Here is a 105,725-nt window from a genome sequence, read left to right on the forward strand (position 1 = left end):
CCAAATTATTTACTATATTATATCAAATTAACGCGGTGAATTGGTGAATTATATTAAAGAAAAAAAAGACTGCCGAGACTTTCTCGACAGCCTGACATTTTCCTGTTATTTGCGTGGGACTCGCTAGATTGCTATACAATGACGTAACCGATACTCGCATCCCAAACCCGAGAGAAAGATCAGTACGTCTTGGAAAGTCTCATCTCTCGCGGGGTTCGACCGACCGCCATGCAATGACGTAACCGATACTCGCATCCCGAACCCGTGAGAAAGATTTGTACGTCTTGGAAAGTGACCTCATCTCTCGCGGGGTTCGACCGACCGCCATGCAACGGCATAACCGATACTCGCATCCCGAACCCGTGAGAAAGATTAGTACGTGTTCGAAAGTGACCTCATCTCTCGCGGGGGACGACCGACCGCTATGCAACGGCATAACCGATACTCGCATCCCGAACCCGCGAGAAAGATTTGTAGTCTTGGAACGTGACCTCATCTCTCGTGGGGTTCGACCGACCGCCATGCAATGACGTAACAGGTGCCCGGGATTCGCACATATGCTAAGAACGCCCAAGTACCTATTGAGTGAATTCTATATGATGTGCAAAAAGAACCTTCAAATCCACTATCAAAGTTGGATTTGAAGGTTCTTTTGCAACCCTATATTCGGGTAATGTGGTCAGTAGGCTATCGCAATATGCCTTTTGGATCTGCCCCCTTCTATACGGGTCATTGTCATACCATGATCCATCAGCAGGCTAAGACAGATAAGGCACGGGCTAAATGAACAATCCTTAGCGAACCAGACAAGGACGTTTGTTGTCAAACTTCCAGCCTGAGATCAAATATTGCATAGCGTCTGCATCATTGCGCGCGCCTAATCCTTTTTCCTTATACAGCTGATGTGCTTTCTCAAGCTGCTCCATGTCTACTTCAATTCCCAAGCCGGGCTTATCAGGAACATTGACCATCCCGCCCACAATTTGAAGCGGTTCTTTAGTCAGGCGTTGGCCATCCTGCCAAATCCAGTGGGTGTCGATGGCTGTGATTTTACCTGGAGCAGCAGCTGCAACATGAGTGAACATGGCAAGCGAAATGTCAAAATGATTGTTGGAATGCGAGCCCCAGGTGAGTCCCCAATCATTACACATCTGAGCTACCCGCACCGAGCCCTGCATCGTCCAGAAATGCGGATCGGCAAGAGGGATATCCACCGCATTCAACTGGATGGTATGTCCCATCTCACGCCAATCGGTCGCGATCATATTGGTAGCCGTTGGAAGTCCGGTTGCGCGTCGGAACTCGGCCATCACCTCGCGGCCAGAGTATCCTTTCTCGGCGCCGCAAGGATCCTCTGCATAAGCGAGTACATGATGCTGATTACGGCACAGGTTAATCGCTTCTTCCAGAGACCAAGCGCCGTTCGGATCCAATGTAATCCGCGCCTGTGGGAAGCGCTCGGCGAGCGCAGTCACAGCCTCGATCTCCTCAGCGCCTCGCAGCACGCCGCCTTTGAGCTTGAAATCATTAAAACCATAGCGTTCACGCGCAGCTTCAGCCAAACGCACGATCGACTCCGCTGTAAGCGCTTCTTCGTGGCGCAGACGGAACCAGTCATCTGACGCATCCTGTGCTTGGAGATAAGGCAGATCGGTCTTGTTCCGGTCACCAATGTAGAACAGATAACCAAGCATCTCCACCGCACTGCGCTGCTGTCCCGTACCCAATAGCGCCGCTACCGGCACATTAAGAAACTGCCCGAGCAAATCCAACAATGAGGCTTCGAGCGCTGTGACGGCATGAATCGTAATCCTCAAGTCGAATGTTTGTAATCCGCGCCCACCTGTATCCCTGTCATTAAACCGCTGCCGCACTGTATTAAGAATGTTATTATAGTTTCCAATGGATTGGCCTAAAACCAAGCTTTTTGCATCCTCCAACGTTTGTCGAATGCCCTCTCCGCCAGGAACCTCGCCTACACCTGTGTGGCCAGCATTATCTTTAAGAATCACAACGTTGCGGGTGAAAAAAGGGCCGTGCGCTCCGCTAAGATTAAGCAGCATACTGTCATGCCCTGCAACTGGAATTACCAGCATTTCAGTTATAATAGGTGAAGCAGTTAAGCTTTCTTTGGCCATTGAATGATTCATGATTATGCCCCTCTCCGACAATGCTTATTTCTTGTCCTTCGGAAACTTATCAAATGCTACCTTAATTATTTGCTCCATTTGTTGATAGTGATCCTTCTCCACCTGAACAATCGGTGCACGAACCTGTGTTCCAACTGGCAAGCCGACGATTTCCATTCCAGCTTTAATTAAAGCTACCGCGTAGCCTTTCTTTTGTCTCCGAATACGGTTAATCGGCAGGATCACATTCAGATAAAGTTCATTCAATAATGACTTGTTTTGACTAAGCAATGCTTGATAGAACGTTGCCGAAATATGAGGTATGTAGTTCGATATAGCGGATGAATAGGAAGTAAAACCGAGATTGACATAAGCCGGCATCGTTACCTCAGCCATTGGCATTCCGTTTAACCAGCCCAAGCGATCTCCAATGGTTTGCGTCAGCTCAATATTCGTATCCATATTTCCGAGACCGTCTTTGAAGCCTACAAGCTGCGGATGCTCCACCAATCTTTGAAGCGTTGGCAGCGTCAAAACACAATTATCGCGCTGGTAAACAACTGCGTTCAATTCAGTACTCTGGATAATAGCACTCAAGTAATTATATAAGCCTTCCTGCTCCGGCTCGATCAAATAAGGAGGTAGAATTAGGTAGCCGTCCGCTCCCAGCTCTTGGGACAGCTTCGTCAATTCCAGCGCATGGCTAATGTTTCCCCCCACTCCGGTATATACTGGCACTTTACCTTTGGCCACGGAGATTGCAGTTTCAACCATCGTTTGGTATTCATTGTTAGAAAGAGCATGAAACTCCCCTGAACCACACGCTATAAAAATAGAGGATAACCCTTCCTCGATAAGAAACTGAATGTTTTTCTCCAGTGCGGTGACAACCAGCTTTCCATTCTGGTCCATAGGAGCAACCGGAAATCCCAAAATACCTGCAGGTGCTTTTCTCGCGATACTAGTCATTATTTGTGCCGCCTTCCAACTTTTTTATTTTTTAAATTCGATTCTCATTCATTTTTTTCATTACTTTCTCACGCACATGGTTAAGATGATGGTACATGCTGGTGTACGCTGCAATCGGCTCTCTCTTTTTAAGCGCTTCGAAAATATTCTGGTGCTCCTGAAGAGTAACCGCGTGGTCCCTGTCCGTTAAAGCAATTTGATTTAAAGTTTCATCGAACATGCTCAGCAACGGATCAATACTTCCTTCAAGAATCGGATTATTTGCACTGTAAGCAATCGTTCTATGAAACTCCCTATCAATGTCCAAATAATCCTCTTTGCTCGAAGACATCGTTTGTAAAAGCGCTTCCAACGCCGCCAGCTGGTTGTCCGTTATTTTCTCAGCAGCCATCGTTACTAAACCGAGCTCCAGAGCCATCCGTGCTTCCATAACCGCAGGAATGTCCCCAGCTGATAATGCGAGCATAATGGAGAAAGGCTTACTGCCGATTTTATTGGCAAAATAAGTGCCTTCCCGCGTTTTCCGTTGAATGATACCCATCGTCTCCAAAGAGCTTAGAGCTTCCCTAAGAACAGGTCTGCTTACGAATAACAGATCAGTAAGCTCGTTTTCTGTCGGAAGCTTATCTCCCGGATTCAGCTGACGACTTGTCAGCAGCTCAATAATTTGATCAACCACCTGCTTCGACATTGTTTGGCGTTTAACCGTCTTCATCTTTAATTGCTTATTATTAACTTCCACATCCATAACCTCATTTAGGGATACTTCATTTATATTTCATAAATCATATTGTAAGACAAATTAAATTGTTCGTCAATTTGATTTTTTTACTTGGTTTGCTCAGGCTTGCCTTTGTTATGCATGTTAACTGCTTCTACAAAAAAGCTAATTCAACATATTAAACAACAAATCATTTCCCAAGAAAACACAATTGAATTTATACATAAATAAGGGAAGTGACGACCCTTGCCCCGCGGGAGACAGCCGATAAAAAATAAAGCGCCTGCCTCCAGAGGAGACAGCGCGCCTAATTGATCTAAACAAGACTAAGAGAAACTTCTATATTTATTTGTCCAGCCGAGCATCCGCTTTAAAATAGCCGTTAAGAGCCCAATGGCCAAGTTCTTTCAGCTTATAATCGTATGGATCGTGAAGCGTATGCGTACGCAAATTACGCCAATATCTGTCAAAACCATATTGAGAAGCCGTAGATCTGGCTCCCATCACCTCGAACATTCGAGAGCTTATCTCCAAACCAACTTTAGTTGCCATTGCATTAGCAGTGAGAATTGCTTCCACCGTCTCCCCATATTGGCCCTCCTGCAAGTCCGCCTCCATGTCCCAAGCATCCTGAAACCGTTCAGCTGCCCGATCTGACAATAGCTTGGCCGCCGTCAACTGTACCCAGTAATCGCCAAAATGTCGCAGATTATAGGGGTCTTCAGCTGCTCGGGCACCGGACGCATGCCACATTCTCGTCAGTGAATTGGTGTAATTCTTCACTTCTTTAAACGCTCCTTCGGCAATCCCCATATATAAGTGACCCAAGATTAGCTTTGGTAAAGTTCCCCTCAGCTTCATAAAATAGTTCTGGGGATCATGCTTCAACAGTAGTTCTCCTTCCCCCACTTCAACTTGGTTGAAGGTAACCCGCCCACTATCGGTTTGACGCTGTCCAAAGCTATCCCAATCGTTGTGGATCAGAATGCCCATGCGATTGGTAGGTATGACCGCTTTAAACATCGTCCCTCCATCTTCGCGCTCCGCAGAAACGATGAGTATATCCGAATCGCTTGCTCCTGAGCAGAAGCCCTTGGTTCCGTTAATAATGAAACCAATATCTTGCCTGATAGCTTTCACATCGGATACTGATGGATTAAAGGCGTTTCCCCAGAACCAATTGTGCCGAGCCGTTTCTGTGTAATAAAATTCCTTCTGACCTTGATCGCCATAAATATGGGGGGAAATCAGGTTAAGATGATGAAAGCCAAATAAGTGCGCGACTGAACTGTCCACTTCTGCCAAGCGGCGGACAATTTTTAGTACAGTTATCCATGTCTCACCATGACCGCCATTTTTTTTGGGAATAAGCAGCTTTAATAATCCGCTTTCCCTAATCCATTCACGCTCCCGTATTGCAGTTCCTCCTTGCCGGTCTCGTTCCACAGCCGTTTCGGCCAGACGCTGGCTCAGTTGCTCGGCAAGCTCAATGTAAATCTCCGTGCTTTTTAAGGTCATGCCAAAACTCCCTTCTCACGTGATTAATCATCTTGCGTTTGTAGCAATAATAGCACTCATTTTTTTGTATGTATAAACTCACTTGTTATTAATCGCCCTCGCAGTTCCAGCCTCATTAGCCGCTACGATGCGGTCCATTAAATCATTCCAGCTCTGATCTATGGTGCATTTCTCAGGATGCGCTTCAAACCATTGTACGGTCCGCTTGATCCCTTGGTGAAAAGGGGTTGTTGCAATAAAATCAGGAACAAATCGTTTGATCTTGCTGTTGTCAAACACGGCGCTCACTGCTTTATCACCCAGTAACCCTCCCGTGCTTTCAGGAGAAAAGGCAGTAATAAAATCTGTGGCAATGTGAACGATGTTAGGCTCTACACCTGCTGCCGCCCCAATCGCCCGGTAGATTTGATTCCAATTCAAAACTTCGTCTGATGTAATATGAAATGCGTGCCCGATTGATTGATGATGGCCTATCAGACCGACTATTCCTTTGGCAAAATCCGAATTATGAGTCATCGTCCATAATGACGTTCCATCTCCATGAACGATAATTTTTTGTCCATTCCGCATTCTGTCAATCAATGACCAAGGATGATTCCAGCTGTTCAGCCCAGCGGGAATCATCGTATCTCCATAGGTGAAGGAGGGCCGTACTATTGTTATAGGGAAACCATCATTCCGGTATTCATCCATCAACAAATTCTCACATGCAATTTTATCTCGCGAGTACTGCCAATATGGGTTGGATAGTGGTGTAGATTCTGTAATTAAATAATGCGTGGGCGGCTTCTGATAAGCTGAAGCAGAGCTAATAAAAATATATTGCGCTGTTTTCCCTTTCAGCAGTCCGATGTTGGCTTTGACCTCCTCCGGCGTAAAAGAAATCCAGTCCACTACAGAATCAAATTCATAGCTTGCCAGCGCTTCTGCAACAGCAGTTGTGTCTCTGATATCGCCTGTAATAATATTCGCTCCCTCGGGCACATTATCATTTCTTTGCCCCCGGTTCAACAGGTACAATTCGATTCCTCGCTCCACTGCCAGCTTCGAAACCGCTTGACTAATTAATCCTGTTCCTCCAATAAAAAGAACTTTCATTTTAACCCACCACTCTCTTCTGTTATTTATAACGCATCCGTTACTTCACTATCTGGAAACTCCTTCGGTAATCCCGTGGAGTAAGACCTTCGTATTTAACAAAGCTTGAGCTGAAATAAGAAGGCTGGTGAAAGCCGACGTTCTCAGCAATTCTTGCTACAGGAAGATCAGTTTGCAGAAGGAGCAGCTTAGCCTGCTCCAAACGGTACCTCATTAAATACTCGAAGGGAGAGCAGCCAAACTCCTTTTGCATACAACGGGCTATGTACACAGGATGGAAATTCAATACCTCCCCGAGCATCTGCGCCTTAATGTCTTCCTTGTAGCGGGTGCGTAAAAATGCGGCAGCCTGATCTGCAACATTAGCCCCCGGCAAGACTGTATGTAGATCAAGCGAAGCATTAAGAAGCTCAAGAATTTGTTGAAAAATCAATTGATGCTTCCAGCGTGCCCAGTTGTTATGTGACTCAAGTTCCAATTCTGTTAATTGCTTTAATTTCTCGTAGACCGAAGCCGGTTGTAAAAGACGTACAAATTGAGGAATTTGCATGGTAAATGTTTGCACCGTTAATTCATTATGAGTAGCTGTACAGTCTATTTCCGGTACATCCACAGCATGCTCCGTGCTTCCCCACTTCCCTCCAGTGTTAAAGTGGAGCCAGAAGCTTTCTGTAACTACTCGACAGCCTTCTGTGGGGTAATGATGCCTGTCCGGCCTAAGAATTAGGGCATGACCTGCAGAAACCTCATATTGTCTATCCTCCTCTCCAATATACAAGCAGCCCTGTGTTACGACCAGTAAATCGAATACACCAATGTTTCTGCGATTTAAATGCTTCCGACCCAGTTGAAAGGTTGATAACCCCCCCGCAATATAATGCGGCAAAGGCGGAGAAGTAAATTGAAGTATAGACAAGCTGCCTACCTCCGATCACACGAAGTTGGAATAATGAAAGTTTTGGTTCAGAAACTTATACTTCGAAATCAGTATAACGTTTATAATGTGAAATGACCAGTTCGGTATTAAAGATAAAAAGAGAATATAGGCATCGTGGGAGTGGAGGAATTTATATGTTGGGAAAAGAGCGGGGAATGTCCCTTTGGATGCTTGCGTGGCCGGTCTTTCTCGAAATGTTTTTGCAGTTTTTACTTGGCACGGCGGATACTTTGATGGTCAGCCACATCTCCGATGACGCCGTAGCGGTAATCGGCATATCCAGTCAATTGTTTGCGGCCGTCAATATTCTGTTTATGGCTGTTGCGAGCGGTGCCGGAATCCTTGTAGCCCAAAGGCTCGGGGCCAAGAAAGAAGCAGAAGGAAGACTCATTGGCATTATTGGCGCCAAGCTTTGCCTGGGGCTTGGAGCACTGCTCAGTGTGCTGCTCTACTTTGGAGCAGGGCCTATCGTCCGTATGCTGCAGCTTCCAACAGAGCTTCAACCACTGGGAGAAACTTATATTTCTATCGTTGGCGGAGGCATGATATTCATGGCTGCCATGGCTGGCCTGGGAACGGTTATCCGCAACACCGGCAACACCAGAAGCCCCATGTATATCGCAATTGGAATGAATATTATCCATATTGGAATGAACTATGTGGTTATTTATGGCGCTTTCGGCATTCCTCCACTGGGGCTGGAAGGGGTCGCCTGGTCTACAACGATTAGCCGCTTAGTTGGAGCTGCAACGATGATCGCTGTATTCTGCACCTGCTTCCAACAGCGTATTGAGTGGAAGGATTTCCGCTTGTTTAACCGGCCTTTATTTAAAGAAACATTAAAAATAAGCTGGCCTCTGGGTATCAGCATGTCGTCTTGGTGCTTCACCCAGCTCGTCATCTTTGCCCTTATAGCGATGATAGGATCCAAGGAATTGAGTGCTCGCACTTATATGAACACAATGGAGTCCTTTTGTTTCCTGATCGGCTTCTCCATCGCATTGGCAGGACAAATTCGAATCGCTCATCTCTACGGCTCCGGTGAGCATCAAGCTGCTTACCGATGTGCTTACCAAGTGATCTGGGTCGGCCTTGTGCTTGTTCAAGCCAATGCATTGCTGCTCTACTGGTTTGGAGAAGAAGCCATTCGGTTCTTCACAAACGATCCTGAAATCATTATGTTTGGCGTATCGCTTCTGGCCATCAATCTGCTGCTGCAGCCTGCCAAAATGGTAAATATGGCTATTGTCAATGCATTGACAGCCGTTGGCGATACTCGGTATGTCATGATTGTAGGCTTCATTGTTATGTGGCTTGTTGCAGTGGGCGGTTCATATTATATGGGAATTCGATTAGACTGGGGCTTACACGGTATTTATGCAGCGATGATTGCTGACGAATTACTGCGCGGACTGCTCGTGCTTGCTCGTTGGCGAGCCAAGCGGTTTATGATTAAATCTACTGCCGATGTACAAACAAATAAGGCAGTAGTAATACAATGAAGCTATTTATACAGCAATTGCTGCCCCATGGGATGGCGCAGCAATTGCTGTATCTATTTCTAACAGTCAACTTCCCGTTAACTGGTACTCCTGCTCTCATGAATTTCGCCATAGTATTCAATACGCTTCTCATCCGTAATTCGCGGACAAGTATAACAATACTTGCTGCTAGATGGCAAGCAATAGTATAAACAACATTTGGAACGAACAGAAATCGGTTTGTGCGTATCCAATGGATTGTCTACGATCCGAAAATTACTGATAATGGGATTTTCGGGCAGGTTTGGAAATCTCTCCTGTCGAAAGTTGCCCACCAGCTCCGAATAATCATCAATGATTCTCTTACGTTCTGCTTCAGTTAAGGAATCGCTCTTCAGCCACTCCTGAATCCAATAAGCTAAAGAGTAAGATAAGTTCCCCCAAAGTGTATCTATATCTATCCGGGTTAGCTCAGCCACACGCCGCAGCATGGTTCCCGCTTGATCGGCAAATACATGATCGAAATAACGCTCTCTCTGTTCTTCTTCAGTCAATCCGTTTAGGAACGAAGGGAACTCCACAGGATCGATTACAAATTGCAGCGTAGTATCTTTCCAGACCAATATTACGCGTTCTGGTGTCAAATCTATAACTTCCCGGTTTCTAATAAAGCCGTGCATGGCCCCAACTATAAGCGAGCTGTAGCGCTTAATAAACAATGATCCTGTTACCTGCAACGCAGGTGATTGTAAAGCATTCGCAAATTCATCTAAAAAAATCAGCAGTTCAGCATCTTGATCCAAATTCTTCTGTGCAAATTGCGTCCCTTCAGTTTTCTCTGAAAAGAAGATGCGATAGGCGGGCGCCCATGAGCGATGTTCCGTTATGTTCATGAAATGGCCTTCTCCTTCACATATAAGTGGAATTTGCAACCTCTACTTGATAATGATAATCACTCATATCAGGATTGTCAAATTAGATTGCTAAATACAGGAATTAAGATTTTTCAAAAAATATAAATGATAATGGTTATCATCTATTTTTCCAAGAAATTCAAAGGTTTTTTACAAATTTTGAGCATATTCCGTTTAAAAAAAGGTTAAATTTGGGATTGACAAAATTTAGAATCCAAATATAAGATAGGTGTGTCGGTAGTTGGTGCACACATTATCGACATTCTGAAGACGAGGTGGCTTTCTTGAAGCAGCATCCTCGGGCCGCAGAATTTTTTTTACACCATGATTGATAATGATTATCATTATCTACATATCTTGTACTTCTGTGGCATTCCTTTACCAGGAGGGGGGAGTGAACGTCCATTCATGGTTTTACCGCTTTAAGGGCAAATTGCAATCGAATTGACTTGTACTCATGCAACATATCGTTTTCGTTGTAGCTAAACCAAACTAAAAAAATCCAAGGAGTGTGTTTATTCATGAATTTGTCTATCAAAAAATCCCTTTCCATGATGCTGTTGGTATTCGTTCTTGCTCTTGCGTTTGCAATCCCTGCTTCCGCAGCTAGCAAATCCTATGAGTTCTATTATGGGGGCAGCGCCACTTCCCCTTACAACGCTCATGTTAACTCGTATATTGTAGGTACTGCTGACGTAACAGGCACAACGGTTACCATCACTTTGGATGATCAGAACTATGGTTATTTGAATGCTAATAATGGCTCCGGCACATTCGTAGCTGCAACACAAGGTACGGATGCTAACGGTGATACTACCTTCACTTTCACTAACTCTAACCCAACTTCAGATATTCAAGTTAAGCTTTATGTTGAAGCTGGACCTCACTCAGCCGAATATCCGCTAACCATTCACTGGAACTAATAAATCGGTTGTAGCTAAATAATAAATGTATCAAGACGAAAAGTGGTCCTTATCCAGGCTGCTTTTCGTTTTGACGTTTGATCAAGACTTATATAGAAGGAGTGTACATACGTTGAAAAGCAATTTAAAGCAATCCATCGCCCTCTGTCTTACTCTGGCCTTATTTCTATCCTCTCTCTTGTCTGTCTTACATATAAATACGGGGACAGCAGAGGCTGCCGTCACGCTCCCTGACAATGAATATTCGGTGAGCTACAGATACTTAAAAGATAATACCATCGATTCATCCGCAGCGAATGGTTATTTGTCTGTACTTAATTCAGGCAAGCTTATCGTTAAAGATGGAAAAATGAAGTTTGAACATCAAATCACCCAAAAGTATTACAGCTATTTCCAACATCTTAGCTTTCGCAAAGCCGGAGCCGTCAAAGCAGTAATTGATTCCAGTACGCAAGCCGTTCAAGGAATTGAAGGCTATCAATCCTACCCTGTCAGACCCTCTACGGATGGTACAGGCAATTGGATAGCAACAATAGATGTAGAGGACATTACAAAGAAACCTGATGTTCTTATGCATGTAGTTATCAAGAACGATCCCGATTATCCTGCCGGGTTTGTGTACGATTATTGGTACAATGTTCAGTTGGAAATCAATACAAGCAGCTTGCCACTGGAAGGCGGTGGTGGTGATGGCGGTACCGAGCAGCCGATTACTATCGGCCAGCTAAATACATTAATAACCGATTCTCGCAAGTTATATGCTGATACAAGTGAAGGAACTAATTTAGGAGATGCCCCGGCAGGCTCTAAACAGCCATTTAATGCAAAGATTTTGTCAGCTGAAAGCTTCATCGCTTCCGGAAATACTTCAGCTTCGGCAATCAAGGCAGCTTATAATGAATTGTTAGCGGCTTTGAACACTTTCAAATCATTAATTGTTTCTGCAAATAAAACAAATTTGAATTCACTTATCATTGCAGTATCGGCATACCTGGAGAAAATGAATGAAATAGGATTTACAGAAGACAAGCTGGGCTATACTTATGCGCCTGTGACTCCGGGAGAGTACTATAAGGGCTCCAAGACATATTTGCAAGAAAATGTAGATCAGGCCAAAGAAATATTAGACAAAGTCAAAGCTACACAGACAGAGGTTGACCAAGCCATATATAACCTTGCCAGCGATTACAATTACTATAAAGTGGACTATTATGTTGCTTCCAAGCCGTTTAAGCTAATTGTCCTGGATTCATTGAATCGGACATCGGTTCCTTCACAGCAAGCCCCTGAAATTGCCGATACAACCGTGCTCATCACCAATAATGGCAAAGGATTACTTGATAACACCAGAGCCAATATTACCTTCAATGGAGCAGTACTTCCTCAAGAGATGGTTCAGTCCACTCTTGTTAGGTCGACCGGAGGCTTCACAACCGCCGGATTAAGTTATACGAATGAATCTAATCAGGCGCTTCTGCTCTCCAAAAGCTCCGATGAACAAAAGAAAGTATATCAAGTGATCATTCGTGGGGTAAATTATTCCGATACCACATGGCAGGGTCTATCCTATATCCGCTACAAGCTTGGCAGTGTAACCAAGGAAGTCTATCTCAGCTACAATGCTGAGCAGCTGGATGCATTGAGCCTAGCCGCATCTGCAGCACAAAAGCTGCAGGATGAAGCGCCAGTCACACCGGGAGCTGAAGCAGCTTATACTGCTGCTAAGACAGCTCTGCAAAGTAAAATTACCGCAGCTAAGGACACAGCTCAGAACTTGGCAGCTACTCGTCCGCAAATCACAGCGGCCAAAACAGCTTTAGACCAAGCGTTAGCTGCCTTCAAAACAACGGTGACATACCCGCTCCACTTCTCGACGGTTCATGCAACGAGCGATGCATTTTCAACATTAGATAGCTACTTCTTGAAACCGGCAACTATTTCAACAGTCGGGTCCGTTACCTATTCAACTTATGTTACCGCAACATTAAAGGATAGCTCGACAATTAAAGAATTCAAAGTAAAAACAGGCAATCAATATATCGACTCAACTGTGGTTAGCGAGAATACGACAGCGAATACCAGAGTGATTAAATTCAAAGTGGATAGCTTGTCTGCTTTAATAGATGCACAGGTGCGTGTCGTAATCCCTGCACAAAGCTATGACCGCACACATGATATTCGTTTAAATTTTAATAATGTAGACAATAGCGCTCTGGCACAGCTAGTTACAGATGCAATGAATGCCAATCGGGCTGCTGTAACAGGAACACTTCCAGGTCAATATCCGGAAGCAGCCAAGACGGCACTTCAAACAGCCATTACTGCTGCCGGAGCCGAAGCTTCCCGGTTAATGGGTACAGCTGCTCAATCAGCTGCCGCCCTTCAGGCTTTACAGCAAGCTTTCAACACCTTCAAAGCTTCCGTAATTGTCGGCAATCCTGATCCGGGAATTCCCGATGGCGAGTATCCGATCAGCTTTAAAATCTACAAAAAAGGCTCTAATGAGAACTCGGTCATGTACGATTATGTAGACCCAGCCAGCGGGAAACTAACGGTGAGTGGCGGCAAAAAGTATGTATCATTTACTTTAAAGCAAGGCGAGGAAATCAAATCTTTCAAAACGGAAAAAAATGGTGTGTTAACAGAAACAGAGACGGTTAGCTCTAATGCAGCTGCTAATACTCGCGTAGTCCGCTTTGAAATAGCTGACATAAACGCCCGTTTGAACGGCTGGGTCAAAATTTATTGGGTCCTTCCAGCTCCAATCGGGGTATATGATCACGAGTATGATGTAGAGCTGGGCTTTAGCACCCAGCTGCCAGCTGTGAATAAGACGCTGCTGACCAGCGAAATTGAAGCGGCCAAAGCCAATCTGACCGCAGCTGTTGAAGGCAGCATAGCCGGTCAATACAAAGTCGGCGCCAAGGCTCTCTTGGAAGCAGCGATTAATCAGGCAGCATCTGTTAGTTCCAGTACAACGGCGACTCAGCTAGTGATAGATACGGCTGTCACAGTTTTGAAAAAATCAGTCTCTATCTTCCTTGCTTCTGTGATTTTGGCCGACGCCAGCTACACTTTCAATTGGCCTTCGACGATTAAGGACGGAACTGGAACACCACTCACGAACTTCATTTCATCAAATGCAAGTATGAAAGTAGGCAGTGGGAAACAAATAGTAACTATCAATTTGGTTAATGGAGTTACTTTTAAAAAGCTTCAATTGAGAAAAGCAGACGGGAGTCTGGAAGATGCTTCTACAATCGCTGCAACCAAGCAAGCAGGAATCGTGAAAGCTCTTGCTACGGACAGCGCTACAACCTCTGTAAGCTTTGAGGTTAAGGACCGTTCTGCCGTGTATGTGTTAAGCCTGCTGGATGCTGCTCAAACAGAGCGTGCATTCGAAATTGATTTCCCTGGAATCAGCTTAACTCCAGTCACGGATACTGGAACAGGCACAACTCCTACTACTCCTACTACGGGTAGTGGCGGTCGTGGCGGCGGTGGAGGAGGCGGCGGCGTAGCCACAGTCGTTCCAACATTAGCCGAAACGTTAAAAGCAGGAACCTACACTATCGATTATGCCTTGTATCTGAGAAGCACATCGCAAACATCTAGTGCAAATGAGTTCGTTAAGCATCCAGCCAAGCTGGAAATTAAAGACGGCAAGAGCTATGTCGTATTGACCGTCGCAAGCAAAGAAGTAACCGGCTTGAAAATAGCAAGCTCTACAGGTACATGGACAGATGCTGAGGTTCTTGCTGTGAACGAAAGTCTGAACGAGAAGACATTACGTTTTGAAATTCAGAATGCTGCGTCCAAAGTGTATGCCCAATTTAAACTATTGGTACCTGACAAGTACAATGACGAATATGAAGCCGATTTCTCCTTTAACCAGGACAGCATCCAATCAATTGAAATACCAGGTCAACAACCTGGGACTGCTGCTGGCCTAAGCTTCTCCGATCTTCACAATCACTGGGCACAAGCGAACATCGAACGTGCAGTCGCTCTTGGTGTAGTAAACGGCTATGAGGATGGAACCTTCCGTCCAGATGCCAATATTAACCGTGCCGAGTTCGCTACGTTGCTGAACAAAGCATTGAAGCTGGAGCCAAGCTCGAACGCTCTGAGCTTCACAGATATAAATAGTATTCCACAGTGGGTGAAGCCGTATTTGGCTCCTGTAGTGCAAGCAGGAATTATTAGTGGTTATGAGGACGGGACATTCCGTGCTGAGCGTAAAATAAGCCGTGCGGAACTAGCCGTTATCATCGTACGCGCCCTAAAGCTGAATGTGGATACCAACACCAACACACAGTCCACCTTCTCGGATGCGGACAGCATACCACAGTGGGCTAAAGCAGCAGTTGCTGCAGCTCATAAGCAGGGAATTATTAGCGGGCGCGATAACAACCTGTTTGCCCCTAACGAAAGCGCAACTCGTGCTGAAGCAGTCTCTCTTGTTATGACACTTCAGAACGCAATACTGAAGTAATCTGTTTATTCGCGGGCAACTATCACATCAAGTGACGGTTGCTCGTTTTTTTACAAATGCAAACACAAAAGTTTCAGTTGTGAACATATTCATTCGAAATATACATTTATTTCCATTTCAATCGTTTGCTTTATTCTCAAATTTTTAGACAACCAAAAGCCCCCCTCTCATGAAATTCATTGAGAGGGGGGGCTTTTTTTAGAACAGTAATATACTCTTTTGCTCTTGCTAACGCAATGCAGCGAGGTCTATCGGCGGCACCAGGCCTTCCTGGGCAGCACGGCTTAGCAAAGCAGCAATCGCGGCATAACCTGCTTCTCCCAGATCAGCCGTAAACTCGTTTACATACAGATCAATATGCGCTTGCGCCACTTCCGGAGCCAGCTCCTGAGAATGGCTTAGCACATATTCCCTCGACTCCTCCGGATGCGCCCATGCATATTCAACCGAAGCGCGAATCCATCCGGAGATGGCCTTCAGATCCAGCGATCTCCGGGCAATGATCGCACCTAATGGAATCGGCAGGTTCGTATCTGCCTCCCACCAACTGCCTAAATCGGTCAACATGGTTAGTCCATAGTTAGGATAAGTGAAGCGTGCCTCATGAATGACTAAACCGGCATCCACTAAGCCATCGCGCACTGCCGGCATGATCTCATGAAACGGCATAATAACAATCTCGCCCACACCACCCGGAACATTCTGGGCAGCCCACAGTCTGAACAGCAAGTAAGCGGTTGACCGCTCACTGGGTACAGCAACCTTACGACCTGTTAATACTGCCGCCCCCTTAGTGGCTGCCTCTTCACTAGCCGTCAGCACCAATGGTCCGCAGCCTCTACCCAACGCTCCGCCGCATGGCAGCAGCGCGTACTCAGACAGCACCCACGGCAATGCCGCGAATGAAATCTTCAGTACATCCGGCCCATCAGAGCTAGCGGCCAAATTGTTCGTAATATCGATATCCGCATATAGAACATTCAGCTTAGGTGCGCCGGGAATTTTCCCATGGACCAAGGCATCAAAAACAAATGTGTCATTAGGGCAAGGAGAAAATGCAATATTCATTCCAACACCTCCACAATTACTGAGCTTGCAACTTCTAAAGCCTTCAAAGCATCTCCGATGCGCCATGCCTCTCTATCCCGAGGACCGACAGCATTGGAGATAGCACGTATTTCCAGGATAGGAATTCCTCGACCATTGGCTGCAGCAGCAACGCCGTAGCCTTCCATCGCCTCCGCTGCTGCGCCTGGTACACGGGTGGCAAGCTCTGAAGCGGCAGCCGCTGTTCCCGTAGCAGTCGATACAGTGAGCACGGGACCGGAATGAACCGGTAACCCGGCAGCCAGCATCGCAGCCGTTAATCGAGCCGCTAGAGCCGAGCTTACTTGCACTCGAGTGGAGCCGAAGCCCAGCTCGTCCAAGCTCAAGAACCCCTCTTGAGTCTGGACTCCCAGATCAGCAGCAATAATCTCGCTCGCAACAACAAGGGAGCCTACCTCTGCTTGTCCAACAAAGCCGCCTCCGATCCCCGCACTTACGACCAAGTCATAATTTGCCGAAGCCAGCACCGTAGCCGTATTGATTGCGGCCGCTATGGGACCGACACCTGCCAGGCTTACTTCAAACCTGCTGTCGCCGTTAAGCCCGCGCAATACAGCCTCTCTCTCAGCTTCGACAGCTGTCATTACAAGTGCACGCATTCCCAATGCCTCCTCTAACTTCTTATAAGAGGTAGTTCAAAAAGTCACCATTTTAAACTCTCACTATATGAATCCTTAAAGTCCCCTTGGAGACCCATTCTTTCCATTATAAATTAACCATCTTAATTAGCCAAGTTACTCATCAATCGATTCGCTCAAGCAGATTTCGTTCGGTTTGATCAAACCGCAGTTATTTGGTACAATTTTCCTATCCAATCATAATGAAAGGAGTTCCTAATGACCACCCCTAACCTGATGAATCGTCGCTCCTTTTTACGAAAAGGATTGAAAGTAGGATTAAGCTTGCTCGGGATAGGAATGATTGGAGCTTACCCTTTCATAGGAGAACGCTTCTGGTATCAAATAAAAGAAGTTCATCTTACCGTCCGCAATCTCCCTAAAGCTTATAAGGGTTGGAAAATTGTGCAATTCAGCGATGTCCATTTTGGCTTTCATTATGGTGTTGACGAATTTCGCCGTGTTGTAAAAATGATTAACCGCTTGCAGCCCGATATCTTATTTTTCACAGGCGACCTCGTAAATACCAAATATGAGTCACCCGAGCTCGCTATTCCTTTACTTCAGGAGCTGAGTGCCCCCCGTGGGGGAAAATGGGCTGTTCTTGGCAATCACGATTATATGACAAGAGCTAAAGTAATCAAGACGCTTGAAAGCTCACAATTTAAATTGCTAGTTAATCAACACAGCTATATTGAATTTGAAGGACAGCGATTATACATAGCCGGAATAGATGATGTGATGTATGGCAATTACAGTATTGAAGAGGCTGTTCAAACATTATCTGCTCAGGATTGCGTTCTGTTTCTGGCACATGAGCCCGATATTGCGGAATTAAGCTCTACCTATAACATTAGCGCTCAATTTTCCGGTCATTCTCATGGCGGTCAAATTCGGTTGCCTTTCTTCGGACCCCTTTTTACTAATAAAATGGCGGAACAATATGACGATGGCTTGTATACGGTCGGGGAAAATAAAATGCCTGTATATGTGAATCGGGGGATTGGTACAACCAACCTGCCTATACGTTTTTTTTGCAGACCCGAAATTACGGTGTTTTATTTATCTTAATAGTACGAAAGAAATTAAAAAATCTTTTCTTATAAAGCATCCAATAATCAAAGACTAGCGAATTCCCCTTATCATGTCTCCCTAATTCATAGCCAATCGCAGCTTTGGAAGGCATCAGCCATTCCATTATACCTGCAAGACAATGCTTCCAAAGGTCGAAATCCATCAAATGGAAAGTCATATAATTAAGGTAATATTTAAGTGAACTGTTGTTTGAATCCCTTATGGCGCTGTAATCCCACCACAAGTTAGTTCTTCGTTCAAGCGGGAGCTTGGCTATAGACTCCAGCTGCGGAAACTCACGATAAACAATGCGTAAAGTTCTGCTTATTCTTTTGTAGGTTTTATGGCCAGCTGCACTTTCCAACAAACGCCTATACGCTACCCGCTCCTTTAAATAGTAAATCAGTTGAATAATATCGATAAAATACTTCAACGAGCTCAAATGATGCCGCCACCCATGAAGACATATCATATAGAAGGTATGAAACTCGGACAATTGTTGAATAAATGTATAGGACTCCAAGGATGCTGCCTGATCCCATACCTCATCGATCTTAAACTGTGAGGTGCCGGCTTTCAGCAAATCCCAATGCAATTCAACCGTTAGCGGAATTGAAGCTCCCGGCATGCGCTTGCTGAAGCTCCAGTGAAAGTGAGTGGAGACACATTCTTCTTCGTAAGTAAAACCTAATGATTTCACAGCCTGTATCGCCTTATCTAGATCCGAATGCTTTATTAACAAGTCAATATCCGAAGTCCACCTAGCACCGATATGACCAAAGTAGGTTTCAGCAAATATGACGCCTTTAAGTGGAATCATCTGAATTCCGGCCTCTTCAAATTTCTCCAACATTTGTACGGTCTGATTTTTTATAAGCATATTTTGGTATAACACTTCTGTAAATGTTTCCTTAAGAGCTTCTTGGAAAAAAAGCGGGGTTTGCTCCAGCAGCCCCCTCTGCTTTAGTAAAAAATAAACCTGGGAGCCTATTTCGAAAAAATGGATATCCGATAAAGCTTGCTCATAGAACATTCCATCATTGGGGTCAGGCCACGGCAGCCGTGAATCATAGATAGCTTGTATCAAGTTAACGACCAACACCCGCCACTCCCTTCCTCACAAAGCTATCATATAAATTCCGGTACATTCCCTGCCTTGTGATCAGCTCTTCATGTCTTCCTGTCTGCACAATCTTTCCTTGATCCAACACAACGATCCAATCCGCATTCCGTATGGTTGATAATCGATGTGCAATAACAAGCGTTGTACGATTAATCATTAGATGATCGAGCGCTTCTTTAACCTGATATTCCGTTTCACTATCCAATGCGGATGTGGCTTCATCCATTAAAAGGATAGGAGAATTTTTCAATATTGCCCGCGCAATCGCTATTCGCTGCTTTTGCCCTCCGGATAATCGTACCCCTCTTTCACCAATATGTGTTTCATATCCGTCGGGAAGCGATTGTATAAAAGAATGAATGTTAGCTATGGCTGCCGCTTGCACGATGTCAGACCTTGTAATGCCCCGCCTGGCAACTAATAAATTGTCCATAACCGTACCGTCGAATAGAAATGTTTCCTGCGGAACATGGGCAAAGTAGCTCCTTAATTGCGAATCCGAAAGCTCCTCTGTAGATTTATCATCGACTAGAATAACTCCCGACTGTGGTTTATAGAACCCTTGCAGCAGATTAAACAAAGTGGATTTACCCGCACCGCTCGCACCAACAATGGCTACTACTTTTCCAGCCGGTATAATCAGATTGAAATCGTCAAATAGATTATGTTGTCCGTCATAGCTAAACGTGATGTTGTGAAATTGGATCGATTTAATAAACGGTTGGGGCAGCAGATTTTGAGGCAGAACCGTTGAATCGACCGGCTGCTCCAAAACTTTGGATATTCTTTCGACGGCCGAAACTGATCTTTGAAACCCGGCCCATAATGCAGCAAGTCCTGTTAATGGATATACCAAATGATTCGTTAAATTGACGAACGCTAATAACGAGCCTACTGTAATGACATCGCTGGACACGAAATAAGCACCCAAGCAAAGGCACATCAGAAACACCATGGAACCGATGCCGTCTCCTCCTGCATGAAATCTTCCACGAATTTTAGCATCCTTTATCTCTAATGCGAACAGCTCCCGATTTTGGCTGCAGTATTTTTTATGGAATAAATGCTCCAGTGTAAAGGCGCGAATAACAAAGAAGCCCTGAAAGGTCTCATTAAGCAAACTGTTCATGCTACCCGCCAAATTAAGAATATTCGAGCTGTTGCGACGCAGCATAAGTCCGAATACAGCTCCGCTTATAATAGCTGCAGGAGCAATAAGCAGACTGATCAAAGATAATTCCCAACTAATTTGTACCAAATAAATAAAAACAGCGATGGATATTAAAGGCAATTTAATTAGATCCACCAGGCTTCTCCCTATGACTCCATCGATGCTATGAATATCATTCGTAAAGTTAGAAAGTAATTGTCCGGAATGAAAGCTGGAAACATTCTTAACGGGGAGAAGAAGTATATGCTTATATAAATTGGTTTTCAATTCCTTCTTTACAGCATTTACGGCAACCGCTTCAAAATAAATATCATAATAGGTTGAAATAATGCTCAACGCAATGAGGGCTGCTCCAAGCGGAATCAGCCATTTCATTCGATATAATTGACCTTGAACTACGGTATCTGTGACATCTCCCAAAAACCAGGCAAACGACAAGGTAAGGCCAATATCAATAAGTACACATACAAAAAGACCCAAATAAGCCTTCCACTGACCGGCAACATACGGCAGCAATATGGAGAAGGCTCTTTGGATGTCATGCAAGGAAAAATACTGTCTAATGACAAGCAGGTGGCAACGAAATCTTTCAATCATAGGGTCGCTCCAGAAGGTCTGTTTTCTTTAAAATTCAAATATTTTCTTAGCAGATAAGATATAATCGGGAAGGCAAGGATCAGCTTGCCCCAGAAATAGGCTGCCCAATCGGTTACGAGAATTGGCCTTTTATTCTTTTGAATTTGAATCAGTTTACCAATGATCTGCTCCCTGCTAACCGGCATGTCGAAGCCCAGATTGGTATCGCCCTTAAACAGGTATTGCATCTGATTGTTGATGGGCTTTAGTTCATAATAGCGATGCGCTATTAATTGTCCTGTCGGGGTGTGAAATAAAATAATATCCCCTTTTTTCAAGGCTGAGGCATCACACGGAATAAACCTGCAAATATCTCCTTTACGGATAAAAGGAAACATACTGTTGCCTTGGGCTGGAAGCTCAATCGACCCGTACTTTGAGATTGCATAGGTTAGAAGATGGATAACTTCCTTGCTAAACAGCATTTTGAACGAGTCCATACTTCATCATGTCGGCCAAAAAAGCTTCCATATCTTGTTCAGCCTTATTATCGTCCAACTCATAATGATCGTGGATGGCTTCGATCATCGAGAAGATACTCTGGCTTTCCCTAAGCAGCGACCAGCAAAATCCGCCCATTTCATTTAATTTGGTAACCGTAAACTCATCTGTATTGAGAATAATCCATTCCCCATCCAGTTCGACAGCTTCGCAGTTACTTGTCTGCACATACAATGGCTTCATGATATCAACTCCCAGAAGGTATCATTTTTTTGAAAATGAAGCTCGTAAATAGGAACGCCATTAGCTAAAATCTTCATTAGCCCTATAATTCCGCCTGTTTCTTTGGCGTCATGAGCCCAGTAAAATACTTTATCCATCAGAAGAAGCAGGCCATTGGACTTCCGTAATGTGATTCTTTGATTATGGGGGGCCTGGTGCAAAATATTTATACTGGCTAATGAGCAGAACCGGCTCTCGCCCTTCATTTCGATTTCACTGCGAAAGGGAGAGTTATACACGGTAATTTCATCGGACGTAATTTTCACAAGGGTGGCTTCATCCGATAAAAGCTCTCGTGGATAGGACAACTCGGCAGCCGTTGATTTCCCTGCCCCTGATTCACCTGCAAATATATGTGCCTTTCCATCCTCTATAACACAGGATGAATGAATCAGGAGACCCCAGTTGTTAGAGACAATGAATGAGCTGTATAAGTTGATTAAAGCATGCTTTAAAGCCAACTCATCTTGTACATAAATAAAGGCATTTCGATAATCCGAATCGGCTTCGATTAAATAATCTGCCCTTCGGAATAAAATTTTGCCCGCCTCTTTAGTAATATCCACCTTGTAGTCTACGAATGGGATTCCGTAGCCATCTCTAATATGGATAATGAGATCAGGCTGCTCGTACACAACAGGTGAGGTAAGCAAGCTCTTTTTAAACATATTCATAAGCTTCAGTGAATCACCTGAAGCTTGCATCAAATGCTCTCCGATTCTTACATGTACGGTATCCATAACAAGCTCCTTAGAATAATTGAACAGACGACTCATGCACAAACAGAGGTCAAGGTAGACTACCATTGACCTCGTTATAGGCATTCCCTTACTTTTTGGAGGGTCTGGGGTCATTGGGATAATTAATTCCGCCATTGCCTTTACCTTTATGGTCTTTATTGCCCTTCCCCTTGTTCCAGCTCTGGGCTGTTTCGAAGCTTACAGGCTGGTGGCTCAATACCATCGGGCGAAAGTACTCTTTCCTCTTAAGGTCCACTGTTTCCTTATTCATTAGTTCACCTCAAATATATATTATTATGCATGAAGTTCTCTATAGAGAACCTTTAGGTATACTCATAGCTTACGGAGCTTCCAACTTCTTTAACATCATTGCACAGAGAAGGCTTATGCGAAGGGATATCTTGGTTTGCGACAATCAAATGTACCAAATTTTCCGCCATATAGATTGGTCGTTTAATAAATGCTCGAATTTCATCAATACTAAGCTCAAGATCACGTGCAGCTAAAATGAGTTCGACCCACTCCTCATCCAATTCCTTATTATCCGACAGATTTGCTACATTCATCTTAAGACTCCTCCTAAGTAAACAATGAAATTGCTTAATCAGGCAGTCCAGCTGTCGTAGTCGTTGACCTTAGACCTGTGACTTTGTGTCCCTGCTTTTCAGACAGGTTTACCTTTTTACTGAAAGAGTTATGTAAAATAATTCATCTATATGTTGTAATAATTCTAGTATTACAACTCATTTTGGTACTATATATATAATACTAGTAATGAAATAAAAAGTGTGTCACTTTAAGGAGGCTGGACTTAGGGGGTTTTGTCAGTTTAAGGAGTTGGATCATGATGGAATTTGACGAGAGGTGAGGTAAAGGGGAATTCTTATGTTCCCCGACATCAATAACGGAGGCAGATACTTACGATAGAAACAGAGGAGTTATAAGCGGGCATACTGGAGTATTATTGCTTGGGTCGATTCAAACGCCATTTATTGAGTTCCAGAAACTCACGAAACTGCTCCTTGTCTACGCCTGATGTCATTGCTTCTTTGATGAGCTCGTACCATTCCTGATCAAGTTCTTTATCCTCTGATGGAGAATCTTGTTGATCTATAAGCTTGTCTACAGGTACAGCAAGAACAGCCCCGATTTTTTCGAGAAACAGAATCGATGGGTTTTTTTGAATATCCCGCTCTAAATTGCTTATGTATGACTTAGCAACACCGGCACGTTCCGCCAGCTCAGAAAGAGACATTCCTTTTTCTTTACGCAGTTGCCTTACACGTTTACCAATCATGAGGATCTTCCTTTTTAACGTAGTGATAATGCCTTGATCGCTACGTCATTATACCAAATTTTATACAAACGAACAAATCTATATGTATAAAAATCCCTTGTAAACACTCATAAAAACACATAAAAGTTCCCGTAAAATATTTATTTGGCCCCCCCAAAAAGTGACATACTTTTCGAAGGCTGACTAGTATTATATTCCTACAGCACTTATCTGCTAATATACCGCATAACCTGTATCCGTGGAGGCGTACAATGAATCTAATTTACCAGAAAGCCATAGATGAAAAACTGGATATGGAATGGACCTCGCTGATCCTGCTTTCACGTAAGATGGGAATTTCGGTTGAAGAAATACGACAATTTCTCAAGCAATGTCCGATTAAGGAAAACGGAGACAAGAAATCATAGGTACTCCGCTTTCCGATCGTTACTCATGAATTTTGCCATTGTACCATTGCATAAACTCGATTAATATTTTATATTCATGAATCCGCTCTTTCTCGATTCCCATATTCTTCATTTCATAAATAAAATCGATCCACTCTTTTTCAATCTGCTGCTTGCTTTCTAAATCTGTACTAAGCTTAAGTAACGTTTTGAGCTCAACCTTTAGCACCAAAGCAATTTTCTCCACCACTTGAATGGATGGATTCTGCTTCAGATTTCTTTCGATATTACTTAAATAGGACTTCGAAATACCCGTTCGCTCTGCAAGCTCAGAAAGTGTATATCCTCTTTGTTTTCGGATTTTATATATATTTTTACCTATCATAGGGTCACTCCACAGTAACGCTTTTGGCGAGATTTCTCGGTTTGTCAACATCACACCCTCTATACAAGGCAGCATAATAAGCAATTAATTGTAGAGGGATCACAGAAACAAGCGGAGTTAGGTATTCGTGAATATGTGGGACAACGAGCTGGTCGTTCTTATCTTCAATTCCCTCGATACTAATCATACAAACATTAGCCCCCCTCGCCATGACCTCCTGTACATTACTTCTAATGTTTCCACTGACATGCGGCTGTGTTAGAAGAGCTATAACCGGAGTGCCTTCCTCTATTAATGCAATAGTTCCATGCTTCAATTCTCCGCCTGCGAACCCTTCCGCCTGAATGTAAGAGATCTCCTTTAATTTTAAAGCTCCCTCCAGACATACATAATAGTCAACACTTCGTCCTATGAAAAAGCAGTTGCGCGAGACGCTTAAGTATTTCCACACAATTTCCTCAATTTGTTCTTTTCTGTTAATCATAATTTCCATAGCGTTAGCTGCTAATCCCAGCTCTTTAAAAAGATCGAAATTACGTTGAATGCCTCTATTTCTTGCACAATCAGAAGCAAGTATAGCTAATACCGCAATTTGCGCTGTATAGGCTTTGGTTGAGGCGACCGCTATTTCTGGGCCTGCATGCGTGATTAAGGTAAAATCGGACTCACGTGATAAGGTTGATCCTGGCACATTAGTTAATGCTAAGGCTCGATATCCCGGTTTCTTAATATCAACTAATACCCCTCGGCTGTCTGCGGTTTCACCGCTCTGAGAAATAAAGATAAACATGGGATGGCTGGATAAAAGCGGCCTGTTATATAAAAATTCACTCGCGATATGCACTTCCACCGGTATATGGGCTATGCGCTCAAATAGCTGCTTGCCCACCAGACCGGCATGATAGCTTGTACCACAAGCAACAATATAAATACGGTCTGTTTCCTGCAGTGCCTCGCGTATGTTTTCATCTATTGCAATTTCACCATCGCCATTTTGATATTTAGTTACCAGCTTGCGGATGACAAAGGGCTGCTCATCAATCTCTTTGAGCATATAATGCGGATAAGGACCTTTTTCAATATCCTTTGCATCAAGCTTTACGGTAAAAGGGCTCCTATGAATCATTTGTCCTGATAAATTTTTAATCGTTTTGGATGAGTTTTGAACAATAACGATTTCCTCATCCATAAGCTCAACAAATTGGTTAGTTAACTGCAAGGCAGCCATTGCATCGCTCGCGATAACATGGAAATCTTGCCCTATACCTATAAGCAGCGGACTTTTATTTTTCCCGACGTAGATGGTGTGGTCATTTTCACTATCCATCAAAGCTATGGCATAAGAGCCTTTCAGAACGCTTAACGTTTCCCGAAATGCCTCCTCAACCTGCAAACCTTTATCATCTACAAACCTCTCCATAAGCTGCACAATAACTTCTGTATCCGTCTCACTATTGAATTGGATTCCACCTAAAAGCTCCTGCTTGATTTCTTTATAATTTTCAATAACTCCGTTATGTACGATGGTAAACCGGGTATTATTGCTCTGATGTGGATGTGCATTTCTACGATTGGGTTCGCCATGTGTGGCCCATCTTGTATGACCAATCCCCAAATGGCCGGAGGCGCTCTGATCTACAGCTTTTCGAAGCGCTGCAATGCGCCCTTTTTCTTTAAATACATGCACCCCCTCTTTATTTAACATGGCAATTCCCGCCGAATCGTAGCCTCTGTATTCTAATTTTTCTAATCCTTTCAATAAAATTTCTGCAGCGTCTTGATTACCTACATACCCTACAATACCGCACATCCTATTCTCCTCCTTCAATTTTCATCGAAAACCTGCTTCGCAAGCAGTTATCTTAATTTAGTGCAATGTGTTTCTTCAGCATGTTTTTCATACAAGCAATTATTCTCATTTGCTCTTCTTCGGTCATATTCGACCCCGATGGCAAGCATAAACCTGATTCAAACAACTGCTCGGATACAATATTATTTTCACTATGGGCATACAATCGGGTTCCTTCAAAGAGAGGCTGCAAATGCAGCGGCTTCCAAACAGGGCGAGCTTCAATATTATCTTCAGCCAAAGATCTTAATAATTGGTCTCTGGATATGCCAGCTTGTTGTTCGTCTATGGTCAACGCCGTAAGCCAGCGATTAGACCAGGAGCCTTCAAGTTCCGGCATAAATTGAATGCCCGGTATTTCGGAGAGCTCTCTGTAATACCGATTAAATATGGCGCGTCTCGCAACTACTCTTTCCGCAAGCACTTCCAATTGCGCCCTGCCTATTCCCGCTAATACATTGCTTAACCGATAATTATATCCCATCTGGCTATGTTCATAGTGCTCCGCCTGATCCCTTGCTTGGGTTGCTAAAAAACGCGCTTTTTTCAAAGCTTCAAGATCATTGGAGACCAACATGCCTCCACCGGAGGTCGTTATTATTTTGTTCCCATTAAATGAATACACACCAAATTTACCAAATGTTCCGCTAGCTTGGCCTTTATAGGTTGAACCAAGTGATTCCGCCGCATCCTCAATAATCGGCACTCTGTAGTTATCGCATAATGAGACAATTTCGTCCATTTGTGCACTTTGTCCATATAAATTTACAACGATAACGGCTTTCGGCAATTTTCTCGCTTGAGCCGCTTCTTCCAGGGCACGCCCTAATGCTTGAGGCGACATATTCCATGTCTCAGCTTCAGAGTCAATAAATACAGGCTCTGCCCCGAGATAAATAATTGGATTTGCACTTGCCACAAAAGTAAGGCTGGAACAAAATACGGTATCTCCTTCATGTACATCCAACAATTTCAATGCCAAATGAATGGCAGCTGTCCCTGAGCTAACCGCTGCAGCATCGCCAATCCCTACGTAATCTGCAAGCTCTTCTTCAAATGCATCCACATTAGGCCCCAAGGGAGCGATCCAATTCGTATTAAAGGCTTCCTGGATATACTTCTGCTCATTCCCGCTCATGTGAGGTGCAGAAAGATAAATTCTTTGCTTACCGCTAACAGCTTGCATCCAACACAACCTTCTCCCTGGTTTAATAATTAAAGAAAGCAAAGTTTATTCAGCGCTTGTTGTACCCGTGAACTTCTCCATAGTGACATGGTTTTTATGGCTTACTCCTTCTGTTTTCAACACTTTGAAAAAGGTTAAACTTAAGATTTTTAAATCGAGAAAGAAGCTTCGATGTTCCACATACCACACATCCAGCTTAAATTTATCTTCCCATGAAATTGCATTTCTCCCGTTCACCTGCGCCCATCCTGTTATCCCAGGCTTTACATTATGCCGTTTTGTCTGTTCTTCCGTATATAAGGGTAAATAATCAGTCAATAGAGGCCTCGGACCTACTAGGCTTAAATCCCCTTTTACAACATTTATTAATTGGGGCAATTCATCCAGACTATATTTTCTAAGTAATTTACCAAAAGCAGTTAATCTCATATAATCAGGTGATAAATTGCCGTCATTGTCTCTTGCATCCGTCATGGTACGAAACTTATAAAGATAGAACAATCGGCTATATAATCCAGGTCGCTGTTGCTTAAATATGACGGGAGACCCTAACTTTACTCTCACCAAAATAGCCACAATGATCATAATCGGGAATAGCAGCAGCAGCAGTGAGGCGGAAACCAACAAGTCAAATAGTCTCTTCATCAATAATCAAGCTCCTGTATCAAATTACGATCATGTATATTTTCTAAGCCTTGATAAAACACGGTCAAGCTTCCAGACCACATAGTTCCATCTCTTCGATTTATGTCCATCAACCGCTATAAGCCATTGATTCTCATTAATTTGGAGCTGGTCAATATGATGCATTCCATCTTTTCTCCAGTCGCTTTCCTTATTGGTGCCACTTAATATCATATCGACTAATTCTTCCTTATATTCGGTCACTGACAGCTCATTAATTTTAAAAACCCGCATAGCGCTGCCGTAGTAAGGATTGCCGTCTTGAGTATATCTATAGATGTTTGTATCCGATACTATAATTCGGCCTCCGGGTCTAGTAATGCTAATATTGTTGGAAATTAGGGGACTCTGAGGATGCTCCGTCCATGTGCCTTCTATGTGGTCTGAATAAAACAGATGCAGATTCTTTCCTTGATTGGACCCGGCAAACAACCACCATTTGTTCTCATATTTAAATATAGACGGATCCACATAGCTGCCGCTAAACAGCTCGCAAGCTATTTCCCATTCAAATGGAAAACGCTTGGCCTTATATAACAGCACCTTTTTCGTTTCAATCGTTTCAGGCAGCATAAATATTTCATCATTCACCTTGAATACTTGCGGATATGATAAATGGTATTTTTCCTTGAGCACTATTTTTTCATAATCCCATTTCTCACCATCATCACTCACGGCCAATCCAATCTCGCCACGTCCTGACGCTTTATTCAACACCTCAAAAAACATATAAAATTTGGACTCATGCCGGATAATAAATGGATCGGCAACAAACTCTGCCGGAGCATCGTCGATGTCTGATGCTTGCAAGGACGGTTGATCCAGGCGGCTTTCATGCGGAGCTTCAGAAATAACCGCCGAATTAGCACTAAACACTTTAATTGCCCATATATTAGAAACCATTCCTCCTCGAAGCAGAGAAAGTACGTTTTTGATCTTACCTAAAGGCATTGCCTTTACTAAGGACATTTGTTTCCTCCCTAATCACTCGGATGAAGTTATAGCGCATATAATTTCCCGTTTTATTTCATTAATTAAATCTATAGCGTTCATATCCTCGGATTCATCACCTTTTTTCTTGATACTGATGAGTATCTCTTTTAATTGTGTTTGAGTTAATTGGCCTATGTCCATTTAATTATCCTCGCTTTGTTGTATTATTCGGCAGCCCGGACTCCAGTTAATAATTTGGCTGCTCCGTAACCATTCGGATTGTTGGATTGCCATCTCCATGAATCTTCGCACATCTCTTGAATGCCTCTAGTGGCCTCCCAGCCTAACTCCTTGTTCGCTTTACTGGAGTCAGCAAAGCATATTGCGACATCCCCCGGTCTTCTTTCTGCAATAGCATAAGAAATTTTCAAGCCTGACGCTCGCTCGAATGCAGCAATTAATTCCAAAACACTGTATCCAATGCCCGTTCCCAGATTGTAGGCTTCCACACCCGATGCTGTCATGACCTTCTCAAGAGCTCTCAAATGCCCAATTGCAAGATCAACAACATGGATGTAATCTCGGACGCCAGTACCATCGACTGTCAGGTAATCGTTACCGAATATATTCAGCTGCTCCAATTTCCCTATTGCAACCTGTGTAATGTAAGGCATCAGATTATTCGGAGTACCGCCAGGGTCCTCTCCTATCCAGCCACTTTTATGTGCCCCAATCGGGTTGAAATATCGTAGAAGTGCTATCCCCCAATTATTATTAGAGACATACAAATCACGTAATATCTCTTCAATCACCAGCTTCGTTCGACCGTAGGGGTTCGTTGCTGCGAGCTGGAAATCCTCAGAGATTGGTACGCTTTCGGGCATTCCGTATACGGTAGCAGAAGAGCTGAAAACCATTCTGTGCACGTTGTATTTCTTCATAATTTCGCATAATACAAGTGTTCCGGTAATATTATTGTGGTAATACCAGATCGGTGAATGGACCGATTCCCCCACAGCCTTGAGCCCTGCGAAATGGATAACCGCCTCGATCGTATTTTTGGAGAAAACGGCATCAAGTCCATCCTTATCCAATAAATCCAGCTTATAAAATTGGAAATCCTTACTTGTTATTTGCTTGACCCTATTCAATGATTCCAAGCTGCTGTTAGAAAGATTGTCTACCACGACTATTTCATAGCCTGCATTCAATAATTCGATGCATGTATGACTTCCGATATAGCCGGCCCCTCCGGTTACAAGAATCGCCATTGCTTTCGCCTCCTTATAATTGAATGAAATTGCTCCTATAGAGGATTCCCAAACTAATTACTTGTTCATAAAAACAGTACAGGAAGTAAAAAACGAGAATCGAATAGTAGATCAGTTTCTGCTCTCTACGAACGAATAATTGGACTATCCATGAAATAATGATTAAATTATACAGCCCAAAATAAATGGAAAACCTTGCAAAAATCCAGTTTTGCGTAGAAATCACCATAAAAACGGCACCCAAAATCGTCATGTTTACAATGTAATCACTATTAGGAAATAACTCTCTAAGCTTTTCTCTACCCAGGTAAGAAAGTGCTATAGGTATAATATAAATAAAAACTCTTATTATATTAGCCCCACCTTCTGAGAATTTACTATATTCCGCATACTGAGTATCTTCTATAGCCGAAAAAAACAATCCGGAGAGCTGACTGTATCCCATGGCAAAAAGCACCGCAAAGCTAAGGATCAAAAAGGTTGTAGTCGTCCAGGCTTTCCTTCTCACAATAAAATACATCGGAATTAAGATTAACGCGGTTCCATGGAACAGAGATGCAAATAAAATAACTAAAGTGTACTTTTTCCAATTTCCATCCATAATGTATTTGGTCGCAGCAAAAATTATAGCAGCAGCAAGATACTGCCTAATGCCGTTCATGGAGACGACATACATTCCAGACGTAATATAAACGTAAATGCTTAGTTCAAATAGACGGGTGTATTTATATAAAACGAGTACGATAAGTAGATTCGTTATAAGTGCACAAATAAAAATCAGCATCTGAGGGTCTTCTGTAAATTTCTTTAAAATCATTTGAAATATGCCGAATCCCATATCTTTTTTGGACACAATATAGGACCAGGTAAAGGTAGTATTTTTATATATGTCTATATAAGTATAGGTATCCCCGATGTTATTCCGAAGACCTGATACCAGTACCAAAACGGCAATAACAAATGCAACCATTATCTTATTCGGCTTCTCAAACATAGGAATACCGGATTCAGCATAAATAGTTCTATGCTTCACCAAATACCTTGAAAATAATGAGAATATATACACTACGACAAGATTTATCCAAAGTATTGCCATCTATAATTTCCCTTCAACATATACTTTACTAGCCTTCAATCTTGATGCTTCTGGTTTTAGACTTAACAAAGCAATACAGCATAATCCCGAGTGGAATAGCTATAATTGTAACTAACTTACAAGGTGATTCCTTGAGGAAGCTTCGGTTCTTGGCCATCAAACTACTCGACACATAATGTACGGACTGTTTAAACTTAAACAGCAAGCCGACAAAGGATAGTTTCATTAACTCCTTACGATAAAAAGCAAAGCCTTGGGGATTTCTTCGATATTGATTTAGCATGTTCTTCGTTGAACCATCAGGCAAATATTCCACACAGCATAAAACCTCATTCATTAGAAGCATTTCATATTGCTCGTCAAGCATGTAGTATTTATAAGCTAATCCCACATATTTTTCATTTTGGAAAAGAGGATATGGATAATTCCGTGTCAGCTCCGACCGATATACAAGCTTCTTATCACCCGTAACTCCATGCAGGTTATACAGATTAAAAAGGGTTGAGCTTTTTAATTGATCCGGTATCCTGGAGCCGATCAGCCGTCCATCCGTGTACGAATCAAGTCCTATTATTCCCCCCACTCTATCATTTCCATATTGATTCCAAAACGTAATGATTTTTTCGATTGCGTCATCCGGCATATAATCATCTGAATCAATGCATACATTTAATTCAGTAATGATGAGCTCATAAGCCGTATTATGTGCTCCATGCATTCCTTGATTCTCCTGCCAATGATAGCTAATAGGTATGATATTCTCAGCTATCCAGCTGTTTACAAGCTCTTTCGTATGATCTGTGGAACCATCATCAATGATTAGCCACACAAATTTTTTGGATGTTTGACGTTTAAGACTCTCATAGCAATTTCCAAGACAATAGGCTCGATTATAAGTAGGAGTAAACACAGTCAGCTGCTTCAATACATTCACCTCGACATCACTAAGTAAAAGTCTTGCGTCCGTTCTGCGATTTTTTTTATATCGTACCCTTTCTCGGATAACGTATTGGCAGGTATATTTCGCGATAGTTTCTTCGCTGTTGCATGTTTAATTTTATCAACCCAAATTTTGCTGTTTAACAATGGATTGTATTCGATCAAACCAATTTCCATATCAACCTCCTGTGATATCACATCCGATATAACACAGGGAAGCCCGGCTCCCTGCGCTTCTATAAGAGTGACAGGCAAGCCCTCATGCACGGATGGAAATACGAATACATCGAATGCTTGTAGCAATCGATTGATATCACTGCGTACGCCAAGAAATTTTACTTTTTCCTCTAAATTCAAGTCAGCCACTTTTTTTTCAATATTTAAGCGTAATGGACCATCACCGGCTAAAACGAGAATGGAATCCGGCTTCTCTTTACTCAGCTCCGCAAAAATGTCGATGAGAAAAGCATGGTTTTTCGGTTTATCAAATCTCCCGACATGCCCGACAACCAAATTAGTTTCAGAAATATGAAGTTCATTTCTTACCTCTTGTTTGACCTGTAATGAAAAAGCAAACTGCTCCGGCACGATACCATTATTTAAGATAGAAATCTGATACGTTTTTGTTGGAAACAGCCAATTGGCAGCTTTATTGGAGCATGCTAATAAATCCGTTGCATTAGGCAAGATGAACTGACCTGCAAACCATTTATAAATCTGCTTGGCTATTCCGCCCTCGCTTCTGGTGCTATGGCTATGCGCGATTCTCATAGGAATTCCAGCCTTTTTGGCTGAACGGAGCACCCATCCACTCATTTTATCCATATGGGAATGTACAACCTTATAAACAGGGTTCGCCGCAAAAAACTGATCCAAAGCTTTCAGATATCCAAAATGACCAATATCACTAACATATGGAATCCGATGGATCACCCCTCCCAGCTCCACTATTTCTGCGTCAAAAACACCAACATTACAGGTCAGGAAATCAAATTGAACCTTCGAGCGATCTATATTGCGATACAAATTCATTAAGAGGGTTTCTGCACCGCCACGGTTCATATTCACCACTACATGCAAAATCCTTATTGGACCGCCCACTTCACCACCTCCAATTCGTCCATAAAGCTGGTATATATATCGCTCTTCTCCACCATTACTTTGTTAATAGAATACATGCTCTCAATTCTGCTGCGACCTGAGCTTCCAAGCTTCATCCTCAAATCCTCATTACCTGCAAGGGCTCTAATCTTGTCAGACATTCCCGCTAAGTCATTCGGACTCATGATCCAGCCGTTCTCATCATTGTGAATCAGTTCTCTATGCCCTCTATTATCCGTCGCTACAACCGGCAAACCACAGGACATAGCTTCCATAATATTAACCGGCAAGCCCTCACGGAGACTGGAGGCGACAGCAATATCACACATCGGCAGTATCCCATCAATGTCCGTTCTATAGCCAAGAAAATCAACCCTGTCTGCAACACCCAGTTTATTGGCAAGCTCATAGCTTTCATTAAAAAGAGGCCCCTTACCAGCCAGCAATAGCCGGGCATAAGGAACCTCTTGCTTTATAAGGGCAAGAGCCCTTATAAGAAGCTGTTGATTTTTATTCGCATTAAACTCTGCAGCATAGAACATAAGAAAATCTTCCGTTTTATAACCGTTTTTTTGCTTTAGCTCGGCTTTATAATCATCAGTCACCGGGCGAAATCGCATAGGATCGATCCCCACCCCATGAACCTTCTCAATTCGCCTCGCCTTAAACCCATGCTGTATGCATAATTTGTAATCTTCATCATTTATCGTTATCAGGCAATCGGTATAATGAGCCAACAATTTCTCAATTGGATAATACAAAGCCCAGTTAATAAGAGGGGCTCCCTTGCAAAAATGAAACCCGTGAGCCGTATAGATTACCTTGGTTCCTTGTTTTCTCGCTTGTCGTGCAGCCAAACGTGCAAGAGCTCCCCCCATTGGCGTATGACAATGAATGATCTCATATTCGTTTTTATCCATTATGGCTTTCAATTCACTATAAGCTTTAATATTTTCCTTGTTCAAAGGTGACCTTTGGATCGGTATGCTGTACTTCCTATCCGTATAGGGAAGCTCCAGATCACCGTTAGCAGCAACATGAACCTCCCAGCCCTGCTCTTTAAACCATTGCAGATAAGGCAGATGGAACGCTTTAAAATGAAAATCAACCGTTGCACAGAACAATACTTTTTTTGGCACCTCTATCACCCATTCGAAGTATTAACCCGTTAGTTACAGGCTTACTTAATTAATTCTTTATCCAAAACCTTAGCCAGATAATCGAGTAAACCGTACCTGATGTCTTCACGCTGCAAGGCGAATTCGATTGTAGTCTGTATAAAACCCATCTTTTCACCAACGTCATAACGAATACCATCGAACTCGTAAGCATATACCGCCTCATGCAGATTCAATGCCGCAATAGCATCGGTCAGCTGTATTTCTCCGCCTGCCCCTGGAGCTTGATTGCCCAGAATGTCAAAAATCCGTGGGCTAAGAATATAACGTCCCATAATCGCAAGATTGGATGGAGCGTCTTCCTTCCTCGGCTTTTCAACGAGATGGCTGACCCCATAGAAGCGATCCTCTATCCTGATTCCATCTACAATACCGTACCGGGATACCTCATCATCGGGTACATGCTTAACTCCAATCACTGATGAATGATATCGCTCATATTGCTCAATCATCTGCTTCAGACAAGGTTTCTCGGCCTTGACAATATCATCGCCTAATAAAACAGCAAACGGTTCATTGCCGATAAACTTCCGAGCGCACCAAATGGCATGCCCCAGTCCCTTGGCTTCCTTCTGGCGAATATAATGGATATCAACCATTTTGGATGACTTTTGTACCTCGTTTAGTAAATCAAACTTCCCTTTCTCGAATAAATTCTGCTCCAGCTCAAATGAGTTATCGAAATGATCCTCAATAGCCCTTTTTCCTTTCCCGGTCACGATAAGAATATCTTCAATCCCTGATTCCATTGCTTCTTCTACAATGTATTGAATAGTGGGCTTATCAACAATCGGCAGCATCTCCTTGGGCATTGCCTTTGTTGCGGGAAGAAATCTTGTGCCAAGCCCTGCTGCTGGTATGATCGCTTTTCTTACCTTCATAAATAGGACACTCCTTTTTTATATAAAAGCTTAGCTGATGGATACCAGCTTGGGTGACACGCTATGTTTATTGTTCGCTAAATTAAGTAATTTCTCTCTTAGCTTGGGCTTCTCTAAAGTTGAATACGTAGAGATGATTTCGGCAATCTCTTCCATATACAGATCCGCAGTTTTACCAATATAAATTTTGGGATGAACCTGCTGCTCATGAACCTCCCCCTTTTGCAGCAACTCCTCGAAGAGCTTTTCTCCCGGTCTCATTCCCGTAAATTCAATACCAATTTCCTCAATGGAATTGCCTGATAGTTTGATCAAGTTTTTGGCAAGATCAACAATTTTTACAGGTTCACCCATGTCGAGCACGAAAATCTCCCCGCCTTTTGCAAGTGAACCCGCTTGTATAACAAGCCTCGACGCTTCCGGAATCGTCATAAAGTAGCGAATCATATCCGGATGAGTAACCGTGACCGGTCCTCCCTTTTGAATTTGTCTCTTAAATAATGGAATTACGCTTCCACGACTGCCTAATACATTCCCGAACCGAACGGCAACAAACTTTGTAAAGCTTGTTTTGTCGAAGTTCTGAATGATCATTTCAGCCAGCCTTTTCGTGGCCCCCATAACACTTGTTGGATTTACTGCCTTATCCGTAGAGATCATCACGAATATTTCCACACCATGCCGGTTAGCTGCTTTTGCAAGATTCATCGTTCCAATCACATTGTTTTTCACAGCTTCCTCAGGATTTCGTTCCATCAGAGGCACATGTTTATGAGCCGCAGCATGGTATACAACTTGAGGCCGGTAGGTATTCATTATGGACATCATTTTATTAGCATCTTGTATGTCCGCAACTTCCGTTATAAATTTGATTTGTGTTTCCTGGAAAGTATCCTTCAGCTCCATTTCAATGGAATAAATGCTGTTCTCCCCGTGGCCAAGTAAAATTAATTTTTCAGGATTAAACTTGCATATTTGCCGGCATATTTCCGAACCAATGGATCCTCCAGCACCCGTAACCATAATCACTTTATTCGTGATATACCCGGAAATACTGTCAATATGCAGATCAACGGGTTCTCTCCCCAGCAAATCCTCAACCTGTACATCCCGGAATTGATTAACGGAAACTTTACCGGTTACCAGATCCTCCAGCATTGGAAGAATTTGCGCCTTGGCATTCGTTTTCGCACATTCCTGAAAAATTCGATTCAATTCTTTTTTATTAAGCGAAGGAATCGCAATGATGATGTTATCAATGTTCAACTCTTGAACGGCACTTTCAATTCGATTAATTCCACCAACTACCGGAATGCCCAATATATCTAAATTATGTTTTTTGACATTATCATCAATAAAAGCGGTGGGCAATAATTCAGTATCATTATTCGTAATCAATTGCCTTGCAACCATAGTGCCTGCAGCACCCGCTCCGACAATCAGCGTTCGTTTCTTGTTGTGTACTTTTTTAATGTAGATATCCCGAATCATTCTCCAACAAAAACGTGAGCCTCCGATTAGCAAAATATGCAGCAGCCACGTTACAACAAGAAGTCGCAAGTAAATCGCTTGAACCATAATCTCCTGTACAATAGCTACGGTAACAATTGAAAAGGTGACAGCTTTAAAAATCATTAATAACTCGGATATGCTTGCATACTCCCAAGCCTTTTTATATAGCTTATAAATGATGGAAAAAACATGGTGGCTAAGCAGGAGCATGATTGAACTAACTACTAAAGGCAACGTTATAACATGAAAAGTAGCATTCACCAAAAATTGACTGAAGAAAATTGCGGTTAACACAATAAGCGAATCCATTAAAATTAATAACGGTAGCCTCTGCCGGTACGCCAATACAATCACCCTTTCGATTGATGCTAATTTGGTATTTAGTCAAATATAAATTCAAAATGAAATGAAAAAATTAAAGTTCTTAACTATAAGGTCTTTTCTGGTAAAAAACCCTATAGTTAAGAACTTTAAAAAAGGGCATCCAACCCCACCTCACACCACACTTTCGACGACTCGCGTCTAAGGTATATTTCAACCCACAGCATGGTCGAGTACCTCCATTGATAACGATAAGGAGACATCACCGAATCATGATTGAAAACAGGCTAATGATTAAAATTCGTTATAGAGAACGATATATCAAAAAAAATTTGCCTTCTTTTATCCTATATCCATAATGTCTTAACCTGTTAATCATATACTTACTGTTATATATAGGTATAATAGTAAAATAGAACCAGTAATCTGTACCTTTATTGTAGTTCTTTATAAAGAACGTGTCAACACAAACTTTTGCTTTCTAGGGGCATATTCTCCGGATTTCTTGTAGCTTTGCAGCCATTTACACATAAAAAAAACGTCGGCAAGCCGACGGAACAGCAGCAAGCTGATTAGTAACAGTACCATCTTTCCCATATATCATACGACTCCAGGTTTTTATCATTCCAATCTTTAAAGTTCCATTTCCAGTGCCAATCGTTTTTGTCTTTATTGTTTCCCCAATAGTTATACAAATCATCGTTCCGTCCATGATTTCCTAACAATGATGAAATAAAAAGCTCAAAACTGCTTCTCTTGGCATCCGATGAATTGCTTCCGTTCGATGCTGCAAAAGCCGAAGTTGGTACCATTAATGCACCAATAATAAGAGTTAGAAAGATGATCCTTTTCAGATTATGCATTGCCCTGACCTCCTTCCCTATAAAAAGTGACAATTGTTCGTTATTAAGAATTATACCTTAGTTTTACTAGTTTGAGAACGGAAAATTCACGATAATCTCTTATTTTCTCATTAAAATGTATGGATAACCCTAGGTAGTGATCCAATTATTTCTCTGAGGCATAACATACGCTATATAAAATGGAAAAGAGGTGTGAAATTTATGATTGAGGTGAACGCTAATCTCGGTGATCTTAGTGACGTAGACCTAACTACCAAGCTTCCCTCTAATAATGATTCACTTACTTACGACAGTAAATCATCGAAGTGGATTCCCGTACCCGTTGGAGCCGGTGTAGTTTCCTCAGGTCCTGGTTCAACCTACACTATTGAATTGGACAGGTGGAAAATCAATAATGATGGAACCCATTCAGCTGGCACAACCAAAGGAATAAACGATGCTTTGGGATGGGCCAAAGCTCAAGGGTATAATCATGTATTTCTAAAAAACGGAACCTATGCTTTACAAGCGGATCCTTCAACGCTTAATTGCATAGTCCTTTACAGCAACTTTCATTTCGAAATGGAGAATGGCTGTGTACTAAAGCTTGATGCCAATTCATCCCCTTATTACAATATTTTTTTATTGAAGGGGCTAAGCAATACAAAACTTACCGGTGGAAAAATTATCGGGGACAGACCCTCCCACATTTATCAGATCGGTGTTAAATTCGTTAGAGGTGGGGTAAATCCTGATGGTTCCCTAAATGATGATCCCAATTTTATCCGCAGTGAAACCATCGACCGATATGCGAACCCTGGATTGTTAAGCAAGTTTCGACTATGGAGTATAGATGGAGTTACAGCATCAGGCTATAACTTTTATCAGTATAAGGATACGGTATCCAGCAGCACCTTCGTAAATTATCGAAATAATGGCTTGTTTGCACCATCGGCACCGACAGGTCGCGGATGGTTCGATGTCATTGACAAGGCAAATAAAATGGTGTTTACCATTAATATTGCTAGCTCTCCCTTGACTGATGAACAGCTGGCTCAAATCAATGCAAAAGTAGATAATGAGAGCTGGACGCATGAATGGGGGGAAGGCATAAGCATATCCGGTTCTAATTATGTTGAAATTAGCGACGTGGAAATATGCGATTGCACAGGGGACGCCATAATTACGACCATATTGGATCACAGGGAAGATCCTAGTCTATATACACAAGAAGAGATGGGTTCCCACATCTATATTCACGATTGTGATCTCCATAATTGCAGAAGGCAAGGAATTTCTCTTGCAGGCTCCAACGACACTTATATATACAACAATAATATTCACAATATTGGTCAAGCTGACGATGGAACCGTAGATGGAACGCAGCCCATGTTTGGCATCGATATTGAATCCATGTGGTCTGAAACCAATATTCCGACATGGCGACCTGAATTAAACCAGATTGGCTTCGAGCTCAACACCAGAATCTATGTTTATAACAATTATATCCACAGCAACCAAAATGGCCATTTTGTAAATGCTGACGGAATAAATGTAACCATAGAAGGCAATACCTTCGAGGGCTGGAACGTTGGCGGAATTACCTCCTATTCAGCTAACTGGTATGTGAAGTATTTGAACAACACCTTTATATCAACCGAGCTGATGGTTCAAGGAGATAATTTCGTAAATGGAGCGGATTGCAGAGGCGCTAACATTAAGCTGTTCGATATTTCAGGTGCATATATTCAGAACTGTCATATTCAGAATGGCACTTTTTATGGCTATGAGGCGAATGGATATTTTGGAACACCGGCCAAAGTTGATGTGCCGAGTGGAGTATTCACTTATACGGCTCCTCACGGAATGGGCAATGGCGCCAAAGTATGCTTCGAGCAATGGGTAGGAACGGTTCCCACAGGAATCAGTGTCGATAAACTGTACTATACCGTTAATGTTACCTCTACAAGCTTCCAGGTAGCTGAGAATAAGAGTGGAACTCCTGTTGCTATTAATGATGCGGGAGTGGGCGGATTCAATATAAGCCGCTATAATTACGGGCGTGTATATATATCGGATATCGTAGTAGAAAGAGACTGGCTTGACAGCACTACAACCGGAGAGACCCGATTCAATCTGACCTTATCTGGTGGCGTAGTGAAAAATGTTACGGCTAAAAATGCGGACATGACGGTTGTTGCAGTTGAAAATTATGTAGGCCGGCCTAATACACTTGACGGAATTACAGTTATTGAGGATACCGCTATCTTCGGAGCATGCATTTTAACTAATGGCACATTCATACGCACGAAAACAAAAGCCATGGGCGGGGACGTCTACTTCGGCCAAAACAATCCCCTCTTTTCACGGAAAGTTATCGCGAGCAACTGTATGTTCCAGAATGTGCAGGTACGGTTCGAGGGGAATGCGACCAACAACAACAGTACCTATTTGAATTGTCTCATCGATAAATCTGACAATAATTACTCCTCCGCACTTACCAGCAGCTATTTGGAAGATACGTCCATTGGCTTTCACTGGTTAACACAACCGAATTCGATGACAATTGCTAAATGTGTGTTCAAAAATGTAACAACTGCAACTAATGCCAGCACTTTAATGATCGATAACACAACTATATAGGCTATTCTTTTATATAACCATTCGGGGGGCTGGCAGTACCAGACCATATTCGGTGCCGCAGCTCCCTTCACATTAAGCTAACTTTGACTCATTTAGACCACAGATAACTTGGAGAAAATATCCATTATCATCGTTTTTGCTCTTCTCTTTTTGTACATTTTTTTCCCCAATTCATATAAATAATCGATGTCCTTATCTTTTATTGCATTTAAATACTCCTGTGAAAAATAGGCGACTGAACCTTCGTTAACCAAACATTCCCTTACACATTCATTCGACACATATTCGGTTATGGTATCTTTAATTTTAGTTTCACTCAGCTTGCTGTTGATGATGTTGCACAAACAAGTCCTGAACGTATTTAACAGCATAATACTAATACCATTATATTGCTTCTGTTTAGTATCTAAATAATATTCATTGATGACTTCCTTTTGTATTCGATAGCCATTAATCATATCATCAAACAAATAGGACATATATTTGCTTGTAGATCCACCCACTCTGTAATAATACAATGCTTGGTCAATTACCTTGACTCTATTCGTATGAACGAGTATCTCCAGGTTATAAAACAGGTCCTCCCCCAGAAAACATATACGATCCAAATACTTTCCGTTATTGATCAGCAGCTCCCTTTTATACAGCTTGCCGCATAATGACGATGGGAATGAATGCCCATAGAAATAGGAGGTCACGAGGTCTCTCATAATGGCATCCTTATTATAAAGCCTGTCTTCATAAAAATATTGGTTGTCATTTTTTCTTTTGATTAGCGCTCCTCGGCCTAAAACTTTATACATATTGCAAACTGAAATGTCTGCTGAGCTTTCCATACATTTATTATAGAGCACATCCACCGTATTTTTATCGAGCCAATCATCGGCATCTACAAACATAACGAATTCAGAGGTTGAAGCTTCTACCCCCGTTCTCCGAGCAGCAATACACCCCCCATTTTTCTTGTCAATAATAACTATCCGTCCATCTTCTTTCTGATATTTTCTGCATACCTCCAAGCTATTATCGGTTGAACCGTCATTTACTAACATCACTTCAATATCTATGAACGTTTGGCTTAGTATTGATTTAATGCATTTATCGAGCCTTTTTCCTTTTCCTGCATTATAGATAGGCACTACTACACTCACTTTGCTCAAAAGCAAGACCTCCCCAATACCACCTTGGTTATAAGTAATTTTTTATGAATTTGGTGAATTTAAAATAATTGTTTTTACCCATCGAAATTTTAAGTGCCCTAATAATCCAACCCGTTATTTTAATTCTTAATCGTCTTTTTTGAGGGAGCCATGAACCAGCAAAATGATGAATAACATGCGAATTGTAAGTAAGCTGCATTTCTCCTGTCATCCAGTTTTTGGGGCAAAAGTAATCACTCGGATAAATATGTACATCATCCTTTAAAATTTGCATATGGTTTCCTATTACTAAATTGTACTCATCCTTAGTGATGCTAGTTATAACGCTTGTATTGGTCGTTACGTCCATGCTGCCATTGCTTTTATAGAATACATGGTTTTTGTAAAATTCTAGAAGTCTGCCTACCCAAGGATGTCCTTTTGCACATCCCATAATGCCTGTTGGTATATATTCATTACTTTCAAAGCCTGAAAAAGCGGATGTATCCAGAAATTTATCCAGACTTTTTAACACCTCAACGTCCGTGTCCATGTATATACCGCCATGATAGTAAATAACGTGAAGTCTGACATAGTCCGTAACGAAGGCATATTTCCCGGCATCATAAGCCTGCTTACAGTAGAGGTTGACATTTACATCAAAGTTATCTTCATTCCACTCTATAATCTGATAGTCAGGCAAATGCTTTCTCCAGCTGCTAATACATTTATAAGCTTGTGACGGCTTTTTTCCACGGCCAAACCAGCAATAGTGTATGATTTTGGGAATAGGCGTTTCCAAATAAATGACCTCCATATTATTTTCTTCTGCGTCCCTGAACTGAAACTCATTGAACATCACCAGATAAATCTCGTCTTTGCATTCGCTTGATTCTCTTCTGGAAGTTACCCACAATAGTAAGAAATACTCCAAACAAATATTTAAACTCATCTGTACGATAGAACATGATTACATAAATCACGTTAGGTAAAACAATTCCGACCAGTGCCTTCAGCAATAAATATACTAGATGATCAGCCGCGATCATATTGCACAGCACGCTTGTAACCAGACATGTTCCCAAACCAACGGCGGCGAAGTAACCGTATCTAACAAAGTAACGCAGCAGCGGCTTGTGGAACACTTTTTTATAAACGTAATAAGGCGTAGTCCAGAACGGAACGGCTATAGCACTGATGAGTGTTCCGATGAAGACTCCTGGCAATCCTAATTTATGTACCAACCAAATTGAAAATCCAAGGTTAATTGCCGCTTGATATAACGGTACGTACCTATCTTCATGAAAAATACCTGCTGTTGTTTTTAATGTAGTAATAGCATTTCTCATGCCCCGCTCATAGAAAGTAATCATTAACACGACTAAAATCGTCTTCCCCATAATGAATGAGGAGCCGATCCATAATGAGATAAAGGGTTCAATAATGATATAAAGAAATATGGAGAAAAGAGAGTACAACCAAAAATTAAGCAGCCAATAAACCTTAAACAAACTATATATTTTTTCTTTATTTTCGTTGGCGACCAAGTTCCCTATACTGTGATATATATTGTTAAAAACTTGATTAATAAAGGTTCTGCATATATCGATCAACATATTATAGTTTGAATACAGTCCGACTGCCGTTACGCTCACAAATGAAGAGATAATGATGTTGTCTGTACCAAAGATCAGATAGGTACCTATATTTTGCAGCATAATGGCCTTAACATTTTTGATAATGTCTTTCTTGACGACAGCATCTAATGTAGCTACCAGCTTTTCCTTCAAGAATGGGTACATTCGATCAACTATTACGGATAAGATGACGCTGTTAATTATTGTAATCAGGCTTTCGACGATTAAATATAAAATATAATTTTGAGTCGTATTCAGGATCCATATTTTTAAGGATGTAGAGACAATCGCCGATACCGAAAAAAGCCCCGTTATAATATAGCTTTTCTGGCAAACATTGAGGAACGAGCTTTTATGCTGAAAGAAGTAGGGGGCCACGGTATTGATCAAAAAAATGAGATAAATCAGGTAAATCTGATCGACACTAGTATCTTTGACAAAATAGTTCAGAAATGGCATCATCGCGAGTCCCAGCACTAAAATGACTAGAGCTATGACCAAATACGCCTTTTTATACAGCTTCATGAGCGCCTTGATTTTCTCTTTGTCGTTTTCCGCCACCGGCTTGTAAAGGCTGTACACAATACTTGAACCAATACCTACCTCAGCCAAGGAAAGCATAGCCAAAATATTCGTGAACAGTCCATTTACCCCTAAATATTCAATACCAAGGCTATTAATAAACACTGTACGTGAAAAAAAGCTTAGCAGCGTAATAATGAGCTGACTGCCTAAGCCGGTGGAAATATTAAGAACAGAATGTTTTACTCTCATCGTTTCTCCGTACTCTCATTGATATTTATAAATCATAGCCAAAATCATTTTCTAATTCTTTTCTTATTGTATTCATCTGTTCTTGCGATTTATAAGGCCAATAAGTATCGTAGACAGGTTTATCAATTAAATTTTGCTTATGTCTATCCAAATAATCCGATGTTTTTCCAACGACTCTCGCCGGATTCCCTGCAACTACGCTATTGTCGGGAATATCCTTGGTAACAATCGAGCCAGCGGCAACCAAAACATCATTTCCAATCCTCACATTGCACAATACGACGCTATTCCATCCAATAAATACCCGATCCCCAATCTTAACCCTTCCAATCTTCGACTTGCCCAAATAATACTTAGTACTTGCATCATGAGCCAATATGGAGCTGTTCGTTATGGTTACATCATCGCCTATCTCAATGAGCCAGCAATGACCATAATCGATATGACTGTTAAAAAAGTTAAAATTTTTTCCAACCTTCAACCCTCTTTCCTTTAACACTTCGATTTCTGTTTTGGGAAACCATTTATTCCTAATTCGAGCTTTTACCGAAGTCACCAATCTTGCTATCAACTCAATCACCTACTCTAGATTATCTATTTTGATATAAATTTATTTGTCTGATACAGAAGCCCTGGGTAAAAGGAAGTATGTTAAACAACATGGAGTATACACCTATATCCTTCGTATCTCCCTGCGAGAAATCGACTTCTCCGTTCCGTCTGGTCACTCTCATCAAATATTGAATCGCTTTATCCGCACTTTCTAGACAAGGTGTTGCAATCTCCTCTATCTTGGCTGCATTTAACAAGAACCAGCCCAATGTCGCAGTAGTTGAAGAATCCGGCCTGCATTCACCCCTCGCAACCGTCCAGTTCCAATTGCCTTGATCCTGCTGAAACGCAATCGCTGCTTTGGCGAACCTCTTCACACTTTCCTCCATAACCGGTTTATATTCATGGTCTAAAGGCAGCTCATTCCATGCATCAATAAGGCCAATGGCGAACCAGCCAAGCCCTCTTCCCCACCCGTATAAGCCAAGTGGAGCTTTACTTTCGACTTGATAAGCATGGCTTGGAATATAATGCTGTTCCAGCATTCCGTATTCTTCGTACGCTTTAATTTGCTTGACAGCGAGCTCCACACATTCCTTCTTTTGATAGCGAATGCCGTAGGCAACTAAAAAAGGACAAATAAAACCAATAGTATCCACATATCTGTAGTTTTTCATAAATTTGCGATATTGTACGGTGCCTTCGTCTCCGATATGCTCTTGAATCATCTCCCAAGTGGAATCAAAGGCTTTTTTATAAAAATCGGGATTAATAAAGCCTAATGTAATTACGGCATAAGCAAGAATAGCTCCGTCTACTTCCTTAGGCAATTGGAGCCACTGCCCGGTCCGATCGAATTTTGAGCTCAAAAACTTCTTCAGCTCCCGTTCGACCTCCTGATCCTTATTCGTTTTTAAATACTCCGACAGACCTAGCAGCAAGGAGGCTTCTTGCCAATGCTGTATGGCGTGCTTCGTATAATTTCCCTTCAGCATATCGATGACAACCCATCGGGTATTGTCCGTCACCTTAATCTTAGGTGTTGTATTAAGCCACTTGGCGCCAATCCGAGTTATCGATTTATTCCATGCCTGTTTGTCCTGATACCTGCCAATATGAATTCGGTACAACCAATCTTTACCTAATGGAACCAGATCAATGAGAATAACCACACACACAATACCCAAAAGCAGAAGGCTTATGATTTGCATAACAAATAATCTTTCCTTTCTCGACTACTTGAATAACGCATATAATTTGTGAATCTCCGATTCCGTTCCCAGCTTTTCTTTGGATAAATTTGCTTTAAAATGCTCCCTTAACGGCTCATCGTCTATTAACGCTTTAATGCCTTCAAAAACCGATCTCGGATTCATTTCAACAATTAATCCATTCTCCTTATCATTGATTTGATCTTTGGCTGTATTAAAATTAGTTACAACTATGGGCTTATGCAATATTTTGGCTTCATCTACCGCTATAGACTTCCCTTCAAACCGCGAAGGCTGCACGTAAATATCGGCGGCTTTAATGTAAGGATATGGATTTTCCTTGTTTCCGAGCAAGTTGAAAATTCCTTGAAGGCCGTTATCCTCGATCAGCTGCTCAAGCTTGCCTCTCTCTTCACCTTCGCCAATTACATACCACTTTACATTGTAGCCATTCTGAACAAGCTCTCTGCAGGCTTCAATAGCAAGCGTAAAGCCTTTTTGATCATTGAGCCTGCCTACTGAAACCAATTTGATGGTATGATCGCTTATGTCCGTTTTTTCTAACGATAAATTATGGATGGCCGCAGGAGATACGATGTTGTACATAATTTTTACTTTGCGTTCATACATAGGAAATCTTTTTTTAAGAATATTACCGCATTCCTCAGATACCGTGACCAGATGATCCAATTGTTCGAAATAAGCTTGATCCAAGTACGGATCCATTCCAAGCTTGTCGTAGTCATTATGGATGAATCCTATTTTCTTGGTTGCTTTTACTTTATCAATGCAAAAATAGATGGGATTTTTCTCCAGATACCCCACAGCGATATCATAGCTTTGATCTATGTTTTTCAACGACTTCGATATGTATTTCCAAACCCTTTGCTGACATCGAACTCTCTTCTTTTCGGTTTTATAAATATAACCCGCACGAATTCTGGATAGAGCCATATTAACTCTGCCTCGTTTCAAGCAGTCTAACACGGCATGCTTTACAGGCATATCATAGTAACGGTACTCACGCTGTTCTTTCAACAAATTCACTTGGTCCGGAATTTTTCCCAGGAACAATCCTGTATGCTCGAACAAAAATAGATCAACCTCATATTCCGTATAATCCATCGTCTCTAATAAAGAGATAAGAGCCTTCTCTGCCCCGCCGCAGCTTAAATTATTAATAACAAAAAGCACTTTTTTCTTCATAGCTTCTCACCTGTTCAGAAGATTGTAGAACTTATGTATCTCTTCTTCCGTTCCTAATTTTAAACTCGCCAAGTTCAAGCTCAGCTTGCTTCTCAAGCTTGTATCATTAATCAGCTTCTCAATCCCTGCAGCCATAGCATCCGCATTCATATCGACAATGAGTCCATCCGTTCCATCATTAATCTGATCCTTCGCTGTATTGAAATTCGTAACTATAATCGGCTTGTGCAATATTTTGGCCTCATCGATAGCTATTGATTTTCCTTCAAATCTGGAGGTTTGAGCATAAATATCGGTTTGCTTCAAATAAGGGTAAGGATTCGTTTTTAAGCCCAGTAATTTAAAATGATTTTCCAATTGATTCTGCTCGATTAGCTGCGTCAGCTTTTCCCTTTCTTCGCCGTCGCCAATAATGTTCCACTTTATTTTGTAGCCACGATCAATCAGCTTCCTGCAAGCCTCAACCGCTATTTCAAAAGCTTTTTGATAATGCAGCCGACCGATGGAAAGAATGTTGAATTCATCATCCTTACGGTTGAATACATCGTTATTATCCTGATTGGCCATTTGATAGATCATCGTTGGCGAAACAATGTTATAAATAACCTTCACCTTATTTTCTTGATCGGGAAATCGTTTTTTGAGTATTTGGGCACATTCCTCTGATACCGTAACGATACTATCCATATGATCAAAATACTTGTGGTCAAATTGAGGATCCATACCGAGCTGATCATAATCAATATGCACCCAGCCTATTTTCTTGGCAGCATCTACCTTATCTACACAATAATAGCTTGCCGTCTTCTCCAGAAATCCAATGGCAACATCATATTTCTTCTCATTTTTAGTTAATGATTTAGCAAGGTATTTCCAATTGTACTGCTCTCTTTGGGAAACGTTAGAGATGTTTCTATGCCTCAAGGAAAACATCAACCGGTTATAGGCCAAGCTGACCTTTCCCTTCAGTAGAAGCTTCTTGACAGCTTGAAATAAAGGCAGAGTAAACAACTGAAAGTTTTCCGATATCGGGATAAGCCGCACTTCCTTCGGGATAAACTCCAGGAATAGGCCACTATGATACAATAAAAACAAGTCCACATTGTACAGAGTGTAATCGATCTTGCTCAGCAAGGTGACCAAGCTTTTCTCTCCACCGCCCGAGGTTAAGTTGGGCATAATAAACAGTAAATTTTTTTTCATCATATACCTCAATTTTTATTGAATTAGCTTATCTAAATACTCTACTGCTTTGTAGGACATTTTCTTAATATTAGGAATAGATTTTTGCAGCTTTCGTCTGATTTCCTTTTCCTCTCTTACCATTTCATCAAACTTGGATTTAAGCTTGCTGCTGTTCGATATTTCATCTATGCTTAATACCAATTTCTCTTCACCGAAAATATCTTTGGATATACCTTTGGACTTAACACTGTAGCCTAACACCATGGTTGGAACAAAGTTGGAGTAGGCTGCTATTGTCGCATGAGTTCGCGCACCTACAAAAAACCTCATTCGTGAGATATATCCCTTATATTGAATGGCATTTAAATGATTAGGCAAAAGAAGGACCCTGCTATTGGTTTTAAATTGCTCATAATAATTGTGAAGTATTTCATAGTCATTATTGCCGTCTTCCATAACATGTGGAGTCAGTGCGATCGTCATATTCGTAGTAGATAAAATATGGTTGATAAGGTCTTTAACCGCCGTTTGTGATTCCTTATTTCTTTTCCATACCAAGGGGCTAAAATTAAGACCTACCGTGTTCCCCGCCTGCCAGCCTTCCGGCAGCTCCAGCTCTTCCTTCTCCATGGTAAAAGCGGAATCCGCACAAAGCCTCACATTCTTTAAGCCTTTGCTTTTCAGCATAAGGTAGGTCAGGCTTTCACGCGCCAATATCAAATCAAACTGCTTAAGATCCTGAAGCTTCCTGTCCGACATGTCCTCTGGACCGATCGAGCACCCCCATAAGACAAGCTTTTTACCTTGGGCTTTCACCCGTCGATTGATCTCATACCAACCAGGCTGTTCTCCGTAGCAGTAATTATCCCCGCCTATCGATAAACATACATCCATGTTATGAATATGCTTAACAATATTGTTGTGGATTTTACCCAATGCATAAGTCTCGTCATTAAAAAGCTTCACTTTCACTGCAGAAAGTAACCACTCATACGAATATTTTTTAATCCCGCTAGCAGATCCATCGTAGATTCCATCGAGCTTGGAAATCATTTCATCGGTTTCAGGCTTCCCTGATGCCAGATAGACCTGAGCGCCATTTATTTTCTCTTTGATCAGACTCGTTGATGACCGTACAATAGCCTCACATCCTCTATTCAGGCTTCCGTCGTGCGCAAACATCATTATTTTCATTTCATCTGCCCCTTCCATCCCTGTTTCTAAGTCTGCTGTAAGCTGTAACGCAATATAATCCGACAGCAGATTGACTTCGGATCATGTCTGTTATTAATTTTTCATATCTCGCTGAAGTGCTGTAGCTTTCGCTGTAATAGACGGATAATGCATCTCTGACATATTTATTACTGATCATATTTTTGACATACGTATACCTTTGGTTGAAGCTGATCTCCTTGGACGGAATAAAATAAATATGAATGTACGACATTACGCTTCGTATAAGCTTGATGGACTTTAGCTGATAAAGCTTAACCCTATCGAGTTTACCTGTATGTATTTCTGGCAATTCCAGCTTGAACACTTCAAGCGCTCGTTCAAAATAATCCTTTTCCATCAAGTTTCTTGTTGCGCTTCCCGCTACTTCCCGGTAATAATAGCCTGAATAATCGATATATTTCATATTGAGGGCATAACTAAAAAAAAGCATGTTAAACATACCATCCTCGCCCAAAGCAACCTTCTCGGGAAAGGATAAGTTATGTTCTTTTATTATTTGTTGTCTGTAAATTTTATTACATGCGGTATTTAAATTATCCGTCTTGATGAAGTAGGGCAGCATCTCCTCTTCTATGTACGCTCGCGGAAGAACCACATTGTCAGGAAACAGATATTTGTAGCTTACCCTATGTCCATCTAGCTCACCTTCAAAATTGGAAATCACTACATCGCAATCGCCTTGTTTGGCCGCATTGTATAAGGTTTCATACATATCCGGTTTAATATAGTCGTCAGCATCTACGAATCCTGTATATTCTCCAGCAGCTATTTGCAGCCCCATATTCCTCGCTATGCTCACACCTTGATTTGCTTGATTGATCAGCTTAATTCTCGTGCTGCTGTTCCTATAGCTCTCGATAATTTGTCTGCTGTTATCCGTCGAACCATCATTGATAAATATGAATTCACATTCCTGCAGCGTCTGTTTCAATAGCGACTCTATACATTCGGAGATGTATGCATCCGCATTGTATACAGGAATTATTACACTGACCTTGTACATCGTTATATCACACCTTTGCTAAGCCTTACATCCTCCATGATTTCGTACAGCTTATCCAGCTCAAATGTATTGCTGTAGTCCTTATCTTTTATTCGATCCGTTAACTTTCTCCTTAATTCATCGTTTTCAACAAATTTCTGTATACCTTCAACAATTCCATCGACACTTAATTCACAAATGTACCCGTCCACACCATCTTCAACTTGACTTTTCGCTGTCGGGTAATTAGTTATCAGTATAGGCTTTCCTAATATTTGGGCCTCCGTAACAGTAACGGCTTTCCCCTCATATCTGGAAGGCTGCACATATAAATCACATGCCTGGATATATGGATACGGGTTGGTTTGCTTCCCCAACAGGATGAAGCTATCCTCCAATTTAAGCGTAGCTATTATTTGTTTCAGCTCATTCTCATACCCGCCATAACCAATGACATACCATTTAATATTCGTATACCCTTTAGCATGAAGCTTCTTCAAGGCCTCAACCGCCATATCAAAGCCTTTCACAAAGGACAATCGGCCCACAGATACAATATGAAAAGCCTCAGCTGTATTCTTAGGGATAGAGCTGGTCTCCGCAGCCATTTTTTTAATAAATGCAGGTGAAGTTATATTTTCCACCACTATCACTTTTTTTTCCAGGGAAGGATATACCGTCAGAAAGGCGCTGCTGCAAGCCTCCGAAACCGCCGCTATGGAATCAAACTTATTCCAAACATTCAAATCCAGTTTATTATCGATTTCCAGCTCACTGTAATCGGTATGAATCCAGGCAATTTTCTTATCCGCCGTTACTTTTTGAGCAATGAGGTCATGGGGCCATGCATAGCTGATGGCGAGATCATACTTCTGAGCGATTTTGGGCATCCAATAAGAGGTGTACTTGGAAACAAGCTGCATTTGAATATACCCGGAGCCTTCTTTCAAATTTCTGAACAAAGCTTTAATTTTGGCTATATATTTGCACATGACTCTTATGATCGAGGTCGAATAATGGCCTTCTTTAATACATTGAAGTATAGGCTTCCTATAAACCGTGTAGTTGTGGATTTGCGGCAGCACATGAACTTGCTTAGGTATTAGGCTCATGAAGTCACCTGCATGATTACAAATGAATAAATCGACCTTATACCTGTCATAATCAAAGCTTTCCAGCATGTTAATTAAGCTTCTTTCAATACCGCCAATTTCCATATCATAAACAGAAATTAAAATATTCTTCTTCATATTTTTCCCCTCTAGTTCATGTGGTGTTCTCCTTAGATAACCTCAGATAATGGTTGGGATACACCGTATGGTATGCATTTATTTTCTCTCTTGTTAAGAAAAAGCGTATTAGCGGGGACATTTCCCTTAACAACGCTCCCAGCTGCAATTACGGCATTATCCCCTATTGTGGTGTCCTTCAGAACAACTACATTGGAACCAATCCAAACATTCTCCCCAATTATGACCTCACCCATTATCAGGTGGCCATCTGCCGTATTTTTATAATTATGATCATGATCATTTATACACACGTTAGGAGCAATTTTGGTATTTCTGCCAATCCATACTTTATTCACACAATTAATGTTGCAGTTATCATTGATAAAAACCTTTTCCTCAATCGTGAGCTCCCCTTTAAAATCTACCCGGATGCTTGCATTTTTTCTTATAAAAACAAATTTCCCTATGTAGACTCTGGATTTCTTGTTAAAAATCTCAATTCTGCTATGGGCCTGAAGAGAGAATAAGGAGGATCGGATATTTTTGAAATACAGCAGCTTGAATAAGCAGCCTCTGACGAAGCCTATTACATGAGAAATATTCATAATTAAGGTTAAATAAACACCCCTTGTACGACATTCAGCCGCAAGTACCGACATTATTTTTTTCAATAGGTGTACCATGTTCATTCTCCTTAAAAAGCGGCATCTATATGTACTTCCTCAGTCTTGCAATATTGTCGCCACCAATAATTTTGGCTAATGCCAGCTTGACTCGGCTTTTCAATCTCGCTTTAGGCGGCAGCCAGCTTTTGTGAAAATGGTGCATAGCATAAGTGTCCGCAGTTATAAACTTTCTGCAGTTGATATAATCATAGGGAGAAAAGTAAGTTTGAGGATAAAATGCTGCTAAACCCTCTAATTCTTGATATTCTCCATTAGCTTTAACGCCTATGTTTTGAAGGATTTGGGTTATAATAGCCACATTCGTTAAGTCATCCTGTGTGCCATCATCCTTGATAAAAGCTTTTCGCTCATATGAATCTAAAAATGTCTTTATCAGTTGATTCCCTTTAGCCGCGCCTATCGTGCTTGTAGCCACATAATTCTCTTGCTCAAACCCCCAGAACGAATCATGATGCAATAAATCATCGAAGGGTTTGAATACCTCGACATCTGTATCCAGGTAAATTCCGCCAAAATGGTATAAGGCATATACTCTTACGTAATCACTGACAAATGCAAATTTCCTTGCTTCGTAAGCCTCTCTTACGTATGTAATAGAACTAATATCAAATTTATCTTCATTCCACTCGATGATTTCATAGTTCGATAAATTTTGCTTCCAGCTGTCCATACATCGTTTTACTATGTCAGGTTTTTCTTTCCCGCCAAACCAACAATAATGAAGAATTTTGTCGATTTTATCCTTACTCGCGTCCATAATAATGTCTCCTTCAGGAAGATTCTTGCTTTCTGTTTCCATTCTCAATACAATCGGCGCATTGTAATGCAACAGGAATATCTTTTTTATAGAAACCGGTTTTCATTATTCCGACAGCCAGTTTTTCATCAACCAACTTTTGGCATTTCATGCAATAAACCATTATCATGCCTAACATCACCACCTCATGATATACATACAGCCCCTCATCAATTCCTGACAGCTATCACCTTTTTTAGCATTGCAGGTACACCGGCTACCATAACATTATCGGGTACATTGCGAACAACAACCGCTCCTGCTGCAACAATAACATGACTGCCGATTCTAATATCATTAGCAATAGTCGAACCAACACATACCCAGCTGCATCGACCAATGTTTACTGTGCCGCTGACACGTGCTCCAGGAGAAACATGAATCCCATCCTCCAGAGTACAATCATGATCTATGCTTGCACACGTATTGATAATACAGCCTCTGCCTATAGTAGCATCTGTATTAATTACGGCCCCCGCCATTACGGCAGTGCCTTCACCTATGGAACTAAACTTGCTTACTATGCTTAACGGATGAATTAATGCAGGAATAATAAATCCGGAAATTCCGATCAGTTGCAGCCACATTAATCTTGTATGATTATGACCTATGGCTACAAAGGCATTATTGTAATCCTTGATATAAGAATCCAAATCTGTAAGCTTGCCAATCACAGGGAAACCCATCACTTCCTTGAGCTCGACCCTGTCATCCAGAAAAGCTATCCTCTCCCATTTACCCATCAATACAGCGATCTCGGCAATAACCTTACCAAGTCCCCCAGCACCAAGTATTAATAATCCCGACATCCTTTAACCACCTATTCTCAAATGTTACTGTTTGATTAAAGTTCTTAACTACAGGGTCTTTATCAAAAATCACATAGTTAAAAACTTTAAAGCAGGGCATCTAACCCTCCCTCACACCACACTACCGACGACTGGCGTCTAAGGTTTATTTCAACCCACAGCATGATCGAGTGCCTCCATCGATAATGGTTAGGAGACATCACCAAAATATAATTAACTCCATCATATGTCGTTCTATATATAGAACGATGATGCAAAAATTTTTTCCACTGAACTATATTTCGCTGCTTACAATCTTATATTAGTTCTTTATAGAGAACGTGTCAATACAATATTTCCCATCATTATCTTAAAGAAATGACTTTTGAATCCCTCATTTGATTTCCCAGTAAGCTTGAAAATAATCCTTCCTTTTCCTTCGCCAGTTGGTTAAACGCACCCTTTTGAATAATTTTCCCTTGATCCAATACAATTACTTGATCCGCATTACGAACAGTAGACAAACGGTGGGCTATCACGATAATGGTCATCGTTCCTCTAAGCTTATCCAGTGCACCTTGGATTTTTGTTTCATTCTCCGTATCAAGCGCACTTGTTGCTTCATCCAACACCAGAATGGCTGGCTTCCTTAATATGGCCCGAGCTAGAACAAGCCTCTGTCGTTCCCCTCCAGAAAGTCTTATTCCTCTATCTCCAATTAGAGTATCCATGCCGAATGGAAGTCTGCCTACAAATTCAGCCGCAGCAGCAAATTCCAACGCTTCCCACATTTGTGCTTCAGTTGCATCAGGTTCAATGATTTGCATGTTTTCTTTAATACTTCCATTAAATAAGAAGGGATCCTGTGGAATATAGCTGATGGATCTTCTTAACGATAATAAGTTATCCCGGTTGAGAGGTGCTCCATCTATTAAAACCATTCCGCTTTCCGGCTTCAATAACCCCATAATGATATCAATTAAAGTGCTTTTACCTGCACCCGAACGGCCTACGATAGCTGTCATGCAATTGGCCGGGATCTGTAAACTAATATCTTGGAGAGAGTAAGTGGCTACACTGGGATTATACCGAAAATGCACTTTACTGCATTCTAGCCCATGCTTAATTTGAATCGGCTTAACCTTATTGTTGCTGTGGTTTATATTCTCCAACTCTCTTGCACTATTACATTCCTTCTGTAAACCAATCAAAGCATTAAAGGCAGCGCTGCAAGAAGCAATCTCCTCCAAATTAGATTGTATGCTCGTAAATCTGGGCCATAGCCGGGAAAAGATGAGAATAATCAGTATCAGTTGTTCTAATTGGGAGTGAAACATAGTCACAGAGAAGAAAATAAAGCCGGCAACGATGATAGCCATGGAAATCTTATAAAAAAGCTGACTATTGGATTTTAATTTAAAATTTTCTATTCTTTCTTGTTCAATCTGGCGGCACCATGAAAGCAGCCAATGATAGCGGGATTCTTCCAGCATATTGCTTTTTATATCTTTAATTCCGTTAAAGTGTTCCGTAATTCCCGCAAGGTAGCTTTGCGATAGCTCGGATGTTTGATTTCCTAGAACATTGGATCTTTTAATGTATTTTCTGGAAAAGAGGGCAAGCAATAAACCACAGCCTAATACAAAAAGGGTTAAACTTGAAGAAAGCCAGAAAGCAATACCTATCTGGATGAATGTAAAAATCAGCGAAGCAATGAATTGCAGCAGCATACGCAGCCCGCCACCAACACGCCCTAGCTCTGTTGTTAATGAATTAATAAGATCGGATTTTCTCTTTTTGATAAAAAAATCCCAATTAGCCTGCAGCAATGAGCGATATGTTTCTAATCTTAAGTGGTTAAGAAAACCGGTATGGATCTTAACCTCTCGAATAGTAAGATTTCGCTGCAGCAGAGTTTGGCTTACAGCCAATAAGGTATATAAACCTAACACAAGAGGTAGCCCCCATGCCTTAGGGATGGTTTGCAGGAAGTCGAAAAGCCCCCAAATTGGATTGGCTCCAGCCGTTACATTTAGAAAGCCGCTCATACTAAGCAGAGGAAATAATAAAAAGATTCCTATACCCTCAAGTAAGCTGATAATAACCATACCTAAGAGATTTATGTAAAGAATGGTTCCTGCATAACGGTGTAATTTCTTTGTAAGATATAAGATATGCTTCATTTCCTTGAATCCTCCTAAAAGTTACGCTTTAGCGAAACTTTGCATCGCAAGCATTAACTGAACTTTCCTTAAGAAAGTTAACTTCGTAAGCCTTCTCTATGGTAATGCGTACTTCCTCGTCTTCCTCCAAGCCCATAGAATGGGACGCAGCGGAAAATACAAGAAATGAAATGCTTTGGGCAGCGGCAACGTTTGGGCATCCTCAGGATAAGGATAAAAAAAACTCATAACAAATAAAATTTTGTTTTGAAAAGACATCAGGGAAAATAGATGACGCTTGTGATAATCGGATACATGCTGCGGTACAGGAATCGTATGTAGATTGATCATTTCTTTCAAATAAAATATAGCATCCTGAGCCAGCCTCATGGAATTACTCGCTGCTAGCAGTGGCTTCATTTCTGTGATAATAGGAGTGTTCAGAAGCTGAGATGCAAGTATAATCGTTTGACCTCCTACATGCAGGCATTTATATTGCTGCATAAGGCAATTGATCTTTCCCCAATCAAGCTTTTGTTTCGCAATGCGATCCATATCGGCTAACCAACGAAGACGTGACCATCCGTGCCGCGCTCCATGAGAAGCAAGGTAAAAGAATAAGTCCTCTTTACCCAAGAAATAGACGGGGAAGCTCGTTAGCGGGCTCAGCCTTTTCCTTTCCCACAATTCATGAAAGCTCGGCTCCTTCGCAGGCCCTGGATTTAATCTCCAATGTATTTCAACGGTTACACCTTTGACTGGGTGAATAAAGGTGATATGATGATGCCTCCATCTCCAGTCATTCAAGATTGTAGAGAATTCCACAAGCTTGTCATAACCCAGCTTTAAGAGTAATTCTTCGGCGTTATCCAAATCATCTATTGGAATCAGAATGTCCAGATCTCTGGATGTTCGAAGAGATACATCCCCATAAAGATCTTGAGAAAGAATAGGGCCCTTCAGAACCAGTGATTGAATCTTATGTTCAGTAAATAGCTTGGATAGCTGTTCCATTTCCCCGCTTAGATGGAGCATCTGAAATGTACTTTTTTGATAGTCCATACGTAAAGCTTCGACAACACTAGAGGGGATCCAGCTCTTATCTGCCCCTTTTAACGTCGTATAAACAATAGGATGCACTCGATGATGCCTGGCTAATTGTAGAAATTGGCCCCAATCTATATCTTCAAACAACTTTTTATTGTTAAGAAGCACTTCTTCGTCATTTTCCATTTTCATAAGAAACAGCAGCAGCTTTAACTCTTTGGTGAGAACCGTCAAGTTGAGATTATAATTGTTAACCATCGTATTCTCCTTGATCTACTTATTAATTGCCTATCCTTCTGGCAAATGTACCCACAACTGTAAACCTCTCCATTCCTTCTACCCCTGTAACTATAAAGGAGCCACTGCGGAGCCATGCATGAGCAATCATTTTCCCTGACTCCTCCTTGGCCGTCCCTAGGTAAAGCGTGCTTTCTATCCCACGCCGCTGCAGCATTCTCATGCCTGCAAAAGCTCTAACTAAACATTTGCTGTCCCAAAAAGTATGATTGCTTATTGTATGAATCGCATAATGGACATTTTTTAGAGCATCCTTGTTCTTATCATTCGTTGCTTGGGGTGTTTCCTCCAAATGTGAGCCTAATGAAGGTGCAATCTTCTTGAATGGCTGATATACAAGATATCGCGCCCAGCCCAAATAAATAAATGCCTCAATAAATAGAAGCATTGTTCGCCAATCCAGCGAGAAAAATTTTCTTAGTTTTACCGCTAATCTCATATCTTTCACCACTCTTCAACCTTCAGAAGACTACCGGTTGACCTCATCTCCCAATTGGATTAAATTCTCTCTGCGTACTGTCTCTAAGAAAGAAATAACTTGCCCCTCACATGTAGCTTGGTCTACATCATACTCGGCTACCAAGGTTGAGACGAGTTGATTGACTGAAATAGGCTCCTTCATGAGATCCCATATAACTCCGCCCATTTCACCTAAATTGTAATATTTTCCGTTTTGAACACTCAGCATCACTTTTTCTCCACCCATGTTACTTACAATATTCCCACTGCCTTGTACAATGAGATCATCAAGCGAAATGCCTTGGTTTTTGATCATGATATATGCCTCCATCTAAGGTATCTTGAATGATAGCTGCTAATTGAGGAGCCGAAAAGCCAGATGCCGGTCGACTTAATTGGAATATTTCGATGTGATTAATAATAGTGGCGGAGGTATTAAAATGCCATTCCATTAAGCCCAACCCTGGAACAAGGAAATTACGATACGTATGACAGAAGAGAGTCTGAAAACGTTCGAGCTTGTCGATCTGACGGATACCAATCTTGGAATTCTCCGTTTTTACCAGCTCATAAATACCTGCAAGCGGTAAAGGCTCCATACAGTACTTAGAGGTTACCGGAACACAATATTTGCTTTCCCTGCCATATATAGATCGATATTGACTTGTTTCCATACCGAAATTACTTAAGCTTTCCTGCCATAGCTTTTGCTGAGGATAGGCCGGAGTAACATAAGGAATCTGGTCTGGTGAGAAGGAGATAGCTATTACATCATCAGTTAAAAGCTGAAAGCCTTGATTTAAGAATGTGGCTGCAAGTGTTGATTTGCCAGCACCTGATTCACCGGTAATGGCATATGCCTTCCCATCAATCGCGACTGCACTTCCATGTAAAGGCAATATTCTTCTTTGCATCAATAAAGCACCCATACATGTTCCAAGTAGGTATAAACGAACGATTTCTTCATCATAACCGGCCTTAGGTGTCACGATAATTTTATTGCCGCCATGAATGGAAAATAGAGCAATGTCAGGCACTTCAAACATGACCAGGTTTTCTCTAATTACAAACCTGCTAGATGGTGAGCATAACTCCTGCCAAAGCCTGGATACATCATCAACTTCTATATTAAGATCTGCTGCTTCGTTACTCTCTGGCTGAAGAGGTAATTCCGGCAAAGATATCTCACTGCGCAAAGTTAATCCAAAGGCTTTGTACACCACATTATTCATAGTATCCAGCAATAATCTCACTCCAAATAATTAACAAGTTTTTTAAAATAAAGCCCTTATACAAATTCATTTTGTATAAGGGCGACGGGCCATACGAATCTCATTTAAAACTAAGAGCCATGATGAGTGTTTGTTTGACCTTCTTCACCCAGAGCCTCATTATAGCCCTCATCGTATTTACCGATGTGTGCACTTGCCATGGTCTGATCAACATTAAGTACGTCCAACACTGGAGCTTGCCATTTTTTCTTTTCATTCATTAACATTTTATCACCTCCCCTCAAGTAACTTTTTTAAGAAACCTGTACAGAATTAAACAATACATCGATATTTGATAACCTGAATCGAACGAATATTCATGCTGTGGGCCTGACTTAAGCTTGTTAATGGCTTCCCTGAGAACCGGCATGTTAACTAGTTCGGCAACGGTTCGATCTGTGCTGATTTGTTCAAGCTCCTCTACAAATGCATTCCATTCGGGTGTCATCCGGTGAACGCAATCTGCTCCTTGTACCCCTCGTACACCTTGATTTAACCGAACTTTATCCGGCAGCCAATCTTTAGTCGATCTTCTGACTAATGCCCGATCCAAACCATTCTGTACATACTGCTCTTCCGGTACTGACAAGCAAAAGCGAATCACTCGTATATCATTGGTTGGATCACGTTTCCATAAAGAATAACGCAAGGATAATTTGGTACCCAATGTGCCTGTAGCATTCCACGGGTATATTTCTTCAAAATGTCTTTGTCTTGCTCTATAAATATTGTTATCAAAAGGAGCGCCTGTTGCATGAATTCCGTGCTCTTTAAGCCTATTTAAGACATCTGTTCTTTTGGCCAATTCAGAATTTATTAACATTGGAAGACGATACTGCTCCTCAGATGAGAACGTTGTACTAATGTTTGGGAATGCAAGCTTGCCGATGACTGGCAGCATTCTCAGCCTGTTCCCTCCCCTATGCTTGCTATATTGATTCAATTCCTGGTACAGGCGAATCCACTTCAGCTTCTTTAACAGAACTGCGTAATAATTCAATGCGGAACCCCAAGAAATACTTAAGTTCCCTCTACCACCGTTTAATAACACACCAACATCCTGTTCCTTAGCCTTTTCGAAAATACCCTTGATCCAATTGGAGTTTGCAAAAAACTTATAAGGCATTTCCATCGTTTCAAGCCAATCCGTAATTTCTGACAGAGGACTTGTTCCTGCAAAGTCCTCATAATGGTCGGTTATATTCCCGACATATTGCACCGTGGATTCTATATAAGGCCTTTCGTTAGCTACTAAGTACTTAGGCGTCCAATCTATGAAATCTTTGGCCGGTACGTAACTGAACGAATGCAATCGTTTATTCTCATTTTGCAGAGCTCTTGCTGCGAAGCTCACAACAGCACCCGAATCTAAACCGCCGCTTAGGTGTGCACCAACGTTCCGGTGAGTTCGCAGCCTTGCTGCTACTGCACTTTGAAATACATCACGAAATGCTTCTTCATACTCATGATTCGATTTCAGCTGTAAAGGCTCCCCCACTTTCAATATCACATATCTCGAAAGCTTCACTCTTCCCCCACTTACTGTGATGCTATGAGAAGGAGGTACTTGTTGTATATGGGCAAACACCGTTATAGATGTATCCACGGCTTCATTCATGCCAGGCACTGCCAGAAATTCCGCGAGCCAATGTTCATTAAGCTTTTTTTCGATGCCCGGTAAAGTAAACAAGGGTTGTATCAAGGTAGAGAAAGCAAATCGCTCATTATTCCAGTAATAATAGAGTGTTCGGCTTCCTGAAAAGTCTCTTGCTCCAAACAGTTGATTATTGCCTTCATCCCAAATCATAAATGCAAACTCGCCTACTAAATATTTAGGGGCATCTTCTCCCCACTTACGATAAGCAAGCAATATCAATTCACTGTCAGACATCTTTCTTCTCTTGGCATACTCTACTTGCAGTAATCCAAATAACTCATCTCGGTTATCGATTATCGCATCAGCAGTGATCGCAAGCCGCCTATCTGAATCATAATAAGGTAATCGTTCATCAAGCGATTCCGGCGTAATGCACTGAGCGTGGCAGCCAAGAAAGATATTATCCTTATACCAGGTATGCACATAATCAGCTGGGTATTTGTGAAAGGCCTTCATTAAATCGATACCTTGCTCTATCGGTATGGAGGCATGATTGAAATGATGTATCCCGGTTATTGCACTCATTGGTTCCTCCCAAGTTTACACTCAAGCCGTTCTTATCAGAGAACGATTCATTAAAAATAAAAAGCACTTCAACGTAATTTTATGTTTTCGGAAGGAGATTTTGCTTATGAAACCGTGTTTTTAAAGTTAACAATTTGTTCTTTATTGAGAACATTTTCAGAATACCATTTAACTTTTATACTGTCAACCATTCGTTCAACTATTTTTAAAAGCTAAGGTCGAAACAGTCCGTTCCGACCTTTTTTCCCTATTGCTTCAAGGTTTTTACCAGCCTTTTGGCTTCGCCAAACGGAGTTTCGATCGTTTCATAAATACGAGCGGTAAGCGGAAATTCAAACTGCTCCGTGCGCAGACTATTAAAGTTAACGGTTTGCCATCCACTAACAAGACGGCCGGTACTCGTGAAAGGAAGAGACTCCGAGCTCAATATTCTATCAAGAGAATCGACAAGCTCTATTTTCATTTTAGAAAAATTTTGATCCACAACGATATTATCTTGACGTTCAACTTCCAGCTCGAGCCTCAGCTTGTAGGAGTAAGTTAAATTCCCCGGTATAATTTGTGATCCAATGGTCCAATCTTTAAGATTCACATTGAAGGGATAGAAAACAAGCTTCGAATCAGAATCATTATTTTGAATTTTTGTACGAAAAGAAGCAATAGGAATGTTGAAAGGAGCAGCCTTTTGCCCATCCATAATTCTCATTCCCAGTCTGTCGCCTTTTTCAGAATTGGGTACGTTAAAGGAGTAGCTGATTATATAGCTTAGATTCGGTATCAAAGTTTGTGCAGCCGCATTTTGTCGGCTGCCGACATAGCTGAACCCGTCAGCGCTCATCAACTCCGCCTGGAAATTAGGGACAGGAAGCGGACTTTCACCGCTGTTGTTCAGTTTAAATTTGGCAATGACCGTTTTATAGCCATCCCCTTCGCTTTGATGCATGTGCAGCTCAACCAGAGAAACGCTTACCTCAGGTTGAATTAGACTATTTAACGGGTCAAAGCGGATAGGCATATTCGTATCATAGGCTTCCAATTGATCAATCCAGCCTAATGCAATGCCGTTATTGGGCAGTTGGATATTCAATCGGCCAATTGTGTAATTGATCTTGGTTTGATTGCTCCCGACAAACTCCTCTGGAGTAAGAACATTCAGGCTTTTCAAATCAATTTTGTTTTCTGTCGGAATGGCAAAATGAATATTTTTCTTTTCCCCTGGCTCAAGGGCAAGCGGCTCCACATCTATTCTCTTCCCCTTATATACCTTCGAATCCGTCTTTCCGTCCAGGCTAAAATCAGGTACGGTTTCCTTCATTTTACCCTTGTTTTCAGCAAGTAGAACTACAAGGGATACAGGTCCCTGCGTCGTATTTTGTTTAATTAGATTAACTGGGGTAAATACCAGAGAGGATGATAATATATCCACTGTAAAGGGCTCTTCCCACTTTTTAATAACTTCAGGATCAGTAAATACCGAGCTCGCGCCACGCCATTCATTAACGGATACAGGTATGGATAACATTAATTTCTCAATCTGAGGATACTCGAATTCATCCAGATCGACCCAAGAAAGCTCAGAGAGTGAAAAGACATCACTGCGTTCCACTGTGATCATGTAGCTTAACTCCACTTTTTCCTTAGGTTGAATAGCTACTGCGTTCGCTGCGCTTGGACGTAGAATGTATTCCACGCCATTATCCGTTTTCACTCTTACTTCATATTCAGGGACTCTAACCACTTTTGACCCATAATTATACAGACGTACGACTGCCCCAACTCTTGTTCCAACTGAAACGCGTTCATTAAGAATGCTTTTGACATCCACCTTGATATCATCCGTCAATTTGTACATTAAGGGTGTTATTGATTTCGAAGACTCACCTTGCGCTATAGCAGTAAAAGGAGCAGCCGCTGCCAGCAATAAGATTGAAATAATAAGTAAAGCCATATACTTTTTAAAGTTATTTTTCACGTGGCGTTCCTCCATTGTTATTTTTGCCCTTCTGAAGGAGCCGATTGTACTTTATCTTTATCTTTCAATTGATTTTGACCCGATATTATGAGCTGCTCTCCTTCTTTGATGCCGGATAGCACTTCCTGCAGCGGTTCGTTTATCCGGCCAAGCTGTACATTGCGCTTCTCAACAGTATCTCTGGCGAGTACAAATACAAAGTTGTCCTCCCCTTCTTTAACAACACTCTGGGTTGGAATTACAACAACTATTTGTTCTTGTTCCTCGGTAAGCTGAACACGTAATTTCATACCTGGTTTTAAGCCGGCATCCTTATTCGGTACCTCCAAATTTAATTCATATGCTTTGGTTTGCGGGTCAATAACAGGTGCCAGATAGCTTATTTCACCTTTATTTTTTTTGGATATTCCCGGTAAATAATAAGTTAATTCTTTTTTGCCACGCACATATTTGGTTGCATCCTCATTAAGCTGAGCTTTAATCTTTATCGGATCGAGCTTCTGAATTAATCCTACGCTTGAGCCGGTTGGCACCGTCATGCCAATATCTAACGGCATCTCAGTCAACGCGCCGCTTACCGGAGCCTTTACTTCCAAGTATTCCAACGCCTGCTCAGCCTGCTGAAGCTCTAATTGAGCTTCTTTAAGCTCTACTTCGGAAACTGGCGCTGGGTCGATCGTCACTGCCGTTTTTTGCTTTTGTTTGAGCAGATCCAAATCCATCTGGTTGTTTTTCAGCAGTGTTTGCGCTTGATTGACTTGCGCTTTAGTAGCCAGACCTTTATCGTAATCATTTTTCATTTTATTAAGGTTTCTCTTCTGGTCTTCAAGTCCTTGCTCCATTTTTAAGATGGAGTTGTAAAGTTCAAGCTTATTATTCTCTTGGGATTTTCTTGCCTGCTCCTGCTCTTTCTTCGCTCTAACCATCGAATCCTGCAAATTTTTGACCAACATAGTTGCTTTTTCTTTACGCAAATTGGCATCGGAAGACTTTAAACGAAGAATGACGTCCCCTGCTTGCACTAACTCACCGCGCTTCCTCACAATTTCATCCACGTCTCCACCTGTCTTGGCATTAACCACAACTTGAACGGAGGATAACACCTCTGCACTTAGCTCTACCGGGTCCCCGATTCTTTGCTTGGAAACTACGGCTGTCTTAACCGATTTAATTAATGGTCCTTGAGCACTTGTCTGATCCTGCGGGGCCAAAGTGCGTCCAGGCGTCAATACCTCCATAGCCGTACAACCAGCAATCATTACAAAGCTGAGCGCCATTACGCCAACCTTCATCACATTGCGTTGAACGATACGCGGCTTCAATCTTTTTTTCTTCATAAGGAATACCCTCTTTCATCAGGTAAGCATTTTATCAACTTTTAGACTAATATAGATAGGCTGCCGCATCTTTGCTGTTTAATTTGTTCAACACAACTCCGAGCAGATTTGCTTTCACATGTATAAGATCATCCCTCAATTTTTTGGCAACATCACGCTTAACCTTCCCGTATTCAACAACCAGCAGCACACCGTCACTAATTGCAGCCATAACTTTAGCATCAGTCAGAGTTAGAGCAGGGGAAGTATCGAATAAAACAATATCGTAGTTCTCCTTTAGTTCAGCGAGAAGCGTGTGCATTCGCGGTGATGCCAGCAATTCGGAAGGATTAGGGGGAATGTGTCCGGATAAGATGAGTGATAAATTCTCAATCGGAGTGTCCCTTATAATTTCATGGATATCGATCTGATTAGCCAGAAAGTTCGTAAGTCCTCTGCTATTATCGCTGTTAAACGCATGATGGAGAGCCGGCTTTCGCAAATCAGCATCTACCAGCATTACCTTTTTCCCAGCCTGCGCATAAGCTACCGCTAAATTAACAGCTGTCGACGTCTTACCTTCCCCCGGATTGGCCGAAGTGATGGTAATCGTTTTTACTACACGGTCAAATGCCGAAAATTCGATATTAATTCGTAACGTTCTATAAGCTTCAAAAATAGGGGATTCAGGATTGATTTGCATAATATCGCTTTTAGTTGTTGGTCGTAACATAAGGTGTATCACCTACCTGTTTTGGAGTTCTTTTTCTTTTGGCTGACTTAAACTCTTTTGGCTTGACTTTGGATACTACCGCTAGCGTAGACAATTCGAAAATTTGACGGATATCCTCTTTATTTTTAAGCGTATCATCCATGGCATCCAACAACAGCGCAACACCAATCCCTATTACTAAAGCCACCACGAAGCTGATCATAATGTATTGATTGGATTGCTTGTTCACAGGCCTGGGGTTATTTTGCATTTTGGCCTCATTTAGGATAGCTATGTTGTTTACTTTCATAATCTTGGGAATCTCTGTCTTAAAAACTTCAGAAACGGCATTGACAACCTTTGCCGCTTTTTCATAAGAGGAATATCGTGCAACAATAGTCATCAGCTGCGTACCATTTATTGCGTTAACATCCACAATGGAAATGAGCTGCTCCGCTGACATATTCAACTCCGGATACCGCTGCACCACTTTATCCATAATTGCAGGTGTTTTAATAATCTCCTTGTAAGTATCAATCAAGGCAATGTTAATCCCGATTGCTCCAAAATCAATTTGCTCCTTACCTACTTGATCCATCTCCAAAGTCTGATTCACAATCAATTTCGTTGACGCTTGATAAATCGGTTGATAGCTATTAGTGCTGTATATGGCTACTGTGATAGTTGTGATAAGTACGAACAATATAATAAGCCACAGTCGTTTCATAATAACCTTCAAGTATTCTCTAAGATCAATATCCATTATTTTCCTCCATCAAAAAGTTTTATTGGTTTAAAAGGGTTGTGCGCCACTGGCCGGAATTAGTAATCCGGGTCTTGGATACGTTCTGTAACATGGACACACCCTAAATTTATGATACTTTTTGTATCGTGTCAATATTTTTATTTTAAATTGTCGATATAACCATTACTCCGTCAAATATGTGATGAATTTAACATTTATTATTCAAAATATTGTTGACATGTTCTTTATAGTGAACGATAATGTATTTATAGTTAACTATATGCGTTATTAAAGTCCTTTTAAACATCCAGATAGGCTCCTGAGTTACTTGAACTAAATAAAAAAAGACTTACCCGCAGCAGCAGATAAATCTTCTCTTTATTTAAATTTGTTGTTTCGATACACTTTGGATCATGATCACTATTTTTCAACATTGTTATTGCTAATATCTGACTCCCGTATTTTGAGCTTGGCATTGACTAAAACATTATCTTCGATGGTATACGCTGGAGCTCCGATCCCTGAATAAATAGTTGAGATACCTTCTGATGGGACATTGGTTGTAATGGTATTGCTTTTAATAATGGCTTCTTGTACGGCTGATTTGTCTGCCCTTGTCCAATAGTCCCCTATCATTATTAAATAATCAGAAGCATTCTCCAGCTTATTAGACGTTACTGTATTATTTTCAAACTGGATCCTCTTGGCGTTTACAGCTTTTAATGCAAACCGTTTCTCCACCATATCGAAGGTAGAATTACTCACGAGCACATCTGCATTTTCATTAGAGACGAGCAGCCCTTCTTTTACTTTGAAGGTACAATCGTTAAATATATATGAGCCTGCATCATCTAAAGTTGCAACGCCAGTTCCACCTGACGAAGCTTCGATTTCACAATGATTATAGGTTCCTGGAGGCAAGTTCAAGCTGTCTGTTCCATACACCTTCAAATTATCGATGATGCTGCCTTCCGGCACATTCCCTGAGATACCGCCTCCATACATGGTGATATTGCTTAAATGTACAGGGTTGACCCATAAGGACATATCCGACTCGCTGTTATTGTTATACATAGTAATATTTGACGCCGTTATCCCGAATGGTACTGTGCTGCTTATAATAAACCTGGAATCGGTAAAGGTCATTCCATCAAAGCTTAAATTCGGTCCCTCCAAATGGGTAAAGGAATTGTTCATTTGATTGCCTTCAAACTTTACGTCATGATAGGCATAAATGCTCGATCCATCAAAATGATTATCCTTAATCAACGCTCCCTTAAACGGAGGTGATACTGCCAAACCAATCCTATTTTTAGAGCCTAAATAGTTCCCTTCCACGGTTGCATCCTGTCCATCATATAAAATAACATCGTAGACGGCATTATTATAAAAATGATTGTTTTTAATAAAAATATGGCTGTTTAAAAAACCATTTTCACCATATCCCGCTTCAACATCTATTCCCGCTTGAGGCGCCGTGCCTTTGATGTCATGCAGCTCATTATTGGAAATGGTAATATTATCTCCACCAGAGATCGTAATTCCTTGTCTGCGATTGAAAGCAAATTCGGAGTTCATTACAACAGCATTTCTCGTAACAGCCCTCTGCCAAAATTCGATGTACGCTCCAGGACTTGCTGATTGGTTAAAGACGGTATAAAAATAGTTGGCGCCATCAGGAATCTGCATGATTTGACGAACCTTTTGATCTTTTAAACGGGTTATAAAGGTACCACCTTCTTTGTAGAAGTAAATATCAAACGTATTGGAAAGCTTTTGATTATTTGAGAATTCAAATTCACGCTCTGTTTTAAATATCGGATGTTTAAAATCCAGCGCGCTTTTCAATCGAATCTTGGTAGAATCCGCTATAAACTCTCCCTTGTCATCTATCGAGCCTGACATAAAGCTATTTTCATACAGATCCTGAACCATCGTTCCATGCCCCCCAACGTATAAGCCATCGCCTATAAATTGTTCAGCCTTCACTCCATCAATAGTAAGATTTTTCGCTCCTTCCGTCGAGATCCCCACTCCCCCTTCATGAGTTCCCCCACTGGAGTAGTCATGAGAATCCTTGTCTCCCCTGTATATGCCTCCTTTTAAAGTCACATTGTCGGCTCCATAGCCAACATGTAACGTATGATAGCCCGTGAATCCGTTAGATTCTTTTTGGATAATAGCATTGTTGTCCAATTCAAACGTCATATTAGGAACCATATTAATACGAGCGCTTGAATCCACATACAGTTTAGGATCTTGCTTCTTGATAAGATACGTGCCTGCCGGTACCTTGAACGTTGTTTTCCCATTTTCATGGGCCCACTTCAAAGCATCATTCAAGCCTTGTGTCGTTTCCACAGGATGGGTGCCATCGTTGTAAATGCCCCAATCCGCCGGTATCAAATTGTAGACGGAGCTAGTCTGGTCGTTACTAACATTTTCAAGCACAGACAGAGAATGTACTCTTTCAAAAGGCATAAACAACGGAGCCGCCAGCATGTATACTAATAGAAGCAAAAATATTCGTTTCATCACCATTCACCTTTCCTAATCGATTATTTTCTACCATCGTCTCTCTCATTGTATAACACAGTCTCAAAAAATTTTGTCACAATGTAGAACAGACTTTAGTAGAATTATCTCTAGCATTAGAAGCGAATGATACGATCAAACTTCCAGCTTGCTCCATACTTTTTCAATATATAACGTATTTTATCTTTATAGCCCCCCGCAAATTCCCTTGAGATGCACACTTCGAAGGTCTCATCGTCAATAACATCATAATCATCAATTGTATAAAGAGTAAGCTCTGCTTTTCCTTTATTTTTCATTTCAATAATTTTAAACATCTCATCAGTTGTAAGCTCATTATCTATGCCATAGTGACTCGAAACATACATATCCTTTATGAATTGCTCTGTCAGCAAACTCTTAATTGTTGAAATACTGTTAAAGGCCCGCATATAGCTCTGGATGGTTTTAACAAGTCTGGGTTCGACTTTCATGTTCATTTTATCTTCATTAGAAGAACTTACCAGCAGCATTCCCCGATTAATATTAACGGCCATTAGAATAAGTACAAGTGCAAAAGCTATTTCAAATAAAGTGCCTACAATCAGCAACGGTTCATTGGAGCCTGCATCCTGTCTTTGAATCCATTTGTTAACATTATTAAGGCCAAAAAAGGTAAGATACAGGAATGGAATCAAGTATTTAATGTTTCTGCTTATCCGTTCGTCATAACGTTTAATTAGCTTACTGATATTGCCAAATGTACTCCCAAGTCCCCATATATTAATCAAGGGCATCATCCGTATGACAGCCCCCCATGGAGTGATTGGATAGAAACGGAAGCAGCGCCTTAAATCCCTATGTAATTGGAAAAGCCAAATTAAGAAAATGACAATTTCCATATAATAAAGCAGCCTGTTCGTAATAGAAAAATATTGATCCAGCGAAGCCAGGTGCTTCTCATACCAATGAAAGTTCACCATATAGAAGGAAGTAAAAAGACCCGAAATAACGGATAAACCGAAGCTCACCCACAAAAACATAGAAAAAATGATTGCGATCGAATTGGATTTTGTTGTAGGCAAACCGAAATACCTCCTGCTTTATCGTAAAGATCTTAGAAATTGAACAGCTTCATCCAATGTAGCTACAGGCACGATTTGAATCTTCATGTTTCTTTCCTTTACCACCTGCAAAGCTTCCTCCATATTGCTTAATCCGTTTTCACCTGATTTCCAATCACTGCTTGGCACAAAGAAATATTGCATCTTTTTACGTTCCGCGGAGATCACTTTATAACGGATCCCCCCGACAGGTCCCACTTGCATATTTTTATTTATCGTACCTGTACCCGCAAGCTTGAACCGTCCATTTCGGGAAAAATCCTCTTTATTCCATTCCTCCGTTAATCCAATAGCTACCATCAAGCCGAAGGAATCACCATAATACTTCTGAGATTTTTTAATGATTTCTTTCATTTTATCCATTGTCGCAATCTCTTGACCGTTTACACCTGCTGCATTTTTGGATGCAACATTAACCGCACTCCGTATCGTATTATCCCTAAGGTCTGCTTCATAATCCAGCTCTTCCTCCTGCTCCTCGATCTCCGATCCATCAACAGGATGAAATTCAATATTGTTACTGTATGTCCACATAAGCGAATATTTTTCATATAAATTTTTGGTGTATCCGCTCCTGACAAATGCAAAGTACACATTCCCTTTTATGCCAAGCTTATTCACGTGTACCAGATCACCGGATGTAATAAAGTTATTGTATACGGGAAGCGTTAAAATGAAGGAGGACAAGAACGGGATTAGTAATAGAAAAATACCAAACACCCATTCTTTTTTTACTGTTACGACAGCTTTCATAGGTATATATCTCCAATTAAGATTTGTTTAAACTTCACACTGTTAATATATTCTAGGTATGTCTTAAATCACCTGCCAGCTTTGTCTATGCAAAAAAACCGCGTACCACGCGGCGCTAAAATGTATTGGAATCCCTTAGGAGTATTTCACATCAACTTCATAAAACTGCTCATCCTTACTTTGCTTTCGAATATGTAATTGCAATATCCCATTCTTATAAATCGCTTTGCAGCTGGTAGGAATAACGGGGTGAGGGAGCCGGATCAATTGAAGCTTATCATGGTCATTCGCCTCCAGCTTTACTTGATTGACAGCTACATAGGTTTTGATGTTTCTAGCGTCTGTCAGGCTCGGAATATTAATCTTTATCAGGAGAGCATGTTCGGTCTCTGTAATTTCCGTATTATACTGTAACGTCCCCGCGGATTGGCTTAAGGGTGGAATGGATTGTTTCAATATATCATGCACGTATTGTTCAACCCATGTTGAACCATCGTTCTTTTCTTTGGATGGTTGGGGTAATCCCCCAAAGGAATCTTCAAATTTTTTCCAATCAAAAATAGAAAAAGGATTGTTGTTTTTATCCATACCGAATGATCTCCCTTTAACCATTAATGTAACCTTTAGGCTCATACCTTGTTTAAACGCTAGCCGTTGGCTGATCTACTAATGAACGCTCAAAAACATTGTTTACGCTAACTCCGTTTAACGTATTTACCAAATTCCCTGTATTCCCTCCGCCTTGCCCAGAAACTGTTTTGTTGCTGCTCGTTGGTGAAATGCTTAACGTATCCCCGAAATTCACCGTACCGCTATTGCTGTTTATATTTACAGACTGAACGATTGAAGGCAAATCAGCCCCCTCCCAACTGAAAACTCATATTCTAAGGCCTTTCTCTCAGTAAATGCCGGATATGCTTAATCCGTGACTCGGCATTCAATGTTTGGCTAGAACCGATATGGACAACGGATGAGGAGGACACCAGAAAAACAGATATTTTATGCACCACAATATTGGGTGATTCATTAATTCTTGTCATGGTCAAGTTTTCATTTATTTCAGGTGGCTCAAGGGGTATGGAGAAAATGGCATAATCACTAAAATCAAATTCGCTTTCAAGAAAAATAGCTTTCTCACGCTGTACAGCAATGACATAATTAAACGGGGCTATCGTCTCCGAGTCGCCAACTTCAAATACAGTAGCTTCACCTAAAGTGTTTACACTAATAATACCCACAGTCGATATCCGCTTGTTCAAAGCCTATGCCTCCTTCACCTATAGACTTCGATCGATGAATTCTTCACACTACAAAAGGAACCGTAACACCAATAATGACCTTCTCAGGAGGTGTATCGAAGGCGCTTATCAAGGAGATCGAACAAATGTCACCTACCATAAATGTCGATGAAATGCTTATATATGAAATTTCTATATAATCCACTACGACCCCTCCGTTAATTACGGTGAACTCCATTTAATTTTCATTCCCCTTTCGCGGCAAATTTCTTATAAAAGCTTCGAATGTTTTTTCAATGTCCCGTTTGACCTCTTCAATGATCGACTCCTGTGTATTGTCCGTTGGTTCCGGATGCTTCTGCAAATAATAGCGGATCCGTTGATCGATTTGTTTTTTCACGTCTTCCACAATAAATTTGCGATAAGGCTCATCCAAAGGATACTCATATTGATGTTCAAAAGCTTCAAGGGCACTATATGCACCGCTGCTCAAATAATCTTGGACCTGCTCCTGAATGCCATGGAACATTTGAGGGTTGTGCTGCTCTGTAACCTTGGGAGTATTCAGTGACTGACCTATAGAAAATTCCTCAATAGACGAATCCGACGCGTTTGGAGTTGGATTAAGACCTATGTTCAAAGTTCCCTCCAGCTTTTCTACCTTCAACAGATCAAACCGATATTCATTTCGGATTACAGGCGGCTGTGTACTGCTTTTCTTTAACTCGCCTATTGTTGCATCCATTTCTTGAATTTTATTATTCATTTGTTGTATTTGTTGGTTAAGATACTGCAGGCAATCATTCACTTGCTTCATATATCGCAACATATCCGGGCCCATATAGTGCATACCATTCAACCTTTCCCCGCAAAATCAACCATTTATTAAAATCTCGGCTCCGACAATGGGATAAAAGGAATGTTGGTTGCTCCCGCAGCCGGTGCGGCTTCTTTAAAGCCTCCCGTATTAAACAGCTGTGAAATAGGTCTAATAATACCCGCGCTGCCAATTTGAAGTACTGAAGAGTTCGAAATCCCTTCCACTTTAATGGTATGAATGTTAATGTTTTGGTGGATGAAAAAGTTCATTCTTTTTTATCCCCCTCTCGGATTCCTTGATCTTGCGGTACAACAAAATCTTGTTCAAAGGCTTCGGAATCGTACACATTGATAATACTAGGAGAATTGTTAACATTCAGCGTTTCACCAGAATTGAATGATCCTCCTCCTGCATATGTTTTAGTGTAGGTGGTTGGGGAAATAATGCCAACATCACCCACATTAAAAACACCGCTGACACTGACCACATTGATGGCACCTACAATTGCTGGCATACACGACATCCTTTATTAATAAAATGTCCTTATTGTATTTTATGACTGAAGTTTCTGTGTATTCATCGATTTATGAAAGGGAGTGCTGTTTAGAATGAAAATGACGGTAAACAACAAGTGTATTCATGTCGAAATTATCGATATTGGCGGGGTGGGTAGTTCGTCGGTAGTTTTAATCGGAGATGCCGAAGTCATCAGCAGCTTATCCTATTTTGATACACCTCCCGATTCTTTAGTTTATAATCCCAGTATTCCTTTGAGCCCGGTGAATCCCTTGGTAAGAGACAAAAGCTGATCTGCCATACATATAACCCATGAGCATTGTGTATCGCGGCAAAAGTAGTGTTTGTTACTTATTCCGAACTGCCAAGGATTGATTAGCCAGCAAACAAAAGCAGCGGCATCTCGGGACATCAACCTAAGTCCCGGGCTGCCGCTGCTTCACGTCTTTTACACTAAGCTGTGTTTCCTAAACTTTCTGAAGGTCATGAATAATCAATTTAGCCAAGCCTGAGATCATTCCCAAGTGAACTCCCTCATGAACAATAGCGAAATTGAACACTTCACCCGCAGTCTTGAACTCCAAGGGCCCCATTAGAAATGGACTGCGAAGCTCTTGACTTAGCACATGTGCCGGAACTTTTTCGATTGCATTAAATTGACGATTCAGCTGCTCCAGCAGTTCATCTTTTGAAGGTGGCGCAGTTACCCAGTCTGCTGGTTTCGTTCCAGTCATAAATATTGAGGAATAAATATCAGGTAATTCAAATTGATAGCCTTCGATATCGGTAAGGAACCAATTCATCATCGTAATCATATGCCCTATATTCCATCTTATGTTATTAGGAAATGCATCAGGTTGAATATCGTACCAATCCTCAGGGATTTGCTGTACGGATCCCAATACCAATTGACGAGCGCTTAATGCAGTTTGAATGATTGCTTGTGACATTGAACATTCCTCCTAATAGGATTGATCTGGTGCTTACAGGCCTATCCTAGCTCGAAAAGCACTGCCATAACCATACATTTCACTGCCATTTACTGCTGATTTGCCTATTATCCGAAAAAAAAATGATCGATTTCCTACGAATGTAAGAAGAATCGATCACTTGAATGCTGCTTTATTCGCTCACCTTTTACATATTCTTTAAAAGAAATAACTTGATTATACGCTCAAAAAATTTAATAATATGAAACAGGTCTTATTGACCTTTATCGTAAGATTAAGAATACAGCATTATTATACACCCGAGAAAGGTTGATTATTGACATCATGGAGTTATCACAACGTATTATTAAGGAACAAACAACCAAAGAACCATTTCCCCTCTCTATACTTTCTCTTACAGTTGGCGCCTTTGCAATCGGCATGACTGAATTTGTCATTATGGGTCTTCTGCCTAATGTCGCAGAGGATCTGCATGTCAGTATCTCATCCGCAGGACAACTCATTACGATGTATGCACTTGGAGTTGCAATCGGTGCTCCCATACTAACGGTCCTAACCCACCGAATTCCGCAAAAGAAGCTGTTATGTCTGCTTATGGTTTTATTTATTCTCGGTAACGGAATCTCTGTTGTTGCCCCAAGCTATGCTATTATGATGGGAGCACGCGTGATAACCGCTTTGACTCATGGGACATTCTTTGGAGTTGGGGCTGTTATCGCCTCGAATCTTGTACGCCCGGATAAGCGTGCCGGAGCCGTCTCTATTATGATGGCCGGTCTAACCATTGCAAATATAATCGGTGTTCCTCTCGGGACATTTATTGGTCAACATATGGGGTGGCGTTCCTCGTTTGGTGCAATTGCGATTATGGGAGTGATTGCATTGATCGGAATCCTTATCTTTATCCCGCAAATTCGCCAAGACAAGCCCGCGAGTATCGCTCGTCAGATTAGTGCACTAGTCAAGCCCAAGCTTCTACTATACCTTCTGATCGGAGCACTGGGCAACGCCGGCCTATTCGCCGTATTCACTTATATTACGCCGCTGCTTACGCAAATTACTGGTTTCGCCGAGCATAGCGTAACGTGGATTCTAATCTTATTCGGCTGTGGAGTGACCTTCGGCAACATCATCGGCGGGAAGCTTGCGGATTGGAAGCTGATGCCCTCCGTACTAGGACTTTACTTTATGATATGTGTCATCCTTACCCTTTTCACTTTTACCATTTATAGTCCAACAGCTGCTGTAATAACTATTTTTCTGTGGGGAGCTGCTTCCTTTGCTGTGTTTCCAGGACTTCAAGTAAGAGTAATGAGCCTGGCACAGGCAGCGCCAGCACTTGCCTCTACCTCTAGTCATTCAGCCGGTAATCTAGGAAATGCAGCCGGTGCTTTCATTGGGGGATGGGTTATCACTCATCTGTCTATAGCCTCCCTCCCTTGGGTCGGTGCAGTGCTAGTAGGTTTGGCTCTGATTTTGGGAATCGCTTGTTATATCACAGAACGCAAATCTGCTGCAGCATAATGCTTTTCAGTGTATAAAGCCCCGGCTTCGTGAAGAAGTCGGGGCTTTTTGTGTGCGTTTTTTGCTGGCGAACGGTGCCATGGAATAGCAGATATCATTTGCGATGAGGTTGATCTGGGTATAGGTGCAAGTGTAGTTCTTACCCGTAATCCGTAACAGCAAAAAAACATTTGGCCAATATTTTGTTCAATTGCTGAAGGTACAAAGAAAAGTATCCGGATAACAAGGTAAAGAAAGGGATACGAAAGATGGAACTTCAATCCGAATGTAAAGTTTAATGACAGCGCACACGACTTTAATCGAATTTATTCGATTCGAAGCCATTGCCTTCTCCCGAAAACCTGCATCTATACAGCCTTTGGGCCGGTATATCCGAAGCCTTATTGAATTCATGCAAATGTACATTTATTTTTTCATTCTTAGCTGAACCGGAGCGTTTTCCATGAAAATGGATGTACTTTTGCAGGTTTGTTCTCACTAGAGCAATTTCGGTAGAGAATAACTGCATGTTTGCAGGATTTTGTGAGGATTGGTGATGGTCGGAGGAGGGTCAAGCACTGATTTTGAGGTTGAGCCTAAATTACATTAGAATTTTATATTAAGTTACATAAGCCTCGATTCGGCAGCCACATTTCATTAATTCGTGTTGAAGTCATTGAGGGACAATTAAACAAAGAAGAGGACCGATGAACTCTAGCATATAGAACATCCCTTAGTGAATAACCAATCCAACGAAAAGGGAATCTTATACAAGAACAGACTTAAATGGGTAGGGAGTGAGCAAGAGATGGTAACCATGACAGCAGTGGGCAGCTCTAACACGCAAACTGGAACAGATCAAAAAACACTTGGCCAGTATTTGTTCGATTGCCTGAAGCTGGAGGGCATTACCGAAATTTTTGGCGTTGCCGGAGACTATAATTTTACACTTTTGGATACTCTGGAGCGGTATAACGGCATCCGGTTTATTAGTGGACGGAACGAATTGAACTCAGGTTATGCGGCGGATGGCTACGCAAGAATCAAAGGTCTGTCCGCTCTTATTACGACTTTCGGGGTCGGGGAGCTCAGTGCCTGCAATGCGATTGCAGGAGCTAACAGCGAGAATGTGCCGCTGATTCACATTGTGGGTGCGCCTCCCGAGAAGGCTCAAAAGGAACACAAGTTGATGCACCACACTCTAATGAATGGAAATTTCGATGTTTTCCACAAAGTGTATGAGCTGATTACGGCTTATACTGGGGTGCTGACACCGGAAAACGCCGAAATTGAAATTCCTGCCGCTATTCGCATTGCGAAGGAAAAGAAAAAGCCGGTATACCTGGTTGTGGCTGATGATTTAGTGACCAAGCCGATCATTGTCCGGAGAGAACCGGTACCACCGCGTCCAACGTCCAATCTGAAAACCCTTCAGGCAGCAACGGAACATGCCCGTCAGCTGCTGGAGCGTGCCCACCGGCCAGTCATTCTAGTTGATGTCAAAACAATGCGTTTCGGCCTAGAAACAGCGGTGCGGCATTTGGCCGACGCCATGAACGTACCTGTTGCGACAATGATGTTCGGAAAGGGGGCATTCGACGAAACCCATCCGAATTATATTGGGATGTACGGAGGCTCTTTCGGAAGCTCTGAAGTCCAAACCACGGTAGAACATGCAGACTGTGTCATTGCGGTAGGCATGGTATGGGCGGACAATAACACCGCGAACTTCACCGCCAAGCTGAACCCACTGGTGACCGTCGATATTCAACCGGACATGGTCAAGATTGGAGAAGCGGAATATCCGAATGTGATGGCAGCCGATATGCTGCTTTCGGTTCAGAAGGTTGGTTACAAAGGCCGAGGCTTGGCGGAAAAAGCGACATTCCCGTACGATCAAATCACCGGCGGTACCGATGAGCCGCTAACTGCGGCCATTTATTATCCTCGCTTTCAAAAGATGCTGAAAGAGGGGGATATTGTGATCGCCGAGACCGGTACATTTTACAACGGTATGTCGCAGGTGAGATTGCCGCGCAATGTAACGTATATTGCTCAGGGAGGCTGGGAGTCCATCGGTTATGCCACACCCTCGGCATACGGTGCCAGTATCGCTGCGCTCGACCGACGGGTGTTGTTATTTACAGGTGACGGCTCCTTGCAGTTGACAGCCCAAGAGATCAGCTCCATGCTTTATTATGAATGCAAACCCATTATTTTCATCTTGAACAACGATGGTTATACGATCGAGAAATATTTAAATGTCAAAACAGAGGAGCAGCAATATAACAAAATTCCGCGCTGGTCATACACTAAGCTTGCCGAAGCTTTTGGTGGCGATGCGTTTGCCGTGACTGTCCGGACCTATGGAGAGCTTGACCAAGCTATAACTCAAGCTGATAAGGAACGTGCCGGAAGACTCTGTATCATTGAAATGATCGCCGCGGATCCTATGGACGCACCTGAAAATATGCGCCGGATGCGCAACTATTTGGAGATGCAGGAGAAGCAGCGAAGCCAGAGTTAGAATCGACGGGTCCCAAATTAGCTGTTCTTACTTCCTAAACATGATAAGCATTCTCAAAATAAGCCCGATAAGCTCCCGTACCAAGCTTATCGGGCCTCATCTATTCCAATCCACTCCAGAATCTTTAATCGCTATTACCACTATAATTATCTATACCTTCGCGTTATCTTAGCCTTCAATAAACAGAGTTAGCCGCTTACTCATTTCTCATCATTTTCATCCACCTAGAAACTCCAAATACAATTTTCCTGTTGTTTGAGCATATTTATACTCCGAAGTAATTCTCATCAACTCGGCAAAGAGCAGGCTTTCTTAGAGCACCCGCACGAGCCCATAAGACGATCGATTAAAAGGAATCAAAATCTGATTGGGGTCATTCAATGTAAGGCAGTTTGTGGCCAGCAATGGTACACCAGAATGCTGCAGAGTCGACTCCAGCTTCTTCGAAGATGGACGCTATCGTTGAAGTCATGAAACCCGATCTACAGCCAAAGTGCTTTTCCCGGCTCATACGGCGCTTCCTTCTTTCACCTAAGCTCTTGTGATCATCGATATCGATTGCACAATTCGGCATACTCGCGAAACGGCGTCGAATAGACATGAAATTTTCCATATCCCGTTTCGAACGAATGATGCTTGGTCGCCAGCTTTTGATACAGACGGTTCGTATACACGTTATCGGCCGAAGTCGGAATTCTTACTTCTTGCACCTCTGGGTTCGCTTCTAGAATTTGTTCGGCCAACACTTGCAAGCCCCTTATGAATGTCCGGTTATTCTGAATCTCTTCCGAAAAACAGCTGTTGCCCAACACTGCGATTTCTTTATGCTCGTAACCAGCCTCCGCCAATCCAAGCACAAAGCTTCCAATTCCGACGACCTTGTCCCGTTCATTAACGATAATAGCGGCTCTTCCTTGCTGCATGTAATTTTTAACGTCTTTAAGCACAAGGCTCACAGGATAATTTGTGACGATCGAAGCTCGATGCTCAATATAAAAATCTGTAAATCTGCTCCATTGCCGTGTATTCGTGCATATTTCGAATCGGATCATGCTCTCGCCTCGCATCCAAATATATTGAATATTCAAAATATTTTTAATTTTCAAATAATATATTGGCAATTTAAACTTTATATTGTATAGTTACTAATAAAATAATAGAGGAGGTGAATACATATGGGCGCACCTGCATGCAATCCACCCTTGGCAGTAATAGATACCGACCGTTCAGGCGGGAATATGAAAAATTAATCATGAACCGACATAGCTAGAAAGCGAGGTGAACAGACATGGGAGATGCAGGATGCCAAAACGGAAATATTACTTTAACTCGCCCAACCCCACCTCCGAGGCAGTAGATGGGACCGAAACCGGCTGCTAAAGCCGGTTTTTTTATAATAAGGGCTTCGAATAGAAGCTTTTCTTATAAATATGCCCTCGTCGTGGCCATTTATTTCATTGCTATTAGCTTATGCCGTTCAACATATTGGCTTAGCCGGTCGGGCGTCGTGACGTAAAAGCTCAGCATGCCGCACGGATGCATCTCCGTCTTGCTCTCCGTTGCCATTTTGCAAAATAATCTTCTATGAGCGTTGGTCGGCGTGCAATAAAATCCGATCTCAACGATCGGTTCGTGCAGTTCTTTTTCACGCTCCACCAAAGCATCCATAGCTCCAAGGAGTGTTACACCTCTGCGAAAAATGGCCTCAAGATAGAGTAGTTGAACTTCGATTCGGGTCCGATCCGCTGAACCATCTTCCTTGGTCCAAAAAGTGTACACAAGAACGCCACGAACCTTACCGACACCGTCCAAGGCAATCATGAAACCCTGATCGTAAATAGCGGTATCTAGCGACGCCATGACTGTACTCCACTTATAGGGGACGCCAAGATCCTCGGCATATCTGCACAAAAATCGGACCCCGTCCTCTTTCGACTGCTCCGATTCAGCGATTATCCATTGCAGCATTAATCCTCTCTCCTTCATATTCTCGTCAACCGATCCTTTGAACCGTTTGAGCTGCACATAATAGGCATTAGTCAGCGCGAGCTAACGATATTTGAGCATCCGGTACGGTACGATTAACAAGAAACGATCCGCCCAGCGCGTTCAGCGTAAGCTTCTACTCTATCGTGAGATGTCCAACTAGGAATTGTCCATAAATCGATGAGATTCCGGCTGCATGTGCTTAAACAAAAAATGTAAGCAGGTAATCAAACAGCAACTTACCACCCAATCTGGCTTTTGTTACAATCGCTGGACATAACATCTTAGCCAGTCTCCTTAAACGAAAGCATGCAAAATCATAGCTTACTATTTTATTTAACATTAACGGATGAAACTACTTAAGGAACTGAAAAGAAAGCGCTTCATGTAAGGTTTTGTCAAGATATTTTGAACAAAGGGCCAAAAAAATAGTCGAACACGATGACCACTGACCGCATCGCTGCCAGCGATGCGCTCTCCCAAAGTGGATAGTTTCACTACCCAAGTGTTACTGAAATCTCCATCTATATTTCCATTAAAAAGGGTTATCCCTCAAGCAGCCTTTTCGACTACTTTCAGGATAACCCTCTTCTAGCTCTCCAAATGATTTATACGTTACTTGCTCTTTTGGGCCAGTAAGTTCAGCAGAACGGTTACTGCCTCGGCTCTCGTTGTTGAGTCCGTAGGACCGAATTCGTTGGCACCTTTGCCTTCTACAAGTTTTTGTTTCTTCATGGCTGCTACTGCACCTTTCGACCATGCCGGAACATCCTTGTCGTCCGCGAAGCCGGTTACCGTGTTCGCTTCGACAGTCAGACCCAATGCGTTAGCGAGCATCACGGCCATCTCTGCACGTGTAATTTCTGCATCTGGACGGAAGTTCCCATCCTCATAGCCCTTAATAATACCTGCTTGGAACGCTTGCGCGACTGCTTTCTGCGCCCAGATTCCAATCTTCGCTGTATCTGTGAAAGTCAGCGCCGCTCCTTCTCCTTGCGGCTTCAGCGTGTTCATCAGCATCACAGCAAATTCCGCGCGTGTCACCGTATGATTTGGCTTAAATGTCCCATCTGGATAGCCACTTACAATTCCGCTGCTCACTGCTTGCTTGATATTAGCCTCTGCCCAATGGCCAGCAATATCGTTTAAATCAACAGCCGGTGTTGACTTACCTGTCACTTTGTCTACAGCGAATACCGCATATTTCGTAAAGTGATTTACCTCTACGGAAATCTGTTTTCCGTTGATCTTGCTGCCTGTGACTTCTACCCATACTTTCTTCGCTTCATCATAGTAGAAGACAGCCGCCGTTTGGTTATTTTTCAAGCTTGCCGGATCGAAAGTGAAGTTCAGTGTGACCGGATTACTGAAGTTCTCTGAGAAGTTTTTCAGAATCTCAAATACCTGGCTGACCAGAACCTCTTTATTTGTAAGAAGCTTTTGGGTATCTACCACTTTGTCTATCGTTAATTTCAGTTCCTTATCTGTTGCGTTGGGCGGAATAGAAACCACAATTTCTTTACCTAAACTAACTTCGCCCGTCTTGCCTGCGGGAAGCGTTAGCTTACCTTCCGTTGCAGTCACTTTGGTGTCGATTGGAGTTGAACTGCCACCACCTCCACTACTACTTGATCTACTACCACTGAATATACGGTTCACTGTTACATTGTAGGTCTTCGTTGTGCCGTTCTGTGCTGTCACTACAATGGTGATCGTATTGCTTCCCATATTTAGATTAATCGCTCCGCTTGCTTGACCACTTATGACTGAAGTTCCGTTCACCGTCATCGTGGCATTACTATCGTAAACACTTGCGGTTACAGTAACGCTCGATACGCCGTTAGCTACATTTGATGTATAGCTCGTTGTACCGGTTGCAAATGCGGGGCTTAGGGCACCACTTGATAAGTTCAAAGAACTCAAATCAGTGTTGCTGCTTGCTGCTGGAGCGCGATTCACTGTGACACTATAGGTCTTCGTTGTGCCGTTCTGTGCTGTCACTACGATGGTAATTGTGTTGTTGCCTACATTCAAATTGATTACATTGCTTGCCTCACCACTTATGACTGGATTTCCGTTCACAGTCATCGTGGCATTACTACTGTATACACTACCCGTTACAGTAAGGCTCGAGACACCATTAGCTACACTGGAAGTATAAGCCGTTGTACCGGTTGCAAATGCAGGACTTAGGGCGCCGCTCGACAGCGTCAAAGAGCTCAAGTCTGCGTTGCTGCTTGCTGGAGCACGATTCACTGTCACATTATACGTCTTCGTTGTACCGTTCTGTGCTGTCACTATAATTGGGATAACGTTACTACCCACAGTCAAGTTAATAGCTGCGCTTGCCTGTCCTGATGTGGTCGCAGTTCCGTTCACAGTCATCGCAGCGTTACTATCATAAACATTTGCCGTTATGGTAACACTCGAAACATTATTAGACACATTGGAAGTGTAGCTCGTTGTACCGGACGCAAATGCAGGACTCAGGGTGCCGCTCGACAACGCCAGTGAGTTCAAGTCTGCGTTGCTGGATACTGTTGGAGCGTGATATACGTTTATAGATTTAAACTGAACAACGGTGTATGGAACATAATTTACATTGCCGTTTGTGGCAGTTTGATCGTAGTTACCAGCTTTAAAGTAGTAAAGATGATTAGGTGGTATAACTTGGCTAGGGCTGGCTGTTTTCCCATAAAATATCAAGTCGCCGTTTATATAAATTGACAGCACACTATCATTAAGGGTCATTCTATAAGTGAAATACTGATTTAATGGAATTTTAATTGGAATATACTGATATCCTATTGAGTTTATACCACTTGGTTCATAAAGTATGCGAATATTGCTATTGGGACGAGCAGGGTCATATCCATATTCAAGCTCGCACAAGGTTGTTACACTTGGATCAAAAACTTGCCCAATGGTAGTCCAACCTACACCGTTTAAAGTTCCAAGAGCTGTAACGGCAACGGTGCTAGACATAATGTTAGCCCCTGCAGGCAGCCAACCTGCATCTTTTCCTGCTACAGGATCATATTCCCTTAGCTCACTGCGAGGATGGGCTGAACCGGATGTGGTACCACCGACAGCGGTGTCCATAAAGACTTGGCTTCCATCTGCCCCAATGTAGAAATAGGGATCGGCATAGCCATCTTGTAAGGTTTGCGATGTTTGGCCTGCCCCTCCAGGGAGTGGCTCCTGCAAAGTCCAATAGCGATAATCAATGTTGGCAGCAGGGGGCTTGCCCGATAGGGTAAGCATATATGTTTGAGGATTCCCTTGATTAAAGTTAAAGGTAAAAGCGTGAACCCCAAGACTAAGTGTGTTCAAGTAACTTTGATTGAAGGTAACGGTATTGCCTGAAACGACATAAGCCGATAAAGGTAAGACAGTTGTACCATCACCAATGTTTGTAAAATTGTTGCCATTGAGATTCATTGTTGTTGATATTGTAGAAGGCGACAATGGAATATATGCAGCACCTTGAGGCGAAAGAGAAGAATCGGCCGCTGCTGCTACTGTTAGTACATAGGGAAGAGATGACGTCCCGTGACTTGAAGAAAAATTAAAACTTAAATTATAGCTTCCATTAAGACTGCTTAAGTAAGTCTTTGAAAATGTAACAACATTGCTGTTTGTATCAAAGGTATAATCCGTTCCTTGCACAAGCGTGTACGAACCATTGGTAATGTTTGTAAAGCTTGTCGAAGTGTCAAGGTTAATTTGAGTGGATACTGTATTTTGCAATGTTTTATAAAAGCTTCCTGATGAAGATGAAAGAGTGACCGGAGGTAGTATTTGCAAAAGTCCAATACCCAGTTGACCGGTAGCAGAAGTCTTTAAAGTATAATTAATCAAAATATAGCGCGCTTTTATTGGAGCCGTAAAAGTTAAGTTTGATGTGTAATAACTACTAGGATCAGCAGGATCGATCCTGCTCCAACTGTAGGTAGCATTAGTAACTGTACCGGTTGCAATATTGGTAGGTACAACTGCAGCGCTAGTCCATCCGTTAGCTGTTGGTGAAAAAGTTATCGGGTTATTGGAAGGACTGGTAGAAAGCTTATTCCAGGGGGAAGTAAGCGGAGTCTCATCATTTGAGTAACTTACTTCATACTGGGAACTACGGGCTATGGTATTTACATCGTTAGCAGTAGTGTGAAAGTTCAAACCTTCTATATTGCTTGAAGAACCAAGGTCGATGGATACCCATAAATTATTTGGACTACCGCCTGTGATTGCCGTGTAGACACCATTAGCTCCAAGTGTCCAAGTCACTGAATTACCGATGTTTACTGCTGATCTAGTACCATTTTGCGAGCTAGCCTTAATGTTACCGTTAAATGTCAAAGTAGAGGGCAGTAAGTTGGTTACGGCTGCGTAAGCTACAGATGACGGTAGGGTTGGAAACATCGAAAAAACAAGTGCAATGACAAGAATAAGACCAAGAATAGATTTTGAATTTCGTTTTAACATAAAAGAATCACCTCACAGAAGTTTAGTAACCGCTTTCAAAAACAGTTGTACTAGCCCTAATAAATCACTTTTGTTACCGTACGAGCCACGAGCCACAACTGCCTAGCCTTACAGCCGATCTCCCCCCCAGATATAGTGCTTTTTTTATGAACTTGCTTTAAAGCTTGTACTGTTTGACGTGCTCAGTGCAATGTCGGTTTTACTTGATGCTGCACCAGCAACCCGTGGCTGCACAAAGCCTAGCCCCTTAATTAAAGAGTGAATATCACGAGAAGTATTATTTTATAGTCTCACTCCTATTAAAAATCACTTGTGTTTCCATAATGGCCCAGAACCTCACTTCCTTAGTGATGCTCACCCCTAAATCTTTTTAAAAGCGTTTTACTACATTAACATAAATTTAATGGTTTCAGTATCGCTATAAAATGAAAAAATATCGCTAGATTACGAATGAAAACAAGGAACTAACAATAGCCCAGAATTATCAATGATCAGGGTATTGGTCAGCCTCCTTCGCAGCCGCTCGCTTGGATTTAGACATCCTAAACGCGTCTTCCAAAATGACCACTACTTGCCAACCCTTAATTGCAATGACTTCTTGAAGATAGAAGAAAATGCCTAGCTCCACATGGATCAAAATCCCCCTTCGACAGAGCCAAAAGCTTTCAAGGGCCGATTATCTTTGAAAGCTTTGTTGATCCTCCACTCTGTGATAAGCTGTTTTGAGAGGACCAACCTTTGGGGTTCATCCCCAGGCTCAATAAAAAAACCAACCATGGTAGCTGAGCTATGCCCCCGTGTTATTTTGTTTTACTTTTCGAATATTAAACACAAATAAGGCTTACAACTGCAGGATCTGTGGCTCCGATTAACAGGAAACCGACAGATCCAATTGAAGATCATCAAAGAGCCAGGCTTCGATGCACCTTCAGCCGCCGTAAGCGCTACTCACAAATCCTTGCTTAAACGTTCATCCGGACATTAGAGCAAATCTTCAATACGCTCTATTTTATGCGTTGCGTAATTAAACGTCTTTCCTTCCAGCAGGCCAACCAAGGTGTTCGTCACACGAATCTCGATTAGGTTCTCACCATTCTGCAAAACCGAACTGCTTCCTTCCCAAGAATAAGGTGTCCAAGAGCGGACCCCGAGCGGCTGACCGTTGACCAATACCTCAGCGCAATCATGGAAATGCGTATCCCAATCTCGGAATGAAAGTACGAAAGTCTCTGTATCCGGCAGTTCCGTAATCGTTTCGGTCCGTTTGTAGCACAAGGTTCCTGCATAGTAGGGATACCCTTTCACCAGACCGCCCTTCAACCCGGAAGTCTGCTCTACCTTCCTTGTTAGAACGATTTGCTTGTCTTTATCGTGGCTGACTCCGAAATCCCCTTCCAAATGAATGGCCTCGACTAAACCGTCCCAATCACATTGAATATCTACCTCAACGGTAATTTCGTTAGCGCCCGGCTTCAGGTATTCCCGAATGTCGGCCCCAATGTTCAAGTAGTCGTACAGATAGTACGGCGCGCAGCTTTCGGAGGTAACTATGCCATCGTTAACGCGAATCCGCCATTCACCCGAAATCGCTCCCTTGTCCATGACAAGCAGGCATTCCGAAGGAAGTTCTTCTACTTGAAAGGACACCCGGTAAATGCTTTTCAGCGGATATGCAATACGTGTCTTCAAGGGAGTACCGAAATGTTGGCTCATGACAACCGGAATTCCGGCAAAAGCCGCCAGATCGGAACATTGATCGATAAACGTCTTGACCGGAACCTTCGCTTCCTTTCCGTTGGTGAATAACCGGGACTCACCCTGTTGGCTCCGGATATCAATCGAAAAGGTATCAAATCTTACCATATTGTTTCGTTCCGGACGGAGCTGCCATGGGCCCTCCACAGACATTTCGAGCTTAGCCGCAGGCTCTGCTACTGTGCCCGCTTCCGCGGTTTTAGAATTTTTCTCCCAAGTTAATTGGATAAGCCGGGACTGGTAAGGTGCGAACAGCAGAGGAAGCTTAAATAACGAATTTCCTGTTCGCTCAGCTCCGAGCGAAGTAACTTCGCCTGTATCAAGCGATAATTCCCGGCATTCAAGTTGGCCATCCTGCAGCTTCAAGCCTGTTTCTGTCCATAACTGGGCTGCATCCACAATCAAATTAGAATTATGGCTGTCTCCATCATGATTGTTGAGGAAAACAACAGCGCTGTTTTCTGACATTTTGCGGATTTGCAGCATAAAGCTTTTGTTGGAGCGATCGCTCTCCAGCTTAATGGAGGCAGGCAGTAGCTCATTCAACAGATGGGTCAATCCATTCAAGTCCGTTTCTGTTTCACTGTTGCCAACTAAGAGCAAGCCGGGGTGACGAGATGCTTCGTCCGATAAACCGAACATACTTTGAATCTCAGACAGCGTGGACGAGTCTTTGTCGATGGATTCAACCGGCGTATGTCCGATGCTGATAACTTTGCCGCCACTCTCCAAAAACTCACGAATTTTATGCCATGCCTTCGTCTCCAAATTGGTAATCGGCGGTATAATAAGCATAGAATAGGATGCATTCCCTAATTCGATCATGCCGTTCTCTACCTTTGCCCGCTCCAGCAGCTCCGGATCCAAGTGATCGTAATCCCTCTGGATAAAGGTTAAATGGTTACAAATGTCCACCCATTCCTTTTTCAGCTGTTCAACCCGCGTTTTCTCGCCCGCTTCCGTGCCGCAATAAGTCATCCTGTTCGGGTTGACCATATGGGTCCAGTAGGTGGTGATGGGGAACAAAACAGCAATAGGGGCTTCAGCAGTACCACAGCTCATCACATAGCTTATTCTGCCGGTATAATCGCCTAATTGCTTAAAGTGCCTCCAGTAAGGATTTTGAAGGAACTGGGATGGCGGCGCATCATGCTTGGTCAAACCGTTGAGCGTATAAAAGAAGGCATGGGGATTGAAAAAGTTAACACCTTGAGCCGCCATCCGGTCAATCATCCACTTGGCATCCTGCAGCGTCATGGACCAACCAACGCTATGGAAGCATTCGATCAGGTTCCGCTCTCTTTCCAGCTGACGGGCGATTGAGCTTACCATTTTCGCGTTGCCCCTGATATTGTCTTGGTAACGGTTCAGAACCCATTCCAGTGAACGCCCCACTTTCTCGTGCGCGGTGTCGCCACCCGGAACATGGCTGTACAGTTGAGTGGTCATACGCATCGATGGAACTTCGGTTACATAGCTGAGCCCGTGCTTCTCGCACCAGTCGCTTATCAATTTATGATAGTTTTCCAACAGCAATTCATGGGCTGCCTGGAAAAAATCGTACCGGACCTGCGCCGCACCTTCCGCTTCCTCGTACAGCAAGGCAGGCAAATGCTCACGAAGATCATAGCCGTATTTCTCTTGAAAATATTCAGGCATAATGGGTGACCATGGAATTCGGCTTACAAAAAAGGTCTCATCAGTAAACATACCTTTGATCGTTGTACCGAAATACTCGCCAAGCTCCTCGGCGAACCGGTCATGGGTCACACGAATGAACGTTTCCATCGCTTCCCGGTGGGCAGGATCCACGTAGGTTCCGTAGTATTTGAAATCACCTATTTCTTTTTCCTGCAAAATAATAAGCTCCCATTCTCCTTGCGGAGCGGACCATTCGAGCTTTTGCACCGGACCGTACGAGAAATACCGCTTATCAGTGTAGGCAGTAAGCCCGGCCTTCTGGAAAACTTGCTCTGCTTGGTAATTACCGATCCACCGACTGATATCTACCGCTTCTTCCCAACGCTTATTCCCGTCCCCACCGACCGGAACTGCTTTAGCATACAGGATACGGGCCCATGGAAGTTCCATACTAATGAGCGCTCCGCCTTTTACCCGTTCGGTTGTATGCTCGAGCGTATACTGCTTGGCGTCAGGATGCTGCAGAGTCACTTCTCCGCCGGCGATGCCGCTCGGATACGGATACTCATCGTAAAGCCACACATGCATATTCCTTTTTTTAGCCTCTTCTACACCAAACCGTACGATCTCGAACCAGCCTTGGGACAAATAGGGAACGGTAATCCCTTGTCTCGCGCAAATGAAGACTCCTCCCACACCTTTGTCTTTCATCTCATCGTATTGACGGCTAATTTCTTCTTCGGTCATTTCTCCGTTCCAAAACCAAAAAGGATGGAGCCGGTATTCTTCTGTCGGGTTCTGAAACTTCCTGATATCAAATTCCATCTGATTTTCTCATCCCTCTCCAATTTTAATGCCGTGAATGGGTCAACATACGGTATGATGGCACGCATTCACCGGTGTTGTTCTCATAAATTTCCTATTATTTATTCAGCTTTGCATACTCAGCCGTAAACTCCTCGATAACCTTATCTCCGCCTTGTTTTTTCCACTGGTTAATCGCATTGTTCCAAGCTTCTAGGTTGTACTCCCCGAATATATATTTCACCTGCGCATCTCCAATAATCTTCTTAAGATCCGCTCCTCTTTCTGAGAACGTATTCGAAATAAGCGGTAGCGTAGGGTCATGCAGGACGATCTTATCGTTTTTCGCGTACATATCCAGCAGCTTTTTGCCCAGCGGGGTTGATGTGCCGTAGGACGAGCCATCCCAAGTTTTCAACTGCTTGATCGGGTTGATTTCGTCCCCAAAGAGCTTGGCATCAGTGAATACGGGATTCCCGTTTTCCATCTTATGGTGTCTGCCCTCAATTCCCCAATCCAGCAGGAAGTTCATTTTTTCGTCAGAAATTTTATCTAAATACGCCAATATTTTCTTAAGGTCCGCTTCTGTTTTTACGCTCGACTTTGGAAACATAAACATGCCGAAAAATCCTGCGCTGGCCGCCGCACGCTCTCCCTTGGGTCCCGTCAACGTGTTAACGATATCAATTTTTGCATTCGGGTCCGCTTTAGCCAATGTATTAAACGATCCGTCCATGGACAGACACATGCAGCTAAGGGCTGCTCCGGCAATTCCTTTGTTCATAACGTCTCTAAAGGATTGGGTAACAGGGAAATCGGCGTTAATCAGCTTTTCATCATACAATTTTTTCATAAAGTTTAACGCGTCCAAATACTCCTTGGTCATAAAATCAGGAGTGACTTTGCCGTCCTTAAATTCCCAGCCGTTCGGGGCGCCGAACCAAGTGAAAAAGTCTTTCGAATCAAGTGTGGTTTTATCCATGACAAGTCCGACCGTATCATTTTTCCCGTTTTTGTCCGGATCCTGTGTCGAGAAAGCTTTGATCATTTGGTAAAACTCATCAATTGTTTTTGGCTCTTTCAGCCCTAAACTTGTGAGCCAATCCTGCCGGTATATAAATCCGTTTCGTCCTAAGACGCGTCCGCGGTAGATACCGTACAATTTGCCGTCAACCGATGCGTTTTTGGTGACCATTTCAAGCTTTTTGCTTAATTCAGGATAGCTCTTTAAATAAGGACCGACTTCCCAAAACATCCCCGCGCGGACCGCAGAGACCAGTGTCGGGGACTTGTGATCGGTTACCATCAAAACTTGGGGCAAAGCGTTAGAGGAAAGCGTTACGTTTACCTTATCCGTATACGCAGTACTCGGCACCCAAGTGATGTTCAACTTCGTTCCCGTATACTTCTCCATTTCCACCAGCGCGATATTATCCGGCTTAGGCGGCTCAGATGTGCTGTACTGCGTCATAACCGACAGCTCTTTCAGCGGGGTATTATTCGCGACTTGGCTTGTACCCCCATCCTTAGGCTGACTCGGCGTCGTTGGTCCGCTGCTGCAACCTGCCAATAACGCAACTAAAAGCAAGGTCATTCCTGCGCGGTACTTCTTGCTGGTCTTCCCCCTGGCTCTTGACATCTCTGTTTCCTCCCTTAATTTGATATTTATGATAAACTGCCTTGCGGAAGTTATCATCATCCTTTGACTGAACCTAGTAAAAGACCTTTGGTAAAATGCTTTTGCAAAAACGGATAAACCAGCAGGATCGGAATGGTCGATACAACTATGACCGCCATACTAACCGTCTGCGAAGGCGGAACGACAAAATGTTCATTGAATTGCCCGGAATCACCGATCCCGCCTTGAGCCATGATGACAATCTGCCGCAATAAAACTTGAATCGGCCATTTGTTTGAATCATTGATGTATAAAATCGCGCTAAAAAACGTATTCCAGTGGCCTACCGCATAAAAAAGCGCAAAAGTGGCCAAGGCCGGCAGAGACAGCGGCAGCACGATCCGGAACAAAATGCCGAAATCGTTGCAGCCATCAATTTTTGCTGCCTCCTCCAGGCCATCGGGAAGCTGCTGGAAAAAGTTTTTCATGATAATCAGATTAAAAGCGCTTATTGCCGTTGGAATGATCAAGGAATTGTAGCTGTCTAATAAGCCAAAGGCTTTGACAACCAGAAAAGTGGGAATGATCCCGCCGTTGAACAGCATGGTAAAAATAATCATTAGCATAATCGCACGCCGCCCATACAAATCTCTGCGCGCAAGCCCGTATGCGGTAATGGAAGTAAAAAACAGGTTGAGCAGTGTCCCTGCTACAGTGATATAGATGGTTACGAGCATACTTCGAACCAACGAATCCGTTGAGAAAATATACCTATACGCATCCAGCGTGTAGCTTGATGGGAAGAAAACAACTCCCTTTTTTAGAAGCTCCTCCGCAGGCGCAAACGAACCGCTGATGATCAAAATAAACGGAACGATCATAACCATCGCCACTATGAAGAGGGCTGCAACGTTGAATGTGTCAAATATACGGTTGCTTAAAGACCGGTAGACCATCAGATTCCCTCCTTAATAAACGCCTTCTTCGCCGAATTTTTTGGCCAGATAGTTGGTTCCAATGACCAATACCATACCGATCACCGATTTGAACAAACCGACTGCCGTTGTGTAGCTGAATTTTCCCTGCTGAATTCCGTTGGTATAAACATAGGTGTCGAATACCTCTCCAATTTCCCGGTTCATCGGGTTTAACATCAAATAGATTTGCTCAAACCCGGTATCGAGGAATTGACCCAGCCGCAAAATTAACAAAATGACGATGGTGCTCCGGATGGCAGGCAATGTAATGTGCCAAATCTGACGAAATCTGCCGGCCCCATCCATGTGAGCCGCTTCATAAAGCTGCTGGTCGACACCTGCAAGCGCTGCCAGAAAAATGATCGTCCCCCAACCGATTTCCTTCCAAATGATTTCCGATACAACAAGCGGACGGAACCATTCTTTATTCAAAAGGAAATTGATTTTCTCAAAGCCGAAGGATACCAATAGCTCATTCACTAATCCGCCTTCCGTTGTGAAAAAAATAAAGGCCATTCCCACGACTACGACCCACGATACGAAATGAGGCACATAGATCATGGATTGGACAAATCTCTTATATAGGTTGCTGCGCAGCTCGTTGAGCATGAGCGCCACGAGGATCGGCAGCGGGAAGAAAAACACCAGATTGTAAAAAGCGAGCACAAAGGTATTGCGGAACAACATCCAGAAATCAGGCAGACTTATGAAATATTCAAAATGTTTAAATCCGACCCACCTGCTCCCCCAAACACCTAGAAACGGTTGATAATCTTTAAATGCGATCATTAGCCCAAACATCGGTAAATACTTGAATGCGAGAAAATAGAGAATGCCGGGTGCGATCATAAGATAAATGAGACGGTTTTTGTATAAGCTTCGCATCAGAGGTGATGAATGCAGCAATGGAAGACCTCCTATTCCTTAAAAAGAGATTGATATGCCCTTGATTATATCCGTCATGGAAAATTCATGTCTATGTTCCCGAGGGAACCAGAAATGAGGTATAAGCCCGTTTCCCTTTATCCGCGGTGGAGTAATACCTTAACAATCATTTCGGAACCTTGATATAAGCAGTATGGAACCTGCCGGAGCAGGCGTTGTACCACGCGTTGCTATGGGCCGCTGTTTATTGTCGTTACGGAAAACAAAAAGAAGCCGTCCTTTAGGTCTTTTCGTTCCGACCTTCAGGTAAGCCTCTGCATGCTCGCTGTTATAAATGTACCTTTAAATAGATGAAGAATTTACAAGAGCTTGTTCCCGGAATTGTCCCGGCGTGATCCCCTCTGTTTTCCGGAAATTACGGATGAAATTTTGTGAGGTACTGTAGCCGATCTTCAGAGCGATTTCAGAAATTCTCATGTCGGTGTCGACCAACCATTTTTTTGCTATGTTCATCCGGTAAAGAATCAAATAATCGCTGAAGTTGACCCCAAGTTCGCCGCGAAACACCCGCTTAAGGTAGTTAGGGTGGTAGTTCAGTGCCTTGGAACATGCTTCAAGAGTTAAATCTGTATGGAACCGCTCATGAATCAGCTCCAGCATTTGTTCTGATAATCTCTGGTATTGTGATTTCCGTTGTTCTTCCAGGATACCTACAATTCTGCCGATAATCGAATCCTGCAGCCAAGCCTTCATTTCATCAACAGTTTTCAACTCAAACAATTCCACGAATACCGAATGATCTCCCTCATATAGGGTGCTTAATGAAATTCCGTACGGTTGGACAATCTTATCCAAATCGACAAGCAGCCGGACAAAAGCCATCTGATATAATCGGAAATCCAACTGCGTGCTGAACACCGATTCCAAGAATGCGTTTAACAGCTCTTCCACCCTTGCAGTATCCGCCAGCTTGATGGCATCGATCAATTCGATTTCAATCTGGTCCGGGAACCGGAGGGTCTGACTGTCCCCGGTTTGTACGTCTTCATGCAGCAATATGGATGCTTCGCTTAGTCTAATCCTGTACCGAAGCGCCTCTATGCTCTCATGATAAGCATTCGGAGTATTCGTGATGTGCTCGTAGCAGTTGCTTATCCCGATGCTTACCTCGAGCCCAAGCACATTTCTAACCGTAGATTGGATGCGGTCAGCCCTTTCATAAAGATCGGATTTCACATCATTCACGTTTTCGGATTCGCTTCCCAATATAGTGACTTGAAATTTATCAAACTGGATCGGGCTTAAACGGCGATGCATCGGTATCAATTCGGACACAATGTTGCTGATCGCAAAAAGCAGGAGATCGAGATTCCTTGCTTCATATCTTGTGTCCTTTAGTGTATCTATTTGAATCGAAATAACATTTAAGCGCTTCCAATTTTCAAAATAGCCATAAAAGGTTAAATTTTCGTTAATCTCACTCTGACTGACTTTCCCTTGAAACAGCTTAAAAATAAATAACTCGCGAAGATATTGATACTGAGATTGTATCTGGTTTTCAAGCTTCACATGGGTATCCTTCATTTTGGCAACCCTGCCGCTAATAAATTGAAACTCATCGGACCGGATATCATCGCCGGCATTCGTATTGGTAAGGCCCTTTATCGTTTCTACCAATTGCTTAATGGGAAGATACATTCTCCGAGCTATTATATAGGATGTCGCGAGAATGACCACAGCGATACCGAGCAAGATGGAAATCGTAATCCATCCGATGACGCGCGATTCTTTAGTGATTTCACTAATGGGTATGATGTATATATAAGACCATCCGTTATAGGCGGATTTAAGGAACATGACCCCCGACGCCTGTTCTTCGAATTCATTCTCAAAATACCCTTCCTTTCTGCCGTCGGAAAGAAGTCGAACGTCCGAGAAGCTTGAGTAGCTTTTGCCCAAATCACCGGCTTGTGTGCTTCCAATGACTTGGTAATGCTCATCCAAAATCATGGTTTTGCCAGAGGTCGAGCTGTTAGATAATATTTTATTCAGCTCCAAGCTTGTAATTTTGGTAATAAATAAACCGACAGGCTTCTGGTTTTGCGCATGGAGCGGCACCTTTTTAATAAAATTGATTCCATAACTGGTGCTCATGCCCGGCGGAATTTGATCTATAGGCAATTCTTTAGTCCAATAAGCGTTTCGGGGATCTTGAATATAGATATCTATGTTTTCTTTTTTGGGCAATCCCGACAAGGATGTCAGGATTCGATTATTTCCAATCCAATCCTGTTGGTAGTTTACCAGGGTCACGTCCTGAATTCCATTTTCGTACGATTGTAAATGATGTATTTGAGATAGCAGCTCATCGAAATATTGAAATTCGTACTGGGTAAGAGTCCGATTTTTCATGGTCTGAACCAAAGAGGAGGATTGCAGCTGCGTCACTGCATTCTCTACCGTTTTGAGCAGCTGTTCAACCCGCATTTCAGTCTGGTATAGCATACTCATATTTCCTTTGATGGCCTGCTCCCTTGAAATCGCCGTGGATTTTGAATAAGAGAAAAAGCCCAGGAAAAAGAGGGGAACGGTTCCTAACAGCAGGATAAACAACACCATGCGAATGAAATATCTGGATAATCCGATATTCAATCCATTCAGCCCTCCTTCCCATGAATTTAACCCTTGCTGAAGCGGGTTGCTTTCATAACCGTTAGATTCCTGATATTTGCGAATTGTTTGCGTTGCGGTATTTCTGAAAAATCTGTATATTAGCCGGTACCCTTAATTCTAACTTAGATACTGTTATTTTTCTACAAATTTTGCTGTGTGGCGTGATAATTATTGAGAAAAAACTACGAAAAATGCTGATTTATCAAGGGCTGTTTTCAAAAATCATGAAAATTACTCCAAGCTAGATTGTATAAGAAAATTTCGAGCACAGATGGAATTAGACAACAAAAAAAGTGCTTAGCATTGACTCCAATTAGTCAAAATTAAGCACTTTAATCTAAAGCCCCAAGACAAATGGACACCAAATAATAGTAATCTAGTATTCATAAGGCTATTCCTATTCATTAATATTAAGATACCACATTAATACGACGAGCTTCGAACGATGAGGCCATCCTCCGCTAGCATCTCTAGAGCCTTCTTGCTTGTAATTCGACTCACTTTATATTCATCCGCCAACTCCTTCTCCGATGGGACGCAGTCTCCAACTTTATACTTACGTTGCACAATTTCTTCACGCAGCGATTCTAATATACGCTCATAAATGGGTCTTGAATCTGTCGCCAATTATTCATCGTTGTTTAAGGTAAAGGGCAGCTTATTCTCATTTTTTGAGCCGGATAGATTAAGTTTTTTGGAGCTGATATTGTAGGAAGAGATGCTCGCTTGTCCAAGCGCAGTCACCTCAATCGTAACAGGACCGTCAGACAATGAAAAATGCGCATAATCATAATTACTGGTATAACCAACGACGGGAATTACCATAGTATCCGCTTCAAAGAATAAGTTGTTGAAGCTGGGTAAATGGAAGGCAACCCATATGTTGAAATCGTAGCTGCAGAGACATTTGCAGGTGTAACTAGCAGAACAAGCGTCAGCAGAGAACAAGCCACGTGTTTAAATCCTAATTTCAGATTAACTTGGCTCGTATTCTTCGTGTAACATTGATTTTTAAATTTGATAAGTCAGTATTTACCTAATAACATTTTTCTGAAAGTTCACAAGTAATGATTTTAGCATCTTCCATTTTAAAGCTTTTATCACGATTAAATTTAGTTCAAAGGTAAATTTAGTTAATGTTACCTTGATTGGCGGATTCTACAGCTTAAAAAGAATGCAAAAATCTGATTTGTTTATTTGAATACAAAAAACCTCCGCTTGGAGGTTCAATGATAATGTTTGGTGGAGACTATCGGGATCGAACCGACGACCTCTTGCATGCCATACAATGGTTAGTTGCACTATCCGGTATACCAAACTTAGGGCTTTATCTGAATACGAAATGGCATGCCAAATGGACATCGCTTTATTTGAATCGTTGGGCTTGCCTTGAAGGCATGATGGTTAGTTCCGGAATGCTGACATGCTCAGGCTGCTCCAATGCATAGAGCGCCGCCTCTGCAACATCATCAGGATGTAACGGCAAGACTTTCGAAGCAAACGCGCGAATTTCATCCTCGGAATACCCGGCCACCTGAGAAAATTCTGTTGCCACCACCCCGGGCTGAATCGTAGTAATGCGAATCCCCTGATCGATTGTCTCCAAACGTAATGCAGACGCTATGGCGTTAACGCCATATTTGGTAACGCTGTATGGACCTCCTCCGGCAATCACTTCCTTGCCGGCAATGGAGGAGATGATGATGACATCATCGGCGGAAGCCCGTAGTGTAGCGTCAACATTAGACCGTGTACATTTGTCCTGTACATCTCCTCCCATGTTTCCACCCTCCCGGATTCCAACCTTATTTTGTTAAAAGCACGCGGTGAACGCCATGACTGCCTCCAGGTGCCGTTCCTATATATAAAAATCCGTTATGGCTTGCAGCCGTCGTTACCCCATACAGTTTGCCTTCCGGATCATGCCAGCTTCCGATAAGCTCTCCCTGCGGGCTGAGTTCCACAGCAAGACCATGCTTCGCCGGTGCGCTTGCACCGCTCAGCAGCAACTGCGGTATTTTGGCCATGGTACTGGCCAACCAAGGGTTGCTATGCATCAGATCTACAAAGGAAAGGCGAGTTGTGAAGATACCAACCCAAAAATGACCTTGCTCATCACGCGTAATGTTGTCTGGGAAGCCTGCGAGATTGTCTGCGAAAATATCAAATGTCCCCTTCTTTGGACCCTTGAGCCAGTATCTGGTTAACTGATAATGATACGATTCCGCCACAAGCACAAAATCTTCATCCGCAGACAAGGCAACCCCGTTTGCAAAGTACAGGCCTTCTAACAGGACGGTCGTTTGCTTGGTCTTTGGATCGTACTTCAGCAAACGTCCATGCGGCTTGTTCTCGGCAATTTCTTTGAAGGTCACGCTGCCATAATTCGAAGTATCGGAGAAATAAATTGAGCCGTCCTGGGCAATATCAAGCTCGTTAGCCAGATAGATCGGCTTGCCGTCCACTTGATTGGCCAATACCTCTATGCTCCCGGATGGGTTTATAGACAGCAGTCCCTTCTTGACATCAGTAACGATTAAATCGCCATTGGCATCGAATTTAAGCCCATTAGGCGTTCCTTTGGTGTCTGCAAACAATTGGGCTTTTTGCGGTTTACCCTCTGCATCGAAAGGAACTTTGTAAATTTTACCATTTGAATCTCCTGTATATAGCTGTCCTTCTTTATCGAATGTAATGAATTCCGGGAATTGAGGGGCATCAGTAACAAGCTGAGCCGAGCTGAGTTTATTGTTCTGTTTCCACGGACCCGCTTCCTCAAGAGAAGGAGCCGTCGGTGCGGACCATTTTGTAGGTTTTATCGGTGAAGGCAAAAGCAAGAAAACGAGTAATCCTATAACGAGCACAGCGAGCAGCGATAGCCCCCATCTGCATATCCTAGCACATAGTGAGCGTTTAGGACGACTCACGCCTTCAGTAGATTTAACGGAGCGAGCTGTTGATTTGGGCATTAAAGTGCCTCCTTTGCCATTTTTGCGAGATTTAGATTTGGACTACGATTTTACCAAAATATTGCTTTCCTTCAGCCAAGAGCGCGAATGCTTCTCCAATTCGATCCAGAGGAAACACACGGTCGATGACGGGATGTAAACCATGATTGGCAATCGCTCGATTCATCTTTTCAAAGTGATCTCGGTTGCCGACTTGACTGCCGCGAACAGTTGCCGCTTTCTGCAAGATGCTGGAGACATCGTATTCCGGAATGGTCAAGCCCGATAAGAACCCGACCATACTCACGGTCCCTCCAGTGCGAAGCGCATTTATAGATTTCCCCATCGTTGCCGCTCCTCCAACATCAAGAACATGGTCGACACCACTGCCAGTCAACTCTAACGCTGCCTTATCCCAATCAGGAACTTCCGAATAGTTGATCGTTTGCCATGCGCCAAGAGCTTTTGCTCGTTCCATCTTGTCGTTGCTGCTCGACGTGATGATGACTCGTGCTCCGGCCAAAAGCGAGAATTGCAGCCCAAAGATGGAAACACCGCCTGTTCCTTGCAGCAGCACGGTATCACCTGTTTGCAAACCACCGTATTCGATTAGCATGCTCCATGCGGTTAATGCCGCGATCGGCAAGGTGGAGGCCTCCTCATAAGTGAGGTGATCGGGAATAAGGACCACTCCGTCTTCATGCAGAACGATATACTCAGCCGCTACTCCGTTCAATGGACCTCCCAGACTGTCATCTAACACCCCTGGTCTTGGGCTGCCGCCAATGAATCGCTGTTGAAAATTACCCGCTACTCGGTGTCCGACTTGAAACCTTGTTACTCCTTGGCCAACGGCTACAATTTCTCCGGCTCCGTCTGATAATGGAATGAAGGGGAATTTGACTTCGATCGGCATTAATCCGCTGAGGACCACCAGATCCCGATAATTGAGAGAAGCTGCCCTCATGCGGACAAGCACTTCCTTAGGGCCTGGCGTTGGTATATCGAGTTCCGTTATGGTTAATTCTTCAAAGCCGAAGCCGTTTTTCAGTAGTATAGCTTTCATCGTATTGTCCTCCCAGAAAGATCAGATTCATTACCCGGATTCTTATTATTGCTGCTGTATCCTTCACGCGGACGAAGCATGCTTCCTACAAGCCGAAGACCTTGCTTTCGTGTAATGAATCGCGATAACTGCGCCCCTAGATAATTCTGCACACCCGGAACGACATACACTTTCCCATCCTTCAACGCGCGAAGTGCAACCTTTACGACTCTTTCTGGAGTATCTTTCTTTCCGACGGAAGCCTCTTCCGCTCCTACGACATTAAAGAAACTGGTGTCCGTCGAACCGGGACAAAGTGCGAAGAATTTGATACCGCGGTTACGGTTTTCAAACCATAACGCTTGAGTAAACGACAGGACGAAAGCTTTCGTTGCTCCATATACGGCCATATAGGGAAGTGGTTGAAATCCGGCGGTTGAAGCAACATTGATAACTGCACCTGAGCTTCTGTGCAACATGTCCGGTAAGAACAAGTGGGTCATATCTACAACAGCGGCGACATTGAGCATAACTTCTTCATGTTGACGCTCACCTGACACTTGTTCAAACAAACCATGTGTAGCAAACCCTGCATTGTTAATCAGCATTTCGATATCCACTTTCAAAAGTCGACATTTTTGATATAACTCGCTGGGCGCGCCCTCTTTCGAAAGATCCATAGAGATAACCTCGGTTTTGATGCCATACATCTTTCTGAGCTCAGCTGCCAGGCTCTCAAGCTTGCTCTCCGATCGGGCCACGAGTACCAAATGGCTGCCTTGTTTGGCCAATTGTCTTGCGAATTGCTCTCCAATACCGGAAGAAGCACCCGTGACGAGCGCCCATTTCCCTTGCATTGTCATAACGCTACTCCCCTTTTAGTTACAATGTTATAATATAGAAACATCGTTACCATATACTTAAAAGTAATCCGCGATTCTCAACTCCCAAGAAAGTTAAGAATCATCGCGGTCGGTAACAGTGTTTCTTTATGGAACTATTGTAACCACTCATTTTTAGAATGTCAATATGATTTTTGAACATCCAAGATCTCTTTGACAACAGCCTAACATCTGTATAAAATTCCTGATAAGAGAGCAAGAAACTTGTTTCCTGACGAAAATATGATACCCGAAGGTGATGATTATGAGCGACCAAGATATCTCCTCCAATGCGAACACACGAAAGTTGAAAACTTACCAAGAAGCTCGCTTGCAAAATATTGAAAATCTCCGCAAACTCGTTGTTGATGCTGCGGCAACTCTCTTGCAAGAAGAGGGACCGGAATCCGTTACTGTGCGTAAAGTATCGCAAAAAATGGGTTGCTCAACAAAAATCATTTATAGCTTGTTTGTCAATAAAGAGGGCTTGGCTCAGCAGTTGTATCTGGACGGTTGTAAGCTTCTCGCTAACGAATTCGAGGGGACGCCACAAGCTGCTGATCCGGCACAGCAAATGCTGAACTTAGGAGAAACCTTTTGGCAATTCGGGCAGCGTTACTCCAGTTATTATAAGCTGATGTTCGGAGGAGCTTTCGCAGATTTCAAACCGGACGAGGAAAGTATGCATGGCACTGTAACAGCCATGCGGCAATTATTGACTGTGATTAGCAATGCGCAAGAGAAAGGACTGATTCCCGAACAGTATGACACGGATTCCGTTATACGTATATTCTGGGCCTCACTCCACGGCGTTATTCATCTTTACATTGGTGGACACTTGGGAGATGTACAATCGGCCCATGCGGTATACAGGCAAACGTTGTCTTTGATTGTCAGCTCGTTGTTGCCAAATCATAGCACCTAATGGGGAAGCTATCCGATCGACAAGTCACACAGTTATTACTGATAGAGCTGTGTCACAACTGAGCCAAATTCCATTTTTTGAAATGCATGATTGTGTGTTTTATAGCATCTCTAGTGGAATCATACTTGCAGGGTTAACGATAGCTTCAAATAGCGTTTAAATCTAATGAATTATGAAACAATTCTAATTCTGGAATTTCACACACAAAAAAAAAGCAAGGGTCACCCCCTGCTTTTCCTTAGCTACACTTTCCATAACCGCAATTAGTACAATTCTTGCAGCCCTCACTATTGATCAACGAAGCTGATCCGCAGGATGGGCACAGGTCGAGCGATGTAGCTGAGCTGCGATTCACCGCATATTGTGCGGTCGTTTCCATCACGACCTCCTGGGTGGCGGTGACGTAGTCGTCCGCATCGTCGGAAAATTCACCGTGCATCTCGAGCGCTTTGGCTACTGCGTCTGCAATGGATTCAACTCGGTTGGCACCGAAGCCAATCGCTCCTGATCCACCAATGCCTTTGAGATGTTTTGTCAGCAGCTGTACCTTGTTGCCGTGGTCGCCATAACGCAAGAACAAGGAGCAGACGCGGCCCAATGCTTCGGACATAGCGAATACATCGGATCCTGCTTTCCCCACATTCAGGAAAATTTCAACGGGCGAGCCATTCATATCGTTAATCGTAATGTAGGCCATCCCGAATGGCGTATTGAATTTGTACGTAGCTCCACGCAAAATTTGCGGCCGCCGTTTGTACTGCTTATCATCCACCTTGTCCGTCCCCGATACAGTTATAGCTAATGATTCAGCAATGCTGCTGTTAAGAGGCGTATGAACACTTTCTTGGCCTGATGAAGTGGCGAGAGTCTCTGCCTTTTCGGTTACATCCGGTTTGAGCGCTGCAATTGCATCGATTGATTTATCCTCTTTCTTCTCTGTAGAAAGCACCTGAACATCACGACTTCCATCACGGTAGATCGTTACGCCCTTGCAGCCTAAATCGAAGGCTAATTCATAGAGTCGCTTGGTCTCATCTACCGTAAAATCAGCAGGGCAGTTCGCTGTTTTGGAAATCGAGCTATCCACCCACTTCTGAATCGCAGCTTGAGCTCGGATATGATCCTCTGCGGATAAATCCATAGAGGTTACAAAGTAGTCAGGCAGATCCTCTCCCGGATGAGCATCCTTCCAATCCTGGGCGATGGGCACATACTGCTTATCAAAGCCAAGACGACTTTGGCGGTAATATTCGAAAGCAAAATAAGGCTCTATACCTGTCGAAGTGCCTACCATAGTTCCTGTACTCCCGGTAGGCGCTTGAGTTATCACAGTAACATTGCGCATTCCTTTTTTCTGAATTGCCGCGCCAACCTCAGGGAATTCACTTGTCATTGTTTTCATGAAGCCGCTTTGTAAGTATTTATCCGCTTCAAAAAGGGTGAAGCTGCCCTTCTCCGCGGCAATATCGGCGGATGCTAAGTAAGCCTCCTTGGCCATAAAACCGTAAATCCGATCCATGAATTGGAGTGATTCCGGGCTTCCATAACGAATCTGAAGCATGATCATCAATTCAGCCAAGCCCATCGTTCCAAGACCTACCCTGCGTTCATTCAGCTGGTTAAGCCGATTTTCCTCAAAATGATAAGGTGTCTTGTCAATTACATTATCTAGAAACCGGGTCGAATAGCGTACAACCTTGCCGAGCTCATCCCAAGCCACATCATGCTTCTCAGCATCATAGAATTTGGACAAGTTGACGGCAGATAAATTACACACACCCCATGCCGGCAATCCCTGCTCTCCGCATGGATTGGTGCAAATAATCGGATTGAAGTACCAGCTATTGGACATTTGGTTGTAATACTCCATGAAAACAACGCCAGGCTCTGCAGATTTCCAAGCCGATTCTATGATGGTATGCCATATTTCACGCGCTTTGACAGTACGGTATACATGGACTTGTTTGCCTAGCTTCTTCCACTTATCCAGATCTCCATCCCATAATTCGTCATACTGCGAATCGGTTGTGTCCGGATATACAAGATCCCAATCGAGATCTTCCTTAACAGCCTTCATAAAACCATTGCTGACGCAGACCGATAAATTCGCATTCGTAATTTGCCCCATCGTTTGCTTAACTGTAATAAAGTCTGCAACATCCGGATGCCAATCATTCATCATGAGCATCAATGCGCCGCGGCGGCTGCCGCCTTGTTCAATTAACCCGGTGGTGTAGCTGAACAAGCCTCCCCATGATACAGCGCCGCTAGAGGAGCCATTAACACCCTTAACAATTGCTCGTCTTGGACGAAGCGAGGAAAGATTAATACCGACGCCTCCTCCGCGAGCCATAATTTCCGTCATCTCAGTCAATGAACTCATAATACCGCCACGGCTATCATGAGGAGATGGAATGACATAACAGTTAAATAGTGTCAATTCATCGCTCGCGTCAGCCCCTGCGGCAATCCGTCCTCCAGGAACAAGCTTCCAGTCATCCAATATATATCTAAACTTCTCCGTCCACTCCGTTTTTTTCTCTGGTGTAGCTTCTACTGAAGCCATGGCGCCTGCCAAACGGTCCCATAATTGCTCGGGTGTTTTTTCCAATGTCAAAGTAAGCTTTTCAACCGAAGAATCTACAATATCTCCATTGCGAAGCTTAACCTTCACATATTTATCAGTGCGGCTGATCACTTCCCCAACCTCTTTGGCTGGAAACTTGGGATCATCCTTTGTCAGAACCAATACGGTATCGCCGACTTTCGTTAAAGCCGTATTTGCATTCTTCATAGCATAACGATCAAGGAAAATTTTCTCGCTCAAACCACTTAATTTCTTGCTGTCCACTGTCTCCAAAACAATAACCTCCCGAAAATAGAGATCAACACCAAGCACAATATCTAGTATGCCATTAACATTATACAGCACAATATATGGTACTTCTAATGGGGCACTCGCGGAATTCACGGGTTAGGACAAGACACATTGCCAATTGCTTGAATTTGCTCTGTGAATCACTCTTTTTCAAGGATTGAAAACGATAGTTTTTTCGACAGCTTTCGCCTAATAATCGATTCGCAGGAACTATTTCCCACGACAAAAGCACTACCATTTTCAACTTAGAGATCCATTACTTGCAGAGAGCAGCAAACTAATTTTGACATACAAGGCTAACCTTGTTACCCTAACGATAGTACGACTTCGTAAATCATGCATGTACCAGTCAACAGCCATTCACTACTTTGAGCATACCATATTATTAATTGCAACACAAACAAATGTTCGTATTTTATTTTAAAAAAGGAGCGTCTTGCTATGAACCTATATTTGTATCAAAATCAGTTTCTCCCTAAGGAGCGAGTATCTATTTCCCCTGATGACAGAGGCTATTATTTTGGAGATGGCGTTTATGAAGTATTTCGTGTTTATAACGGCAATCTGTTTGAACCGGAGGGGCATTACCGCAGGTTGGAAAAGAGCGCTCGGGAGGTCCGCATTCCACTACCCTATAGTTTAGAGCGGCTGCATCAATATTTAACCGAACTAATACAAACTAATCATCTTCAAGAGGGCACCGTGTACATGCAAATCACCCGTGGGGCTGCACCACGCGCTCATCCTTTTCCGCCTACCCATACAGAGCCGGTTTTGATGGCCTTTTGTAATGAAATCCCTAGACCGAAAAGTACAATGGAGCAAGGAATTACAGCAATAACAGCGGATGACATTCGATGGCTCAGATGCGACCTGAAAACTTTGAATCTGCTAGCAAATGTTATGGCCAAGCAGCATGCATTGGATCAAGGGGCTGGAGAGGTCATTTTACATAGAAATGGAACCATTACAGAATGCAGTGCATCTAACTTCATGATCATAAAAGAAGGCGAGCTCTTTACACACCCCGCCAATAATCTCATTTTACATGGTATTACCCGTGAAGTTGTGCTTAGATTGGCCCGTAATCTTGACATAGTGTACCACGAGCGAGCTTTTACCATTGAAGATCTACTTGCGGCTGAAGAGGCGTTTATCAGTGGAACTACTGTGGAAGTAACGCCCATTATCTCAGTAGACGGCAGACGGATTGGAACGGGCCGTCCAGGACCTGTGACCAGGAAGCTGCAGCAAGCCTTTGAGCAGTTAATTAACGGTCAGTAATTTAATATTGGAGTTTTAAAAGAAATAGGTTCGGGAGGATCAGGCGGAGAATTCAATCAAAGGGACTGACTGTCCCTTAGGTGCGAACCAGACTCTGGTGGATGGGGAGATTTCGAGCGCCATTGTACTTTTACATGCAGCAATTGCCATTTTAACGCATCAATTGCAACTTCCTAGTGTAGGAGTCCGGGCATTTGATGTCGTGTGACTTGGATGTGCACGCTTGCCATGATGGGAACACCTCCTTCACCAAAATCATACATGACGAAAGTTAGTAGCTAGTTGCTCCCCCATAACAACCATGAGAGAACGGATTCAATTTCATGCTCTGTGTTGCAACGCAGGAGGAGACATGGATAACTACCATGAAAGAACGGACTAACTTTCATGCTCTGTGGTGCAACGCAGAGGATACATGGGAGGCTAACGGGAAATCCTCAGGCTGTCGAGAAAGTCTCGGCAGTCTTTTTTTTCTTTAATATAATTCACCAATTCACCGCGTTAATTTGATATAATATAGTAAATAATTTGGAA

General features: G+C 42.5%; 93 protein-coding genes and 1 riboswitch. Of the genes, 11 read left to right on the top strand and 82 right to left on the bottom strand.

What is annotated here, in order from left to right; genetic code table 11:
- Positions 1-794: 794 nt before the first annotated feature.
- The 6 genes from gudD to ACFQ0C_RS35240 form a co-directional block, all read right to left on the bottom strand.
- Complete coding sequence (gene gudD / locus ACFQ0C_RS35215; protein WP_379374037.1) at positions 795-2,150, bottom strand: glucarate dehydratase; 1,356 nt, start codon at positions 2,148-2,150, stop codon at positions 795-797.
- A 24-nt stretch (positions 2,151-2,174) separates the two neighbouring features.
- A complete protein-coding gene (gene kdgD, locus ACFQ0C_RS35220) occupies positions 2,175-3,098 on the bottom strand; it encodes a 5-dehydro-4-deoxyglucarate dehydratase (RefSeq protein ID WP_379374039.1) in 924 nt (307 codons plus the stop codon).
- A 31-nt stretch (positions 3,099-3,129) separates the two neighbouring features.
- Positions 3,130-3,813 (bottom strand): FadR/GntR family transcriptional regulator, encoded by a 684-nt coding sequence (locus ACFQ0C_RS35225; RefSeq protein ID WP_379374199.1) that lies wholly within the window; start codon positions 3,811-3,813, stop codon positions 3,130-3,132.
- Between the two features lie 351 nt (positions 3,814-4,164).
- Entirely contained in the window at positions 4,165-5,337 is a 1,173-nt protein-coding gene (locus ACFQ0C_RS35230) for an acyl-CoA dehydrogenase family protein (RefSeq protein WP_379374041.1), read from the bottom strand.
- Between the two features lie 78 nt (positions 5,338-5,415).
- Complete coding sequence (locus tag ACFQ0C_RS35235) at positions 5,416-6,435, bottom strand: SDR family oxidoreductase (RefSeq protein WP_379374043.1); 1,020 nt, start codon at positions 6,433-6,435, stop codon at positions 5,416-5,418.
- A 40-nt stretch (positions 6,436-6,475) separates the two neighbouring features.
- Positions 6,476-7,351 (bottom strand): helix-turn-helix transcriptional regulator, encoded by an 876-nt coding sequence (locus tag ACFQ0C_RS35240; RefSeq protein ID WP_379374045.1) that lies wholly within the window; start codon positions 7,349-7,351, stop codon positions 6,476-6,478.
- 155 nt (positions 7,352-7,506) lie between these two features.
- Here ACFQ0C_RS35240 and ACFQ0C_RS35245 point away from each other — a divergent pair, with 155 nt between their 5' ends.
- Positions 7,507-8,874 carry an MATE family efflux transporter gene (locus tag ACFQ0C_RS35245; RefSeq protein WP_379374047.1) on the top strand — a complete coding sequence of 456 codons (1,368 nt, stop codon included), beginning with the start codon at positions 7,507-7,509 and terminating at the stop codon, positions 8,872-8,874.
- A 77-nt stretch (positions 8,875-8,951) separates the two neighbouring features.
- Here the strand turns inward: ACFQ0C_RS35245 and ACFQ0C_RS35250 are convergent, their stop codons facing one another.
- Positions 8,952-9,746, bottom strand: a complete 795-nt coding sequence (locus tag ACFQ0C_RS35250; RefSeq protein WP_379374049.1) for a hypothetical protein — start codon at positions 9,744-9,746, stop codon at positions 8,952-8,954.
- Positions 9,747-10,288: 542 nt separating this feature from the next.
- On the opposite strand from ACFQ0C_RS35250, the gene ACFQ0C_RS35255 reads away from it, so the two are divergent.
- Positions 10,289-10,690 carry a hypothetical protein gene (locus ACFQ0C_RS35255; protein ID WP_379374051.1) on the top strand — a complete coding sequence of 134 codons (402 nt, stop codon included), beginning with the start codon at positions 10,289-10,291 and terminating at the stop codon, positions 10,688-10,690.
- Positions 10,691-10,802: 112 nt separating this feature from the next.
- Entirely contained in the window at positions 10,803-15,185 is a 4,383-nt protein-coding gene (locus ACFQ0C_RS35260; RefSeq protein WP_379374053.1) for an NEAT domain-containing protein, read from the top strand.
- Positions 15,186-15,413: 228 nt separating this feature from the next.
- Here ACFQ0C_RS35260 and ACFQ0C_RS35265 read toward each other — a convergent pair whose 3' ends face one another.
- The gene (locus tag ACFQ0C_RS35265) at positions 15,414-16,253 is read right to left on the bottom strand and encodes a 1,4-dihydroxy-6-naphtoate synthase (protein ID WP_379374055.1); all 840 of its coding nucleotides are present in this window, start codon (positions 16,251-16,253) and stop codon (positions 15,414-15,416) included.
- Positions 16,250-16,891, bottom strand: coding sequence for a futalosine hydrolase (locus ACFQ0C_RS35270; protein WP_379374057.1), 642 nt, complete (start codon positions 16,889-16,891; stop codon positions 16,250-16,252). The genes ACFQ0C_RS35265 and ACFQ0C_RS35270 overlap by 4 nt, the downstream gene beginning before the upstream one ends.
- Before the next feature lie 237 nt (positions 16,892-17,128).
- Between ACFQ0C_RS35270 and ACFQ0C_RS35275 the strand changes: the two genes are divergently transcribed.
- Positions 17,129-17,980 (top strand): metallophosphoesterase, encoded by an 852-nt coding sequence (locus tag ACFQ0C_RS35275; RefSeq protein WP_379374060.1) that lies wholly within the window; start codon positions 17,129-17,131, stop codon positions 17,978-17,980.
- Here the strand turns inward: ACFQ0C_RS35275 and ACFQ0C_RS35280 are convergent.
- The 8 genes from ACFQ0C_RS35280 to ACFQ0C_RS35315 all read right to left on the bottom strand — a co-directional run bounded on the left by ACFQ0C_RS35280 (position 17,958) and on the right by ACFQ0C_RS35315 (position 23,673).
- Positions 17,958-19,085, bottom strand: coding sequence for a nucleotidyltransferase family protein (locus tag ACFQ0C_RS35280; RefSeq protein WP_379374062.1), 1,128 nt, complete (start codon positions 19,083-19,085; stop codon positions 17,958-17,960). The genes ACFQ0C_RS35275 and ACFQ0C_RS35280 overlap by 23 nt on opposite strands.
- Positions 19,072-20,874 carry an ABC transporter ATP-binding protein gene (locus tag ACFQ0C_RS35285; protein WP_379374064.1) on the bottom strand — a complete coding sequence of 601 codons (1,803 nt, stop codon included), beginning with the start codon at positions 20,872-20,874 and terminating at the stop codon, positions 19,072-19,074. The genes ACFQ0C_RS35280 and ACFQ0C_RS35285 overlap by 14 nt, the downstream gene beginning before the upstream one ends.
- Positions 20,871-21,353: a signal peptidase I gene (locus ACFQ0C_RS35290; RefSeq protein ID WP_379374066.1), complete on the bottom strand. Its 483-nt coding sequence runs from the start codon at positions 21,351-21,353 to the stop codon at positions 20,871-20,873. Before ACFQ0C_RS35290 ends, ACFQ0C_RS35285 begins: the two co-directional genes overlap by 4 nt.
- Complete coding sequence (locus tag ACFQ0C_RS35295; RefSeq protein ID WP_379374068.1) at positions 21,328-21,597, bottom strand: PqqD family protein; 270 nt, start codon at positions 21,595-21,597, stop codon at positions 21,328-21,330. Before ACFQ0C_RS35295 ends, ACFQ0C_RS35290 begins: the two co-directional genes overlap by 26 nt.
- Positions 21,594-22,376, bottom strand: coding sequence for a hypothetical protein (locus ACFQ0C_RS35300; RefSeq protein WP_379374070.1), 783 nt, complete (start codon positions 22,374-22,376; stop codon positions 21,594-21,596). Before ACFQ0C_RS35300 ends, ACFQ0C_RS35295 begins: the two co-directional genes overlap by 4 nt.
- Before the next feature lie 88 nt (positions 22,377-22,464).
- Entirely contained in the window at positions 22,465-22,647 is a 183-nt protein-coding gene (locus ACFQ0C_RS35305; RefSeq protein ID WP_379374072.1) for a hypothetical protein, read from the bottom strand.
- 52 nt (positions 22,648-22,699) lie between these two features.
- Positions 22,700-22,942 carry an anti-repressor SinI family protein gene (locus tag ACFQ0C_RS35310; protein WP_379374074.1) on the bottom strand — a complete coding sequence of 81 codons (243 nt, stop codon included), beginning with the start codon at positions 22,940-22,942 and terminating at the stop codon, positions 22,700-22,702.
- Positions 22,943-22,980: 38 nt separating this feature from the next.
- A riboswitch (cyclic di-GMP riboswitch) is annotated at positions 22,981-23,065 on the bottom strand.
- Positions 23,066-23,337: 272 nt separating this feature from the next.
- A complete protein-coding gene (locus ACFQ0C_RS35315; RefSeq protein ID WP_258216958.1) occupies positions 23,338-23,673 on the bottom strand; it encodes a helix-turn-helix domain-containing protein in 336 nt (111 codons plus the stop codon).
- A gap of 251 nt (positions 23,674-23,924) precedes the next feature.
- Here ACFQ0C_RS35315 and ACFQ0C_RS35320 point away from each other — a divergent pair, with 251 nt between their 5' ends.
- Positions 23,925-24,080: an anti-repressor SinI family protein gene (locus ACFQ0C_RS35320; protein ID WP_258216957.1), complete on the top strand. Its 156-nt coding sequence runs from the start codon at positions 23,925-23,927 to the stop codon at positions 24,078-24,080.
- A gap of 19 nt (positions 24,081-24,099) precedes the next feature.
- On the opposite strand, the gene ACFQ0C_RS35325 is transcribed toward ACFQ0C_RS35320, so the two are convergent.
- The 14 genes from ACFQ0C_RS35325 to ACFQ0C_RS35385 form a co-directional block, all read right to left on the bottom strand.
- Entirely contained in the window at positions 24,100-24,444 is a 345-nt protein-coding gene (locus ACFQ0C_RS35325; protein WP_379374078.1) for a helix-turn-helix domain-containing protein, read from the bottom strand.
- A 4-nt stretch (positions 24,445-24,448) separates the two neighbouring features.
- Positions 24,449-26,254: a glutamine--fructose-6-phosphate transaminase (isomerizing) gene (gene glmS / locus ACFQ0C_RS35330; protein ID WP_379374080.1), complete on the bottom strand. Its 1,806-nt coding sequence runs from the start codon at positions 26,252-26,254 to the stop codon at positions 24,449-24,451.
- Positions 26,255-26,306: 52 nt separating this feature from the next.
- Positions 26,307-27,479, bottom strand: coding sequence for an aminotransferase class I/II-fold pyridoxal phosphate-dependent enzyme (locus ACFQ0C_RS35335; protein ID WP_379374082.1), 1,173 nt, complete (start codon positions 27,477-27,479; stop codon positions 26,307-26,309).
- A 45-nt stretch (positions 27,480-27,524) separates the two neighbouring features.
- Positions 27,525-28,124: a sugar transferase gene (locus tag ACFQ0C_RS35340; protein WP_379374084.1), complete on the bottom strand. Its 600-nt coding sequence runs from the start codon at positions 28,122-28,124 to the stop codon at positions 27,525-27,527.
- Between the two features lie 30 nt (positions 28,125-28,154).
- Entirely contained in the window at positions 28,155-29,132 is a 978-nt protein-coding gene (locus ACFQ0C_RS35345; RefSeq protein ID WP_379374086.1) for a glucosamine inositolphosphorylceramide transferase family protein, read from the bottom strand.
- A 15-nt stretch (positions 29,133-29,147) separates the two neighbouring features.
- Entirely contained in the window at positions 29,148-29,297 is a 150-nt protein-coding gene (locus tag ACFQ0C_RS39185; RefSeq protein ID WP_483875021.1) for a YwzD family small protein, read from the bottom strand.
- Between the two features lie 23 nt (positions 29,298-29,320).
- Positions 29,321-30,367 carry a UDP-glucose 4-epimerase GalE gene (gene galE / locus ACFQ0C_RS35350; protein WP_379374088.1) on the bottom strand — a complete coding sequence of 349 codons (1,047 nt, stop codon included), beginning with the start codon at positions 30,365-30,367 and terminating at the stop codon, positions 29,321-29,323.
- A gap of 13 nt (positions 30,368-30,380) precedes the next feature.
- Complete coding sequence (locus ACFQ0C_RS35355; protein WP_379374090.1) at positions 30,381-31,463, bottom strand: EpsG family protein; 1,083 nt, start codon at positions 31,461-31,463, stop codon at positions 30,381-30,383.
- A gap of 28 nt (positions 31,464-31,491) precedes the next feature.
- Entirely contained in the window at positions 31,492-32,388 is an 897-nt protein-coding gene (locus tag ACFQ0C_RS35360) for a glycosyltransferase family 2 protein (RefSeq protein ID WP_379374092.1), read from the bottom strand.
- A gap of 5 nt (positions 32,389-32,393) precedes the next feature.
- Positions 32,394-33,503 (bottom strand): glycosyltransferase family 1 protein, encoded by a 1,110-nt coding sequence (locus ACFQ0C_RS35365; protein ID WP_379374094.1) that lies wholly within the window; start codon positions 33,501-33,503, stop codon positions 32,394-32,396.
- The gene (locus ACFQ0C_RS35370) at positions 33,488-34,642 is read right to left on the bottom strand and encodes a glycosyltransferase family 4 protein (protein WP_379374096.1); all 1,155 of its coding nucleotides are present in this window, start codon (positions 34,640-34,642) and stop codon (positions 33,488-33,490) included. Before ACFQ0C_RS35370 ends, ACFQ0C_RS35365 begins: the two co-directional genes overlap by 16 nt.
- 41 nt (positions 34,643-34,683) lie before the next feature.
- Positions 34,684-35,562 (bottom strand): UTP--glucose-1-phosphate uridylyltransferase GalU, encoded by an 879-nt coding sequence (galU, locus tag ACFQ0C_RS35375; protein WP_379374098.1) that lies wholly within the window; start codon positions 35,560-35,562, stop codon positions 34,684-34,686.
- A 30-nt stretch (positions 35,563-35,592) separates the two neighbouring features.
- Positions 35,593-37,419, bottom strand: coding sequence for a polysaccharide biosynthesis protein (locus ACFQ0C_RS35380; RefSeq protein WP_379374100.1), 1,827 nt, complete (start codon positions 37,417-37,419; stop codon positions 35,593-35,595).
- A gap of 548 nt (positions 37,420-37,967) precedes the next feature.
- Positions 37,968-38,258 (bottom strand): hypothetical protein, encoded by a 291-nt coding sequence (locus ACFQ0C_RS35385; protein ID WP_379374102.1) that lies wholly within the window; start codon positions 38,256-38,258, stop codon positions 37,968-37,970.
- A 201-nt stretch (positions 38,259-38,459) separates the two neighbouring features.
- Between ACFQ0C_RS35385 and ACFQ0C_RS35390 the strand changes: the two genes are divergently transcribed.
- The gene (locus ACFQ0C_RS35390) at positions 38,460-40,880 is read left to right on the top strand and encodes a right-handed parallel beta-helix repeat-containing protein (RefSeq protein WP_379374104.1); all 2,421 of its coding nucleotides are present in this window, start codon (positions 38,460-38,462) and stop codon (positions 40,878-40,880) included.
- Between the two features lie 92 nt (positions 40,881-40,972).
- Here ACFQ0C_RS35390 and ACFQ0C_RS35395 read toward each other — a convergent pair whose 3' ends face one another.
- The 34 genes from ACFQ0C_RS35395 to ACFQ0C_RS35560 form a co-directional block, all read right to left on the bottom strand.
- The gene (locus ACFQ0C_RS35395) at positions 40,973-42,031 is read right to left on the bottom strand and encodes a glycosyltransferase family 2 protein (protein WP_379374201.1); all 1,059 of its coding nucleotides are present in this window, start codon (positions 42,029-42,031) and stop codon (positions 40,973-40,975) included.
- A gap of 37 nt (positions 42,032-42,068) precedes the next feature.
- Positions 42,069-42,821 (bottom strand): glycosyltransferase family 32 protein, encoded by a 753-nt coding sequence (locus tag ACFQ0C_RS35400; protein WP_379374106.1) that lies wholly within the window; start codon positions 42,819-42,821, stop codon positions 42,069-42,071.
- Between the two features lie 46 nt (positions 42,822-42,867).
- Positions 42,868-44,430 (bottom strand): lipopolysaccharide biosynthesis protein, encoded by a 1,563-nt coding sequence (locus ACFQ0C_RS35405; RefSeq protein ID WP_379374108.1) that lies wholly within the window; start codon positions 44,428-44,430, stop codon positions 42,868-42,870.
- A 25-nt stretch (positions 44,431-44,455) separates the two neighbouring features.
- A complete protein-coding gene (locus tag ACFQ0C_RS35410; RefSeq protein WP_379374110.1) occupies positions 44,456-45,001 on the bottom strand; it encodes an acyltransferase in 546 nt (181 codons plus the stop codon).
- A gap of 19 nt (positions 45,002-45,020) precedes the next feature.
- Positions 45,021-46,193, bottom strand: a complete 1,173-nt coding sequence (locus tag ACFQ0C_RS35415; RefSeq protein ID WP_379374112.1) for a glycoside hydrolase family 88 protein — start codon at positions 46,191-46,193, stop codon at positions 45,021-45,023.
- A 24-nt stretch (positions 46,194-46,217) separates the two neighbouring features.
- Complete coding sequence (locus ACFQ0C_RS35420) at positions 46,218-47,399, bottom strand: glycosyltransferase (protein WP_379374114.1); 1,182 nt, start codon at positions 47,397-47,399, stop codon at positions 46,218-46,220.
- Between the two features lie 6 nt (positions 47,400-47,405).
- The gene (locus ACFQ0C_RS35425) at positions 47,406-48,602 is read right to left on the bottom strand and encodes a glycosyltransferase (protein ID WP_379374116.1); all 1,197 of its coding nucleotides are present in this window, start codon (positions 48,600-48,602) and stop codon (positions 47,406-47,408) included.
- A 15-nt stretch (positions 48,603-48,617) separates the two neighbouring features.
- Positions 48,618-49,778: a polysaccharide pyruvyl transferase family protein gene (locus tag ACFQ0C_RS35430; protein WP_379374118.1), complete on the bottom strand. Its 1,161-nt coding sequence runs from the start codon at positions 49,776-49,778 to the stop codon at positions 48,618-48,620.
- A 1-nt stretch (position 49,779) separates the two neighbouring features.
- On the bottom strand, positions 49,780-50,823 hold the full coding sequence (locus ACFQ0C_RS35435) for a glycosyltransferase (protein WP_379374120.1): 1,044 nt from the start codon (positions 50,821-50,823) through the stop codon (positions 49,780-49,782).
- A gap of 2 nt (positions 50,824-50,825) precedes the next feature.
- Positions 50,826-52,052: a glycosyltransferase gene (locus tag ACFQ0C_RS35440; RefSeq protein WP_379374122.1), complete on the bottom strand. Its 1,227-nt coding sequence runs from the start codon at positions 52,050-52,052 to the stop codon at positions 50,826-50,828.
- Between the two features lie 32 nt (positions 52,053-52,084).
- Positions 52,085-52,717: an acyltransferase gene (locus ACFQ0C_RS35445; protein ID WP_379374124.1), complete on the bottom strand. Its 633-nt coding sequence runs from the start codon at positions 52,715-52,717 to the stop codon at positions 52,085-52,087.
- 25 nt (positions 52,718-52,742) lie between these two features.
- Positions 52,743-53,477 (bottom strand): glycosyltransferase family 32 protein, encoded by a 735-nt coding sequence (locus ACFQ0C_RS35450; RefSeq protein WP_379374126.1) that lies wholly within the window; start codon positions 53,475-53,477, stop codon positions 52,743-52,745.
- Positions 53,478-53,686: 209 nt separating this feature from the next.
- Positions 53,687-54,325 carry a NeuD/PglB/VioB family sugar acetyltransferase gene (locus ACFQ0C_RS35455; protein ID WP_258216932.1) on the bottom strand — a complete coding sequence of 213 codons (639 nt, stop codon included), beginning with the start codon at positions 54,323-54,325 and terminating at the stop codon, positions 53,687-53,689.
- 344 nt (positions 54,326-54,669) lie between these two features.
- Positions 54,670-56,487, bottom strand: a complete 1,818-nt coding sequence (locus tag ACFQ0C_RS35460; protein WP_379374128.1) for an ABC transporter ATP-binding protein — start codon at positions 56,485-56,487, stop codon at positions 54,670-54,672.
- Between the two features lie 96 nt (positions 56,488-56,583).
- Positions 56,584-57,771, bottom strand: coding sequence for a nucleotidyltransferase domain-containing protein (locus ACFQ0C_RS35465; RefSeq protein WP_379374130.1), 1,188 nt, complete (start codon positions 57,769-57,771; stop codon positions 56,584-56,586).
- 22 nt (positions 57,772-57,793) lie between these two features.
- Positions 57,794-58,249 carry a lasso peptide biosynthesis B2 protein gene (locus ACFQ0C_RS35470; RefSeq protein ID WP_379374132.1) on the bottom strand — a complete coding sequence of 152 codons (456 nt, stop codon included), beginning with the start codon at positions 58,247-58,249 and terminating at the stop codon, positions 57,794-57,796.
- 30 nt (positions 58,250-58,279) lie between these two features.
- Positions 58,280-58,588: a lasso peptide biosynthesis PqqD family chaperone gene (locus ACFQ0C_RS35475; protein ID WP_379374203.1), complete on the bottom strand. Its 309-nt coding sequence runs from the start codon at positions 58,586-58,588 to the stop codon at positions 58,280-58,282.
- Positions 58,557-59,513, bottom strand: a complete 957-nt coding sequence (locus ACFQ0C_RS35480; RefSeq protein WP_379374134.1) for an HPr kinase/phosphorylase — start codon at positions 59,511-59,513, stop codon at positions 58,557-58,559. Before ACFQ0C_RS35480 ends, ACFQ0C_RS35475 begins: the two co-directional genes overlap by 32 nt.
- A 98-nt stretch (positions 59,514-59,611) precedes the next feature.
- Positions 59,612-59,767, bottom strand: coding sequence for a paeninodin family lasso peptide (locus ACFQ0C_RS35485; protein ID WP_258216927.1), 156 nt, complete (start codon positions 59,765-59,767; stop codon positions 59,612-59,614).
- A gap of 14 nt (positions 59,768-59,781) precedes the next feature.
- Positions 59,782-61,722, bottom strand: a complete 1,941-nt coding sequence (locus ACFQ0C_RS35490) for a lasso peptide isopeptide bond-forming cyclase (protein WP_379374136.1) — start codon at positions 61,720-61,722, stop codon at positions 59,782-59,784.
- A 247-nt stretch (positions 61,723-61,969) separates the two neighbouring features.
- Positions 61,970-63,694 (bottom strand): hypothetical protein, encoded by a 1,725-nt coding sequence (locus ACFQ0C_RS35495; protein ID WP_379374138.1) that lies wholly within the window; start codon positions 63,692-63,694, stop codon positions 61,970-61,972.
- A 17-nt stretch (positions 63,695-63,711) separates the two neighbouring features.
- On the bottom strand, positions 63,712-65,031 hold the full coding sequence (locus tag ACFQ0C_RS35500; protein WP_379374140.1) for an efflux RND transporter periplasmic adaptor subunit: 1,320 nt from the start codon (positions 65,029-65,031) through the stop codon (positions 63,712-63,714).
- A gap of 46 nt (positions 65,032-65,077) precedes the next feature.
- Positions 65,078-65,743 carry a CpsD/CapB family tyrosine-protein kinase gene (locus ACFQ0C_RS35505; RefSeq protein ID WP_379374142.1) on the bottom strand — a complete coding sequence of 222 codons (666 nt, stop codon included), beginning with the start codon at positions 65,741-65,743 and terminating at the stop codon, positions 65,078-65,080.
- The gene (locus tag ACFQ0C_RS35510) at positions 65,724-66,485 is read right to left on the bottom strand and encodes a YveK family protein (protein WP_379374144.1); all 762 of its coding nucleotides are present in this window, start codon (positions 66,483-66,485) and stop codon (positions 65,724-65,726) included. Before ACFQ0C_RS35510 ends, ACFQ0C_RS35505 begins: the two co-directional genes overlap by 20 nt.
- A 402-nt stretch (positions 66,486-66,887) precedes the next feature.
- A complete protein-coding gene (locus ACFQ0C_RS35515) occupies positions 66,888-69,002 on the bottom strand; it encodes a right-handed parallel beta-helix repeat-containing protein (RefSeq protein WP_379374146.1) in 2,115 nt (704 codons plus the stop codon).
- Between the two features lie 116 nt (positions 69,003-69,118).
- Positions 69,119-70,066, bottom strand: a complete 948-nt coding sequence (locus tag ACFQ0C_RS35520) for a hypothetical protein (RefSeq protein ID WP_379374148.1) — start codon at positions 70,064-70,066, stop codon at positions 69,119-69,121.
- Positions 70,067-70,084: 18 nt separating this feature from the next.
- The gene (locus ACFQ0C_RS35525; RefSeq protein WP_379374150.1) at positions 70,085-70,858 is read right to left on the bottom strand and encodes a S16 family serine protease; all 774 of its coding nucleotides are present in this window, start codon (positions 70,856-70,858) and stop codon (positions 70,085-70,087) included.
- Between the two features lie 135 nt (positions 70,859-70,993).
- Complete coding sequence (locus tag ACFQ0C_RS35530; protein WP_379374152.1) at positions 70,994-71,446, bottom strand: Hsp20/alpha crystallin family protein; 453 nt, start codon at positions 71,444-71,446, stop codon at positions 70,994-70,996.
- 52 nt (positions 71,447-71,498) lie between these two features.
- Positions 71,499-71,711, bottom strand: a complete 213-nt coding sequence (locus ACFQ0C_RS35535; RefSeq protein ID WP_258216916.1) for a spore germination protein — start codon at positions 71,709-71,711, stop codon at positions 71,499-71,501.
- Positions 71,712-71,742: 31 nt separating this feature from the next.
- Positions 71,743-72,117, bottom strand: a complete 375-nt coding sequence (locus ACFQ0C_RS35540) for a spore germination protein GerPE (RefSeq protein ID WP_379374154.1) — start codon at positions 72,115-72,117, stop codon at positions 71,743-71,745.
- A gap of 43 nt (positions 72,118-72,160) precedes the next feature.
- The gene (locus ACFQ0C_RS35545; RefSeq protein ID WP_258216914.1) at positions 72,161-72,334 is read right to left on the bottom strand and encodes a spore gernimation protein GerPD; all 174 of its coding nucleotides are present in this window, start codon (positions 72,332-72,334) and stop codon (positions 72,161-72,163) included.
- Positions 72,335-72,913 carry a spore germination protein GerPC gene (gene gerPC / locus ACFQ0C_RS35550; protein ID WP_379374156.1) on the bottom strand — a complete coding sequence of 193 codons (579 nt, stop codon included), beginning with the start codon at positions 72,911-72,913 and terminating at the stop codon, positions 72,335-72,337.
- A 68-nt stretch (positions 72,914-72,981) separates the two neighbouring features.
- A complete protein-coding gene (locus ACFQ0C_RS35555; RefSeq protein WP_258216912.1) occupies positions 72,982-73,185 on the bottom strand; it encodes a spore germination protein GerPB in 204 nt (67 codons plus the stop codon).
- A complete protein-coding gene (locus ACFQ0C_RS35560) occupies positions 73,182-73,430 on the bottom strand; it encodes a spore germination protein (RefSeq protein WP_379374159.1) in 249 nt (82 codons plus the stop codon). The genes ACFQ0C_RS35555 and ACFQ0C_RS35560 overlap by 4 nt, the downstream gene beginning before the upstream one ends.
- A 94-nt stretch (positions 73,431-73,524) precedes the next feature.
- Here ACFQ0C_RS35560 and ACFQ0C_RS35565 point away from each other — a divergent pair, with 94 nt between their 5' ends.
- Positions 73,525-73,725: a hypothetical protein gene (locus ACFQ0C_RS35565; protein ID WP_258216910.1), complete on the top strand. Its 201-nt coding sequence runs from the start codon at positions 73,525-73,527 to the stop codon at positions 73,723-73,725.
- Positions 73,726-73,899: 174 nt separating this feature from the next.
- On the opposite strand, the gene ACFQ0C_RS35570 is transcribed toward ACFQ0C_RS35565, so the two are convergent.
- Positions 73,900-74,382, bottom strand: coding sequence for a DinB family protein (locus tag ACFQ0C_RS35570; RefSeq protein WP_379374161.1), 483 nt, complete (start codon positions 74,380-74,382; stop codon positions 73,900-73,902).
- Between the two features lie 324 nt (positions 74,383-74,706).
- Between ACFQ0C_RS35570 and ACFQ0C_RS35575 the strand changes: the two genes are divergently transcribed.
- Both ACFQ0C_RS35575 and ACFQ0C_RS35580 read left to right on the top strand, forming a co-directional pair.
- Positions 74,707-75,906 carry an MFS transporter gene (locus ACFQ0C_RS35575; protein ID WP_379374163.1) on the top strand — a complete coding sequence of 400 codons (1,200 nt, stop codon included), beginning with the start codon at positions 74,707-74,709 and terminating at the stop codon, positions 75,904-75,906.
- 787 nt (positions 75,907-76,693) lie between these two features.
- Positions 76,694-78,412 carry an alpha-keto acid decarboxylase family protein gene (locus tag ACFQ0C_RS35580; RefSeq protein WP_379374165.1) on the top strand — a complete coding sequence of 573 codons (1,719 nt, stop codon included), beginning with the start codon at positions 76,694-76,696 and terminating at the stop codon, positions 78,410-78,412.
- Between the two features lie 545 nt (positions 78,413-78,957).
- Here the strand turns inward: ACFQ0C_RS35580 and ACFQ0C_RS35585 are convergent.
- The 15 genes from ACFQ0C_RS35585 to ACFQ0C_RS35655 form a co-directional block, all read right to left on the bottom strand.
- Complete coding sequence (locus tag ACFQ0C_RS35585) at positions 78,958-79,464, bottom strand: hypothetical protein (RefSeq protein WP_379374167.1); 507 nt, start codon at positions 79,462-79,464, stop codon at positions 78,958-78,960.
- Between the two features lie 397 nt (positions 79,465-79,861).
- A complete protein-coding gene (locus ACFQ0C_RS35590; protein WP_379374169.1) occupies positions 79,862-80,380 on the bottom strand; it encodes a hypothetical protein in 519 nt (172 codons plus the stop codon).
- 633 nt (positions 80,381-81,013) lie between these two features.
- A complete protein-coding gene (locus tag ACFQ0C_RS35595) occupies positions 81,014-84,877 on the bottom strand; it encodes a cadherin-like beta sandwich domain-containing protein (protein ID WP_379374171.1) in 3,864 nt (1,287 codons plus the stop codon).
- A 484-nt stretch (positions 84,878-85,361) separates the two neighbouring features.
- Positions 85,362-85,505 carry a hypothetical protein gene (locus ACFQ0C_RS35600; protein ID WP_379374173.1) on the bottom strand — a complete coding sequence of 48 codons (144 nt, stop codon included), beginning with the start codon at positions 85,503-85,505 and terminating at the stop codon, positions 85,362-85,364.
- Positions 85,506-85,858: 353 nt separating this feature from the next.
- A complete protein-coding gene (locus ACFQ0C_RS35605) occupies positions 85,859-89,098 on the bottom strand; it encodes a glycosyl hydrolase (protein ID WP_379374175.1) in 3,240 nt (1,079 codons plus the stop codon).
- Positions 89,099-89,195: 97 nt separating this feature from the next.
- Positions 89,196-90,716 carry an extracellular solute-binding protein gene (locus ACFQ0C_RS35610; RefSeq protein WP_379374177.1) on the bottom strand — a complete coding sequence of 507 codons (1,521 nt, stop codon included), beginning with the start codon at positions 90,714-90,716 and terminating at the stop codon, positions 89,196-89,198.
- Between the two features lie 56 nt (positions 90,717-90,772).
- Positions 90,773-91,651 (bottom strand): carbohydrate ABC transporter permease, encoded by an 879-nt coding sequence (locus tag ACFQ0C_RS35615; RefSeq protein ID WP_379374179.1) that lies wholly within the window; start codon positions 91,649-91,651, stop codon positions 90,773-90,775.
- Between the two features lie 12 nt (positions 91,652-91,663).
- Complete coding sequence (locus tag ACFQ0C_RS35620; protein ID WP_379374205.1) at positions 91,664-92,557, bottom strand: ABC transporter permease; 894 nt, start codon at positions 92,555-92,557, stop codon at positions 91,664-91,666.
- Positions 92,558-92,899: 342 nt separating this feature from the next.
- Entirely contained in the window at positions 92,900-95,209 is a 2,310-nt protein-coding gene (locus ACFQ0C_RS35625; protein ID WP_379374181.1) for a helix-turn-helix domain-containing protein, read from the bottom strand.
- 444 nt (positions 95,210-95,653) lie between these two features.
- Positions 95,654-95,857, bottom strand: coding sequence for a GntR family transcriptional regulator (locus ACFQ0C_RS35630; protein ID WP_379374183.1), 204 nt, complete (start codon positions 95,855-95,857; stop codon positions 95,654-95,656).
- Positions 95,858-96,055 carry a hypothetical protein gene (locus ACFQ0C_RS35635; RefSeq protein WP_379374185.1) on the bottom strand — a complete coding sequence of 66 codons (198 nt, stop codon included), beginning with the start codon at positions 96,053-96,055 and terminating at the stop codon, positions 95,858-95,860. It lies immediately after the preceding gene.
- Positions 96,056-96,596: 541 nt separating this feature from the next.
- Positions 96,597-97,010, bottom strand: coding sequence for an SDR family oxidoreductase (locus ACFQ0C_RS35640; protein WP_379374187.1), 414 nt, complete (start codon positions 97,008-97,010; stop codon positions 96,597-96,599).
- Positions 97,011-97,035: 25 nt separating this feature from the next.
- Positions 97,036-98,199, bottom strand: a complete 1,164-nt coding sequence (locus tag ACFQ0C_RS35645; RefSeq protein WP_379374189.1) for an SMP-30/gluconolactonase/LRE family protein — start codon at positions 98,197-98,199, stop codon at positions 97,036-97,038.
- Between the two features lie 31 nt (positions 98,200-98,230).
- A complete protein-coding gene (locus ACFQ0C_RS35650) occupies positions 98,231-99,244 on the bottom strand; it encodes a zinc-dependent alcohol dehydrogenase family protein (protein WP_379374191.1) in 1,014 nt (337 codons plus the stop codon).
- Complete coding sequence (locus ACFQ0C_RS35655) at positions 99,241-100,086, bottom strand: SDR family NAD(P)-dependent oxidoreductase (RefSeq protein WP_379374193.1); 846 nt, start codon at positions 100,084-100,086, stop codon at positions 99,241-99,243. The genes ACFQ0C_RS35650 and ACFQ0C_RS35655 overlap by 4 nt, the downstream gene beginning before the upstream one ends.
- 283 nt (positions 100,087-100,369) lie before the next feature.
- Here ACFQ0C_RS35655 and ACFQ0C_RS35660 point away from each other — a divergent pair, with 283 nt between their 5' ends.
- Positions 100,370-101,029, top strand: a complete 660-nt coding sequence (locus ACFQ0C_RS35660) for a TetR/AcrR family transcriptional regulator (protein ID WP_379374195.1) — start codon at positions 100,370-100,372, stop codon at positions 101,027-101,029.
- A 238-nt stretch (positions 101,030-101,267) separates the two neighbouring features.
- On the opposite strand, the gene ACFQ0C_RS35665 is transcribed toward ACFQ0C_RS35660, so the two are convergent.
- Entirely contained in the window at positions 101,268-103,823 is a 2,556-nt protein-coding gene (locus tag ACFQ0C_RS35665; RefSeq protein ID WP_379374207.1) for an adenosylcobalamin-dependent ribonucleoside-diphosphate reductase, read from the bottom strand.
- A gap of 525 nt (positions 103,824-104,348) precedes the next feature.
- On the opposite strand from ACFQ0C_RS35665, the gene dat reads away from it, so the two are divergent.
- On the top strand, positions 104,349-105,191 hold the full coding sequence (dat, locus tag ACFQ0C_RS35670) for a D-amino-acid transaminase (RefSeq protein ID WP_379374197.1): 843 nt from the start codon (positions 104,349-104,351) through the stop codon (positions 105,189-105,191).
- Positions 105,192-105,725: the final 534 nt, after the last annotated feature.

It is taken from the genome of Paenibacillus sp. GCM10027630, from assembly GCF_042676305.1.
Lineage (GTDB): Bacteria > Bacillota > Bacilli > Paenibacillales > NBRC-103111 > Paenibacillus_S.

Bases quoted from the DNA above. Each gene is read 5' to 3' on its own strand.
- gudD (WP_379374037.1), bottom strand. From the start codon at position 2,150: ATGAATCATTCAATGGCCAAAGAAAGCTTAACTGCTTCACCTATTATA.
- kdgD (WP_379374039.1), bottom strand. From the start codon at position 3,098: ATGACTAGTATCGCGAGAAAAGCACCTGCAGGTATTTTGGGATTTCCG.
- ACFQ0C_RS35225 (WP_379374199.1), bottom strand. From the start codon at position 3,813: ATGAAGACGGTTAAACGCCAAACAATGTCGAAGCAGGTGGTTGATCAA.
- ACFQ0C_RS35230 (WP_379374041.1), bottom strand. From the start codon at position 5,337: ATGACCTTAAAAAGCACGGAGATTTACATTGAGCTTGCCGAGCAACTG.
- ACFQ0C_RS35235 (WP_379374043.1), bottom strand. From the start codon at position 6,435: ATGAAAGTTCTTTTTATTGGAGGAACAGGATTAATTAGTCAAGCGGTT.
- ACFQ0C_RS35245 (WP_379374047.1), top strand. From the start codon at position 7,507: ATGTTGGGAAAAGAGCGGGGAATGTCCCTTTGGATGCTTGCGTGGCCG.
- ACFQ0C_RS35250 (WP_379374049.1), bottom strand. From the start codon at position 9,746: ATGAACATAACGGAACATCGCTCATGGGCGCCCGCCTATCGCATCTTC.
- ACFQ0C_RS35255 (WP_379374051.1), top strand. From the start codon at position 10,289: ATGAATTTGTCTATCAAAAAATCCCTTTCCATGATGCTGTTGGTATTC.
- ACFQ0C_RS35265 (WP_379374055.1), bottom strand. From the start codon at position 16,253: ATGAATATTGCATTTTCTCCTTGCCCTAATGACACATTTGTTTTTGAT.
- ACFQ0C_RS35270 (WP_379374057.1), bottom strand. From the start codon at position 16,891: ATGCGTGCACTTGTAATGACAGCTGTCGAAGCTGAGAGAGAGGCTGTA.
- ACFQ0C_RS35275 (WP_379374060.1), top strand. From the start codon at position 17,129: ATGACCACCCCTAACCTGATGAATCGTCGCTCCTTTTTACGAAAAGGA.
- ACFQ0C_RS35285 (WP_379374064.1), bottom strand. From the start codon at position 20,874: ATGATTGAAAGATTTCGTTGCCACCTGCTTGTCATTAGACAGTATTTT.
- ACFQ0C_RS35290 (WP_379374066.1), bottom strand. From the start codon at position 21,353: ATGGACTCGTTCAAAATGCTGTTTAGCAAGGAAGTTATCCATCTTCTA.
- ACFQ0C_RS35295 (WP_379374068.1), bottom strand. From the start codon at position 21,597: ATGAAGCCATTGTATGTGCAGACAAGTAACTGCGAAGCTGTCGAACTG.
- ACFQ0C_RS35300 (WP_379374070.1), bottom strand. From the start codon at position 22,376: ATGGATACCGTACATGTAAGAATCGGAGAGCATTTGATGCAAGCTTCA.
- ACFQ0C_RS35305 (WP_379374072.1), bottom strand. From the start codon at position 22,647: ATGAATAAGGAAACAGTGGACCTTAAGAGGAAAGAGTACTTTCGCCCG.
- ACFQ0C_RS35310 (WP_379374074.1), bottom strand. From the start codon at position 22,942: ATGAATGTAGCAAATCTGTCGGATAATAAGGAATTGGATGAGGAGTGG.
- ACFQ0C_RS35315 (WP_258216958.1), bottom strand. From the start codon at position 23,673: ATGATTGGTAAACGTGTAAGGCAACTGCGTAAAGAAAAAGGAATGTCT.
- ACFQ0C_RS35320 (WP_258216957.1), top strand. From the start codon at position 23,925: ATGAATCTAATTTACCAGAAAGCCATAGATGAAAAACTGGATATGGAA.
- ACFQ0C_RS35325 (WP_379374078.1), bottom strand. From the start codon at position 24,444: ATGATAGGTAAAAATATATATAAAATCCGAAAACAAAGAGGATATACA.
- glmS (WP_379374080.1), bottom strand. From the start codon at position 26,254: ATGTGCGGTATTGTAGGGTATGTAGGTAATCAAGACGCTGCAGAAATT.
- ACFQ0C_RS35335 (WP_379374082.1), bottom strand. From the start codon at position 27,479: ATGCAAGCTGTTAGCGGTAAGCAAAGAATTTATCTTTCTGCACCTCAC.
- ACFQ0C_RS35340 (WP_379374084.1), bottom strand. From the start codon at position 28,124: ATGAAGAGACTATTTGACTTGTTGGTTTCCGCCTCACTGCTGCTGCTG.
- ACFQ0C_RS35345 (WP_379374086.1), bottom strand. From the start codon at position 29,132: ATGTCCTTAGTAAAGGCAATGCCTTTAGGTAAGATCAAAAACGTACTT.
- ACFQ0C_RS39185 (WP_483875021.1), bottom strand. From the start codon at position 29,297: ATGGACATAGGCCAATTAACTCAAACACAATTAAAAGAGATACTCATC.
- galE (WP_379374088.1), bottom strand. From the start codon at position 30,367: ATGGCGATTCTTGTAACCGGAGGGGCCGGCTATATCGGAAGTCATACA.
- ACFQ0C_RS35355 (WP_379374090.1), bottom strand. From the start codon at position 31,463: ATGGCAATACTTTGGATAAATCTTGTCGTAGTGTATATATTCTCATTA.
- galU (WP_379374098.1), bottom strand. From the start codon at position 35,562: ATGAAGGTAAGAAAAGCGATCATACCAGCAGCAGGGCTTGGCACAAGA.
- ACFQ0C_RS35385 (WP_379374102.1), bottom strand. From the start codon at position 38,258: ATGCATAATCTGAAAAGGATCATCTTTCTAACTCTTATTATTGGTGCA.
- ACFQ0C_RS35390 (WP_379374104.1), top strand. From the start codon at position 38,460: ATGATTGAGGTGAACGCTAATCTCGGTGATCTTAGTGACGTAGACCTA.
- ACFQ0C_RS35405 (WP_379374108.1), bottom strand. From the start codon at position 44,430: ATGAGAGTAAAACATTCTGTTCTTAATATTTCCACCGGCTTAGGCAGT.
- ACFQ0C_RS35415 (WP_379374112.1), bottom strand. From the start codon at position 46,193: ATGCAAATCATAAGCCTTCTGCTTTTGGGTATTGTGTGTGTGGTTATT.
- ACFQ0C_RS35420 (WP_379374114.1), bottom strand. From the start codon at position 47,399: ATGAAGAAAAAAGTGCTTTTTGTTATTAATAATTTAAGCTGCGGCGGG.
- ACFQ0C_RS35425 (WP_379374116.1), bottom strand. From the start codon at position 48,602: ATGAAAAAAAATTTACTGTTTATTATGCCCAACTTAACCTCGGGCGGT.
- ACFQ0C_RS35430 (WP_379374118.1), bottom strand. From the start codon at position 49,778: ATGAAAATAATGATGTTTGCGCACGACGGAAGCCTGAATAGAGGATGT.
- ACFQ0C_RS35435 (WP_379374120.1), bottom strand. From the start codon at position 50,823: ATGTACAAGGTCAGTGTAATAATTCCTGTATACAATGCGGATGCATAC.
- ACFQ0C_RS35440 (WP_379374122.1), bottom strand. From the start codon at position 52,052: ATGAAGAAGAATATTTTAATTTCTGTTTATGATATGGAAATTGGCGGT.
- ACFQ0C_RS35445 (WP_379374124.1), bottom strand. From the start codon at position 52,717: ATGGTACACCTATTGAAAAAAATAATGTCGGTACTTGCGGCTGAATGT.
- ACFQ0C_RS35450 (WP_379374126.1), bottom strand. From the start codon at position 53,477: ATGGACGCGAGTAAGGATAAAATCGACAAAATTCTTCATTATTGTTGG.
- ACFQ0C_RS35455 (WP_258216932.1), bottom strand. From the start codon at position 54,325: ATGTCGGGATTATTAATACTTGGTGCTGGGGGACTTGGTAAGGTTATT.
- ACFQ0C_RS35460 (WP_379374128.1), bottom strand. From the start codon at position 56,487: ATGAAGCATATCTTATATCTTACAAAGAAATTACACCGTTATGCAGGA.
- ACFQ0C_RS35465 (WP_379374130.1), bottom strand. From the start codon at position 57,771: ATGGTTAACAATTATAATCTCAACTTGACGGTTCTCACCAAAGAGTTA.
- ACFQ0C_RS35470 (WP_379374132.1), bottom strand. From the start codon at position 58,249: ATGAGATTAGCGGTAAAACTAAGAAAATTTTTCTCGCTGGATTGGCGA.
- ACFQ0C_RS35485 (WP_258216927.1), bottom strand. From the start codon at position 59,767: ATGTTAATGAATGAAAAGAAAAAATGGCAAGCTCCAGTGTTGGACGTA.
- ACFQ0C_RS35490 (WP_379374136.1), bottom strand. From the start codon at position 61,722: ATGAGTGCAATAACCGGGATACATCATTTCAATCATGCCTCCATACCG.
- ACFQ0C_RS35500 (WP_379374140.1), bottom strand. From the start codon at position 65,031: ATGAAGAAAAAAAGATTGAAGCCGCGTATCGTTCAACGCAATGTGATG.
- ACFQ0C_RS35505 (WP_379374142.1), bottom strand. From the start codon at position 65,743: ATGTTACGACCAACAACTAAAAGCGATATTATGCAAATCAATCCTGAA.
- ACFQ0C_RS35510 (WP_379374144.1), bottom strand. From the start codon at position 66,485: ATGGATATTGATCTTAGAGAATACTTGAAGGTTATTATGAAACGACTG.
- ACFQ0C_RS35515 (WP_379374146.1), bottom strand. From the start codon at position 69,002: ATGAAACGAATATTTTTGCTTCTATTAGTATACATGCTGGCGGCTCCG.
- ACFQ0C_RS35525 (WP_379374150.1), bottom strand. From the start codon at position 70,858: ATGAAAGCTGTCGTAACAGTAAAAAAAGAATGGGTGTTTGGTATTTTT.
- ACFQ0C_RS35530 (WP_379374152.1), bottom strand. From the start codon at position 71,446: ATGGATAAAAACAACAATCCTTTTTCTATTTTTGATTGGAAAAAATTT.
- ACFQ0C_RS35545 (WP_258216914.1), bottom strand. From the start codon at position 72,334: ATGGAGTTCACCGTAATTAACGGAGGGGTCGTAGTGGATTATATAGAA.
- gerPC (WP_379374156.1), bottom strand. From the start codon at position 72,913: ATGAAGCAAGTGAATGATTGCCTGCAGTATCTTAACCAACAAATACAA.
- ACFQ0C_RS35555 (WP_258216912.1), bottom strand. From the start codon at position 73,185: ATGAACTTTTTCATCCACCAAAACATTAACATTCATACCATTAAAGTG.
- ACFQ0C_RS35560 (WP_379374159.1), bottom strand. From the start codon at position 73,430: ATGCCAGCAATTGTAGGTGCCATCAATGTGGTCAGTGTCAGCGGTGTT.
- ACFQ0C_RS35565 (WP_258216910.1), top strand. From the start codon at position 73,525: ATGAAAATGACGGTAAACAACAAGTGTATTCATGTCGAAATTATCGAT.
- ACFQ0C_RS35570 (WP_379374161.1), bottom strand. From the start codon at position 74,382: ATGTCACAAGCAATCATTCAAACTGCATTAAGCGCTCGTCAATTGGTA.
- ACFQ0C_RS35575 (WP_379374163.1), top strand. From the start codon at position 74,707: ATGGAGTTATCACAACGTATTATTAAGGAACAAACAACCAAAGAACCA.
- ACFQ0C_RS35580 (WP_379374165.1), top strand. From the start codon at position 76,694: ATGGTAACCATGACAGCAGTGGGCAGCTCTAACACGCAAACTGGAACA.
- ACFQ0C_RS35585 (WP_379374167.1), bottom strand. From the start codon at position 79,464: ATGATCCGATTCGAAATATGCACGAATACACGGCAATGGAGCAGATTT.
- ACFQ0C_RS35590 (WP_379374169.1), bottom strand. From the start codon at position 80,380: ATGCTGCAATGGATAATCGCTGAATCGGAGCAGTCGAAAGAGGACGGG.
- ACFQ0C_RS35595 (WP_379374171.1), bottom strand. From the start codon at position 84,877: ATGTTAAAACGAAATTCAAAATCTATTCTTGGTCTTATTCTTGTCATT.
- ACFQ0C_RS35605 (WP_379374175.1), bottom strand. From the start codon at position 89,098: ATGGAATTTGATATCAGGAAGTTTCAGAACCCGACAGAAGAATACCGG.
- ACFQ0C_RS35610 (WP_379374177.1), bottom strand. From the start codon at position 90,716: ATGTCAAGAGCCAGGGGGAAGACCAGCAAGAAGTACCGCGCAGGAATG.
- ACFQ0C_RS35615 (WP_379374179.1), bottom strand. From the start codon at position 91,651: ATGGTCTACCGGTCTTTAAGCAACCGTATATTTGACACATTCAACGTT.
- ACFQ0C_RS35620 (WP_379374205.1), bottom strand. From the start codon at position 92,557: ATGCGAAGCTTATACAAAAACCGTCTCATTTATCTTATGATCGCACCC.
- ACFQ0C_RS35635 (WP_379374185.1), bottom strand. From the start codon at position 96,055: ATGGTAATTCCCGTCGTTGGTTATACCAGTAATTATGATTATGCGCAT.
- ACFQ0C_RS35640 (WP_379374187.1), bottom strand. From the start codon at position 97,010: ATGGGAGGAGATGTACAGGACAAATGTACACGGTCTAATGTTGACGCT.
- ACFQ0C_RS35645 (WP_379374189.1), bottom strand. From the start codon at position 98,199: ATGCCCAAATCAACAGCTCGCTCCGTTAAATCTACTGAAGGCGTGAGT.
- ACFQ0C_RS35650 (WP_379374191.1), bottom strand. From the start codon at position 99,244: ATGAAAGCTATACTACTGAAAAACGGCTTCGGCTTTGAAGAATTAACC.
- ACFQ0C_RS35655 (WP_379374193.1), bottom strand. From the start codon at position 100,086: ATGACAATGCAAGGGAAATGGGCGCTCGTCACGGGTGCTTCTTCCGGT.
- ACFQ0C_RS35660 (WP_379374195.1), top strand. From the start codon at position 100,370: ATGAGCGACCAAGATATCTCCTCCAATGCGAACACACGAAAGTTGAAA.
- ACFQ0C_RS35665 (WP_379374207.1), bottom strand. From the start codon at position 103,823: ATGAAGAATGCAAATACGGCTTTAACGAAAGTCGGCGATACCGTATTG.
- dat (WP_379374197.1), top strand. From the start codon at position 104,349: ATGAACCTATATTTGTATCAAAATCAGTTTCTCCCTAAGGAGCGAGTA.